Origin of the sequence: Flavobacterium ajazii, assembly GCF_010614725.1 — a bacterium.
GTDB classification, from domain to species: Bacteria; Bacteroidota; Bacteroidia; order Flavobacteriales; family Flavobacteriaceae; genus Flavobacterium; species Flavobacterium ajazii.
Genome location: NZ_JAAEHL010000004.1, coordinates 230,685 through 346,027 on the forward strand (window position 1 = coordinate 230,685; position 115,343 = coordinate 346,027).

Consider the following 115,343-nt stretch of genomic DNA (forward strand, 5'->3'; position numbering starts at 1 on the left):
CGGGCTCTTTCTCTGCTACTTCGTCTTCAAAATGGGATTTGATTTGGGCTCTATCTATTTTTTGTTCAGCAAAATAACAAATTACTGCTATAATCGACATTTTAAAAATTCTTTCAGCAGAATCTAATTTAATGAAAGTTTTTTGAGCAATAGACTCCGTGATATTAGTCCAATCAAGCGAAAAATTCAATTCAAAATTTTCACTAAGCTCATCCAATGAAGTATCATTGGTTAAAACAGCAGGGATATTTTGGATTATATTTTCATAGGTATTTCTTATTTTATGAGCGTCTTTATAAAACAAGTCTATTTTGAAGCTATCAGTAGTATCAATTATTTTTTTTACAATTATTTCTAAAGACAAATCAATAGCTTTGGACACACTATTTTCAAATTCGTCCAAATATTTACTTGATTCATTGATATTATAATTACTGATAGACCTTTTTAGAATTTGAATTTGTTTTGAATTCATTGTGATGGAATGGGGTATTTGGATTAAATTAAAGTAAAACCTGATTTCAAGGCAATTTTGTCGTTTTTAAACAAATAGATGGTGTAATTTCCTTTTGATAAATCAGACAAAGGCAGACCTGATATTTCCTCTAAATTTTCTCCTGCATAACTATAGTCTTCATGGTAACTATAATCTAAAACAATGGAACCAAATTTATGCGAAAGTTTATACCCTATTACATCTCCTTCCGGACTAATAATCTGAACATAATACCTTCCTTTTGAGTCGCTTACACTTGAATTTCCACGGATCAAAAATTTGATTCTGCAAAAATTCACCATATCCGATTTATCCGTTGTAACCATTTTGGTCAACGTTTTATTTGCCGAATAAGTTTCTACTCTCAAATTGGCAAAAACTACGTTTTTACTTTTAGTAACATTAAGGTGTTCAGAAAGACTTGTACCACGATTGGATGACAAATTAACTTTAGTATTATCGTAACCATTACCGTTTCTTTCTTCTTTATCTTTTAAAACAGTCAATGTACTGTCCTGTTTGTTTTTCAAAGCTTCGTATTTCTCCACCAATTCCATCTTATCGCTTTTGAGGAGTGTAACCTGTTTTCTAAGTTTTACAACTTCTGTTTTGTATTTGTTCAGTTCTTCTACCGTGGCTTTTGATTCTTTTAATTCATCAATCAGATTCGTGATTTTTTGCTGTTCTACCAATAGTTCTTCTTTAATAGAGCTGTTTTCATTGATTACTGATGCAATTGAATCTCTTGATTTGGTAAGATTGTCAATTAATGCTGTTTTTTCAGTATTGAGTTTAGTATTACTTTCATATAGGTAATAGGAATAGCCTCCTACAAGTAATATTAAAAGTGATAGAATGAGTGGTTTTTTGTTAGTGCTTTTCTTCTCTGTCATAGTATTTTTTTTTTTCAAATTTATAAAATGAAAAATTTCACACCAAGCTATTTAGGGCTAAAAGTCTATTTTAAGACCATTATTATATTATCAACATAAAAGCATTTTTGATTTTATTAATTAGTTAATTTTTCATAATTGAAATGATAATTGTTAAAAAGTAATGATTTTATTAAATATTTTTCAATGCCAAAAATCATGGTTTTTCTCTCTGAAGTTGTGTTTTTTCCTCATTCACAAAACACAAAAGCGTCTATGATATCCAAATAAACTCCATCAAAACGTTATTATTTTTCTTCAGATAAGAATCACTCATTTTTAAAGCAGTTGAACAATAATCGTGACCAGTATTTATAATTCAAAATCCTTTAAAATAGGAAATGGTTGAGCTGGTTTTATTTGATCGCCATTATCATAACTATAAAACAAATCTTCCTGCATCCACTATTCGTAAAATTGTTGAAATATATCTGCGCCAACACCAGATAACAAAATTGAATTGTAAAAATACCGGAATGCATTGTCCTAAGAGACTGGTCATTGCATTGGTTGGCTGATAGATAAATTATATAATACCCTAAAATTAATAAGAGACACACAGCTGTGCGTCTCTTATTAATTTTAGCTATAAATCGGTGTACCATTTCAAAATATAATCAGCTACTTCTTCCCAGCCTTTTTCGCCACAGATAAAATGGCTTTTATCATCAAAAATCTTCACATCAACTTTGCTCCCAGGATGTTTGTATTTACCGGCTATTTTTTTAGTTAACTCAGGCGGAAAAATTGTGTCTTTTCCTCCTCCGATAAACAAAATGGGCTGATGCGGTTTTTTAAAATCTGCATTCGAAAAAGACTTTAATAATGTCTCCTGTCCTATTTTTCTGCTTTCAGGAACCGCAACCAGATCGTATGCTTTGTCTTGTTCTGCTTTTGAAAGTGTATTGAAAAATGCTCTGTTGTACCAATCTCTGGTTCCTAAATAATATCCTTTACTCGCAAAAAAATTGACAGCAGGCCAAACGATTTTTACCGTAGAAAATGGCGGAAAAACATTTTTTGGCGGCGCTCCGTCAATACTCACTGCAGCATCGACTTTACCCAGATCCAGTAATTTTTGTACTGCAAGACCAGCCATTGAATGTCCGATTACAAGCGGCTTTTCAGGCAGTGTATCAATCAGGTTTGCGATGTTCATTACTACATCTATAAAACCTGTTTCGACAAGTTTAGGGTGAATATTCTCCCTAAGATCCACAGGATTTCCCTCGTGTCCCGGATTTGGCGGTGCATAAACCGTAAAACCCTTTTCTTCATAATATTTTTTCCAGTCTGACCAGCTACTATCATTCACGAACATGCCGTGTACTAATACAATTGTTTTTGATTTTGCCATTATAAAATTTGTTTAGATTTATGTACTCTTTAATCCAAAAATGGGTAATGCAAAATGAGAAACGCCTTTTTAAAAAAATTAGGCCGACGTTAATTGATAGTTTTTTATTACGAAAATACAAATTAAAACAACAAACAAAAACCTGAATTACAATAAGTTAATATTAAAATTCAACAAACTGATATTTTATACGTTCTTTCTATTTTTTCCTTCCAACAAAACGAATCACAGAACCTTTTCCGTTATGAAACAAACCTTCGTTCAGTTCGATTTCTTTTTCTTCCAGTTCGATGATTTTATAATCAGGAAAATCAGACTGGATTTCCTCAATAGAGAATAAGGATTCAATATCTTTTGGGCCGCCTACTCTGTCATCTTTCGCCAGATATTCGAGATGTTTTTTGCTGAAGGCTTCAAAAATTACAATTCCACCCTTGCGTAAATACTGCTGCAGCGTTTTATGAATAGCCGATTTTATTTCTGCCGGAAAATGTGCATAAATTAAGGCAATAGCGTCAAATTGTTCTCTATGATAATTCAGGAATTCTAATTCACCCACCTGATAATTGATCGTTACATTATTAATCTCAGCCAGTTTTAATGCTTTGTTTTTTCCTTCAGCACTAATATCAAAAGCCTCAGCTTTCCAGCCTGATCTGGCTGCAAAAACAGCATTTCGGCCTTCGCCTTCTGCGGGGAAAAGTATGGTTCCGGGGTTTAATTTTTCGAGCTGTTCTTTCAGGTAATTGTTAGGTGCTGTACCATAAGCAAATTCTTCATTGCTGTAGCGGTCATTCCATCTTTGAGTCCAGGGGTTTGTCATTTTATTGGGTTTATCTTTTTCATGCTTTTTCATGCACTATCCATGCTTTATCTATGCTTTATCCATAAAGCTGTTACGTCCTATCTAAATACTCGCTTTAGTATTATGACAATAAAAGTTTTGAGAGCGTTTCCGTAAAGTCGTATTTTATTATTTACCAGCGAAATTATAATTTTAAAAGTATAATTTATACGAAATGAGGATATAATATCTGACAAAAAAGAGGTTTAACCCAATATTTTTTTATCTTTGAGACTAAGACTTTTTAATCTAAATGGCTTTATCTTTGAACCATTAGAAAATTGATACTCGTTATGGAACAGAAAATACATCAGGGAAGAAACGTAAAACGTTTTAGAGAAATGCTCGGCATCAAACAGGAAGCACTGGCTTATGATCTGGGAGATGACTGGAACCAGAAGAAAATTTCTATCCTGGAACAGAAAGATGTTATTGAAGATGGTCTTCTTAAACAAATCTCAAATTCTTTGAAAATTCCTGTTGAAGCTTTTCAGAATTTTGATGAGGAACAGGCAATAAATATTATTTCTAATACATTTCATGATACTCAAGGCTTAATAAATTACAATCCAACTTTCAATAATAATCCAATCGACAAATTGATTCAGCTTCACGAAGAAAAAATCGCACTATATGAGCGTATGCTGAAAGAGAAAGACGAAATGATAGCAAGAATAGAAAAACTAATCAGTAAATAACCCCTTGTTTTTCGAAGTATTCTTCACTAACATTGTCATGTATGTGAACTGCTGAATTTTTACTTACAACAGTTAACCATTTATAAAGTACACTAAAACAAGTTTGACAAATAAAAAACCTCGCAATTTGCGAGGTTTTACTTTTTATATACTTTACAGAGTACCCGTTCCTATTATGCCGCTACAACGTTTTTTGGCAGTTGCATATTCACCAATAACACTTGAAAAAATACAATTATCAAGACATTCACGGAAAAAGTCGGGAGACTTTTATCATATTTTACGGCTTTCAAGAACTTTTAAAAATCCGCAAAGTCATGAAACTTTGCGGAGCAGGGGAACTTATTTCTGCTTGCGCCAGCTGAAGGGCTCATCCCATATTCAACAATTCTTTTCTAATGAAAATCCATTTATCATTCTTTTTTTTAAAATAATATTTATCATGAGACATACTTATCCCTATTGTCTTTTTTACTTCAATTACTCCTATATTATTTTTTATCCAAAAATTAAAAAAACTCACAAATAATACATTTCCACTATGATTATTTAATTTAACAATATTAGTCTTGTATTTAGATTTTAAATTTATTAAACATTTTTCATCTAAATTAAATTCAAAAAAACCTTTTCCTTGTTTTTTAACTAAAACCGAATCTAACAATTTTATTCTGAGTTGTTCAGTTTTAATAGGCTTATAATTTTTAAAGTCTTTCAAAGAAACTGGAGGAACCTTGATCTTAGAAATATCAAAAGACTCAATAGAATCTAATAAAACATTAATATTTTGTTCTACTAATTTTTTCCCGTCTTCAATTATTAAATTGTTTTCGTTTTTTTTACAATTAAACAATAATAATAAAAAAATTATTCCAATTATTTTAAAATTTCCAGTCATATGTATTTGCATTTTTTGTTGATCCAACAATATCTAATACTCCTCCAAAAACACGTTTTTCAAAAGTTTGTCCAGCCTCAGATCCATCAATAAGTCTAGATAAACCATTCCAATACCTACCATAATGTACTATTTCATGTAAAATAGTTACTGCAGCAAAAAAAGATGTCCCATTGAGAGTTTCAGATATTTTAAAGGGAAGAAATTTATAACCACCACTATCTAAACTAGTAACAATATTAGCTCTAATACGTACATAATTAGGGTCTTTCGGATCAAATAATCCAAAATGTCCATCAGTACCGCCAACTTTTACCATATTAACAAGATTTTTTATAGATAATAATTGAAAAATTTTACTATCGGAAAAACCACTATACATTCTTAACGATTCTAAAATTGACGGATGGTCTTTAACATATGACTTCAATTTTGAAAGTGTCTTGTATAGTCCTGGATATTTACTCTCGATTTGACTTTTAATTTCTATTTGGTGCACATAATGATTCAGTCCACTAACTACAAGCCCAGTAGCTGCCCCTTGCCAGAAATTACCTCCTGTTAAAGCAGCTCCTGCGCCACCAGAAACTGTCCCAAAAGCAATCATTCCAGCTCCTGAACTTGCAAATTTCCCTGCTCCTCTCCAGACTTTTGTAGCATTTATCGCATTTCCATTTGCATCTATTCCTTCATGATTAAAACCTTCTCCGAAAGCACTAGCCGCAATACTACTCAAAGTCCCGTAGTTTTGAGTTACTGTAAAAGATATACTTTGCGTTCACGAGCGGGACGCTCGCGCCAGCGGGAGGGGGGGGGGTATCATAGAATGCGGAGCGGGTTAATATCTTATTCTGATATCTTGTATTTATTTAGTTGAAGAATTTTATCAGATTTTATAAATTCATTTATCATTTCGCGAAATTTTTTGTCTTCTGTTATTAGTATACAATTTTTTAATATTAAATCATTTTTAGATATATTTTTTTTAATATAAGCATTAATATAATCTTCAAAATTCTCAACATTGTTAGAAGAAATAGGTACTTTTTTTGTCCAAAAAAAGATACTCTTATCTTCTATTTTGATATCTTTTAACCAATATGCTTGCGTTACACATTTACATACCCCATAATTATTAAACCATTTTTTTATATTTTCTTTTTGTTCTAAAGTTTGTGAACTTGTAATATTTATACACAAAACAAAGAAAACCAATAGTATTTTTTTCATTTTAAATTTATTTAAATAATGTTGCTTGATAAAATTGACTATGATTAGCATACGAATGTCCCCCCAAAACAGCTCTTCCATTCCAAATAGAAATGTGGCCAGTTGCTCCAAAAATTTTTGGAAATTTTGGTTGCATAAAATAAATACCTTTTTTACCATTGAAAGTAGTTAAAGTGCTATTTTTAGTAGGCGTCGGCGATAAATTAAATTGTTTAGGCAGATTTTTAGCCATTTGTTCTGAGCTTAGGAAGTAATTTTTCCCATCTGCTCCTTTATACGTCTGATCTTTCACATAATTTAACTCATGACCCGAGTCATTAAATGCAATTGATTCTCTTAGTGCACAAGCATTAGGAGCTTGTCCAGGATTTTTCAAAACAAAAGCATCATAAAAATCTTTTACAGCCCCGCCAACTCTTGTAAATGCATCAGTTGATGATATTTGGGAATTTTCGTCACCAGGATAAGCAGCAATTAATTTATACATATCTATATTTCGTTTGCCAGATATATCTATCAAATGCGCAAAATGATTAAGTCCAGTAACTACAAGCCCAGTAACTGCTCCCTGCCAGAAATTACCTCCTGTTAAAGCTGCACCTGCTCCACCAGAAACCGTACCAAAAGCAATCATACCTAAGTCTCCAGTACCTGCGCCAAGACCAGCATGTGAAACAGTACCTGTAACTCCATCACAATATTCTGTAGTAGTTGTACCTCCACTCCAAGCACTACTTGCTATACTACTCAAAGCCCCAGCTATTCACAAATAAAATAACCTATATATTTAAATTTTTCAATTCTAGAAAACTCATAAAAAGCATCTGAAATTATTTTAACCTTACCTCTTATTAATATTTTACCTTGAAAATTGTTCATATCCTCTTCAAAAGGATTTTTGTTCAATATAATTTCAATATGAGTTATTGAATATTCTTCTTTAAATCCTCCAGTTGTATCATAGCTATCGTAGTAATAATAAGATTTAATTATTTGTAATTTATTATTTATTTCAAGGTTTATGGTTTCTCCTCCATGTTTTCCATGATATATACAACTGATCTTCAAAGGGAATTTTCCTTTTATTTTAAATTCTCCATAGTTCTTTTTTTTACCAAAATTATTACATCTAAATATAGACACTGAATCCGATTCATAAATTTTATAATTTTTAATTATTTTAAAATCAGATTTAAAATTATCTTTCTTACAACCGATGAACATCTGTAAAATTAATAACAATATTATTTTTTTCATTTTAAGGTAAATTTTTAATTATTTTAAATCCATAATTTGAATAATGATTCCCCTCCATACCAAATCTTAATTTTGGATCATACTCACCCTTCCATTTCCAAGCATTTGCTTGATCATATTCCCATTGATTAATAATCCTATGTTCATTTTCACCTAGAAAACTGATACCATTTGAATAAAAATATGCGTGCATATACTCATGATGCATTACAGTATACAATTGATTTCTAGAAACAAAAGCACTTTTAGCTAGATATACCTTATTCGTTCTTCCTAAATTAAACCAACCTGATCTTTCATGTAAAGTTGTCCCATTTATTTCCTCACCAGATTTATTATACATTCTACCATCTATTACTTTATAACCTTTAGGGGCAGTTCCATCAGCATGTAATTCGTCAACATTTGCTGATAATCTTTTTAGTTCCGAATGAGAATCTGAAAAATTCTTTGCATTTTTATTGGAATATTCTAATTTTCCTGAATCATCATAAGTATTAACACTTCCTACTGGTGAATCAGAAGTTCCTGTCCCATGCCAAAAATCTAAACCTGATTCACTTGCTTTCATACCTCCCTGAATTCCTCCGATAGCACCGCCAATCAGAGCTCCAGTTGCAGCTCCTCCTAAAACAGCTTTTAAGGTTATAGTATTTCCTGTAAACATAGCATTAGAAACTGCTCCTCCGGCTCCTGAAATCGAACCAATTACAGCTCCCTGATAAGCACCTTGCCAAAATCCCATTGCAGGTGTACTAAACATTGAACTCGCAGCACTGCCAATTCCAAATGTTACTGCAGCAGTTGCAGCTCCTACAAAAGTAGCTTTTGCCAAACCACCTACGCTAAACGGTACATCGGCCAGTAAAGCTGTAAGGGTATATGAAGTTAACGCTATTGCGGCACCAATTAGTACTGCAACACCAAAAGTAATAGCTTCTTCACCGCTAGGATCGGTATACATCAAGGGATTATTCAATACATACGAATACCTGTTGTAATTCTGAGTATTCTCAGGCTGCTGTACAAAGTTGTCCGGCATTAAAAATGAACGTAAAACAGGGTCGTACAAACGGCCGTTCATGTGTATCAGCCCAACTTCTGCCAGATGCTCGTGGCTGGTATAACCACGGTCCAGCATCATCAGTGCTGCTCCTGTACCATTTGTGGGCAGGGTAATGGCAACACCGTTTTGCTGCAGTTTGGCCAGATTTCCCCACGCATCAAACTGGCGTCTTTCTACTGCTGCTCCTGTATTATCTGAAATGGCTATAATACTTCCCAGATAATCCCTGTGAAGGTAATACTTTTTGTCTGTAATAGTGCCTGTTGAGACTGTTTTTGTCTTTTCTGTGTATAAAGGTGCCCCATAGGCATCACCTCCTACCCAGGTTCTTATGGTAACTTCTGTAGGGGTTCTTATGATCTCTACCGTACCGTCATCGGTATAGTTCTTGGTTTTGGTATACACCCCATCTGCTCCCGGAGCCGGGATCTGATAGCCAAATTTCATAGCCTGTCTTGACAAATGCGAATTATAGGTAAATGCTGTACTGCCTTTATCGCTTTCATTGATCGATATCGGACTTTTAAACATATTGTAGGTTACCAGTTGTTTAGGCAGTTCGTTGTAATATGCCGCTCCCTCTGTTGTCAGTTCTATTTCCTTTTTCTGGTAAATTCCGGTATTGAAATTACCGTTGTAGGTTACCGTGCCCAGTTTGTTGTTAGTGGTGATCCTTCCCCTATCGTCATAGGTATTCGAATCTACAATACCTGTTAAAGGATTGGTCCAGTTGGTGAGCCTGTCCATAGTATCATAGGTAAAGGTCTCAGATGTTCCCAATGCCACATTCTGGCGGTTACTCAGGGTTCCTTTTACAGCATTAAAACTATAGGTATTGTTTATAATATTTATACTGTTTTTGGTATGTTTCTGAGAGGTATAATAACCATGCTCATCATAGGTATTGGTTATCGCAACTCCGTTCCCCAGGGTCTGGGTCAAGGGCTGCATTTTTTCATTGGCGGTATCAAGCTGCCATAAAACGGCATCATTGCCATCTGTGAGTTTATCCATGATACCGTTATAAGTATTGTAGCCGTTTTTTGTGGTAACAGACTCACTTAAACCCGATACAAGGTCCTGTGTTGCATTGGTTGCCGTAACTGGTCTTCCGTAACTATCGTAGGTTATGGTTTTGGTTTGTGTAAAAACGGCATTGGTCTCGGTATTGGTTACGGGTCTGTGCAGTGCATCATACGTATAACCAAAACTGTCTATGTTTGCTCCTAAACTGTTCTTGCTGATCTCACTTGTCAGCTGAGCAAAAGAGTTGTAAACATAATCTGTCTCGATATCTGCTCCGTCTCCCGATACTTTTCGTTTGGTTACCTTTCCAAATTCATCATAGGTGGTATCGGTTTTTCCTTTCGGAGTGGTTTCTGTAATTAACTGTCCAAAAGCATCGTAACTGTAAGTGTAGGTACCCGCATTAGGATCGGTCATCGCTGTTTTATTGCCCCAGCCATCGATGCTAATGTTTATTTTGTGACCACCATAATTTGATTCTTTCAGCTGGCCATTGGCATAATAAGTAAAATTGATTGTTCCTCCCGGGTCAGTCGTCTGGGTTTTATTGCCCAAGGCATCTACTGTTGCCGTAGTTGTCTTTCCGTCATCAACACTTGTGGTGGTCAGCCCTGAATAAGAAAATGTCTGGATCCTTCCTGTTGGCTGTGTTATCTTCGTAGGACGCATCAGGTAATCATATTCATATTCTACCCAGCGGGTTACAGATGAAAAATAAGGCTCGCTTTCTTTTTTCTTTCTTCCCAGGCCATCATAAACCACTTGTTTTGAAATAGTCGAATTGACTGCCAAGCCTTTTGTAGTGGTGATAATCGCTCTTCCCAACACATCGTATTGTGTAATGCTTTTAGCATTGTCTCCAACGGTATTCTGACTTGTAGTGGTGTAACCTCCATCGGATAATTTAGCATATGTAATAGTGGTTTCCAATGGTACCGCAGATGCTCCGGTGGTTTTGGTTTTGGTGAGTTTTCCCCAATTATCAAAAGTATAATCGCTTACCACACCCAAAGGACTCGTTGATTGTATCACCTGTCCCAATGTATTGTAGACAAAAGTAGTTACAAAGTTCTGGTGATCTGTTTTTTTGGTTACAAAACGTTTAGTAGCATCATACTCGTCTGTTATTTTTCGGGCGGTAGGTGCCGGCAAGGCATTGGGTGCTGAGACCGTTTTGGTCAGCAGATTTCCAACGGCATCATAAGTCATGTCCTCTACAATGGCATAAGTATTATGTCCTTTTTTCTCCGTTCGGGTCAGGTTTGTTCCTGTGTAGGTGTACGCTTCTTCAGAAGTCCGGGTATCACTGCCGTATGTTGTGGATGTATTTACTTTTTTAGGTCTTCCTATATAATACGAACTTCCGGTTCCTGATGGATTATTGTCATATTCCGTATCGACAATTGTGGTTCCCTGCACGTTTGAACCGCTGTATTTTTTGGTAACTGTTCTGGTTTCCAAACCATAATAGCCCGGACTATCAGCTGTTCCGTCATAACTGAAAACAGTTTCGCTTTTTATGCCGGACAAATGGTCTGTTGTGGTCTGTTTGGTCAATAAAACATTGAAAACACTATTGTTGGAAACCGGGGCATTGCTTCCGCCCTGAACTGCTGCCGGAGTTGCTGTGAATTTGGTATTATTGGCAGCACTGGCTGTAAAGCCGGGTTTTAAAACAATGACAGGCGACTGATAATTGACTGCTATATCATTGCCTATTGCAGAAGAGGCTGTTATAGAAGTACCTGCTTTATAGGTCTGTCCTGCAGTTACAGGAGCTGTAATGGTCATAACATCCTGAACAGGGTCCGTTGAAACAGCATCGCCACCGCCTTTGGTATAGCCACCAAATACATTGGTTTTGGTGCTCAACAAATCAGAAGGTGTTGCATCAAAAACCGTAGCTCCGTTGGTGCTGGACCAGGTTATGGTATTGGCTCCTCTCAGATTGACATCATTGTGCTGGGTGGTCCATATTTTGGTATCGGATTCTGATAAGTACCAACTGCTTCTTGTAGTGCGGGTAAATCCTACTGTTCCGTAATTAAAATTGGATACATAGCCGCGGTACCTGAAGTCCTGATATTTTGAAACTCCGTTGATGGTTGCCGTCAATTTGGAAACCAAATAGCTTGATGAGTTTCTGACGATCTCAATATCAGGATAATTTACGGCATCTGCCGAAGAATAAAAATCTGTGCTGCTATTTGTAGTGCCAGTTTCAGGTGGCATCATTGGCTTGTACTCAATAGTCTGGACAATCTTACCATTGGCTTCGGTTACGGTCTTTAAACGATTATCAGAATCAAAATCTTTATTGAACTGGTAATATTCTATTTTATTATAATGCCCCCGAACAATAACCAGATCGGTATTGGCACCGTTGTATCTGTAATTGGATACCAATGGAATAGGGATATCGGGTGAATTCGAGAAAAAACCGGATGGCTGCCCTAGGATTAAATTATCATTTTTTGAATCATAAGTCATCGGAAAAGTAGTTGTACTGGCTGTATTTCCTATGTTATTGGTATATCCTTTTACCCACCATTCTGTATTATGGTCATTGATTGTCCAACCCGGCTTGTAATATCTTCTCCAAACCCTTACTATGTCTGATTTACCGTCTTTGTTGATATCAATAGCATAATAATTGCTGAAATGGGTTTGAGAAGCGAAACTTTTTCCTGTATTAGGCCAATATTCCACAATGTTATGCGATTCTTTTATAAAAAACTCCCCTCCGGCTGGTTGTGGGTTGCTGTAATAAATATGCCATAAAGTCTGTGCTTCTCCTCCCTCTCCATCGGGAAGTATGATATCTGTTTTACCATCACCGTTGTAGTCGCCTAAAAGCAATTGTTTTGTAGCTGAATATTTATCTAAAGTTCCTGAACCGATTATTTCTAATTCAACCCATGGGCTTACTGTTAGTTGTTTAAAACTAACTATTTTATAAGTTTTATCGTAATTAACTATCAATATATCAGCCTTCCCATCAGAATTAAAATCTGCTATATATTTTTTATCTCCTAATAAAACAGAACTGTTCTCTAATTTAACAAATCCTTTCTGACCTAGGGATGTAGATGCATTTGGATCAAGATTCATTAAATGAAAATCATATCCATCATACGCCCAATCTTCAATACAATATTCGTCTATTAGATAGCCGTTACCATCATAAACTGCATAAGGATACGTTAAAATACTGTGATTTCGACGACTTTGTATTAAAAATTCACTTATACCATCTCCATTAAAATCTCCTTCAAAATAATCATTAAATTTTAAAAGATTTGCAACACTACTACAATATGAATCTGAATCTGGATCAATAATCATCGTATTATTAAAATCTATTATCTTATTGTGGCTCAAAACGACTCCATTCCCAGATAAATTATACGTTTTAAACTCTATTGTGGTCAAAGTTTCATTAATATAAACAATCGACTGGAATTGGTTTAGTTTATTATTAGTGAGTGTAGTGGCAGCAAATTTGTAACGAATCCATACAGGTAAATCAATTGGAGTATTTCCTGTATTCTCCTGAAACAATTTTGTAAAAATCTTATTATCAGCCACAAAATCCAATCTCCCATCTCCATCAAAATCACCCGCAAGATCTGCTTCACTAAAATTTAGATTATTATCATACGTTTTTACAGTCCTTGTAGTTGTAGTAGGTGTACTATTATACTCAAAAACTACAGGATTTGCTTCCTCATTCTGGGCATTGACTTCTTTTATACTTGTTACCCTTTCATATCCTGAATCATCAGTTGCATGCGTAATTTTGTAAGTCCTGAAAATAGAATTATTAGCATATACCTCTACAAATTTTAAAATTTGCGTTGCATAGACTGCCGCTCCTTTCATATAGTCTCTTTCTACCCGGTCTGCGGCTTCATATTTAAAAGCTATTTTATCCTGAGCTGCAATTCCTGCTGTAGTGTTTCCGCTAAAAATAATGGAATCAATATACAACTGGTTTGTACTGTTATAAGTAACCGTTTTATAAGTATAATCGATAAAGTTTTCGTTTGTATCTTCGAAACGCACAATATACCAGGAATTAACCGATACCGAATTTTGCAGACTTCCACCTCCTTTTGAGCCATACCAGCTTCTGGAACCGTCGGGTGCCGTAACAATAAAATACGTTACAGTGCCTTCTATTTTTAATTCGATTTTGGTATTGCTTTTATATTCGGTTTCATAAGTCGAACCGTTTGCCCAATAGGTCCCGGTTTTTATCAATAATCGCTGGCCATCCAGAGACAATTTATCATTATCGTCAAAATCAACTCCGTCTACAAAACCGTCAATATCACGTCGCGTTGCTATACGGCTTATGGCCGAAATACTGTTGATACCCCAGCCCTGACCTGCAATTCCTCCTCTTACGCCACTGCTGTAGGTAAGATTAATGATTGGCGCCACATTTTTGATACTTGGTGGCATGGCTATTGGCAAGGTGTAAGCAGCAGTACCCGAAGCTGCTATTTGCAATTCTCCTTTAGTATCTGTAAAATTTTGAGAAAATGAAAAATGCGTTACTAAAATAAAAATGAAAAAGTAAAATTGTTTCATATAAGTTTAAGGTTGTTTTTCCTGTCTCTAAAATTTGAACAGGATAAAGTATTCTAAAGTTTGTATCGCTTTTTATAGCTGTTTCACAATTTTGAACGTTTTGGGCTCACCTGTTTTATAATGGAGCACAACGATATAAACCCCTGAAGGATAAGACTGAAACAAAATATCCTGAGTGTTATTGTTTTTAGTTTCCTGATAGGTTCTTATAACCTGCCCGTTCATTGCAATTACCTGAATCGAAGTGACATAATTATCATCCGTCAGTTCCCATTTCAGATAGAGCTCTTCTTTTACCGGATTCGGATAATAGGAAATCATATCTTCTCCTTCGATTTTTTCCAGGTCTTCCTCAACTATGGCTTCTATTTCTTTGACTTGCTTTCCTGTCTCCGGCGGACAGTTGACACACAAGATTCTACTTACCTGATTGCCGGCAGTGTCGTAACTAAACTTTATTTTTGTGGTTTGGGCCTGACTAAATAGTGCAAAACCTAAAAAGACCAGAAGTAAATATTGCTTCATAAACTATTTTTTTAATTCTTTTTCAATTGCTGCTAATCTTTCAGCTAGTGATTTATATTGTTCGTTTTCTGCTCTTAAACGCTTCAGTTCTTTTTGCTGTTCTATAGTATAAAGTGTTAATTCTTCTATTTTTTGGAGTAAAATAGTAGACATTTCTGCTAAAGAAATTCCTTTTTCCTGCATTTCTTTTGCAGAAGGCACACCAGGCAAGTGATTGTTTTTCTTAGTAAAATCTTCAATTTCGGAAAGCGTTGGGAAGGCATAATCTGATTTTAATTCTGATCTGCCTGTATAATATTTTTGGAAAACATAATCCGGTGCGATACTAGTATCTACAATGACTTCTTTAGAATGAATGGTTCCATTTACGGTTAGTTTTTGGTCTGGATTTGCAGTCCCAATTCCAACATTGCCTACATCTGAAATACGAATCCTTTCCTGACCATTTGTAGAGAAACCCAAAAAACCTCCAGAAATACTTCCTCCTCTATAAAATGAAATAAAACCATTGGTTTCTGTATAGTCATATTTCAATCCTAACCTGAAAGATTCGGCAAAAGGCTGTGTAGTTAGTGATTTTGCATACAAAGAAAAAGCAGATTCAGTAGCATTTGCAAGAATAGTTCCATAAGAATTATCTCCGTTATTGACATGCAATTTTGCTGTAGGATTACTTGTCCCAATTCCTACACTACCATTTGAATTAATCCGAACTCTTTCATCTCCATTAACTAAAAATTTCAAAGCACGAGCATTATTTCCAAAATAAGCATTATGTTCAAGTAAAACTGAAGCGGATTCTCCAACAAAATCATAAAATTTATAGCCACTTGAATACTTTTCTGTTGTTGAAGTTCTTCTATCTTGAACTGCAAAATTTCCACCCATTTCTCCTATTGTAAGTTTCTCTACAGGTATAATATTTCCAACTCCATTATAACCTGTTCCAATTCCTACATTTGATGTAGTCGAGACAGGGTTTGTACCATTCCATTGAGCATTAATGTTCAAGCCTGAACCAAGGACAATCAAACTTATTAAAATCTGTTTTTTCATTATAATTTATTTTTTACTGTTTAACATCTACTAAAAAACCTTTTTTTCCTCATAAATCCAACAGAAAAGGTTAAAGGCTACAGAATATTAAGATTATTTTTTAGAATACAACAATAACTTTACCTGACTTTTTAGCTCCTCAATCTCTTTATTTTGTTGCATCAAATACTGTTTCTGTTCCTGCATTTCTTTTTGCTGCTCTATAGTATAAAGTGTTAATTCTTCTATTTTTTGAAGTAAAATAGTAGACATTTCTGCTAAAGAAATTCCTTTTTCCTGCATTTCTTTTGCAGAAGGCACACCTGGCAGGTGATTATTTTTCTTAGTAAAATCTTCAATTTCGGAAAGCGTTGGGAAGGCATAATCTGATTTTAATTCTGATTTTCCTGTGTAGTATTTTTGGAAAACATAATCAGGTGTGATGCTAGTATCTACAATGACTTCTTTAGAGTGAATAGTTCCATTTACAGTTAGTTTTTGGTCTGGCGTTATTGTTCCTATACCTACTTTGCCATTATTGATTGTTAAATATGTTTCTCCGGCATTACCCAAGATTGAATATTATCGTTAGGGTCTCTTTCCCACCATGTCTTAGTATCTACATGAGGAGTTCCAAAACTAGCATCAATAGAAATTCCATCATGTAATCTTCCACTATACCAATCATAAGTACTATTTACATCTCTTAAAGACCATAACCTATTCAAAATCATATTATCACCTACTCGTCCTCCTATCTCATTTAATAATTGAAAATTGTGTAAATCTGTCCCTAAATGTGTATTTACAAAACTTTTAATTAAACCTGCAACTTCCAGTTTTGCACTTGGAGCAGTAGTACCAATACCTACGTTACCTGTAAAAAAGTTATTTGATCCATTAACTTCAAACATAATAACATTATTTTTATTACGAATACGCAAAGCATTTTGACTATTATTAACATCAATGTAAGAGCCATAAGAAAAATTAGACCAGCCAATTCTATATTCACTTCCATGAAATGTCAAACCTCCATTAATAACCTGAGTACCTATAAAGTAGTTATCTCCTCTTGTAGCTATTTCGTACCAAACAGGATTATTGGCTCCAAGACCGCGGGCAAATTTTCTAAAAAACAACTTATCATTTTCAAGATACGAGCTTACTATTTGCAATTGATGATTGTTCGTTGGGTCAGAATGACGTAAATTTAATAAATGATTCCAACCACCATTGTCTACCTGTCCTGCAGCATTATACCCCTGATAAAACCCTGAAAGTAATTCTTTATTAAAATCATTAATTGCTGCAGGAGCATAACCGCTCCCTATTTGCTGTGAAAAGGAAACAACACTGGTCAAAAGAAAAGAAAGTGTAAGAAATGTATTTTTGAATTTCATATTTGTGATGAATTTTAGATGAATTTTTGTGCAAAAATATGTAAAAAACATTCAAAAAAATAAGATTATTTCACTATTAAAATCCATTTTTCACACTAAAAACTAGTCACTTCTCTTTTTTTTAGATCCCTAAAAACAAATCCCAAATACACTATCTTTTCAAGAGATACATTTCAAAAAAAAGAGCTTCTGAAATCAATCAAAAGCTCTTTCTTTTATTACTTTATATTTTTAATCTTAACCAACAAGTTTTGTCGTGCCGTTATTTACATCAATTTCTGCAAAATTATGTTTTCCCATAACAACAAGCAGCTTGTTTGTATTATAGCCAATATATCTTATTTCCGGATTTCCAAATTTTGGTTTTCCACAAACAGATATTACATTGGTTTGCCATTGCAATTTGCTCCTTTTGTAGGCAGATATTGTTTGCAAATCATTTTCAACATAATAAACAATATTGTTTTTTTTAATTCCTCTTTTTTGTGTTCTTGCAAAATTTATTTCTGAGTTTTTTGAAATTAAAGCCTCATTGAATTTTTCAGCAATACCTGTTTGAGTTACAAAAAAGGTTAACATGGATAATTTTAGAAATGGTTTCATTAGGATAGAATTTGGGGTTCATAATCGTTTCAAATATAACTAATTAAAGCAAATAATAAATTTTTAATTGATCAAAAAAAAATACCCTTCTCAGAAATAGGAAAAGGGTAAAATATAGGATTGAATTTTGAAGAAAAATTATTTTTTCAGGCTATTTTTTTTGGATTTATGGAAATAACTATATACAACTAATCCTTAAGTCCAATTTTAAAACCTTTAATATATTCCAAAGGCTTTTTTCCGTCATACATCATGTTATCAATAAATTCGGTAGTTGCAGGTTTATAACCATCTGTTACAGGGATTTCAGCTTTTGTCAGGAAACCTTCTTCAGCCAATAATTTAGCAGCATTCATCCAGATTTCAGGCTTATAAACTTCTTTAATTTTAGAATGATACCATTCATTTGTTTTAGGTTCTGCGATTTGCCCCCAGCGTTTCATCTGGGTCATAAACCAAATTCCGTCAGAATAGTACGGATAGGTTGCGTTGTATCTGAAAAACACATTAAAATCAGGTACAGATCGTATGTCTCCTTTTTCAAATTCAAATGTCCCCAACATCGAGTTATCGATAACCCTTTTTTCACCATCAACATAAGCCGATTTTGATAGGATGCGAGTGGCTTCTTTTCTATTTTCAGGATTATCCAGCCATTTCCCTGCTTTAATCAGAGCTTTTGTAATAGCGATAGTCGTATTTGGATACTTTTCCACAAATTCCTTCGTCATTACAAATACTTTTTCGGGGTGGTTTTTCCAGATCTCTCTACTCGTTACAACCGGCACTCCAATTCCCTGATCCACTGCCTGCTGGTTCCATGGTTCTCCCACACAATACGCATTTATTGTACCAGCCTGCAGGGTTTCTGGCATTTGTGGCGGTGCCGTTATATTCAAAAGCACATCTCCACCCGTAGTACCTTTACTTCCCTGGATATTATTGTTGTTATAAAATCCCGGATTAATTCCTGCTGCTGCAAGCCAGTAACGCAACTGATAATTATGATTGGAATATGCCGATACAACTCCGATAACAAAAGGTTTTTTCTGTATTTTATACATATTTAAAGCCGGCATCAGTGCACTGGCCGGAATTGGATGTACCGGTCTGCCATATTCCTGCGGGATACTATCGACAATTTTTGACCATACATCTTTTGATACCGTAATGGCATTACCGTTCAAATCCATAGAAAATGTTGTAACCAAAGCTCCTTGTCTGCCACAACCTACTGCAGCGGCTATAGGCTGTCCGGCTAGCATTTGAGCACCATCTATTTGCTGATCGAGAACTTTGTCCAAAATATCTCTCCAGTTCGCCTGTACTTCCAGTTTTACATTTAAACCTTCTGCTTCAAAAAAACCAAGATGTTTTGCAATAGCCAGGGGAGCCATGTCAGTAAGTTTAATAAATCCTATTGTAACATCTGTTTTTTCTAAAACTAATTTTTTCGTAGTCGGAGGATCTATTGTCCCGGATTTCAAAAATGTCCTGTTTGTATTTTCTCCTTTAAAACTAAAAACAATAAAGGATAACATAACAAGCAAAGACATTCTAAGTAATGTTGATTTCATACTGACTGATTTTTAGGTTAAAAATTGGGTATTTGTCCTAAGAGAGGAGCATTAAGAATTATTGCTAAAAAATAATTCATATAAAAAACGACATCAATCGTTTAGGAGATAATTGATATAAAAAAGAGCTCCTGAAAGGAATCAGAAACTCTTTTTTGAAATCCTTTTTGTATTACAAAAAGGAGAAAAAAAATAGAACAGTTTGGCTATAGCCTAATTCAAATAACTAAATAAACTATGAATTAAAAAAATATAAAAAACTATTGTCTATCGATAACACGGGCTAATACCGGCTGTTTTTCGTTCATAATTTTAGTAATCGTATAATGCATCCAGATCAGACAGATAACAGAAAAAACTAAAATAAATATCCATGAACTGGACCAGATTCCGGTAGCTGTTAACAGGTAACCAAAGATAATTGGTCCAAAGAAACCGCCTAAACCACCAATCATACCAACCATTCCGCCTACAACACCAACTTCGGCAGGGAAATATTCCGGAATGTGTTTGTAAACAGCGGCTTTTCCGATTCCCCATGCAATTCCAATAAGAATCACAAGAACTAAGAAAACCCACATATTGGCATCAAATTTTATTACAGTAATTCCTTTTGCAAGCAATTCTTTTTTCTTTACAGGCTGGTTTTGCTCTACCACAACCTGCTGCCATGATGTACTTGTTGGGAAAATAGCATTTTCAGCAGTGTTTTCTTTTCTTTGTGCGATGGTAAAATCGGTTTCTCCAATTTTAACATTCTGATCTGTAACTGAAGTAATTGTTCCTTTTTTAGTAGCTAAAACCCCAGGTCCTGTAGTTGTAATTTCCATTTTTGGAACCATTAACAAAGCACTTAAAGCAACTGAAGAACTCAACACCCAGTACATTACTTTTCTGGCGCCATATTTATCTGATAAGTATCCTCCAAAAGCTCTGATTACACCTGACGGTAAACTGAACATCGTTGCAAATAAACCTCCCATTACTAGGCTTGTCTGATATACGTTCATGAAATTTGGCAACAACCATTGAGAATAGGCCACAAAACATCCGAAAACTAAAAAGTAGTATGTCCCAAAACGCCATACACGAGCTGACCTTAAAGAGCCTAACATTTGTGAAACTGATCTGGTATTGTTTTCTACTTTTTTGTTATCTGTAAATATTAAAAAAGCAACACCTATTATTACTAATGCTACTGCATAAATAACAGGAAGGATTTTCCAGCCATTTTGTGGATCTTCTATAGAAAAATGATTTAATAATGAAGGAGCCAAAAAGGTAGTAATTGCAGCACCGGCATTTCCCATTCCGAAGATTCCTAATGCACGCCCCTGCCATTCTTTTGGATACCATATCGAAGTAAACCCAATTCCAACGGCAAAACCTGTCCCTACCAATCCGAAAAAGAAACTTAATATGGCGAACATTGCAAAACTATCTGCAAAAGGCAATAAAAATAACGGAATGGAACAAAGTAATAGTAATAATGAAAATACGTATTTACCGCCAAATTTATCCGTAAGGATACCTATTGGCAAACGCATCACAGAACCGGTTAAAATAGGAATACCCAACAACCAGCCTACCTGAACAACACTCCAGTTAAAAATACCGTTGTCTACTAAAAAGGTTACTAAAACGCCATTTAAGGTCCAGCATGCAAAACATACTGTGAAAGCCAGTGTGTTTAAAAATAAAATCTTGTGAGATTGCGATAGTGAATTCGTATTTTTCATTGTACTTATATTTCTCAACAAAAATAAGTACTATAACGTAGTTAAAAACTGCGAAAACGCAGTTTTTTAAAAATATTTACGTAAATATACGTAGTTTTATAATAAAGAGTACTCTGCAGCCTTATTGGAAAGTTCCATTAAGTTTTTTACTTTAAGTTTTTTCATCAAATTAAAACGATGAACTTCTGCTGTACGTTTACTTATTTCCAAAGCCTCAGCAATTTCTTTATTCCCTTTTCCTGATAACAAAAGGGCCAGAATTTCTTTTTCTCTTTTGGTAATCATCATTTCCTCGCCTAAACTTTGTTTTGGTTCGGCAGAAAGAGACGAACTTGTCAACTGACCAATCAAAATAGAAGAAATATCACCGCTAAAGTATTTTCCACCATTGGAAACGCTATGCAAAGCTTTCAAAAATTCATCTTTGCTTGAACCTTTTAGTAAATAACCATCGGCTCCTGCTTTTATAGATTTCAATACATATTCTTCCGATTCGTGCATCGAAAGCATGATAATTTTTACATTATTATTTTCACTTCTAAGTTTTTCTACTACCTCGATACCTGTAAAATTAGGCATACGGATATCTATTATAAGTAAATCGGGATTCTTGGCAGCAACAACTTCAAGTGCATCTGCACCATCTACTGCCTCCCCAACAACCTCTATATTTGCTTCATTTTCAAGTAGAGATTTTATCCCGTCTCTTACAAAAACATGGTCATCTGCCAATACTACACGAATATTATCACTCATATTTTACTTAATTTTGATTCTAAAATTTTACGTATATTCATCTATAGAAACGGCTAAGATACGTAATTTTTAAATTAGAAAATTTATCAATTAGAAAATTAGATAATTTGGTTATTAAATCTGGATAATAGCTCAATATCTAAGTCAAAAAACATCAAAGTCAGAACTTGCAGCAATTATCTAATTAGCATATTTACTAATTGACAAATTGCTTAATTCTCTAATTTAGAAATCGGAATATTAAAAGTAATTCTCGTTCCCTCACCCGGAATTGAGTTGATGAATGAACGGCCATTGATATACTGGATTCTTTCTTTCATAAACAGCAGTCCCATTCCGGATTCGCTGTTGCGTTTTTTCTCGACCGCAGCCTTGTCAAAACCTTTTCCGTTATCGTCGACAATAACACTCAAAAGAGTTTCACTATGTGAAAGCTGTACAATAATATGAGTCGACTCGGCATATTTTATCGCATTGTTGATTGCCTCTTGAGTGAGACGATAAATATTTATCTCTATCAGAGAATCTAAACGCTGGCCAAAATCAGTTTTATTATAAAACAGGATTTCTTTTCCTGTAAGTTTTGAAAGCTCCTGGGTCAGTTTTGATAATGACGAAACTATCCCATGATCACTTAATTCCGGCGGCATCAGGTTAAAAGTTGCAGTTCTGACACCTTTTATGATATCAAGAGAGAGTTTTTTCAGGTATTCTATTTTCTGAGCCGATTTTTCTTTGTCATCCAGATTAATACTCTCCAGACTAAATTTTAATCCGGTTAACATCTGCCCTATTCCATCATGAATTTCTTTGGCAATTCTATTTTGTTCGTTCTCCTGGTTTTCAACAATTTTACTCGAAATAATCTTCTGCTGATTGATTTTTTCCGTACTGTTTTCAATATTCAGGCGTTCCACTTCCTGTTGCGCTTTTTTACGCTCCGTAATATTAAAACAAACAATTAAAAGTTCGAGCTCGTCTTTTTTAATCATTACCGGAACCATTGACAAATCTAACCAGATTGTCTGGTCTTCGCGGTTAAGTATTTTTATTTCACCCTGCCAGCCACTTCTTTGTTTCTCAAAAATAATGCGGTCAATATTGCGCTGTTCTTTTTCATCAACAGTTAAGATCTTCGAAAAAGTTTTATTTGATGAAAATTTAGTGTAATTTAAAAGTTTTGCAAATTTTTCACCTACGTGAATGATAGAGCCGTCCGGGGCAATACGGCAATAAAGGAGCGTATTTTCCATCGCATAATTCAGTGATTTCAATTCTTTTACCGAATTTTCCTTGATCTCACTGATGACTTCAGTATCGTAGGCCAATTTTAAAGCTTTCTTTTGTGAAGACAAAAGTTTTGCAATAAGCTTTTCAATCTTTTTATTGGTTGGTTTAAAAATAAAAAAGAACTCCAGAATCAGCACCAATAATGTAAAACCGAAAATCCAGTATTCCGTTTTTCTCTGTTCAGTTACTTTTTCATGTGCTTCAATATCGTACTGGCTAACAATTTCATTCATTTTCGAAAGAAAAACACTTTCGTTTTTAAGAATTACTGATACCAGTTTTGGATTCACCTCCGGATTATTTTTTTGCTCTAAATTTAATAGAAACAATTCTGTAGTTTCCACAACAGCATCAAAATTAGGTTTTATCTCAAGATACAATTCATTCAGCCGCTCACTCTTCTCTTTTGGAAAGGAGAGGCTATCACTCCCATTTTCTAAGGCATCCTGATTAATTTTCCAAAGTGACAATAAACTCCTGAGATGGGCTATTTCTTTTTTTTGGGAAGTATCCGAAACAAAGTTTAAAATTAAAACTTCTTTCGTAATTCTTTGACTCAGCATTCTTTGCTTTCCTGAAATGTTAATGATTTTAGAATCGCTGAGCTGTTGTTTTAAATTGTACTGAATTAAAAGCTGACTTAAAATGACCGTTATAGCAATAGTCCAAAGTGCAAAAAAATACAAACGACGTAAATTTTTGAATGTAATTTTCTCTGAAACTTCCAGATTGCTTTTTTTCATTCGAAGATAATATTTGTTTTTATCAGAAAATGGAATTCGCTTTCGCTCATTTCATAAAAAAATCAGATTACAATCCCAAAGATGCTTTTATCAAATTTAAATTTTCTTCGGAGTAGTTGATTTTCAAGGCTTCCTGATGTCCTTTTTCAGACATTTTATCCCATGTTTTTTTGATGATATTTTTTAGTTTTTCATCATCATGTTTTTCTACAAAAGGTTCTAAATAATAATCTAAGAATACCAGACAAATTACATCTTCAAGCAATTGGGTTTCGGCATCTTTTTTAAGGAGTTTTTTTTCAATTAAAAAGGAAACACGGTCAATAAAAGTTTGCTCATACCCTGCTCTTTCCAGAATTTCAGCAGTCGTTTTGGCATGAAATTTTTTCAGATCTTCTCTCCATCTTAAGTATCCTACACGATCCATTGGGTAAGATTCGCGAGCTACTTTCCATCGACAGATATGCTGTGCTTTTGAGGCAATCTGAACCTCTTCTGAAGCTTCAGGACAAAACTGCATCAATTTCAAATACATCCTGTTCGAGTACAATAACTCTTTTGGATATTCTTTATTTTGATCAATCTCTATGTTTGGATCCTGCGAATTTTCAGCATCAATCCATTCGCTTGCTTTTTGAAAAGGTGTACTCATTTTTTTGAAAATATATTTTCAAATATACGCAGATTAATCTAAAAAGCCAACGAACACTTCCTCTTCAACAATTTTGACCGGATATGTTGCAATTTTTAAATCGTCGCCATTCAGGTTAGAACCATCAACTAATGAAAACGTTTTTTTGTGCAGCGGGCAGGCAATTTTAGGAACATCATCTGCAGAGCCTGTCATTCCTCTTGATAACACCATCTCCATTTTGTGTGGACAGGCATTTTGACAAGCATACCATTCGTTACGGCGTGTAAAGTTAAAAACCGCAATTTGTTTGTTTTTATATTTGATGCAACCTCCACGGTTAGTTAGAAAATCACTCACATTACCGGCTTTGAACCATATTTTGACATCATTTAGATGTACAGTTTCGTATTGGTTTAAAATTTCTTCCATTTTGGCTGTATTTTATAGTCTGTATTCTTATCCCTCTTTTTACAATCAAGAGAGTTTGATGGCGCAGTAAAAAAGAGGGTAAGAGGACAGCAATCGTTAATTCTATTTATTTAAACTTTTTGAATACATAGGAACATAGACTTTAATTATCGGAAAAGAAACTCCAAAAGAAACTCGTTTCTCACACATAGCTATTTGTATGATAGCAACTTTTTGAGTTTATAAAATCTATGTTGCTATGTATCCATATTAAATTATGACCAAGCTTTTGGCATTTTTTGATCTCTCATCGGAACGAAAGTCACATTATCATCTTTTTCATCAGAGTTCACAAAATGACTAAAACGTTTTAATAACCTTGGATTCTCAATAGCCTGTTTCCATTCACATTCAAATGTATTCACCAAAGTCTGCATTTCAGCTTCTAAAGTTTCACAAATCCCTAAGCTATCTTCTATAATTACTTCTTTTAAGTAATCCAAACCACCTTCCAGTTTTTCAAGCCAGGTTGATGTTCTAATCAGTGGACCAGCCGTTCTGATATAATACATTAAAAAGCGGTCCATGTATTTAATAACAGTTTCTTTATCAATTTGCTCAGCCAGCAAAACCGCATGTTTAGGATTAGCTCCACCATTTCCACAGATGTATAAATTCCAGCCGCCTTCAACAGCAATTAAACCAAAATCTTTTCCACGAGCCTCAGCACATTCACGGATACAAGCTGAAACACCACCTTTTAATTTATGGGGAGAACGAATTCCTTTGTATCTGTTTTCAAGTTCGATTGCAAATCCGGCACTGTCATCCATTCCGTAACGGCACCATGCATTTCCAACACAGCTTTTTACAGCTCTAAGAGATTTTCCGTAAGCATGACCGCTTTCAAAACCATTATCGATTAATACTTTCCAGATTTTAGGAAGATCATCTAAATGTGCTCCAAATAAGTCAACACGCTGTGCTCCTGTTATTTTAGTATATAAATCAAATTGTTTAGCCACTTCTCCAATTACTATTAGTTTTTCGGCAGTAATCTCACCACCGGCAACCCTTGGCACCACAGAATAAGTTCCGTTTCTTTGAATGTTTGCTAAAAATCTGTCGTTTGTATCCTGAGTTGTAACGTGTTTATTAGCCGTATCGTTGTAAATACTGGAGAAAATCGAAGCAATTACAGGCTTACAAACCTCACAGCCATCACCTTTTCCGTGATGATCGATTACATCATAAAAATTATTGTATTTATTAATTTTAACCAAATCAAACAACTCCTGACGGGTATAGTTAAAGTGTTCGCAGATAACATCTTTTACTTCTTTACCCATAGATTTCTGAGCTGCTTTTACCAGGTCTGAAACCATTGGCTTACATCCTCCACAACCTGAAGTCGCTTTGGTAAGTTTTACAACATCTGAAAGACTTGAACAGGTTTCATCAAGAATAGAACAGCAGATTGCTCCTTTTGTTACATTTTCACAAGAACAGATTACAGCAGTATCCGGCAAATCCATTACACCTACAGCAGAACTTTCAGAACCGTCTCTTGAACCTAAAATCAGGTCTTCAGGATTTTTAGGCAAAGCCATTCCGTTAATGTAAATCTGAAAAAGTGAATTATAATCACTTGAATCTCCTACTAAGATTCCGCCTAATAAGGTTTTAGAATCTTTAGTAACATTAATTCTTTTATAGATTCCGGATAATTTATTTTCATAAATAATAGCGGTTACCTCATCATTTTCAATAAAAGGATCACCAAAACTCGCAACTTCAACACCAATCAACTTCAATTGTGTCGACATATCGATGGTTTCTCTCATGGTTTTAGAACCATTTAAGATTTGCTCTGCAGCAACGTCGGCCATTTCATAACCAGGAGCTACAAGACCATAAATATTTTGATTATAAAGTGCCACCTCTCCGATAGCATAAATAGAAGGATCTGATGTTTGCATTTGATTGTTTACCACAATCCCGCCGCGTAAACCAACTTCAAGTCCCGAAACTCTGGCCAGTTCATCACGCGGTTTAATTCCGGCAGATATAACCAACATGTCAACTTTTAACAATTCATCATCAGCAAACATCATTCCCGTTATACACTCTTTCCCATCGATATATTGTGTTGCTTTATTAAGATGAATTCCAATATTTAATTCTTCAATTTTTGACTGCAACATATCGCTCGCCCCTTTATCTAACTGTCTTGGCATCAAACGAGGTGCAAACTCAACAACATGCGGGTTCAGTCCTAAATCACGAACCGCTTTTGCTGCTTCAAGTCCCAACAAACCTCCACCTAAAACAGCAGCTTCTGTAGCTCCTTTTTGTTTTATTTTTTTAGCATACGCCATAATTGCATCAAGATCCTCAATGGTTCTATATACAAAAACACCTTCTTTTTCTACTCCGTCAATCGGAGGAACGAAGGCAGCAGATCCCGTTGCAAGAACTAAGTAATCGTACGTATGTTTTTTATCTAAATGAGTATGTATTGTTTTTTCTTCTCTGTTAATATCAGTAATTAATTCAGAAGTATTTAAAGTAATATTATTTTCTAAGTACCATTCACTGGTAGACAATGATAAATCATCAGCTGTTTTCCCTCCAAAGTATTCACTTAGGTGAACGCGATCATAAGCACGTCTTGGCTCTTCACCAAATACGGTAATCTGATACTTTTCCTGTCCTGATTTTGCGATAAACTTTTCGCAAAATTTGTACCCAACCATGCCGTTTCCAACTACTATTACTCTAATCATGATTTCTTTAATTAAGTATTACTACGCAAATATACGTATTAATACTTATTAAAAATACTTATTACGTATTTTTTTCATTAATTAGAATTTTTCTAAATACGTATTTTATCGTATTCCCAGTAAGTACAGGTAATTTCAGCTTTAGCCATTTTTCAGAGACTCAGTTTTCTGCACTATTTTTCTTAAATTTGAGTAACAAATCATTACTTATTTATCCGGTTTTTACATTTAACGACGCTTCAAACTTTAAATTTTAAAAAAACTCACATGAAAAAGTACCTCATTTTAATCCTCATAATCTCTTTTGCATATAATTGTAAAACCATCAGATCTAAAAACTTCAACACAAAAGAGATAAACAACACCACTTCCGAAAACACATCCGATGAAGATATTACTATTTATTTTAAAGCCACAGGAAATGAACCATTCTGGGAATTAAAAATCAGTCCCGAACAAATTATCTTTACATCACTGACAAAAGGAAAAGAACCCCTTGTATTCTCATCCGTCAAACCCACAAGGGCAATGGACGCTAATATCAAAACATACAAAGTAAAGAACACAACAGCTAGTCTGACGATTTCTATTCAACAATTAGACTGTCAGGATTCTATGTCCGGAATCATTTCACCTTATAAAGTTTCTGTTGAAATTAAAAACAATTCCGATGGCTCTTTAAAAAAAGTAGAAGGCTGCGGAAAGTACATTACTGATTACCGTCTACATGATATTTGGGTTTTAGAAGAATTAAACGGATACAAAGTTTTTACAACCGATTTTCAAAAAGAATTACCCCGAATTGAGATTCATACTACCGAAAACAAGTTCATGGGATTTGGAGGCTGCAATTCAATTAACGGGAGTTTATTTTTTGAAAACGATCTGCTACGGTTCAATAACATCATTTCAACTCTAATGGCATGCCCTGAAAACAATAAGGAGAATAAGTTTGTAAAAGCACTTCAAAGCACCACTACTTACTCCATAAAAAATAACCGACTTACACTGTCCAATCCTTCAGAAAAACTTTTGGTTTTTAAGAAAGTAGATTAAAAAATAAAACCCAAATCATCTAAAGCTGATTTGGGTTTTTGCCTATTTTTAAAGTTAAAATTATTTAGCCAGAAATTCTAAAACCGAATCGGTAATAAATTTAATTTGTTCATCATCAAGCTCTGTATGCATTGGCAATGCGATTACTTCTTTTACCAACTGGTTCGTTATCGGAAACTGTTCTTCTTTATAACGTGAATCCGCATAAGCTTTCTGAGAATGCAACGGAATCGGATAATAAATCGCACATGGAATTCCTTTACCCAGTAAATACTGCATCAATGCATTTCGGTCAGCATTTAAAATTCTTAACACATATTGATGAAAAACGTGGTCATTTTCGTTTACATCAAATTCCGGCGTAATGATCTTTTCATTTCCAGCAAAAGCAGCATTATATTTGGTTGCCGCTAAACGACGCGCCGCATTGTATTCATTCAAAAGAGGCAATTTTGCATTTAGAACCCCCGCCTGAATACTATCCAAACGCGAATTCACCCCCACAACATCATGATGATAACGCTCATACATTCCGTGATTTACAATTCCACGGATGATATGTGCTAATTTATCATCGTTTGTAAAAATTGCACCTCCGTCTCCATAACAGCCTAAGTTTTTAGACGGAAAAAATGATGTTGCCGCAACGTGACCAATTACTCCAACTTTACTTTTTGTTCCCGATTTCGAAATATAATCAGCACCAATAGCCTGTGCGTTATCTTCAATTACGTATAAATTATGTTCTGCCGCAATTTCCATAATTGCATCCATATTGGCAGCACGTCCAAATAAATGCACCGGAACAATTGCTTTGGTTTTTGGCGTAATGGCTTTTTTTACAGCATCAATATCAATATTCATATTATGCAAATCAACATCTACCAAAACCGGTGTCAGCTGCAATAAAGCAATAACTTCTACAGTAGCAGCAAAAGTAAAATCAGCCGTAATAACCTCATCTCCGGGCTTTAAATCAAGTCCCATCATAGCAATCTGCAAAGCATCGGTTCCATTTGCACAAGGGATTACATGCTTTACACCCAAATAATCTTCAAGATTTTTCTGAAACTGATGAACCAGCGGGCCGTTTATATAAGTATTTGTATCTAAAACTTCCTGAATAGAAGCATCAACAGTAGACTTTATTTTTTCGTATTGACTCTTTAAGTCAACCATTTGAATTTTTTTCATTTATCTTTCTTATTTAAATCTGAAGATTTGCCTTTACAGGAAAATCTTTAAAACGAGAAGCAAAAATAGTTATTTAATACCTTCAAACAATGAAAATAATCGAAAGAAACGTAATTTAGCCCCAAAAATAAACAGATGCTTTTTCTATACAATTTACTCGTTATAATTGCTGGTTTTTTCCTCAAAATAGCCGCACTTTTTAGTCAAAAGATGAAACTTTTTGTAAACGGACGAAAAAATGTTTTTGACATTTTGAAAGAAAAAATAAAACCCGAAGACAAAACAATCTGGTTCCACTCGGCTTCACTTGGCGAATACGAACAAGGTTTGCCGGTAATTGAAAAAATCAAAGAAAAATATCCGGCTCATAAAATCATTGTCACTTTCTTCTCTCCTTCAGGCTATGAAGTACGTAAAAACAATAACATCGCCGATGTTACTATTTACCTTCCTCTTGACACCAAAAAAAATGCTAAACAATTTTTAAAATTAGCTCATCCCGAATTGGTCTTTTTTATCAAATACGAATTTTGGCTTAATTATTTAGAAGAGTTAAAAAAGCAAAAAACACCTGTTTATTTAATTTCAGGGATTTTTAGGGACAATCAGATGTTTTTTAAATGGTACGGGGGATTTTACAGAAAAGCATTAAAAACTTTCACTTATTTTTTTGTTCAGAATGAAGATTCTAAACAAAAAATCGAGTCTATAGGATTTCACAATGTAATTGTTTCCGGCGACACTCGTTTTGATCGTGTAAATACTATTTTAGAAAGAGACAATTCACTCGAATTTATTGAAACTTTCAAAAACAATCAACCGCTGATAGTCATTGGAAGTTCCTGGCCAAAAGATGAAGTTTTATTAACAGAATACATCAACCAGGCTAATCCTTCCGTAAAATTTATTATTGCCCCACACAATATAAAGCCAGAGCAAATTGAAAGCCTGAAAAATGCTATTACAAAAAAAACGGTTTTATTTTCTGAAAAAGAAAACAAAGCTTTAGCAGATTATACCGTTTTTATTATTGACACAGTTGGATTGCTTACCAAAATTTACAGCTACGGAACTATTGCGTACGTGGGAGGCGGATTTGGAAATCCAGGCATTCATAATATTTTGGAGCCTGCTACTTTTGGAATTCCAATTGTAATTGGCCCTAATTATTCAAAATTCGCTGAAGCCATTGAATTAGTAAAACTTAAAGGATGCATTGTTATTTCTAACAGCGAGAAACTAAAACAATCCTTTGATCACTTACTTTCAGACGAAAGTTTCCTCAAAGAAAAAGGAGAAATTTGCAGGTTATATATCCAAAACAACAAAGGAGCAACCAATACAATCATAAAATCCATTTCACAGTAATCTCAAAACTGACGTTTTTTAGGGATTTACAACTTCATTTTTCTAAAAAACAATAAAAAAGCAAGCGAAAAAGATTTTTCCTGATACAAAATAATCAATCAAAAAACAAAACAAACCACAAACAAACCAATCAAAACAGTTAAATGCTTTTTGAATATTCAACAAAACTCAAAATTTGCAAAAAATACAATAATACGTTTCTTTTCAGCTGTTTTGGCACATTAATTGATAAATAGAAACATCGAGTGACGAAGGAAAATATTTTAAAAAAAAAATAAAAAAATATTTTACATATTAAAAAATTTATATCTTTGCCTCGAATTAATAATTAACCTTTTATAATAAAGTAAGATGAAAAAAGTATTTTTAAGTTTAGCTGTTGTTGCTGTTTTAACTGTTGTATCTTGTAAAAAAGCTGACGCTGCAGCTACTGAAGGAGCTGTAGATTCTACTGCTGCCGTTGTTGATTCTGCTGCTGCAACTGTTGATTCTGCTGCTGCAACTGTTGATTCTGCTGCTGCAACTGTAGATACTGCTGCTGCAAAAGTTGAAGAAGCTGCTAAAGAAGTAAAAAAATAATTAGAACCCGGTTCTAAAAATTTTAAAACCATCTATAGAGATGGTTTTTTTTATTCTTAAAACACACAAAAAAAGCGTCTGCTATTGCAAACGCTTTTTTTATTCCATTTCACCCTCAACCACCACCTCATCTTCAAAAATTAGTTCATTTGAAGAAAAATCCAAAATCTCCGATTTAGAAGAATAAGTCACAATTTCTTTTATCCCTTTTTGCAGAAGCAATTCCGTACTATATTTACGACTTGTTGCAAAATGCACATCACCCAACATCAATTTAAAAAAATATTTCCCTCCAGAGCCTTTAAATTTCAAAAACTTAGCAAGTTCAATATTCGCCTTAAATTTCTCAATATCCTCTTCACATTCAAACCTCAACTCATAACTTAAACTGGTAAAAATAACTTTTCCCTTTCGAGAAGTAAAAGTAAACTTGTATTCATCATTAAATCGCCTGCTAATTACAAAAGCCCCCATTTATAAATTTTAGATTGTTGATTATCGATTGTTGATTACCCAAATAAATTTACCACATAAATCTACTCACCACAAACCTATAACTTATTTCATAAAAAAAAGCCTCTTCAAAAAGAAGAGGCTTTTGTACTCAGAGCGGGACTTGAACCCGCACGAACATTGCTGTTCACTGGATTTTAAGTCCAGCGTGTCTACCAATTTCACCATCCGAGCATTGTATGGTCTTGGAGCGAAAAACGGGGCTCGAACCCGCGACCTCGACCTTGGCAAGGTCGCGCTCTACCAACTGAGCTATTTTCGCATTTCAAATTCTATTTAAGAACCGCAACACCTTATTTGTTTCATATTGCGAGTGCAAATTTAGGACATTTATTCAATTAAACAAGAGTTTTTTCAAAAAAAAATCCACTTATTTCATAACGCTCTGATAACCTAAAGTTTAAATTTGAAAATTTTAAAGATTTTATTTTTTAACCAGCATCCTTTTAATCTCATTCAGTTTCATCAGGGCTTCTACCGGTGTAATTGCATTAATATCGAGGTTTAAAATCTCTTCTTTTATCTCTTCCAGCAAGGGATCATCCAAATTAAAAAAACTCATCTGCATTTCTTCATTTGCCGATTTTATTCCGTTCAAAGCATCACTCGAATGATTTTTTTCTAATTTCTTTAAAAGCTTTTGTGCTTTCGAAATAACCAACTGAGGCATTCCGGCCATTTTTGCAACATGAATTCCAAAACTATGCGCACTTCCACCTTTAACCAGTTTTCGCACGAATAAAACAGTATCTTTCAATTCTTTTACAGCAACATTAAAATTCTGAATCCTTGGCATCGATTCTGTCATTTCATTCAGCTCATGATAATGCGTTGCAAAAAGTGTTTTTGCCCTTCCTGGATGCTCGTGTATAAATTCAGCAATCGCCCAGGCAATCGAGATTCCGTCATACGTACTTGTTCCTCTTCCAATCTCGTCCAACAGTACCAAACTTCTGTCTGAAATATTATTCAAAATCGAAGCTGTTTCATTCATTTCGACCATAAACGTAGATTCACCCATCGAAATATTATCTGAAGCCCCTACTCTGGTAAAAATCTTATCTACAATTCCCATTCTAACGCTATCAGCAGGGACAAAACTTCCCATTTGAGCCAAAAGTACAATTAATGCCGTTTGCCTCAAAATTGCCGACTTACCCGACATATTAGGACCGGTAATCATAATAATTTGCTGTATCTCTCTGTCTAAGAAAACATCATTGGCAATATAAGGGGTCCCAACAGGCAATTGTTTTTCAATTACAGGGTGCCTTCCATTTTTGATATCTAATTCAAATGTATCATCAATTTCAGGACACACATATTGATTTTCAACAGCCATTTGTGTAAACGAACATAAACAATCCAGCTGCGCAATTAAATAAGCATTCATCTGAACAGGCTTGATATAAGTAGAAATCCAAGCCACTAATTGCTCAAAAAGATCTGTTTCAATTTTATAAATTCTCTCTTCAGCACCTAAAATTTTAGTCTCATATTCTTTTAATTCTTCCGTAATATAACGTTCGGCATTAACCAAAGTCTGTTTACGAATCCATTCTTCAGGCACTTTATCTTTATGCGTATTTCGAACTTCGATATAATATCCGAAAACATTATTGAAAGAAATTTTCAAAGAAGAAATTCCCGTTCTCTCCGACTCCCTTCTTTCAATTCCTTCTAAAAACTCTTTTCCGGAAGTTGAAATAGCACGCAATTCATCTAATTCTTCGCTGATTCCGCTTGCAATTGCGTTTCCTTTTGAAATGGCAACCGGCGCATCCTGATTTAAAGTAGTTTTAATTTTTTCGCGAAGCAAATCACAAGCATGCAAACTGTCTCCAATTACTTTTACAGCTTCCTGCGGACTTTCAAGCGCCAATGTTTTGATAGGAATAATAGCATCTAAAGATTCTTTCAAATAAACAATTTCACGAGGCGAAACTTTGCCCGCTGCTATTTTAGAAATCAAACGTTCTAAATCTGAAATCTGTTTGATCTGATATTGAATGTTATGCAGAATTTCAGGATTTGATTTCAGATAAGACACAACTTGATGGCGCCCTTTTATTTTATTAGCATCTTTTAAAGGCAATGCAAGCCAACGCTTTAACAGACGTCCTCCCATCGGAGAAAGTGTCTTATCAATAACATCTAAAAGTGTAACTGCATTCGGGTTATAGCTGTGGTACAACTCTAAATTTCGGATAGTAAAACGATCCATCCAGACATAAGCATCTTCTGCAATACGCTGAATCGCTGTAATATGCTGAATTCTATTATGCTGTGTCTCTGACAAATAATACAGAATAGCTCCTGAAGCAATGATTCCCTCCTTTAACTCTTCTACACCAAATCCTTTTAAGGAATTTGTCTGAAAATGTTTCGTCAGGGTTTCTAAGGCATAATCTTCTTTGTAAATCCAGTCTTCCAGATAAAAACTGTGAAAATCATCCCCAAAAGCATCCTTAAAATTACTTTTATTGTTTTTTGGTACCAGAACTTCACTTGGATTAAAATTCTGCAATAATTTATCAATGTATTCTGCATTTCCCTGAGCAGTTAAAAATTCTCCTGTTGAAACATCCAGAAAAGAAATTCCGATATTTTTATTAGCAAAATAAACTGAAGCTAAAAAATTATTCGTTTTTGACTGCAAAACCTCATCGTTCAAAGAAACCCCAGGAGTTACAAGCTCAGTTACACCTCTTTTTACTATTGTTTTGGTCATTTTTGGATCTTCAAGCTGGTCACAGATTGCTACCCTGAGTCCGGCTTTAACCAATTTTGGCAGATAGGTGTTAACAGAATGATGTGGAAAACCCGCCAAAGCTGTTTCGGTATCAGAACCTGCACCTCTTTTGGTTAATGTAATCCCAAGGATTTTAGAAGCTCTAATGGCGTCTTCTCCAAAGGTTTCGTAAAAATCTCCTACTCTGAAAAGCAGACATGCATCAGGATATTTAGCCTTGATTTCGTTGTACTGCTTCATTAAAGGTGTTTCCTTCACCACTTTCTCTTTAGCTGCCAAATTATTATATTTTAAAATGAAAAATTAAGACAGCGAATTTATGATATTTTGAAGGAATATCTCAGTTATCAAAAATTAAAATATTTTAAGAAATTTTTAAGTGCAGATATGAGAATTTTACATAGATTTGTTTCATAATTAAAACAAAGACACTTATAAAGATGAAAAAAATAATTTTATTCGCTATGTTAGCTGTAGCTGGTATTACAGCTTCTAACGCTCAAAGTACTAAAAAAGCTGCTGCACCAAAAGTTGCTAAAGTTCAGGGAGCAGGAATGGTTTTTGAAAGTGAAACAATCGACTACGGAACTATCGCTCACAATGCTGATGGTAACCGTCAGTTTGTTTTTGTAAACAACGGAACAAAACCATTAATCATTACTAACACACAAGGATCTTGCGGATGTACTGTTCCAACTACACCAAAAGAGCCAATTGCTCCTGGAGCTAAAGGTGTTATCGGTGTAAAATATGCTACTGACAGAGTTGGTGCATTTACAAAAACGGTAACTGTTACTTCAAATGCTGAAGGACAACCAACAAAAATTCTAACTATTAAAGGTACTGTTTTACCAGATCCGGCAAAAAGCTAATCTGAAAACATAAAAATAATCGAAAAAGCTTCCTTATCTTTGGAAGCTTTTTTTATGACCTGAATTTAACCCAAATGAGAAAACTTGAAAATAGTGAACTGGATAGAAAATCGATTGATGATTTTAAAAAATCTGAGAAAACGCCACTGATTTTAGTATTGGACGATATTCGCAGTTTACACAATATAGGATCTGTATTTAGAACCGCCGATGCTTTTTTAGTAGAAAAAATCATTTTATGCGGCATCACAGCCACCCCTCCTAACAAAGAAATTCATAAAACAGCCCTTGGAGCTACTGAAACTGTCACTTGGGAACATCATGAAAATGTTTTGGAAGTCATAGAAAACCTAAAAAAAGAAAATGTACTAACTCTTGCTATCGAACAAGTAGAAAGTGCTATTTTCCTGCAGGATTTTAAAGTAGAGAAAAATCAAAAATACGCCCTCGTTTTCGGAAACGAAGTTTATGGGGTTGCTCAGGAAGCTGTAGCTATTTGTGATGGCTGCATCGAAATTCCGCAACTGGGAACCAAACATTCATTAAACATATCTGTTAGTGCCGGTATTGTAGTTTGGGATTTGTTTAAAAAAATCAATTGGAATTTATGATTTGTATAAAAAATACCGTTTTTTATACAAAAAAGTTTATTAGCAGCATTTATTTCACAATTCTCTTAACTATTTTTACTAAAGGGTTTTACAAAATAATTTGCTATGAAAAAGACGTTATTGGTGTTTTTAATTTTCTCAGGTTTTATCTGCTCATCCCAAAAAACATCTATTCCTGACCCTAATTTTGAAAAAGCCCTCATCGATTTAGGAATTGACAGTGGCTCTGTTGACGGCTGGGTTTCTTCACTTAATATTGCAAATGTAAAATCTTTAGATATTCCGGGAAAAAACATTTCGGATTTAACCGGAATTGAAGGTTTTTTAAAGTTAGAGCAATTAAACGTTGGCATACTATATAATGATCAAACCAAAAGAAATAACATCTCCAGCCTAAACCTTTCTAACAACATATATCTTAAACATTTACGCTGCGAATATAATAATTTAACTTACCTTAATCTTTCAAATAATACACAACTAAATACACTATATATTAGTTACAATAAATTTAATAGCATTGACATTTCTAAAAATACAGCATTAACCACTTTTGATTGTCAGGAAAACAACATTTCATATATTGATGTAACTAAAAACACTTATTTAACGGGTTTAGATGTTTCTGCAAATAAACTAACTAATTTAGATATTTCTAAGAATTTATTATTAACCTCTCTAAGCTATTATAATAACCAATTAACCAATATAGATATTTCAAAACACATCAAAATCAAACATTTCAACATTGGATTTAACAAACTGTCGAATATTGATGTTTCTAAAAATACTGCTTTAGAATTTTTAAATTGTGAAAACAATCAATTACCCAATCTAGACATTAGCACAAATACTCTCTTAGCTGGTTTGGAAAGCAAAAACAATCTATTGACTCATTTAGATGTTTCTAAAAACACTGGCCTAATTCGTTTAAACTGTAGTTTTAACCAATTATCTAATATTGATGTTTCGAAAAATCTTTTGTTAAATGATTTTACAATAAGTAATAATCAATTAACCGGTTTAGATGTTTCTAAAAATACAGCCCTAAAACAATTAGGTTGTGGCTATAACAATTTAACCAATATTGATATTTCCAAAAATATTATTTTATATGATTTATCAATTCACAATAATCAGATCGCCAACTTAGATGTTACCAAAAACACCGTTTTAGTAATTTTAAATTGCCAGAATAATCAATTAACCGATTTGAATGTTTCGAAAAATAACACTTTGGTTAATTTTTACTGTCAAAACAATCAACTAACCAATTTGAATTTAAAAAACGGAAAAAATACAAAGCTTTCATTTCTGAATTTCAAATCCAACCCTAACCTTAGTTGTATCCAGGTAGACAATGCTACCTATTCTAATACTAACTGGTCTACTTATAAAGACGCTTCTGCTACATATTTAAATAACTGTAACACAATAAATAGTACTGCACCTAAACTGACAGCAACCGGAAATCAACTATACTGTCCCAACACCGACATCAATATTGTCACTGATTTTTCTATTACACATGATGCCAGTGAAACGGGAACGCACGCAGTTTACATTCAGATTTCGTCTGGATATGCTGCCGGGTTTGATAAATTAAGACTTTTAAATCCTTCATCGTATCCAAATATTGTCGAGAACTGGGATACTGCATCCGGAAAACTAACTCTCTCTAGCCCGACCGGAATTGATGTGCTGTATAGTGATTTTATATCGGCTGTAAAAAATGTTGTTTTTTCAAACCCATCGGTTTCAGCATCGGGAGCCAAAACATTTTCTATAACTATTGGCCAGGCAAACTATTTACCATCAACCGGACATTTTTATCAATTTGTCCCTAATATTGGTATTACATGGACCGAAGCAAAAGCAGCTGCAGAAAACAGCACTTATTATGGTCTTCAAGGATACTTAGCAACAATTTCTGCCGCTGATGAAGCAAAATTATCAGGAGAACAAGCTTCAGGAGCAGGCTGGATTGGAGGCAGCGATGCCGAAACTGAAAATGTATGGAAATGGGTAACCGGACCGGAAGGTTTGGCAAATGACGGAAAAGGAACTATTTTCTGGAATGGTCTTGCCAATGGAAGCACCCCTAACTTTGCGCTTTGGAACAACAACGAACCAAACCAGGCCGGGGATGAAGATTATGCACACATTACAGCGCCAGGCATTGGAATTCCGGGTTCCTGGAACGACTTGCGAAATGAAGGACAACCAAGTGGTGATTATCAGGCCAAAGGATATATTGTTGAGTACGGGGGAATGCCCGGAGAATCTCCTTTAGAAATTGCAACCAGCACTCAGATTACCATTCCGGAAGCTACAATTACAAATCCAAATCCAATTTGTGATTCAGGAAGTTTAAATTTAAAAGCAACTTCAAACGCCGGAACAATTAGATGGTATGATGCAGCTGTGGGAGGTCATTTACTGGGTACAGGAACCTCATATACAACCCCAATAATAAATACTTCGACCACTTATTATGCGGATGCAGGCTGTGAAACAAACCGAAGATCAGTTACAGCCATTGTAAACACTACTCCTGACGTTCCAATCGTTTCTTCTCCGGTTGCAAGATGCGGTACAGGAACGGTAACATTACAGGCTACTTCAAATCTTGGAATTATAAACTGGTTTGCGACATCAACAGGTGGTACAAGCCTTTATACAGGAAACAATTTTATTACACCAGCTATTTCGGTCAATACCACGTATTATGCTGAGGCATCAAACAATGGCTGTATTAATTCGACCCGTACTCCAGTAAATATCATCATCTATACTCCTCCCATAGTTACTGACGAAGAAGTTGTTTTATGCGAAAACCAAACAGTAATATTAGATGCTAAAATAAGCGGAATGACTTACAAATGGTCTACCGGACAAACCAGCCAGACTATAGAAGTTAACATAAAAGGAACTTATAGCGTTGAAGTAACCAGCCCTTCACCCGAAAATTGTACCAGTAACAAAACAATAACTGTGATTGAGTATAAAAAACCAATCATTAAAAATATTGATGTAAAAGAAAGAGCAGTAACTATTAATGTCTCTAATCCACAAGATTATTTTGAATATTCTGTAGACGGTGCTAATTATCAGACATCAAATCTTTTTTATAATGTGCCGGGCGGATTACAAACTGCTTATGTAAGAGCCCAAAACAATCTCTGCAATAGTAATGAAGCTACTCAGAGTTTTATTGTTTTAATTATTCCGTCATTTTTCACTCCTAATAATGATTCTTATAATGATTTTTGGGAAGTCACAGGTATGGAAAACTACCCCAAGGCACAAGTGACAATTTTTGATCAGTACGGAAAATTATTAGCCCAATTAAGCGGATCAAAATTGAGTTGGGACGGTACTTTTAACAAATCCCCACTTCCGTCTTCTGATTATTGGTATGTTTTAAAAATTGATGATGCAAATCCTGTTTTTAAGGGACACTTTTCTTTGAAGAGGTAAAGTTAAATTAGAGAATTTTTCAATTAGAAAATGAGATAATTATCGATTCGAAAAGACAAACTTTCCAGCTTTTAGAAAAGTAAAAGCTTTTAAAAATTTTCTAATTATCAAATTGACACATTATCTAATTACTCTTCGAATTTCATTCAATATAAAAAGATAGTCTTCGTGTTTTTTGACAAAATCACGATTCGAAACATCGATTATCAGAACGTTCAAGTCTGTTTGGGATTTAATATAGTCTAAGTAACCATTATTGATTTTATCCAAATATTCATCTGAAATATTTTGCTCATAATTTCGTCCTCGTTTTTTAATATTCTGAAGCAATCTGCTTGTGTTTTGATATAAATACACATACAAATCAGGCTTTGGCATTTCTTTATAAATAATATCAAACAAGTTTCGATACAGACGATATTCATCCTCAGCGAGAGTTATTTTAGCAAAAATCAAAGACTTGAAAATATGATAATCGGCAATTACAAAATCTTTAAACAAATCAAATTGCGCCAGATCATCCGATAGCTGCTGATAACGATCTGCCAGAAAAGACATTTCCAAAGGAAAAGCATATCTGTTTTGATCTTTATAAAATTTTGGCAAAAATGGATTATCTGCAAAACGTTCCAATACATTTTTTGCATTAAAATCTTCAGCAATTTTTTGTACCAAAGTAGTCTTTCCGGCACCTATATTTCCTTCAAAAGCAATATAATTGAATTTCTCAAGCGGAATTTCCTCCAATGGATTTTTCAATTCCTGAACCACTGTACAAACGCTGTCATCCGGTGTAATGGAGATTAATTCGGAAACAGTTTTCTGAAAAACGGGATGCTTCCAATTTAACTCTAAATCCTTCATAGGAAGTAACACAAAATTTCGGTTTTGCATTAAAGGATGCGGAACCTGAAGTTTATCAGATTCGATAATTTCATCATCAAAAACAATCAGATCAACATCAATAATTCGGGATTGATATCCTTGCTTATCCGAACGAATTCTTCCGAGTTGTTTTTCTATTTTTAAAACCTGGCTGAGTATTTTTTGTGCCGAAGAAGAACTATGCAAAAGCAAAGCACAATTATAAAAAGCATCACTTTCGAATCCCCAGGCGGGCGTTTCGTACAGTTTTGAAACCCGGATTACAGTTCCCACTTCCTGATGTATCAAATTAATACAACTTTCAATGTTTTCGAACCGATTCCCCTGATTGCTTCCTATAGATAAAACGACCTGATGCTGTGATTTCATAATTATGCAAATTAACTAAAACTATTTTAGAATTAACAATATATTTGTGATACAGGTTCTGAAGCGAATTTGAAATCGCTTATCAAAATCTGTAACGAAACATTTGTTTTTGCTACTTATTAAAAAAATATACTTATGAAATTTCTAGGAAATGTAGTTGCCACTGTAATTGGTATTTTTGTTTTTATCATGTTATTCTTTTTTGGGGTAATCCTGATTGGAGCTATTTTTGGAGGTGACGATACCGTTAGTGTCAAAGCTGATTCGGTTATTGAACTGGATTTAAAAGATATCAAAAATGATTATGCAGGAAAATACAAAGACCCTTGGGTTAATGTTTTTTCTGATAAAAAAGAAATTGGTATCACTGACGTTATCAACGCGATTGAAGCTGCAAAAACTGACGATAAAATTAAGGGAATATCCATATTAAACGACGAGTCTTCTTTAGGTCTTGCTCAATATAAAGATTTGAGAAATGCACTGGAAAGCTTTAAAAAATCAGGAAAATTTGTCTGGGCTTATGCCAATATGTATTCACAGAAAGAATATTATCTGAATTCGGTAGCCAATACTGTTTATCTGAATCCGGCAGGTGATCTGGATTTTAAAGGACTTTCTTCTGAAGTAATGTTTTTTAAAGACTTTCAGGAAAAATCAGGTATTCATATGGAAGTGATTCGTCATGGAAAATACAAAAGTGCCGTTGAGCCTTTCCTCGAAAACAAAATGAGCGATGCCAACAGAGAGCAAATAACAGCACTTTTAAACTCTATCTGGACAACTGTTGTGGCCGATATTTCAAAAAGCCGAAACATTCCGGTTACCAAACTAAACGAAATCGCAAACGGATTACTGGCTAGAACCCCGGAAATGGCAAAATCCCAGCATCTGGTTGACATTGTTGCTTATGAAGATGAGTATCATAATGCCATCAAAAAAGCCTTAAAAGTAAAAGGTGATGATGATTATAATAAAATTTCGATTTCAGATTACACTCAGAATAATATCACAACAGCTTTAACCAATACAGCAACCGATGAGATTGCAATTATTTATGCTCAGGGCGAAATAGGAAGCGGTGAAGGTGATGTTAATCAAATTGGTGAAGGTTCTATGCGACGTTCATTAAAGGAAGCGAGAGAAAATGAAGATGTAAAAGCCATTGTTTTAAGAATAGACAGCCCAGGCGGAAGTGCACTGACTTCTGATTTAATCTGGAGAGAAATCGAGATTACCAAAAAAGTAAAACCTGTCGTAGTTTCTATGGGAAATTACGCTGCGTCAGGAGGTTATTACATTGCCTGCAACGCCAATAAAATTTTTGCCGAAAAAAATACAATCACAGGATCAATCGGCGTTTTTGGGGTTTTACCTAATTTTAGTCCGTTGGCAAATAAATTAGGAATCAATACAGAGCAGGTAAAAACACATGAAAACTCTGCTAACTACAGTCCGTTTGTGCCTGTTGACGAAAAGTTTAAAGCTTTTACTTTAGAAGGTGTTGAACACATCTATAAAACATTTGTAACTCATGTTGCTGAAGGCCGAAAAATGACTTTTGCACAGGTAGATGCGATTGCACAGGGAAGAGTCTGGTCTGGTAGTGAAGCTTTAAAAATTGGTTTGGTAGACAAAATTGGAGGATTAAATGATGCAATTGCCGAAGCTGCCAAAATCTCCAAAATAAAATCATACAGTACACAAAATTATCCTGAATACGATAAAACTTTAAACGATCTTTTGTCCGGATTGCCTTTTGCCAAATCAAAAGAATCATTTATAAAAGAAGAAATTGGTGAGGAAAATTATATTCTTATCGAACACATCAAAAGACTTCAAAAATTAAAAGGAGCACAAGCGACAATGCCTTACAGCATCAGTATCAAATAATTTTAGGAAATGAATAAAATAATTCTTCTTCTAACAGTTTTTATTCTAAGTTTTGTAAATGCTCAGGATAAAAAAGAACTCACATTTAAGGAATCTACAGCCGTATTAAAAATAAATACCGACCAGTTGCATGGCACGCTGACAGTTCCGGATGTATCCAAAAAATGCCCTGTTGCCTTAATCATTGCCGGTTCAGGACCAACAGACAGAAACGGAAACAATCCAATGATGAAAAATAATTCATTAAAAATGCTTGCTGAAACTTTGGCAAAAAATGGAATTGCTTCATTACGTTTTGACAAAAGGGGAATTGGTGAAAGCAAAACCGCTGCTATTTCAGAATCAGGTCTGGTTTTTGAAAATTATACCGAAGATGCAAAAAGCTGGATAAACTTCTTAAAACAGGACAAACGTTTTTCTAAAGTAATCGTAATCGGACATAGCGAAGGATCTCTAATCGGAATGATCGCCGGAACAAAAGCTGACAAATTTGTTTCGATTGCCGGAGCCGGAGATGCTGCTGATAAAATTTTAAAAACGCAAATTTCTTCCAAAGGAATGAAACAGATTGAAGATATGACCTTCCCTATTATTGACAGTCTGAAGATTGGTAAAACAGTAAAAAATGTCGATCCTATGCTGAATTCGCTTTTTAGACCAAGCGTTCAGCCTTATTTAATTTCCTGGTTTAAATACAATCCCCAGACAGAAATTAAAAAATTAAATGTCCCAATTCTGATTATTCAGGGGACCAAAGATTTACAAGTAACGGTTAAGGATGCCGACAATTTATCCAAAGCCAATACCAATTCTGAATTGTTGATTATTGACAATATGAACCATATCATGAAAGTTATTGAAGGTGACCAACAGGCAAATTTAGAAAGCTATAACAATGAAAGCCTCCCCATTTCTGAAATACTAACCTCCAAAATAGTTTCATTTATTCAGAAATGACAATAAAAATTAAACAAAATCCGTTTGAAATAGTAAACTCAAACGGATTTTTTTATTGAATTTATCAAAAAATTACAAAAAAACTCCCGTATAAAAAACTATTTTTGCTAAAAGCATTTATCATTTTTTGTCTATTCAAACCCCAAATATTAAATAGTTATGTTAAAGAAAATTTTAAAAATTACAGGAATTGTACTCGTAGTTCTGGTTGCTGCCTTATTTGCTGTTCCTTACCTTTTCAAAGATCAGATTAAAGCTAAAATTGCTGAAGCGATCAACAAAAGTGTCGATGCAAAAGTAAGTTTTGCTGATGCTGATTTGAGTTTGTTCAAAAACTTTCCAAATGCCAATGTTTCGATTGAAAAGCTTTTAATCATCAACAAAGCCCCTTTTGAAGGAGACACATTGGTTTCGTTGGGAGAACTGAATCTGAAAATGAGTATCAAAGAACTTTTTAAAGGAAAAGAAGAGTCCTTGAACATTGAAGGAATAAGTTCTCAAAATGGTTTGATTAATATTATTTTCAATAAAGACGGAGTTGGAAACTTTGATATTGCTTTGAAAGATGAAAAAGAAACCAAATCAGAAGGCAAAAGTGATCCTCTTTCATTAAAAATTCAGAATTATAAAATTGAAAACTTCACTTTCAGATATATTGATCAGGGCTCTAAAATAAAAATGGTAATTGATAGTCTGAATCATGAAGGAACCGGAGATTTTACCAATTCTAAGCTGGATTTAAATACAAAAACGACAGCTAACGTTTCATTAGATATGGATAAAATGAATTATCTTAAAAATGTAAAACTGACTTTAGATGCTGTTTTAGGAATTGATTTAGGGCAAAGCAAATATACTTTTAAGGAAAATAAAGCCTTAATCAATCAGCTGCCTTTAGAATTTGACGGATTCATTCAAATGGCTGAAAAAGCCCAGATTTATGATTTGAAATTTAAAACACCAACCTCATCGTTTACAAACTTCTTAGGTCTTATTCCTTCCGCATATGCTTCAAGTCTTGAAGGTGTAAAAACTACCGGAGACTTTACTGTTGTTGGTTTTGCTAAAGGAGAATTAACAGAGACAACCGTTCCAAAATTCAATATAGAAATTGCATCCAATAATTCTTCTTTTCAATATCCGAACTTACCAAAATCGGTTCAGAATATTGTAATTGATACCAAAATTATCAATGAAACCGGAATTTTAAACGACACTTATGTAAATCTGGACAAGCTTTCGTTTAGAATCGATCAGGATGTTTTTAGTGCCAAAGCAAATATTAAAAACATAACCGTAAATCCTATTGTTGATGCAGCTTTAAAAGGAACGATCAATCTGGCAAATCTTTCAAAAGCTTATCCGGTTAAACTGGATAAACCTTTAGCGGGTATTTTGAAAGCAGATGTAACCACAAACTTTGATATGGCTTCTGTAGAAAAAAGCGAATATCAAAACATCAAAAATGCAGGAACGATGAGTCTATCCGGATTTAAATATACGGATGAGAATAATAAATCGATGAACATCAGCACTGCTGTAGTTGAGTTTAATCCGAGTAAAATTAACTTAAAACAGTTTAATGCCACTACTGGAAAAAGTGATATTGCTATTAACGGAATTTTGGAAAATTTCTATGGTTTTATGTTTAAAAAGCAAGAATTGAAAGGAAACTTCAACATGAGCTCAAACCAACTGGCTGTTGATGATTTTATGACTGCCGGAGAACCAGCTAAAACTACAGCTGCAAGCGGAGAAGCAAAAGCTGAAACAAAAACGGCTGCAAAACCTGCTGAAGCAATGAAAATCCCTGCATTCTTAAATTGTACTTTAAATGCAAAAGCAAACACTGTTTTGTATGACAATTTAAAACTAACTGCTGTTTCAGGAAAATTAATTATTAAGGACGAAAAAGCCACTTTAGAAAACTTCAAAACTTCTATTTTTGGCGGAACAATTGGTTTAAGCGGAGCCGTTTCGACAAAAGCAAAAGTACCAACCTTTGATATGAATTTAGGATTTAATCAGGTTGATATTGCACAGACTTTTACACAATTGGATATGATGAAAAAAATTGCGCCAATTGCGGGAATTATTAACGGTAAACTGAATTCGACAATCAAATTAAACGGAAATTTAGATGCCAATGAATTAACTCCAAACTTAACATCTATTTCAGGTGATTTATTAGGACAATTACTTTCTACAAGTGTAAATGCCAAAAATTCGACTTTATTGAATTCTTTAAGTTCAAAAATCAATTTTATTGATGTCAATAAACTGAATTTGAATGACCTGAAAATGGCTTTGGCTTTTGAAGACGGAAAAGTAAAAGTAAAACCATTTGACATTAAATATCAGGATATTAAAGTTACTGTTGGCGGAACTCACGGTTTTGACCAAACAATGAATTACGATATAAAACTAGATGTCCCTGCCAAATATTTAGGCAAGGAGGCAAACGCTTTTCTTTCTAAATTATCTCCTGCGGATGCGGCTAAATTAGAAAATATTCCAATTTCGGGTGTGATAACAGGTAATTTTACAAATCCAAAAGTAGCATTAGACACTAAAACGGCGATTAATAACCTTACCAATCAGGTTGTGAGTCAACAAAAAGAAAAGCTAACCCAAAAAGGCACAACAGCGCTTACAGATTTGCTTAATAAAAACACCAAATCAAAAGACACCACAAAAACTGCTACTGAAAATAAGGCAAAAACTACTGAAGAAGTAAAAACAAAAGCCAGCGAATTACTGAATGGCTTGTTTAAGAAGAAATAAGAACAGTAGAAAAGGTCAATCGTGTGATTGACCTTTTTTTATTATCTTTTATATCGCTTTAGAATACACCCTTGATCTTCCATTGCTTAAAATGGAATTGAATGTTTTGAAATAATCTTTTTTCGAATAATTATTTACATCTATTCCCACACTATTATTGGCGTAGGGCTCATATTTTTTTAAATCAGAAACCGAAAACAATCCTGCTGTCGGGGTATGAACAGCACTGGATAAATGCATTATTCCGCTGTCTGCACCTATAAACAAATCAGCATTTGCAATTACAGAACCAATTTCGCGAACGTCTTTGCTGTAAAATGACGGTGCTTTAAAATCAATCTGCGAAACATTTTCTATGGGCAAAATTTCGATGATATTATAATTTTCATATTCAGACTTTAAACCCTCGTAAAAATCTCCCCACCAGGATGTTGAAAAACATTTTGCTCCTGTTGCATAAGTAAACACACAAATTGTTTTTTTATCATTGCCAGTAGTCAGGCCGCTTAATTTTTTCTTTCCTTCCGCTACTTCCTGAGGAGTCAGTTTAAGATTTAAAGAAGCGATAGATTCCTCTCTTTTTTCAAAACCTAACTTGGTCAAATAATCCCTAAAATGATAGATTGGATATTTGGCAATATGTGCATAATCACCATAGTATAAACTGGCAGAAAAAGGCAGATCTCCAAAAAACTTAAATTTAGAATTAGAAAATTTGGTTGCCAAACGACCAGAAGAAGAACGATGGTCTACATTTATGGCAATATCATATTTATACTTTTTCAGAGAAACCCAGACAGAAAAATATTTGAATAAATTACTGAAAGGCTTTTTAGGTAATGAAATTATCCTGTCTACAGAATCGTAATTTTCGAAGATAATAGGTGCTAAACCTCCTTTTACAAACAAATCTATTTTACAATTTGGAAATGTTTTTTCAAGTTCCTGAACAAAAGGGGTAATCAGTAAAAGGTTTCCTAATCTGGCATTTGGTCTGCAGATTATAACTCGTTTGATCTCGTCCCTATTAACCAAAGTAATGCCCTGTTCCTCATTGGTTTTTCCTATATTCTTTGTCAGGCTATGCGTTAAGGTACGCCTCAAAACATTTATTTTACTCCAAATTCCCATTTTACAAATAATTAACTGATTTATAACTTATTAAAAAAATGATTCCTTTTTTGTATACACTTCAAAAGTACTTCTATTTTTTCTGAAAATTAGATTTTAACGCTAAATAATCGTTATAGAATTGTAATTAAATATTTCAAAATCACCACTTTACCAAACAGTAATATCAAAAATCAATGTCAAATTCAAACATCTTTGAACAAAAAATGCTTTGTGTGAGCCACAAAGCATTTTTTATAATGTTTAAAATTTAAAAATTAAACTGAGATTGTAACTATATATCCTTCAGACCCTCTGACATTAAAAACAGTTCCGTTTTCGAAAATTAAATATTGCCCTTTAATTCCGGTTAGTTTCCCGCTAAAAGAAGGCGTTTTATCCAGATTTAAACTTGTTACTTTTGCCGGATAATTTAAAACCGGATAATTTAATTCATACAAATCATTCTTTTGAGTGTAAAAATACTCCTTTGCTTCTTCCGGAATCAGGCTTTCGATTTTAACTTTTTCGGCAATTAAATCAAAAGTTTCTGTTGGGTTTTGAAGCATTTTTCTCCAATTGGTTTTATCTGTATAGAAACTTTTTAAGGCAACTTCGGTAATTCCTGCCAGATATCGGTTCGGAACCTCAACAACAGCTATTGCCTGACTCGCGCCCTGATCTATCCATCGGGTTGGCACTTGTGTTTTTCGCGTAACTCCCACTTTTATTTCGCTTGCTACAGCCAGATAAACCACATGAGGCTGTAGCTGAACTTTTTGCTCATACTCCAAATCACGATCTGCAATTCCCAAATGTGCCGTACTTAGTTCCGGTCTCATAATCCAGTCTCCAACTGCTGGACTTGAATAAAAACAATCGTAGCAGAATCCCTGACGGAATATTTTTTTCTTTTTATTACAATTTAAACACTGATAGCCCACAAAATTGATTTCGATTTCTTTATCCAATAATTGATTCATATTTAAAAAACTATCTTCAAAAACCAGATAATACTGAATTGGATTTCCGATTTCGGTTTGCATTTTTGTAAGTACTCCTTCGTAGGTCATAAGATTTTATATTGTTTTTTTTAGATATTCGATTCCTTTTCAGACTAATGAATTTAACACTGAAAATTCCATTTTTAAAACGGATTCTTTATTCCAAATAAATAGTTTTTTACAAAAAAACACTATTTTTGAATAACATCAAAGTTAGTATTTGTATATCGATATTCAAATTTTAAATCCTTGCTTTTGCAGAAGCAGGAGTCAGAAATCTAAACTCTAAAACCTCCTCATGCCTTTATCCATAATAAATTCTTTTGCTTCGTGGGTCCTCAAACAAAGGATACATCAAATTGAACTTTTTTTAAAATATCCAAACGAAGTTCAGGAAGAACTGCTGCATAATTTATTGACGGCTTCAGAAAATACGATTATTGGAAAAAAATACGATTTTGCCTCTATCAGTTCTTACAAAACCTTCGCAGAAAGAGTTCCGATTTCAGGTTATGAAGAATTACAACCACTAATTGAACGCACACGTCAGGGAGAACAGGGTGTTTTTTGGGAAACTCCTATAAAATGGTTTGCCAAATCCAGCGGAACAACCAATGCTAAGAGTAAATTTATTCCCGTAAGCAACGAAGCTTTAGAAGACTGTCATTATAAAGGCAGCAAGGACTTACTTTGTATGTACTTAAATAATAATGAAGATTCTGAATTGTTTGTAGGGAAAAGTCTTCGTTTAGGCGGAAGCTCTCAGATTTACGAAAACAACAATACTTTTTTTGGTGATTTATCGGCGATTTTGATTGAAAACATGCCAATCTGGGCCGAATTTAGCAGTACGCCAAGCAGCAAGACTTCGCTAATGAGTGAATGGGAAACTAAAATTGCAGCCATCATCAACGAAACCAAAAACGAAAATGTAACCAGTTTCGCCGGAGTTCCTTCCTGGATGCTGGTTTTGATGAACAGGGTTTTGGAAGACACAGGAAAAGGAAACTTATTCGAACTTTGGCCAAATCTGGAAGTGTATTTTCACGGAGGTGTAAGTTTTTCTCCTTATAAAGAACAATACAAGAAAATTTTACCAAACAAGGATTTTAAATACTACGAAATATACAACGCCTCAGAAGGCTTTTTTGCGATTCAGGATTTGAATAATTCGAGCGATTTATTATTAATGCTGGATTACGGAATCTTCTACGAATTTATTCCGATGGACACTTACGGAACGCCAAATCAAAAAGTAATCCGTTTGGCTGATGTTGAACTGAATAAAAACTACGCTATTGTTATTACTACCAATTCCGGATTATGGAGATACTTAATAGGTGATACCGTTCGATTTACTTCCTTAAATCCATACCGAATCAGGGTTACGGGACGAACCAAACATCATATCAATGTTTTTGGCGAAGAACTGATGGTCGAAAACACCGATCAGGCGATTGCCAAAGCCTGCGAGATTACCCAAACCGAAGTTATTGATTATACCGTTGCCCCAATTTTTATGCAGGACAAGGAGAAAGGCGCCCACGAATGGATGATTGAATTCAAACAAAAACCTGCTGATGTTGGTCTTTTCCAGAAAGTGCTGGATGAAACCTTGCAAACTTTAAATTCTGATTACGAAGCGAAACGCTACAATAATATGACGTTAAATCCTTTGGTGATTAATGTTGCTCGTGAGAATTTATTTTACGACTGGCTGAAGGAACGTGATAAACTGGGTGGACAACATAAGATTCCGAGGCTTTCAAATCAGAGAGATTATTTGGAGCAGTTGAAGGAAATGTAAGGTTTACTAAAAAAATTGTACTTTTGATAGTATCAAATGATAGTATCAATTATGAAACCACCATACGAAATCACTTCTTTAATTCTAAAATATATTTCTTCTATTTCTGAAAAAATTGGAGAAGTAAATGCTACTTATTTACTTAAAACTAATCCCAACTTACGAAAACAAAATCAGATCAAAACAATCCATTCATCGCTAAATATTGAAGGGAATACATTATCAGAAGACCAAATAACAGCACTATTAGAAAATAAAAAAGTTGTAGGTCCCAAAAAAGACATCACAGAAGTTCTGAATGCATTAGAAGTCTATCAAAACATAACTACCTTAAAATATCATTCTGAAAAAGATTTTTTAAAAGCGCATAAAATGCTAATGAAAGATCTTATTGAAAACACAGGAAAATACAGATCCAAAAGTGTTGGGATTGTAAAAGGAACAAAAGTAGAACACATTGCTCCACCTCATGCTAATGTTCCTTTTTTAATGAACGATTTGTTTGATTATCTTAAAGACAAATCCGAAATATCATTAATTAAAAGTTGTGTTTTTCATTATGAAATGGAATTTATTCATCCTTTTATGGATGGAAATGGCAGAATGGGAAGATTGTGGCAAACTTTAATTCTTATGGAAGAATATCCTATTTTCGAATTTTTACCTTTTGAAACATTAATCTCTAAAAATCAATCCAATTACTACAATTCTCTTTCTGCTTCTGATAAAGAAGGAAAATCAACAAAGTTTATTGAATATATGCTAAACATAATTAATGAATCTTTGAACGAACTTTTAGAAAACACAACAAAAAAACTTTCTGATGAAGATCGAATAAAAATTTTTACTGATACTAATTCAGAAAATTTCACAAGAAAGGATTATCTGATTTATTTTAAAAATCTATCCTCAGCCACAGCCAGCAGGGATTTAAAAAAAGCGGTTGAAATGGGAATCATTACAAAACAAGGAGATAAAAAGACCACTATTTATCGTAAAAGAGAATTATAAAAACGCTAATTCCACTAAATCGCATGAGGGATAGCAGTGGAAATCCTTTTTGTTTTTCCTTTAAAAACAAAAAGATTGCAACGAATAGCCCGACCCACTTTTTCTGCGGGACATGCCCATAAAAAAACCTTAGCTCATAGGAAACTAAGGTTTGTTTTTTATTTTGATTGTCGAATTACTTGTGTGATTTCTCCTTCGTCGAAATGACAAAATTGAGAATACTACATCATATCAATATACCTGTCATGATATCCTAATAAATACAGCACACCATCAAGACCTAAACTCGAAATCGAATTTGACGCACTTTCTTTTACTTTTGGTTTGGCGTGGAAAGCGATTCCAAGACCGGCAAGGTTGATCATTGGTAAATCGTTTGCACCGTCTCCAACCGCAATGGTTTGATTGATGTGGATTCCTTCTTTCTCGGCAATGGCTGTCAGGTATTCTGCCTTCTTCAAACCGTCTACGATATCACCTATATATTTACCGGTTAATTTTCCGTCTTTAATTTCTAACTGATTGGCGTGCACATAATCGATTCCCAGTTCTTTTTGCAGGTATTCTCCAAAATAAGTGAATCCTCCGGATAAAATAGCGGTTTTATATCCGTAGTACTTCAACGCTTTCATTAAACGATGTGCTCCTTTTGTGATTGGCAGGTTTTCGGCCACTTTTTGCAAAACGTCTTCGCTAAGACCTTCCAGCAAAGCCATACGTTTTTTGAAGCTTTCGTTGAAATCAATTTCGCCGTTCATAGCAGATTCGGTAATCGCTCTTACCTGATCTCCTACTCCGTTAAGTTCTGCTAATTCATCGATTACTTCTGTCTGGATTAATGTTGAATCCATATCGAAGCAAACCAAACGTCTGTTTCGTCTGTAGATATTGTCTTCCTGGAACGAAATGTCAACATCTAAAGTTCTGGAAATTGCCATAAAATTGGCTGTCATTTCGATCTTGTTGACAATTTCTCCGGTAACGGATAACTGGATACAAGAACGCGGATATTCTTCTTTTTCAACAACAGAAGTCCTTCCTGTCAATCTGATAATAGAATTAATATTCAGGTTTTGGTCTGTCATTATTTTAGTCACGGCAGCCAATTGTACGGCCGTTAATTTTTCTCCTAAAATATTGATGATGTAACGCTGATTGGATTGTGATTTCACCCAGGTTTCATAATCTTCGACAGAAATCGGAATGAATTTAACCTTTACTTCGAGTTCGTAAGCTTTAAACAAAAGGTCTTTTAAAACAGGACCTGAACTGGAGCCGGCTTCGATTTCGAATAAAATCCCTAAAGATAATGTATCATGAATATCGGCCTGTCCTATGTCTAGAATAACAGCATCATAAGCTGCTAATACTGAAGTCAATCCTGCTGTAACACCCGGTTTGTCGTGTCCTGAAACTTTTAATAAAATAATTTCCTTATCGTCTTTTGCCATTTTATCCTTGTTGATTTAAGAAGCGACAAAAATCGGCAATCTATTGCTGATATAAAAGTATATTGATTGTTTTTTATAACGAAAAAGCACAAATCAATGTGCTTTTTCAAATAATTTAACAATAATGTTCAGGGATTAAAATAACCTAACTTTTTGACTATTTGTTTGGTTCATTTACATCAAAATTCACCATCCAGTTGACACCGAATTTATCTGTAAACATTCCGAAATAAGCACCCCAGAAAGTATTATCCATGGGCATGAAAACGTTTCCGCCTGCTGAAAGTCCGTTGAAAACCCTGTCGGCTTCTTCCTTACTTTCAACGTTGATTGAAACTGAAAAGTTGCCTCCAAAAGCTACATCTCCGGATTGTTCGTTGCTGTCACTTCCCATTAAAATGGTATTTCCAATTGGCAGCGACACGTGCATTATCCTGTTGGCATCTTTTTCTGAAAGTTCCGCACAGCCTCCGTCTTCTGAAGCCGGCATATCTTTAAATTTTCCAATATATGGAAATTCTCCTCCAAAAACTGATTTGTAAAACAGAAATGCTTCTTCACAATTTCCGTTAAAAATTAAATAAGGGTTTACTGATGTTGCCATGATTTGATATTTTTAATTATTATTTATTTTTATTGCAATTGACATTGATTTTTGCAATTGGTATTTTATTTTTCTGACAGCTCCTTCACTGATTCTAAACCTTTGGGAAAAGCTTCTTTAAAATAGTCGATATGCTTTTCGATTACATCAACATACGAAACCAGATCTGTAAATTCGTCATCGGGTATTAAACGGTAAGTTTCCATATAACCGCTCCATTTTTCGGTTTCTTCGTTAAGAGGTTGTTCCTTAAAGTCTTTTATTTCTCCGATATGCTTAAAAGCCATATATTCATTTGGAACTTTCTTTTCGATAATGCTATTCATTCCTTCTCCGTTTGGAGCCATGAAATGTATTTTATCCCCTTCATTCCAGTCGCTTACTGCATATGAACCTTCGCAAAAAGCGCCTGTCCATATTTTATAAGTTTCATCATCCCACAAAACAGACCAGATTTTTTCCGGAGATGCTTTGATTCTGATTTTAAATTCTAATGTTTCCATAATTATGACAATTTACTAAAATCCATAAATAAGACATTCCAACGATGGCCGTCTAAATCTGCAAAACCACAACCGTACATCCAGCCCTGACTTTCAGCCGGTGCTGCAAAAACAGTTCCGCCCGCTGCTTTAACTTTTTCTGCTAATTCGTCAACTTCTTCCCTATTTTCTGCATCAATCGAAATCAAAACTTCAGAACCCGAATTAGTATCTGTAATACCATTTTGCGAAAAACCTGCAAACATTGATTCTTCGAAAAGCATCACTACAAAATGTCCTTCACCTACGACCATACAGGTCGAGTTTGGTGTGTCATGTTGTTCATTGAACGAAAAACCTATTTTCCAGAAAAAATCTTTCGCTTTTGCTACATCCTTTACAGGAAGATTCAACCATATTTGTTTTGTCATTTTTTTTGAATTTTGTTGGTTAGATATTTATTTATTTTTTACCATATAAGTGATATAAGTTCATTTTACTTTGGGTTTTAGTTTTACAATTGTCATCCTGAGCGGAGTCGAAGGCTTATGAAAACCAGGGCTTCGACTAAGTTTATCCTGAACGAAGCCGAATGGACGCAGCATGACATTAAGTTTTTAGTTTAAAAAAACATTTAATTTAAGTTATAATCTTTAAACCTTTGCTAATTAGAACCTTAGTTAGCTTCAGCGTAATTTTTAAAATTATCCAGAATTGCCTGCCAGCCTGCACGCTGCATTTCTTCAGGATTTTGTGTTTCAGGATCAAAACTTTCAGTTATTTCAACTCCGTCTGTAGTTTCAGCAAAAGTAATTTCAACCTTTCTGCCGTCAGCCATTACATATTCAAGTGCTTCATTTGGTTTTACCAAAGTAAATTCGCCTTCAAAATCAAAACTCATACTACCGTCTTTTGCCGCCATAGTCGATTTGAATTTTCCACCTTCCCTCAAATCATTTTCGGCATAAGGAGTGTGCCAGTCCGGAGATGCAAAACTCCATTTTGTAATATGCTCCGGAGAATTCCAGAAATTCCAAACTTTATCAAGAGATGATTTAACTGTACTTTTTATTGTGATCATTATCTATTAACTTTATAATTTATAAACTGATTTATTCTTTAAAATTTTCGACATATTTTTTAAAATTCTGAATGATTGCTGTGCAAAACTGCCCCTCCATTTCCGCATCACCATCAGGTTCAAATGTCTCTGTAAGGACCACTTTTTCACCCATATTTTCAAAACGAACACTTGCAGTTCTGTTATCATATAGTTGGTATTCTATCAATGAAAGTTTTTCAATTCTGGTATATACACCTTCAAAATCAAAACCATCACTACCTTTCATGACCATTGTAAATTTGAATTTACCTCCTTCTTTCAAATCATTTTCCACATAAGGCGTAGACCAGTCTGGCGAAGCATTATTCCAATTCTTAATGTGTTCAGGCAATGTCCACAACTCCCAAACTTTTTCTATTGGTGCATTAATTGTGTTTTGTACCGCTATCATATTATAATTTTTTACCTGATTTATAATTGATCCGGAATCTGGCTTTCATCCATACAGAAGACTTCCCAATGATGTCCGTCGGGATCCAGAAAAGTTCTTTGGTACATCCAGCCATAATCCTGCGATTGCTCGTAATCAGTTCCTCCGCCTTTAACCGCTTTCTCCATCATTTCGTCTACCTGTTCGCGTGTTGCTACAGAAAGAGCAGTAAGCACTTCGCTCGTTGTGGCTGTGTTACAAATTTGCTTTTTGGTAAAAGTTTGATAAAATTCTTCAACTAAAATCATTACATTGATATTTTCACCAATTACTATACAAGCGCCTTTGTCATTTGTAAACTTGGGATTCGTCGGAAAACCTAGTCCGTTAAAAAAAGATATTGCGCGATTTAAATCTTTTACAGCAAGATTTAAGAAAATTTTTGTATCCATATTACATAAAATTACAAATTATTTATAGCAAATTTAAAATATTAAGAATCGTTCGAAGTGTTAATAAAAGTCAACTTTAGGGGCATTTAAGACAAAATACCTATTTTTGTACTTGAAGTCAACTTCCAAAAAACCACAAAATTATGAGCAGGAAATTAGGATTAATCATACCTCACGACTATAAATTACTAAGTGTTGCCGCTATTTTAGAGGTGTTTGAAACGGCAAACAAACTCACTTCAAAAGCTGAAAAAACATTTGAAATAATGCTTTTTCAATCAGAAGAACAAATTGCTCAGGAACATTCGTTTGGTTATAAACTGAAAGCAATTCAGGATTCGGATATTGCTCTAGATCTTATTTTGATTCCCGCTTTTACAACAGATAATATGAGCGAAATGATTGCAAAAAACCGAAAATTCATTCCGTGGCTTCAAAAACAGCATCAATCAGGTGCCGAACTGGCAAGCTTTTGCACAGGAGCCTTTTTGTTTGCCGCTTCCGGTCTGCTCAACGAAAAACTGGCTACTACGCATGTCGATGCCTGCAGTGCTTTTACAAAAGCTTTCCCTTTAGTCAAATTAAAATCCGAAGAAACCCTTACAGCAGACGGGAGTTTATACACCAGCGGAGGCTCAACCTCAACTTTTCATTTATTGATTCTTTTGGTACAGAAGTATTGCGGAAACGAAATCGCCGTACAAATCGCCAAGATTTTCTCGATCGATTTAAACCGCTACAAACAAAGTTATTTCAGCACTTTCAGACCCAATCACCTGCACAATGATACGTTGGTTGCCATGCTGCAGCAAAAAATCGAAAGCCAGTATCACAGCATCGAAACCCTCGAAGAAATCACCAAAGATATCCCAACCAGCACCCGTAACATGACACGCCGTTTTAAACAGGTTACCGGAATTCCGCCTATCGAATACCTTCAAAATATCAGAGTGGAGAGTTCAAAAAAATATCTGGAGCAAACCCAGCTTTCGATTTCCGAGATTATCGAAAAAACCGGTTATAACGACCCAAAAGCATTTAGAAAAGTATTTTATAAAATGGTCGGCATGAAACCAATTGAATATCGGGAGAAATTTAGGGTTCAGTAATTTCAGGAGCAGAAGCAATTATTTTCAGAACAACCTTAGTCCTGCTCTCCACTATATCTGTTGTTGCGAACCCCGCAACAACAGGATGCCGTTACGATCAGGGCTAAAACAGAAATTTTGTTTTCATAAAACCAAAAAATCAGGACTTAATAATCCACATCAGAACCTTTTTATTTTTTTTCAACAATTCGTCAATTTCTTTCATGCTTTCGTTAGAAACTGCCGGACAGCCCCACCCTTCAGGCGTTCCTTCCGGAAAGACTTCATTATCCGGAATTGCTTCCCAGGAGTGTAAAACTATAGCGCGGCTTATTGCATTCGAGTTCGATTTCTCTTTTCCCTTCAAAACATAATTCACTTTAATTCCCCACTGGCTCACGCCCCGATCTAAAATCACATATTTACCCAATGAAGAACAATGTGAATCGAATTCATTGCTAATTGACGCATCAGTTTTTGAAGAAGTCCTTCCCCATTCATTAGCACCACAACCATGACTTACCATATAAGATTTTGATATTTTTTTATCTTTAAAATCATATATAAAAAATCTTTTCAAACCTGAATGTATACCTAAATCAATCAGGATAAATTTGTTTTGATTGAGATTATTATTTTTACAAAATTGCCGGGCTTCTTTGTAATAATTGTCATAATTAATTTCAACTCTCGGTTTTTCTTCTGAAACTATTTCGTTTTTATGTTTATTTTCAGAAATAGCGGTTACTTTGTTTTCTTTAGTACAAGAAAAAACCAAAAACAGACAAATTATAAAAAACATTTTTTTCATGTTTCCAATTTACTCAAAAAAGAAATGAAAATAGAATTAAAAAAGTATAAAAAAAACCTGTCCAAATAAATGAACAGGTTTTAGAAAATATATTTTCAATAATTAAGAAGCAATTTCCATACGCTTCAATAAGTTTTTACTTAAGGTATGTTCTGCATATTCTTTGTCGATTGTCAGACTTGTGTCATCTGAAGTTGGCAGTTCATACATAGCATCTGTCAGAATAGCTTCGCATAAAGAGCGTAATCCACGAGCCCCTAATTTGTACTCTAAAGCTTTATCTACAATAAAATCTAGTGCTTCATCTGTAATCGTAAATTCAACATCATCCATTAAAAATAATTTCTGATATTGTTTTATCAATGCATTTTTAGGCTGAGTCAGAATTGCACGAAGTGTTTCTTTATCCAAAGGATCCATGTGCGTTAAAACCGGTAAACGACCAATAATTTCAGGAATCAATCCAAAATCTTTAATGTCCTTAGGGATAATATACTGCAATAAATTGTCTTTGTCGATATTGTCTGTATTTTTAGAAGTAGAATATCCAACTGCCTGACGGTTCAAACGTTTAGAAATAATACGTTCTACTCCATCAAAAGCTCCACCGGCAATAAAAAGGATATTTTGAGTATTTACCTCAACAAACTTCTGATCCGGGTGCTTACGTCCTCCTTTTGGTGGTACGTTTACAACTGTTCCTTCTAATAATTTAAGAAGTGCCTGCTGTACACCTTCACCGGAAACGTCGCGTGTTATGGACGGATTGTCACTCTTACGGGCAATTTTATCAATTTCATCAATAAAAACGATTCCTCTTTCGGCTTTAGCCACATCATAATCAGCTGCCTGAAGTAAGCGAGTCAAAATACTCTCAACATCTTCCCCTACATAACCTGCTTCTGTAAGTACAGTTGCATCTACAATAGCCAAAGGAACATCTAACATTTTTGCAATAGTTTTTGCCACCAATGTTTTTCCTGTTCCGGTTTGCCCCACCATAATGATGTTACTTTTTTCAATCTCTACTTCGTCGTCTAATTGCTGCTGCATTAAACGTTTGTAGTGATTATAAACCGCAACCGACATTACTTTTTTAGTCTGATCCTGACCGATTACATATTGATCCAGAAAAGCTCTGATTTCTTTTGGTTTCTTTAAAATAAGGTCTCCAGCCAGTTTTGCACTTCCGCTGGACTTTAATTCTTCTAGTACGATTCCGTGTGCCTGTTCAATACACTTATCGCAGATATGCGCATTGATACCAGCTATCAATAAATTAGTTTCTGGCTTTTTTCTTCCACAAAACGAACATTCTAATACTACTTTTGCCATTCTTTATTTAAGTTACTAAGCTGCAAAGGTACTAAGTTTCTAAGCTTTTTAAAATTAAAACTTTAAAACTTAAATCTTTACAGCTTAATATTTTATTTTTTGTTTCAAATTTTATTTTGTTTCAGGTTTCAAGTTAACTGCTTCAACTTGAAACCTGAAACCTGAAACTTTTTTATCCTCTTCTTAATACTTCATCAATCATTCCGTATTCTTTAGCTTCGTCAGCAATCATCCAGTAATCGCGTTCACTATCTTTATGAACTCTTTCGAAAGACTGACCTGAATGCTGTGAAATGATATGATATAATTCATCTTTCAACTTCAGCATCTCGCGTAAATTGATTTCCATATCTGTTGCAACACCCTGTGCTCCTCCTGATGGCTGGTGAATCATTACTCTTGAATGTGGCAGAGCCGAACGTTTTCCTGCTGCTCCCGCGCATAATAAAACCGCACCCATAGAAGCTGCCATTCCAGTACAAATTGTAGCAACATCCGGTTTGATATACTGCATTGTGTCATAAATTCCAAGACCTGCATAAACGCTTCCTCCAGGAGAATTTAAATAAATTTGGATATCTTTTGATGCATCAGCGCTTTCTAAAAATAATAACTGAGCCTGAACAATATTAGCGATTTGATCATCAATACCTGTTCCTAAAAAGATAATTCTGTCCATCATTAATCTTGAGAAAACGTCCAATTGAGAAATATTTAACTGACGCTCTTCAATAATATATGGAGTCATGTTTGTTGGAGTCATCGCAGCAACGATTTTATCATAATACATTGCATTTACTCCCTGGTGCTTTGTAGCAAATTTTTTGAATTCTTTACCGTAGTTCATATTGTAGTGTTCTAAGTTTATGTTATAATGATATAATTCTTTCATCAAAGGTTGTACCTCTTTCTAAAGAATGTCAATTTGTCTTATTTCTAGCCCAGATAGCAGTGAAAAGCTTTTTGAAATGACAACTATTTTTTGTTGGTAGAAAAAAGCGACCAACGGAAGCTCTTTTTATGCCTTACAAAAAAAGGCGGTAATGAAAAAACTTGTAACGGATAGCTCGATTAGCTCCTGAAAAGTAATCAAAAAAAAATTAAAACAAAAGAGCGCCAGAAAAAAATCCTGACGCTCCAATATACTTGTTTCTTTAGAAATTATTCTCCGTAAGAAGCGGCAATAAATTCTTCGTAAGTAACCTCTTTTGTTGTTGGGTTTGCTTTTTCTTTGAAGATATCTAACAATTTAGCTGCTACAACCTGCTCAGAAAGTCTTTTCACTTCGTCCTGGTTAGATAAAACTCTTGCTACAATTCCCTGAACTTCTTCGTCAGTTGGATTTGTTTGCCCAAATTGAGCCATTTGCTGTCTGATAGCGTTTGATGTAAACTCTTTCAAATCTTCAAATGTAATTTGGATATTACTTTGAGCCAATGCTTTTCCTTCGATCAATTGGAAACGCAAGCCCTTTTCAGATCTAGCATATTCAACTTCAGCTTCTTCAGCAGAAAGTTTTTTCTCTCCAACAGTTTGTAACCATTTTTTCAAGAATTCAGCAGGTAAATCGAATTTTGTGTTTTCGATTAAGAAATCCTGAACGTCTAATAATAATTTTTGGTCAGCCTGCTGTGCAAATTGAGACTCAGCGTCTTCTTTAATTTTAGCTTTTAAATCTTCTAAAGTCGCTACTTTTCCTTCACCAAAAAGTTTATCAAACAATTCCTGGTTTAGTTCAGCTGGCTCAGAAACATTAATTGCTTCGATTGTAAAAGCAACATCAATTGCCAAATCATGAACATTATCGTGACCCACTTTTAAGTAATCCATTAATTGGTGATCGTCTTCAAATAAACCTTTTGTGTTTACAGTAACTACATCACCTACTTCTTTACCTATAAATAAATCAGCTGTTTTTTTATCTTTGAAAACTGACAATGAAAAAGTTGTTTTGTTTTCAATTCCGTTTTCTGCGTTTGCGAAAGTTCCCGTAACATCAGAATCAGCCGTAACTTTTTCAACAGGATTTGCTTTTCCAAATTGCTTTTGGATTCTTTCAACTTGTCCGTCGATTAATTTATCATCAGCAGTAACAACGTATTTTACGATATTGTTTTTAGCTTCTAAGTCAATTTCGAAGTTTGGCACTAAACCAATTTCATATTCGAAAGTTAATTCTTCAGCATCCCAGTTAAAATCTTCGCTTACTTTTGGAAGTGGAGTTCCTAAAAGATTTAATCTTTCAGATTGAATATAACGCTCTAAAGCCAAATCAACTACTTTTTTAATCTCTTCTTGTTTGATACCTTTTCCGTATTGTTTTTCAACAAGATCTTTAGGCACTGCCCCTTTTCTAAATCCTTTAACCTGCGCTAAAGGCATTTTTTCGTTTATTCTTTTTGCTACCTGACCTTTGTAATCCATATGAACAACGTTCATCACAATTGTCTCGTTTACAGCGTCTATTGCTACTCTTTTAATATCCATCTTCTTCTTTAATTTACATAATAAAATTGGGTTGCAAAATTATAAAATTTTTGCAACCCAACCAAGTTTTTAATGTATTGTATTTGAAGCAGTTTTAATCTGCTTTTAGTTTCTATTTTTTATCGTCTCCTAATATTTTATATGTTATAGACTGAAGAATCGATAGAATAACGCTGAATACTAATGCTGTCCAGAATGAATCAACCGCAAAACCGCCTACAATTTTAGTAGACAACAAAATAATTATAGCGTTTATGACCAACAAAAACAAGCCAAGCGTAACAACCGTCACAGGCAGTGTCAAAACAACTAAAATTGGTTTTATAAAAATATTCAACAAGCCTAAAACTACTGCCACAATTACCGCCGTACCAAAACTCGCAACATGAACACCCGACAAAAGGTTAGACAATAGCAGAACCAAGGCAGCGGTTACAAGAAGTCTGAGTAATAATTTCATAGTTTTCTGGTTTAAAATTTATCTAAAAGTACTATTTTTTAATCAATTTAACTATTCTTTTAAAAATGTAGCGGTAAGTTCAAAAAACAGTTTTGGGTTTTCTGCATGAAGCCAGTGTCCGGCACCCGGAATTGTTTCTAATTGTAAATTTGGAAAATGCTCTTTAATTGCATCAATATCAGAATCTAAAACATAACCTGATTCCCCGCCACGAATAAATAATGTCGGTTTATCGAAAACCAAACCATCCGCCAGCGGTTTCCCAATTGCATCGAGATTGTTATTAAAAACTTCAAGATTAAAACGAAAAGCCAATTGTCCAGGTTCAATCCAATATAAATTTTTCAGCAGAAACTGACGAGTTCCAAAATCAGTAACATATTGCGCTACAATTGCCTCTACATCATTCCGGCTTGGTTTTACAGAAAAATCGACAGCATTTAAACCCGCCAAAATATCCTGATGATGCTGTTTATAAAATTTCGGACCAATATCTGCGACAATCAGTTTGTCTACAATTTCCGGATGTGTCGTTGCAAAAAGCATCGCTACTTTTCCACCCATTGAATGCCCGAGTAAATCAATCTTATCTAAATTATTTTCCTGACAGTATTCAAAGACATCCTGCACCATTGCTTCATAACTCCATTCCTCTGAATGAAAACTGCGCCCATGATTTCTTAGATCTAAAATATGAACCTGAAATCCGGCTTCTACATATTGTCCGGCAAGTGTTTTCCAGTTATCAGACATTCCAAGAAAACCATGCATAATAACGAAAGGTTTTCCTTCTCCTTCTATTTTTGAGTAAAGCATATTTATATTTTTATTCTGGAGAATTATTTCAATTTATTCAAATACATATTCACCACATTATCCAAACCAAGATAAAGTGCTTCTGAAATTAATGCGTGACCAATAGAAACTTCTAATAATCCCGGTATGTTTTGTTTGAAAAACTGAATATTATCCAGACTTAAATCATGTCCGGCATTGATTCCTAGACCTAATTCATTTGCTAATTCTGCAGCCTTTACGTAAGGATCAATTCCGTTTTTATTTCCTAAATCGTATTGGTGTGCAAAAGTTTCTGTATACAATTCAATTCTGTCTGTCCCTGTTTTTTTTGCTCCCTCGATCATTTTCAGAACAGGATCAACAAAAATCGAAGTTCTGATTCCATTTCTTTGAAATTCCTGAATAACCTCGGTTAAATAGGCCTGATTATTTATAGTGTCCCAACCTGCAGAAGATGTTATAGCTCCAATTGCATCCGGAACCAGTGTCACCTGATCGGGTTTGCATTCTAAAACCAAATCAATAAAATTATGCTGCGGATTTCCTTCAATATTATATTCTGTAGTAACAATTGCTTTCAAATCACGGGCATCCTGATAACGAATATGTCGCTCATCCGGACGAGGGTGAATCGTGATTCCCTGACCACCAAATTTTTGAATATCGGCAGCCACCTTTAATAAATCAGGAACATTGCCTCCACGCGCATTTCTTAGGGTAGCAATTTTATTAATATTTACACTTAACTTTGTCATATAAATAAATTATTAATTGTGGTAACATTATATTTGTAACGACAAAAATACAAAGTAAAACGTAGCGCTTTTTGCTATTTTTTGATTATTTTGCATCAAATATCTTCAAACGACTTATGACAGAAATCACTCACTATATCACCAACGATTTTAGAGCAATCGACAGTCTGGAAAGCATAGCGTCTGTTCAGGACTTTTTTGCTGATTTGAATTTTTCTCATTTCCCTGTTTTGGAAAATGGAGTTTTTATCGGAAGCATTGCATCTGATGATGTCGAAACTTTTGATACGGATAAAAAAATAACCGATTATAAATATTCTCTGGAACGTTTTTTTGCCAGAAAATCGATGATTTGGCTCGACGTCCTGGAAATTTTTGCAAAAAACCACACCAATACAGTCCCTGTTATTGATGAAAATAATAGCTATATAGGTTATTATGAAATGGAAGACATCATGAAATTTTTTCAGGAAACTCCATTTTTAAAAGAACCTGGCGCAATTATTATCGTTCAAAAAGGGCTTTTAGATTATTCAATGAGTGAAATTTCTCAGATTGTAGAAAGCAATAACGGTAAAGTTTTGGGATGTTTTGTCTCTGAAGCCAATTTAGAAAACGTACGAATTACTGTAAAAATTGGTTTGGGGGCAATTAATGAAATCATCCAGACTTTTAGAAGATACAATTACGAAATCATCTCAGAGCATCAGGAAGATACTTATATTAACAGCTTAAAAGAGCGATCTGATTATTTAGACAAATACCTTAATATATAATTATAATGTGGCAATTAGAAAATGAGTCAATTAGATAATTTTCACATTGGCACATTCTCAAATTTTCTCATTATCTAACATAACAAAATGAAAGTAGCCATTTACGGACAGTATTACCAAAACAGCACCGAACCAATTATCAAAGATATTTTTGTGTTTTTTAATACCAATAATGTCGAAATGGTTATTGAGGAAAACTTTCTAAAAATGCTTTATGAGAAACAATTAATCAAAAAAGAATACCAAACATTCTCTGCAAAAACACAGCTAGACGACAGCTTTGAGATGCTGATCAGCATAGGCGGAGACGGTACAATTTTAAGAGCTGCTACGTTAGCCCGTAATTCCGGAGTACCGATTTTAGGGATTAATGCAGGAAGATTAGGCTTTCTCGCAACTGTTCCAAAAGAAAGTATTGATGGTTTTTTACAGTTTGTAATTGACAAAAACTACACTATTTCTGAAAGAACTTTATTAAGTCTTACTTGTGATCCGAAAAATGAAGCCATAGAAGAGGATTTGAATTTTGCAATGAACGAAGTTACGGTAAGCCGAAAGGACACTACTTCGATGATTACTGTCGAAACCTATCTAAACAACGAATACCTAAACTCCTATTGGGCAGACGGGCTAATACTCTCTACTCCAACGGGTTCAACAGGTTATTCGCTAAGCTGTGGCGGACCAATACTGACACCAGATGTAAAAAGTCTTGTAATCACCCCAATAGCTCCACATAATCTAAATGCAAGACCGTTAGTTATACCTGATGACACCGAAATCAAACTTCGGGTTTCAGGAAGAGAAGACCAATATTTGGTTTCTCTGGATTCGAGGATTGCATCAATTAAAAACGAATCGGTTTTGACCGTTAAAAAAACCAATTTTAAAATTAAAATGGTTGAAATTCCCGGTGAAACTTTCCTAAAAACCCTGAGAAAAAAATTACTCTGGGGAGAGGATAAAAGAAATTAAACTTTTTTACCAGTTCCGATCATACGATATTGGTACTTTTTTTCGTTCTGCATATATCAAATCTTCATTAAATGTCTCAAAATCATAAGGTAAATTTAAAAAAAGACACATTTAACTAAAGGAACTTTGATTCGTATTGATAATTATTATATTTGCACGCAATTTTTAAATTAAATGAAGAAAATTTTTAATTTATTATTATGTTTTTTCCCCTTTATTACACTTAATGCTCAGATAAATGAGATTGGTGTTTTTCTTGGCGGAAGCAACTTCATAGGAGATGTCGGAAGCACTACTTATATTGCTCCTGAAAAATTGGCTTTTGGTATCCTTTACAAATGGAACAAAAGCCCACGGCATTCATATCGTTTCTCGTATACCCAATCTTCAGTTGCAGGAAACGATTCTCAATCTGAAGAATCAAGCCGAAATCAAAGAGGCTATAGCTTTAAAAACAATATCAAAGAACTTTCTGCTGGTTTAGAATTTAATTTTTTTGACTTCAATCTACATGAAGAGGATTTAAAAATCACACCCTATATATTTTCAGGATTAAGTTATTTTAAATACGATGAACTATACGTAGAAAATGGAGTGACAGAAAAAAACAAGAATTCAAATTCCTTAGCAATACCTATTATATTAGGTTTAAAATCAAACATAAGCAGGAATTTTGTTTTAGCAGCTGAAGTTGGAGCCCGATATACTTTTACTGACAATATAGACGGAAGTTTCCCTAAAGATGATTCTTTAGAGGCAAATCGTTTCGGGAATTTAAATAATAATGACTGGTATGTTTTTACCGGAGTTACCTTAACATACACTTTTGGACAAAAACCTTGCTATTGCGCAGAATAAAATGAGTTTATTAGAATCTATAGATAAGACAAATTTACCACGCCATATCGCCATTATTATGGACGGAAATGGACGTTGGGCAAAACAACAGGGGTATCTTCGTGTTTTTGGACACGAAAATGGCACTAATTCAGTAAGAGAAATTATCAAAACATGTACTAAACTTAAAATTGAGTTTCTTACACTATATACTTTTTCTTCAGAAAACTGGAATCGTCCAAAATTAGAAGTAAAAGCATTAATGAAAATATTGATTAGTTCCTTAAAAAAGGAAATAATTACTATGCAGGCAAACAACATTAAACTTACAGCTATTGGCAACCTAGATAAGTTACCGGAATCGGCTCAAAAACAGGTAAGAGATACGATTGAACAAACCAAAAACAATACAGGTCTGACCTTAACACTAGCATTAAGTTACGGATCCAGAGAAGAATTGACTAATGCTGTAAGAGTCATAAGCGATAAAGTTAAAAATAATATAATTTCAATAGACACTATTGACGATTCAATTATAAATGAGCATCTTTACACGCAAAATTTACCCGATGTAGATTTATTAATACGAACAAGTGGAGAACACAGAATAAGTAATTTTTTGTTGTGGCAGATTGCCTATTCAGAGTTATATTTTACTGATGTCCTCTGGCCGGACTTTAAAGCACAACATTTATATGAGGCTATCATTAGTTATCAAAAAAGAGAACGCAGATTTGGAAAAACCAGTGAACAAATTAAATAATACTTTAGTGTTGCAAAAAAAAATACAAATAATACTTACCCTGTTTATCTTGGGTAGTTTTTCTCAAATAAAAGCTCAAGAAAGAATCCCATTTGATCAGGGAAAAAAATACATTCTTGCAAAAGTTTCTGTTGTTGGTAAAATAAGCTTCAATGAGCAAACCGTTGTTACCTTTTCAGGCCTACAAAAAGGCCAGGAAATTACTGTTCCCGGAGAAGAAATTAGTGGCGCAATCAAAAAACTAGGTAAACTAGGTCTTTTTGATGAAATTGCTTTTTATGTAAACAAAGTAGAAAGCGACAGTATCTATCTAGACCTGAATATAGTAGAACTTCCTAAACTAAACGAAGTAAAATTTGTCGGAATCAAAAAAAGTAAGGTTGAAGGTTTAATAAAAGACAATAATCTTACAAAAAGTAAAATCGTAAATGAGAACTTAATCACTACGACAAAAAACTATATAGAAAATAAATACAAAAAAGAAGGTTTTTATAACACAAAAGTAACCATTACAACCACTCCTGATACTACAGCAGGAAATAATGTAAATATGCTTGTTCGTGTTGATAAGGGAGATAAGGTAAAAATCAGTAGTATCGATTTCATAGGCAATAAACAGCTTACAGCCAGTCAGCTTAGAGGTGCAATGAAAGACACAAAACAAAAAAATGTTTTGCGTGTATTTAAAGCTTCTAAATTCATTCCGGAAAAATACAAAACGGATTTAGAAAAAGTTATTGCTGCCTATAAAGAAAAAGGATATCGCGATGCCCGTATTATATATGACTCTGTCAAATATAATAAAGAAAAAAACATGCTTGCCATCAAGATTAATCTTGAGGAAGGAAACAAATATTACTTCGGAAATATTAAATTCTTAGGAAATACGGTTTATTCTGATCAACAACTTAACCGTTATTTGGGAATTAAAAAAGGTGAAACCTATAATGGGGTTTTACTTGAAAAAAGGATTGCAGACAAAACAAAACCTGATGGCGAAGACATTACCAATCTTTACCAGAATAATGGTTACTTGTTTTCAAACATTAATGCAGTAGAAACAAGAACTGCAAACGATACAATTGATTTTGAAATTAGAATTACTGAAGGGCCGATTGCTTATTTCAATAAAATCTCCGTAGTCGGAAATGACAAAACAAACGACCATGTTATTTATCGTGAGCTAAGAACCAAACCCGGAGAAAAATACAGTAAAGAGTTGTTAGTACGAACTATTCGTGAAATCGGACAATTAGGATTTTTCGATCCTGAAGCAATTGATCCTAAATTTAAAAATGTAGATGCAGGTGCCGGAACGGTAGATATTGAATACAACTTAGTCGAAAAAGGTTCCAGCCAGGTTGAACTTCAGGGAGGTTACGGCGGTGGAGGTTTCATCGGAACTCTAGGTTTGTCTTTTAATAATTTCTCAGCAAGAAACATGTTTAAGAAAGAAGCCTATAAACCGCTGCCTATGGGAGATGGTCAAAAAGTTGCCCTTCGTCTACAGGCGAGTACTTATTTCCAGACGTATAGTGTATCATTTTCTGAGCCATGGTTTGGAGGAAAAAGACCAGTACAATTTAACTCCTCAATTTCATACAGTAAGCAATTCAACTACAGCTACGGTCGAAATGTAAATAAAAGCCAAAGCTTTAACATTTTCACTGTTCAGGTTGGACTTGCCAAAAGACTGACAGTTCCAGATGATTATTTTGTATTATCTCAATCTGTAAGTTACCAGCATTACGATTTGAATAATTATTATACTGGCTTGTTTACTTTTGGTAACGGAGCGTCCAGAAACCTTGCTTACACTGTTGGCCTTACAAGAAGCAATAAAGGGGTTAATCCGATTTTCCCGACATATGGTTCAGAGTTTAGTGTATCTGCAAAAATAACTCCTCCTTATTCTTTGTTTAATGGTATTGACTATTCAACATTAGGAGAAAAAGAAGAGTATAAATTAAGAGCTACCGCAGATGCAACTGCCGCAGATGCCAATGGTCAAATGATAAAAAAAGGGGACTATCTTGATTCAAGCGGCAATAAAGTAAGTACTTATCAGGAAGCAGGTGCAGATGCCGCAAAAGTAGACCAGCAAAAATATAACTGGCTTGAATACTATAAAATTAAATTTAGAGCAGACTGGTACAATAAAGTATATGGCAAATTAGTTTTAAGAACATTAACTGAGTTTGGTTTCATGGGAGCATACAACCCTGACAGAGGTGTTGTACCTTTTGAACGTTTTTATTTAGGTGGTGACGGTATGGCGAATTACTCTATGGATGGTAGAGAAACAGTTGGTTTAAGAGGATACGAGAACAACTCTTTGACACCAATTATTACTGACAAGGACGATTCCAGATATGGGCAGCAAGTTGGTGCAACAATTTACAATAAATTCTCAATGGAATTACGTTATCCTATTACGCTTAAGCCATCAGCATCTATCTATGCTTTAACGTTTTTAGAGGCAGGTTCTGCTTACGACGGATTTAAAAACTACAATCCATTTGATTTATATCGTTCAGCTGGTTTTGGTTTACGTGTATTCATGCCTGCTTTTGGATTATTGGGTATTGATTTTGGATATGGCTTTGATGCACAGCCTGGAGAATCTAAAGCTCATGGTCAGGAAATCCATTTTATTATTGGACAACAATTTTAAAAACATGATATTTGGTTAAAATTTACAAATAAAGCAATGTTATGAGAAAACAATTTTTATTTATATTTTTAGCCCTGATTGTAGCAAATACAAGTGAGGCACAAACAAGATCCACTAGAATTGGCTACATTGACATGGAATATATTTTAGAAAATGTTTCTGATTACAAAGAAGCCAAATCACAATTAGACCTAAAAGCTACCAAATGGAAGCAGGAAATTGAAACCAGAAAAATAGAAATCAATAAACTCAAAGAAAGTCTTAAGGCAGAAAAAGCCTTACTAACAAAAGAACTTATTGAAGAACGGGAAGCAGAAATTAAATTCCAGGAAAATGAAATGCTCGAATACCAGCAAAAACAGTTCGGAGCCGACGGAAATTTAATGCATCAGAAAGCATCATTGGCAAAGCCAATACAGGATCAGGTTTTTACTGCTGTCCAGGATATTGCTGAAGCTAAAAATTATGATTTTATTTTTGATAAATCTTCAGATTTAACGATGCTTTTTTCCAACAAAAGATTTGATATCAGCGATCAGGTTATCCGTATTTTAAACAGAACCGAAAAAAGAGAACAACTCTCTAAAAAGCAATTAAAAGAACAGGAAGCCAAAGAAAAGATTGAAAATGAGATTGATGAGAATCCTTCTATGGCAGAAAGACAAAAAGCTCTTGATGCAAGAAAAGCAGCAAGAGAAAAACTGGTTGCAGACAGAAAACTGGAACAGGAAGCCAAAAGAAAAGAATATGAAGACAGAAGAAACGCTATAGCTGCTGAAAAAGCAGCTAAAAAGAATGGCACGGTTTCTGAAACTGCTAAAACGGAAACATCAAAAACAGAAACAACCGCCAAACCTGCAGCTACGGGAACAAGTACTGAAACAGTAAAAACAGATACCGCTACAAAAACTCCAACAACAGGAACAAATACCGAAACAGCAAAACCAGCGGCAGAACAGACAACAACTACAGAACCTGTGGTTAATAAGGCTGAAGAAAGGCAAAAACTTTACGAACAGCGTAAAAAAGAATTAGAAGAAAAGAAGAAGAGAATTTTAGAAGAAAGAGAAGCGGCAAAAAAAGCAAAAGAAGCCGAAACACAGAAAACAAATACGACCAATAATTAATTAATTTTTTTAAAATGATGAAACAAATCAAAACTTTACTAATTGCTGCAGTGCTTATTTTGGCTGCAAACAATTCAATGAATGCGCAGGCTAAAACAGCTCATGTGGATGTTAGCGAGATTATGTCGAAGATGCCGGCTATGCTTGATGCTCAAACTCAATTACAAAAATTAAGTGGAACATACGATGCTGAATACAAAAAAATGATTGACGAATATCAAACAAAAATCAAAAAGTATGAGGCAGAAGCTGCAACTGCAACTGAAGCAGTAAATGCTGAGCGTTCTAAAGAAGTTCAGGACATGCAGAAAAGAATTGGTGATTACAGAGACAATGCTCAAAAAGAATTGCAGCAAAAAGAAACTGATATCGTAAAACCTTTAATGGAAAAAGTAAGAGCTTCTATCCAAAAAATTGGAAAAGCGAAAGGTTACCAATACGTATTAGACGGTTCAACTCTTTTATTAGCTGATGGTCCAAACATTACTGCTGATGTTAAAAAAGATTTAGGATTCTAAGAACCCAATTTCCTTATTGCAAAAATGGCTCAACTTAAGTAGTTGAGCCATTTTTGTTTTTATCATACATAATTAGAATTCACCAAAACCTCTTTAGAAAAAAGAACAAAAAACATATTAGTTTTAATGTTAAAGCCAGAGAAATATCTAAGCAAACATTTATTGATTTTTTATCAAATTTCTAATTTATTTAACCTGAAAATCCAATAAAAAGTACGAATTTAGATTCTCAAAAAAATGTAATTTTGTTTTATGACCAACAACAATCCTATAGGCGTTTTTGATTCCGGAATTGGAGGAACTTCAATCTGGAATGCTATTCATGAATTACTTCCAAACGAAAAAACCATTTATTTAGCTGACAGTAAAAATGCTCCTTATGGTCAAAAATCTAAAGATGAAATTGTTGCCTTAAGTAAAAAAAACGTGGATTTTTTAATTGAAAACAACTGTAAATTAATTGTTGTTGCCTGTAATACTGCCACTACAAATGCCATTAGGGAACTTCGTACGGATTATGATATTCCTTTTATTGGCATTGAACCGGCAATAAAACCGGCTGCACATAATTCTAAAACACAGGTTATTGGTATTCTGGCTACAAAAGGCACTTTAAACAGTGAATTGTTTAATAAAACTGCAGAAATGTTTCAGGATACAAAAATCATTGAACAGGTGGGTTACGGACTCGTTCAGCTCATTGAAGACGGGAATCTTAATTCACCGGAAATGACTCAGCTATTAGAATCATACCTACAGCCTATGATTGAAGCTAATATTGACTATCTTGTGTTGGGATGTAGTCACTACCCCTATTTGATTCCGCAGATTAAAAAAATACTTCCTGAACATATTCAGATTATTGATTCTGGGGAAGCTGTAGCAAGACAAACCAAAAACATTTTACGTGAAGTAGGTTTTTCAGATTCTAATGTTCAACAAAGCGAACCTGTGTTTTATGTCAATTCAAACCCGGCGGTTTTGAAATCAATTTTAAATAATAAATACAACGTTATTCAAAAAGATTTTTAATCCATTATTCTATTTTTCGCTTAACAAACCAAATTCCGTCTAATGACAAATTAAGCGATAACTTATGGTAATTCTCTTTTATAAGTCCATCCCCTATTTTCCCTTTTTGACCATATGAATATGATATATTAAGAGTTGAATAGGTATTGTCTATCGGCAGGCTGATTCCCAATGAAATTGCTGCATTATTAACCCTTTTCCCATCAACTTCAAGATAACCTGTATTATAATTCACCCCGGCACCGTACTGAACACTATCCCAATAACTTCTTAAATTTTTATTTCTTTTAAAAGTAAATCCTAAAGCAAAGCGGTCCTGGTTGACAAAGTTCCCATACAATTCTGACTGATTGGTATCACTCCACAAACTCTTCTCATAATCAAGAGTCATATTCAGATTGTTTTTGAAGCGTTTACTAATACCAAATCCTATTTCTAAAGGCAGATAATAATCATCGGTATCAGAAGCTGCGTCAGACTCTATGGTACTTTCATTTGAACTGCTGATGGTTGCTACGGACTGAACTTTAGAAGCCTTAACCTGCGAGGGCATTTTAAAAGTAGAAGCAATCGTAAAAGTAGAATCTATTTTATACTGGACTCCCAAATCTGCACGTACGCCACTATAATTTGTTTTTTTATCAATAGTTGTTATTGAATTTGAAATCGTATAACTTCTTTGATCAGTAGTATTACCAAACAATACAGTCCCTGTAACCCCCACAGATAACTTTTTACTTATACGATACCCATATGATACATCAAAATTATTTAACCCTCCTGATCCTTCTGCATTTAAAATATAATATTCAGAACTGTTCGCAACTGGTAATTTAAGTTCTGAAATTTTAAAAGCAGCACTTGAATAAGGTCTTAAACCAATTCCGAAAGCAGATTTTTTACTCACTGCAAATGCAAAAGCAATATGTGAAAACTGAAAATTATTGCGGTTTTCAGTTTTGGAACTGCTTTGAAAAGTTGTACCAATAAATTTACCTCCTACTTCAAACATAAAATGATTCTGTGGCAAATAGCCTAATGAAGCAGGATTCAGATTGTTGATAAAAGTATCTGATGGCAGTGCTATTCCTGAAGAGCCTATTGAAGGAATAGAGCCATAATCAGCATCATAAACACTCCCTAAACCATACAAAGAATAAGGAGAACTGGAAATACTTTGCGAAAATGAAGTTACATACATTAAAATGAAGCAACTCAAAAAGATAACTTTATTTTTCATTTAATAAGAGAGATAGTAAATTTTCAGTTGAATTTTATTATTCAGATGTTTTTGATCTCCCAAAACAAGTCTGTTAACTGCTTTACTTATAGTAGGCAAAACAAAGATTAGTGAAGATTTAGAATCTGATTGTTTAAGCATTTCTTTTTGCAAAAAACCACCGACCGATAGCGAATAACCAACATTTTCGTTGAATTCGTCACTTTGTTTATTGAGTTTTGCAAATAATGCTGTTCCTGATGAACTGTTCAGGCTACCGCTGATCCTGTTTAATTTATCTGCTACGTATACCTGCAAGGAATCCGACAAAGGAAATTTTTCAGAATATGTATTGTTTACAGGTTTTAAAATCAGTTCTGCATCAACAATAGCACCTTTATCTGATATGTATTTGAGTTGCTTTATATTTGGAAAATCAATTCTACAGGCTACACCCGTACCCGACTGAATAAAGCCCTGATTATTGGTAAGTAAACTCGATAATTTACTATTTGAAGCCGGTAGGTCTTGAATCAAAGTTCCGGATTTATCCAGTGAAATAGCATTAAACTGCTTAGTGGCATCTACAATAGTAAAATCTTTCACATAAGAGTCTATATCATCCCCAAGATATTTTGAATAATACAACCGTACTTTACTCGTGAGGCCAAACCCAATCACACTTGAAGAATTAGTTGTTTCCGGAACCAGTACTAACCCTTTTAGATATTCAGCAAAGCTGTCAAAATCAGTAACCTCTCTCTTTTTTAATTTTAAAAAAAGAGCTTCTCCAAACGTAACGTCCATTTTAATATTAATTGAATCTTTCTCTAACGGCCTGGGTTTATACGAAACAGTACCTAAACTTTCTGAACTATAATTTAAACTAGAATTATTATAAAAAGAATCATCATCGGTATTAGGCTTTACCTTCTGAAGTAACCTGTGAATACTGAATGTCTGCACTTTAGTTGTATCACCATAATAATAATTATCATATTTTAAAATCATGGAAATAGAATCGAAAACATAATTTGCAGATTCTGTATCGGTGGTACTAATCAAAGAATATGAGTCTGCTGCCAGCTGAAAATAACTATTTGATTTTACTTTCCCAAAAATTGGATCATCATAGTTTCCTACCAAAATACGGCTCTTATTTGATGTAATTAAGGAATCGAAATTTATCGTAGACATTTCGACCGTAACAGTATCGATTAAAATTACTTTGTTGTTTACCGCCAAATAATCAGACCCAACAACAAATTCTCCGGCATCTGTATCTGTGCCGCATGAAACCATTGCAAAGGCAAAACACACCATCAATATAAACTTATACATAATCCTAATTTTTGGACAAATATAAAAGGCACATTTCTGGACAGCACTATAACATATACGACCTCGCACTTTTTACCTATAGACAGCAAAAAATTATCTACGACATACTTTCACAAAGCATTACCCCATTAAACCTTAAAAATTGCCGTTTTGTCTACTAAAAACAGCCATACATATATCTTCTTTTTTTTAAAACAGGTCTACTCCTACTTTTGAACCAATTAAATAAATAATGAAAATAAAGGTTTTAATCTGGTTGCTGTTTTTGGCGGGGATGTTAGGTATGAAAGCACAGGAAAAATTTGCTGTCGATTTTAATATAAAAACAGAGCCAACAGAAGAAATAAATTTTAACGAAACAAACACAGGCATTTTTATTTCTAAAAAAATTAATGACAGAAATGAATTTACAAACAAAATAGAATACACGTCTCTTAAAATAAGATATGAAGCAGGAGCTTATGAAAATTTTGAAAATCTGAATCAATTTAACCGAATTCAAAACAAATTTGAGTTTTCGCATAAAGTTTCTGATGCAGCTAAATTCAGTTTAGCCGTTATGCCAACAGCCAATTTTCAACAAAATTTAGGCATTTCGGATATTAGCGTTTTAGGAAGTTTTCAGTTCAGCCAACAATTAAATTCAAAGACAGTTCTAAATATTGGTATTGAAAGATCAACAGTTTTTGGTTCGCCTAAATTCATTCCGACATTCTCATTTACAAACAAATTAGGTAATCGTACCAATATTTTAATCGGTTTTCCAGATTCCAAAATATCGTATTTTAATAACGACCGAAACAAATTTAGCCTGAGCAATAGTTTTAACGGTAGTTTTTACAATTTGGACAATCCTGTTGAAATGTACAATACAGCAAAAAAAATTAGTACATCACAAATAAGCACTGCTCTTGAATACGAACGTAACATGGATAAAAACTGGTTTATCAATTTTAAGGGAGGTTATGATTTTGAGAAAAAATACCATCTTTTAGATGAGAATAATCATAAACTATATGATTTTAACACCGGAAACGGATACATTTTAAGCATTGGGATCAAATACAAACAATAAATTAAATTAATACACTATGAATAATCTAAAAAAAGGAATATTATTCGCGGCTCTATTTTCAAGCCTGTTTTTTATAGGCTGCAGTAACGATGACGATGATGATGAATTAGTAGGAAACTGGATTAAAAAATCTGCGTTTGACGGACCTGCCAGATCTAGTGCTGCAAGTTTTGTTATTGGAGATTATGCTTATGTCGCGACAGGTTATACAGGAGATGAATATTTAAAAGATTTATGGGCTTACAACTCAAACGGAGATTACTGGGAACAAAAAGCCGATTTCACCGGGACAGGAAGAAGCTCCGCATCAAGTTTTGCTCTTAATGATAAAGGATATATTGGTTTAGGGTATGACGGAACCAATAAACTAAAAGATTTTTTCCAATACGACCCTCAAAGCAATTCCTGGACTCAAAAAGCAGATTTTGGAGGAACAGCACGCTATGGAGCTGTTGGATTTCAGGTGGGCGGAAAAGCTTATTTTGGAACTGGTTATGATGGAAATTATCTGAAAGATTTTTATCAGTATAACGATAGTGATAATACATGGACACTTGTCAGCGGATTTAGCGGAAACAAAAGACGTAATGCTACCGTTTTTGTCATCAATGACAAAGCTTATCTGGGAACCGGTATCAATAACGGAACAAATCAGGAAGATTTCTGGGAATTTAATCCCTCAACTGAAGTCTGGACAAGACTTCGCGATATTGATCAGGATGATGATGATGATTACAGCTGGAACAATGACTATGCAATTACCCGTTCAAATGCATCAAGTTTTAGCTTAAACGGATTGGGTTATGTTGTAGGAGGTGAAGGAACCAAAACTGTTTGGGAATATAATCCGACAACTGATCTTTGGGAAGAAAGAACAGCCCTTGAAGGAGCATCAAGAACAGATGCTGTAGGCTTTGCAATTAATAACAGAGGATTTTTAATGTTGGGAAGAATCGGTTCTACCTATTTTGATGATGCCTGGGAATTCAGACCACTTGAAGAACAAAATGACGATGACAATTAATACCTCAAATCTCAAATTCTTCCGGAAATTATTTCGGAAGAATTTACTTTTTATTACATTTTTCCTGTTACTAATCTCTTGTTCAAAAAAAGAAACACTTCAGGCAGAATCAATAAAAACTACATCCGGCTGGGGGTATACAATTTCATATAAAAATAAAACTTTAATAAAACAGATCATTATTCCTGTAATTAGTGAAGTTAAAAGTTTCAGTTCTGAAGAAGATGCCTTGAAAGTTGCCCATTTGGTAATAAAAAAACTCAATCAAAATACATCTCCTTCGGTAACCAAAAATGATTTAATTTTATTAAAAATAAAAATCTAAATGAATATCGGTGCCCTTAAAAATACAAATTCAAACAAAGTTTTATTCCACGTTACCATTTGGACTTTCTTTATATTGACATCCTTGATTCAGTTTTATGAAAGTCCCTTTAGAATCAGTAATGATTTTTATGTACAATGGGGTACCGGAATCATTTTGTTTTATCTGAATTATTTTTATTTGGTACCCCTTTTGCTTTTAGAGAAAAAATACTGGCTCTATTTTGTTTTTATTCTGGCGCTCATTTTACTTTTTATGGCAATCAGGATTAATTATTTTATTCCCGAATTCAATCATTTGCGACCACCTAATATGATGCCTCCTAAAATGATCCCTCAAGAAGTTAAAATGTTTTTGAAAAATCAGGAAATGAGAGGGCGCATGCACAAACAACCATTTTTTTTTAAAATCGGCCCTTCGTTTTTCTATCTTTTAATTACTGCCATTAGTGCTATTATAAGAACCTTAACCGAATTTTATCAAAATCAACAAAATAAATTAATCGCCGAAACGCACAGAACTAATACCGAATTAAATTATCTGCGTAAACAAACAAATCCGCATTTTTTATTTAATTCACTTAATAGCATCTATTCTTTGGCTCACAAAAAATCTGATTTGGTCCCTGATGCCATCGTGACATTATCTGAACTCATGCGATACATGTTGTATGAAACAGATAATAAAACGGTGGCTTTAGAAAAAGAAATTGACTATATTCAGAATTATATCGAACTACAAAAACTGAGGCTTAATAATATTGAAAATATTGTTATTAATGTTCATGGTGATACCCGAAATAAATTTATCGAACCCTTATTGTTAATTTCATTTGTAGAAAATGCATTTAAATACGGAACCGATTATAAAGGGGCTGCTTATGTAAAAATTAAAATTTTCATTTTGGATAACAACCTCGATTTTTGGATTGAGAACACTATCGAAAATCAGGTAAAAGACCCCGACAATTCAGGAATCGGTCTGGTAAATATTCAAAACAGACTGGATTTACTGTATCCGGACGCACATGAACTTACAATCAGACAGGACAGTCAATATTACCGTGTACATTTAAATTTAAAACTGGACAAAATCCAGACTGAAATCCAATAAAAGCGTACTGAATTTTAACTAAATTTTAAAATGTAAGTACTTAGTTTAAAACTACTTTTGACTTGTAAAAACAATTACTAAAATTAACTTCGATACAAATGAAATGTGTAATTATTGATGATGAGCCATTAGCAGTTGACTTACTAAAAGATTTTGTCAGCAAAGTAGATTCGTTAGAATTAATTAGTACTTTCAACAATGCTATTGACGCTGTATCTTTTATTAACCAAAACAACGTAGATTTAATTTTTTTGGATATTCAGATGCCTCATTTTTCCGGTATTGAATTTTTAAATACAATTGAAAAAAAGCCTTTAATTATTTTCACAACCGCTTATTCTGATTACGCTGTTGAAGGTTTCAATCTTGGTGCAGTAGATTATTTAGTAAAACCCATTCCGTTTCACCGCTTTTTAAAATCGGTTGTACGGGCTCAGCAAATTTTTAACCCAACAGCTATTCAGTCTAATCCCGAAATCCCTGTCACTACTGAATCAGAACAGGATTTTATGTTTGTAAGGGCTGAATATGAAAATGTAAAAATAAATTTTTCGGATATTTTATTCATCGAAGGATTAAAAGATTACGTCAAGATTTATACAACAGACAATAAATTTACACTGACATTAATTAGTCTTATCAAACTGGAAAACCTGCTCTCCAGTAAAGGTTTTTCAAGAATTCACAGATCTTACATCATTAATATCAAACATGTAAAATCGATACAAAAAAACAAAGTATTAATCAGCGACAAGCGAATTCCGATAAGTGAAAGCTACAAAAGTTCATTTTTCGAAAGAATCAATTTATAATTCAGTAAACTCCAAAATAAAAAATCCAAATTCCAATAATTTTGAATCTCATTAGAATTTGGAACTTGAAAATGTATTTATAATTTATTCTTCGTTTTTAAACCAGCCCGAATACATCACATAATTATTTGAGATGCGCTCAATTTCACCCGCAAAATCTGACTGATCAATATCTTTCACCTTTTTAGCGGGAATACCTGCATAAATACTGCCTGAAGCTACAACTGTATTTTGAGTCAAAACTGCTCCGGCAGCTATAATCGAATTGCTTTCGACAACACAATTATCCATTACTATAGCACCCATGCCAATTAGAACATTGTCATGAATAGTGCAACCATGTACAATAGCATTATGACCTATAGATACGTTATTGCCAATAATTGTGGGATGTTTTTTATATGTGCAATGAATAATAGCTCCATCCTGAATATTTACTTTATTCCCAATTTTAATAAAATTGACATCTCCCCGAATCACAGCATTAAACCAAACACTACATAAATCACCAAAAACTACATCCCCTACAATAGTTGCATTTTCAGCAACATAACAATCTTCAGGGATTACCGGAGATTTACCATTTACAGCTTTTATTAACATGATATTCTACTTTTAATTAACAGCAGGACAATTACAATCGTAGCGTTCTCTCTTACAAAATAAATTAATTCCTAAAGTTATTTGGTGATAGCCTCCTGTATCAAATTTTACATCTCCGGTTACGTTTGAATAGGTATAAGCAAACATGAAGTTGTTATAATTAAGACCAATAATAGGAGTTATATATTGTAGTTTTTGATCACCAACACCATTTCCTGTTGTATATCTTGCTCCATCAAAACTTCTTCTGTAAGATAAGGCAGCCCATATACTTCCAAAATCCATGTTTTTATAGGCTTTTAAATTCAGGTCAATGGACTTTTCTTTGGTTTTTTCAAATAACTGAAATAAAATAGAAGGTTCCCAGGTAATATTTTCCCTTTTTCCAAAAACATAACCGGCACTTAACAAAAACTTTCTAAGATTATCACTTTCATAATCGGTATATAAGCCTCTTCTGGTTTCTATAAGTCCCTGAATCGTTGCATGTGCATAAAAATCCAAAAAATTATATGACGCTCCCACATCAACATTAAAATAAGAATCGTTTTGAATAGAACCAAAAACGATAGGATCAAAAGTCCCGCCAAAGGAAGTTTCATCCAGTTGACTTTGAATTAAACCTCCACTAATACCAAAAGAAAGCTGATTTAAATCCAGTTCGCTTCTTGAGAACATAATATGATGAGCATAAGTAAGTTTCACTCCTTTTTGTGAATGATATCCGTTTTTATCATTAAAAATAATAACTCCTCCACCCGATCTCTCTCCTATTTTACCATTAAAACTTAATGTCTGCAAAGACGGTGCTTCATCCTGGCCAAACCATTGTTTTCTGGCAGTCAGTCTTATTTTTGCACAATTTGCAGCACCTGCCATAGAAGGATGTATCAAGTAATAATTATCTGATAAATAATCTGAATATACCGGAATTCCTTCTTGTCCGTAAGAAAAAAATGTTGCAGTTAAAAAAAAGAATAAAAATCTAATTCTTAATATCATAATAACAAATGAGTTTATAAAACACTTTACACTTTAAATAATAATCCTTAGAGTTTATTTAAAAAGAGTCTTAATTAATGCAATAAAAATCAAATATAGCTATTCGTAGAAAATAACTTTAGTAAATTTGCAAAAAATATACAGACATGGCAAAAATCACTATAAAAGAAACTCAAAATCCGACTATTATAAAGTTTGAATTTGACGATTTTATCACTCAAAATCAAAACTTTGAGTTCAAAAATATCGATGAAGCGCAATCATCTCCGCTTGCTCAGCAATTATTTTACCTTCCATTCGTAAAAACAGTCTATATTTCCGGCAACTTTATTGCGGTTGAAAGATTTAGCATTGTAGAATGGGATGATGTTAAGGAAGCTGTAGCAGAACAAATTGAAGCTTTTGTAAATAAAGGAGGAGTTATTATCAACATTGACGAAAACAAACCAAAAAAACAGCCTATCACTGTTTACGGTGAGTCTACCCCAAATCCGGCTGCTTTAAAATTTGTAGTAAGCAGAATGCTGACCAAAAATGCCGTTGAATATAAAAATATCGACCAGACTGCCTCTTCCCCTCTGGCGAAAGAGTTATTTAAATTTCCTTACGTTAAAGAGGTTTTTATTGATGAAAACTACATTTCGGTAACGAAATATGAAATCAATGACTGGCAGGAAATTACGCTTGAACTGAGAACTTTCATCAAGCAGTTTATCGAAAACGGAGGAACAGTTTTAGACGAAAGCCTTCTTGAAATCGCAGTTAAAAACGATGCAACCAAAGATGAAGCTTTTGATAAATTAGATGTAACATCGCAACAAATCATCAACATCCTTGAAGAATATGTAAAACCTGCTGTTGCTGCTGATGGCGGAAATATTGCTTTTGATTCTTATAATGAAGATAATAAAGTTGTAAAAGTAATTTTACAAGGAGCTTGCAGCGGTTGTCCATCATCGACATTTACTTTAAAAAGCGGTATCGAAAACATGCTGAAAAGCATGCTGAATGACGAGCAAATTACTGTCGAAGCATTAAACGCATAAAAGACAAAAAATTAATTATATAAAAGCGCCTTGTTTGGCGCTTTTTTTGTTTCTACTCATACTTACTTTCAATATTTTACCAAAATACAACACAATACTTATACAAAATCCTTAATATTGTATTCTAACCTAATAAGCTTTGTAACATGGGATTATCATCATTTTTAAAAAAATTATTTAGCAAAACTCAGGAACCGGCTATTGAAACCGAAAATGGAATTATCGAAAAAGCAGAAAATTTTGTAGAAGAAACGTTAAACAAAGTTAAAGAAGCCTCTGAACCAATATTGGAAGATGCTGTTGAGTTTACAAACCATGCCAAAGATGTTATAAGTGAATATGCAGAAAAAGCAACTGATTCTATAAATGACATCATTGATTCTGTAAAAGAAAGTATAGAAACTGATGATTCACCACCAAAAATTTACGACACTGTAGTAGATATTAGTGAAAAGCCAATAACAGAAACTGACTGATAAAACTTATATCTTATAATGTTTAAAAACTATTTTTTATTATAGCAAATTTTTATATTTGCAAAACTAATACGCCTTCTCAATGAGAAGGTTTTTTATTTTAAAATCATGAACGTTAATTCAGACCAACTCGGTAATTATGCTACCCGATTTATTGACTTATTATTTGATTATTCCCCAAAATTAATCTCTGCTTTTTTAATTTTATTTATCGGTCTGTATGCTATTAGATTAACAAACCGAATCATTAGAAAAGTAATGATAAAGAGAAATTTAGATCCTACTTTATCTAAATTCCTTGCTGATATATTACTTTGGGCTTTACGAATTCTATTATTTGTAACAGTTATTTCAAATCTCGGGGTGCCAACCTCGTCATTTGTTGCTATTTTAGGAGCAATGGGCTTAGCGGTAGGTTTATCATTGCAGGGCTCACTTTCAAACTTTGCCGGCGGAATGCTGATTATTCTTTTTAAGCCTTTTAAAGTAGGAGATACAATCGAAGCACAAGGCGTTATCGCAACAGTTGCAGAAATTCAAATTTTCGTTACAAAATTAATCACAGGAAATAACCAAACTGTTTTTATTCCAAATGGAGCATTATCTAATGGAAATATTATCAATTATTCAATGCAGGGTGAACGAAAAGCCGATCTGACTTTTGCTGTTTCTTACGATTCAGATATCAAAAAAACAAAGGATATATTACTAGATGCTTTAATTAAGAACCCAAAAGTTCTTAAAACTCCTGCACCCGAAGTATTTGTAAAAAACTTAACAGCAAGTTCTGTAGAATTTGCGGTGCGACCATGGGCAAAAAACGAAAATTATGGAGCTGTTTTTTCTGAAACTTTAGAGAATTGTAAAACAGCATTAGATGAAGCTGGCATTGCAATTCAGCCATATACACTTCAAAAATAGAATGAATTTATTGCTTTTTTGGAGCAGTAATCATAAAATCTTTTAAATAATAAGGTTCAAAATAAGCGACATCTACAGTGTCGCTTATTTGATATTTATCGTAACTGATTTTACTCATCGCTGCAGCCGAAGGATATTTTACTTCTTCTAAAAACACAAAATTTTCTTTTGTCAAAACTGGTCTGCATTTTTCTGCACAGTCGCCTACAAAATAAATTGTATCTGTTAAATCGCTAAAAGAATTTTCAGTAATAACTTCAGCTTGAATGGCTCTTTCCGTTTCAAGTTTAGAATTAAAAACAGCGCTGTAGACTTCCATCCTTCTGGCATCCAGCATCGGGATTATTTTTCCTTCAGAAATTTTAGCCTGAGATGCCAAAGTTTGTAAAGTATCTACTGCTATCAACGGAATATTTAACGCAAAACACAATCCTTTTGCTGCCGAAACCCCAATTCTCAAACCAGTGTAAGAACCTGGCCCCTGACTAACGGCCACTGCTGCCAAATCATGAACAGAAATTCCGGATTCCGCAATTATTTCTTCAATAAAAACATGTAATTTTTCAGCATGTGAATAACCTTCTTCTGCAATTTCTTTGCATATAATTGTTTCACCATCTTTAGCAATTGCTACTGAACAATTTTTGGTGGCGGTTTCTATATTGAGAATAAAAGACAAAATTTTTTATTTTAAAAGTTAATTTATATCGAGTTATTTCTTCGGAGCTCCAGCCTTTTTAATCTTTACTTTATCACCCGAATTTAACTCTTTTGAAACGGTTGTGTAAGGTCCTGTAATTACAATATCTCCCGGTTTTAGTCCAGACATCACTTCAATATTTGTATCGTCCTGAATTCCGGTTTTGATAATTCTGATTTTTGCTTTATCACCAACTTTCACAAATACGCATTCGAATTTTTTATCGCTTTTGGGTACAGCTTTTTTCTCATTCGGATCTTCTACCTTAAAATCTTTCACTGCAGTCGTATCCGATTTTACTACAACAGAGCTAATAGGCACTGCCAAAACATTTGTTTTCGTTGTTGTAATAATATCAACCGTTGCTGTCATCCCTGGTCTAAATGGCGAATATGAAGCAGGTTTTCCTTCCTGTAAATCCTTATATGATTCTTTTAAAATACGAACCTTTACTTTAAAATTAGTTACCTGATCAGATGTTAAAGTAGTGCTTGCCGAATTGGAAATACTGGTTACAATACCCTTGAATTTCTTTTTTAGATAGGCATCTACTTCAACATTAGCTTCGTCACCAATTTTTATTTTTACAATATCATTTTCATTAACATCAACTTCAACCTCCATATTATTAAGGTTAGCCACTCTTAGAAGCTCTGTTCCTGCCATTTGCTGCGTTCCTAAAACACGTTCCCCCAACTCAACGTTTAATATCGAAATAGTTCCATCTGCAGGAGAATAAATCGTAGTACGTCCTAAATTATCTTTTGCTTCATTTACTGAAGCAGAAGCACTCTGAACATTATAATACGAACTTTGTCTTGTAGCCTTTGCTACTTCAAAAGAAGCAATTGCTTTATCCCAGTCTGATTTTGAAATAACTCCCTTATCATACAAAGTTTTATTTCGCTCGTAATTTGCTTTTGCCTCTTTAAAACTGGCTTCTGATTGTGTCAAACCTGCTTTGGTTCCGGATAAATTTGAAACTGATCGATTATAACTTGATGTATACAAATCAGGATTGATTTTCACCAATAAATCTCCTTTTTTAACGACCTGACCTTCTTTTACATTTAATAAAATAATTTCACCTGAAACTTCAGGTGCTATTTTAACTTCTATTTCCGGCTGAATTTTACCTGTTGCCGAAACTGTTTCGACAATGGTAGAAGCCACTACTTCTGATGTTTCTACTTCTTTGCCTTCATCCTTATTTCCTATAATTCCAGCTTTTGAAAGACCAATTAAAGCAACTATAATTACTAATGCTCCTCCTAGTAAGAAATAAATTGTTTTTTTTGACATAATAAATTATTTTGTTTGAATTGGAACAATTGGAATTCCAAAGTAAAATTCAAGTATTTTTATTTTGAACATGTAATCATATTTTGCCCTGATAACATCTGACTGTGCATTAGTTAACAAAGTCTGAGCCTGAGTAAAATCAAATGCATTCATCAAGCCTACATCGTACTTTTCTTTGGCAAAATTATAAGCCTGTTGTCTGGCCTCTAAAGTTACAGTCGATGATTCATAAGTATTTAGCGCTCCTTTTGCGTCTGTAAAAGCAGTATAAACGTTACGCTGCAAATCTAAACTTTTTTGCTCTAAATCTATTTTGGATTTTTCTAAACTAACTTTGCTTCTTTCTACATTATTTTTAACTGAAAACCCGTTAAAAATTGGCACGTTCAATTGTAAACCAAAATTATGTCCTTTATTATTACTAAACTGGTCAAAAATTGGATCTGGTCCAACAACCGTTGGAACACCATTAATATCCTTAAGCTGATCACTATAACTGGCTCTTGTATTGAAAGAGTAAAAACCGGTTAGCGTTGGCTGAAAAGCTCCTTTTGCTATTGTTACATTTTTCTCTGCAATTTCCAGATTAGTCTGTGCCAGTTTCAATTCTGTCCTTGTTTCTTTTGCTTTGTTGTAAATATCGACTGGATTTTGTGCCATGATATTATTTTCATCCTTTGCATTTGTATCATCAATTACATCAAAATCAGTAAACTCTTTTAATTGTAAAAGCTGCGCTAAACTTAATTTAGAAATCAACAAATTATTTTCAGCAACAACAATAGCCTGCTGATCAGTTGCAACTGTAGCCTTAAGGTCAAACAAATCACCTCTTGGAATTGTACCTGCACTTACCATCTCTTCAGAACGTTTTAATCTTTTCTCGTCTATTAAAAGTTGTTCTTTTCTTACTTTCAAATTTTCTTTATAAGCAAGAATCTCTAAAAATGCATTAGCAACATTCAGAGAAATATCTTCCTGCATTTTTAATAGTTGATACTTTGATGCAATGATTGATAGTTTTGCTTTTCTATAAGTATTTTGATTTTGCAGACCTTTATAAATATCAACTCCTGCATTTAAGCCAACTGAAGAGTATTGAGTAGTTTGATTACGTAAAAGTCCCGTTGTTACATCCTGATTCAAACCAATATTCCAGGAATGTGAAGCACTGCCATTTACCGATGGAAGGTAACTGCCGAATGCACTTTTTTTATCAATATCAGCATTTTTAACATCCAGCTCTGACAGTTTTATTGTTATGTTATGATCTAATGCATATTTTACACATTGTTCAAGTGTCCATTGCTTTGTTTGTGCCTGAGCTGATATGCCAAATCCAAAAAGTATGGCAAAAACAAGACTATTATATTTATTTATTTTCATATATTCTGAATGAAAGCATAGCCAAAAACTACGCAAATTTAACATTTTATAAACCCAAAAAACTCTTTATGCTATCAAATTATTTTTTCTCACCTTCTCCTTCATTAATCAATCCCTGATTCCAGATTTTTATTTTATCAGAAGACTTAACACCGCTTTTAACCTGAACATAAATTCCGTCACTAACCCCCAAAACCACGTCCCTTCTTTGAAACTTTTGAGGAGTTATTTCGATTTCAACATAAGGTTTTTGAGTTTTTTTATCAAACTGAACCAATGACTCTTTGATTGCCAAAACTTTGTCTGCTTTCTCTAAAATTATAGAAGCATTTGCACTTAAACCTGCTCTTATAAATGTAGCATCTCTATTTTCTAAAGAAGCTTTAATCTCAAACTGAATAGCACCATTTTCAGTTACTCCTTTTGGGGCAATATAGGTTAAAACAGCCGTAAATTTTTTGTTTTCAATTGCTCCAACTGTAATCTCAATAGGCATTTTTTCTTTTATTTTGCCTACTTCTGATTCATCGATTTTCCCTACAAAAATCATTCTTCCAACATCTGCAACGCTTGCTATTGTTGTTCCTTCATTAAAATTATTACTTTCAATTACCTGATTTCCAACTTTTACAGGCACGTCTAAAACCATTCCGTTTACAGTAGAACGAATAAGCGTATTTGCATAGTTTCCTAATGATGATGTTGTTCCTGTTTTTACGATATCAAGACTTTGTTTTGCAGACAGATAATTTTGTTTTGCCTGTTTGTAAGCTAATTGAGCTGCATCAAAATCATTAGCAGAAATTACATCTTTTTCAAATAATGTTTTTTGCCTCTGATAGATTTTTTCCTGGTTATCTAAAGCAATTTTAGCAGTCTGTACCTGATTTTGGGTACTGCTTACATTAGACACATTCGCAACGACTTTGATTTTCGCAATCATATCACCAGCTTTTATTTTTTCACCGGCTTTAATATATACCTGCTCAATAATACCTGAGATATTTGGCTTGATTAGAACCTCTTCATCCGGCTGGATATTACCTGTCGCAATCGTATTCTTTACAATCGTTTTAATTTCAGCTTTTTCTGTTTTAAAAACAACTGGCGACTCCTGATTTTTAGCATACAGATAGTAAAGTGCGCCAAAGAAAACTATAGCAATAAAGATTAAAATGGTTACGGTTACTCCTTTTTTCATTTTGTTTGTTATTAATTCGATTATATTTTGATTGATAATTTATTCTGTTCTCAAAGCATCTACAGGTTTTACATTGATTGCTGTTTGTGCCGGTATAAATCCTGCCAATAATCCTGAACCAATGAGAATTAATAAAGCAACAAATACGACCCTTAAATCTACACTTGGATTTGCAAACATGGTATTACTATTTGGAGGCATTGAATCTAAAAACATGTTTAAAAGCGCAATAAGACCTGTCGCTACAGCAATTCCTAACATTCCTGAAATGATTGTTAAAAATATAGATTCTGATAAAATCTGTCCTCTGATAGCTCCGGGAGTAGCTCCTAAAGCTCTGCGAATTCCTATTTCTTTAGTACGCTCTTTAACCACAATGAGCATGATATTTGATATCCCAATTACACCGGAAATCAGAACCAAAGTTCCTACAAAATACGCAATGATTTTTAAAATATTAAACAGACTTTGCACTTTATTATACTGTTCGTATAAATCAAAGTTCCCTACTGCACGATCGTCTTTTGGATTTACCGAGTGAAGCGCTTTTATTTTTTCTAAAATCTTTGGTTTTAAATCTGTAATAGATGTTCCGTCTTTTGCTGTAAGTGCCATCCATCCTACTTTATCTCCGTAATTAAAAGCCTGCTGAAAAGTGGTAAAAGGAATAAAAATATTTTTTTGCTCCTGTTCCGCATTACCCCCTTGCTGTTTTGATTTATAAACCCCAACAACCATAAAATTAATTCCGTTGATTTTCACATAAGTCCCAACAGCCTCTTCTTCTTTTCCATAAAGTTCTGCAATAACGCCTTTACCTATTACAGCTACTTTTCTTCTTTCGAGAATATCCTGCTGATTTACAAAACGACCTTTTATGATATCCATTGGCTGTTGCTTAATCAGTTCAGGATAATCTCCATAAATCGTAAATGCTGAAGTTTTTGTACCACGGACAACATTATTTGTTCCGTTAAAATCTCCTAACTGATTCCTTGGTGAAACATATAATAAATCCGGAAAAGCCTCTCTTAAAGAAGCAACATCACTATTTCTAAAATCATAGCGACGCACTTTTGGAAGACCTTTATAGGCTTTTGATGTTGTTTGACTCCACATAAACATGGTATTTGTCGCTATTCCGTCAAACCCTTTTTTCACACCATTTTCAAGTCCGTTTCCTGCTGCAAGTAATATTACCAAAATAAATATTCCCCAAAATACCCCAAATGCAGTTAGAACTGTTCTGAAAACATTAGCTGTTAAAGCCTGCAAAATCTCATCCCAATTATCTTTACTAAACATAATTATTCGTCTCTAAGTGCTACAATAGGTTTTATTTTGGCAGCTCTGTATGCCGGAAAAAAACCAGCCATTGCACCTGCAAATACAAGTAAAACAAGTGTTGTTAAGGCCACACTTAAATCTACTTCGGGATTTCTGAAATATTCGCTTTGAACCATTGGTCCAACAAATTCTAACAATAAAAGGCTTGCCAATAAACCCACAAAACCTGCAATCGTGGTTATAAAAATAGATTCATGAAGAATCATAGAAATAATAGAAAACGGTGATGCTCCCAATGCTTTTCTAATTCCAATTTCTTTCGTTCTTTCTTTTACAACGATGAGCATAATATTACTTACCCCAACAACTCCTGCGATAATAGTACAAATACCAACCCACCAAAAAAATAGTCTGATAAAAAGATTCAAATCATAAAATTGTTTTGCTTCTTCCACAGAATTATAAACTCCTATGGCACTTTCATCATTAGGAGCAATGATATTTTTGCTTTTCAACAGCTTCTTTATATCGTCTGTAAATTTTTTAGATTGTGCTAAAGCTTCTTCATAATTATCTTTTTTATTCAGGACAAACTGCATTCCTGTTATTTTATCACCAGCTCCATAAGCACGCTGATTGGTTGACATTGGCATATAAACTCTGGATTCTTCACGTTCTCCTGAAGGATCTGTAAAAACTCCAATTACCTTAAAATTTATAGCATTAACTAAAATCTCTTTCCCTATCGGATCTTCCTCTTTAAATAAATCCTGTTTAACTTTCATACCAATAGCAGCAACCTTTTCATTATTTTTTACATCATTACTATTGATAAAACGGCCATTGACAATAGTGGCATTTTCAAGATACAAATAATCAGGACTTACTCCTCTAAACTGATAATTGCCGGATTCTTTTCCATAACTTATTATTCCTCCCCAAGTATTTCGAACAGATGTCTTTTTATCAATCTCGTTATCAAATTTTTTTGTAGAAATTTCATAATCACTGTTTCTTAACTGAATTTCTCTTCCCGGATTTAAACCTTTATATTCCTTTGTTGTTTTTTCAGACCAGACTTCAATAATTCCTTTGGCATCATTCTCGAATTGCTTTTCAATTCCGTTTTGAAGTCCTTTACCAGCTCCCAGTAAAATCACTAAAATAAAAATCCCGGAAGCAACAGAAAGTCCAGTAAGAAATGTTCTTAACTTATTTTTCGAAATTGCTTCAAATATTTCCTGCCAACGCTCAATATTAAACATACGCTGAAGCTCTAACTTGTTCTATTTTTTTATCATCAATGATCAATCCGTCTTTCAGGACTACATTTCTTTTGCACATTGCAGCAATATCAGGTTCGTGGGTAACAATCAAAATAGTTTTCCCTTCATCATTAATTCCCTGAATAAGTTCCATAACTTCATACGAAGTTTTTGTATCTAAAGCTCCTGTTGGCTCGTCTGCCAGTAAAACTTTTGGATTAGATGCTAAAGCCCTTGCAATGGCAACACGCTGTTTTTGCCCTCCTGAAAGCTCATTTGGCAAGTGATGCGAATGCGATCCAAGGCCTACTTTCTCAAGATATTTCATAGCAATATCGTAACGTTCTTTTCTTTTAACACCTTGATAATACAAAGGCATTGCAACATTATCCAACGCCGTTTTATAATTTATTAAATTGAAAGACTGAAAAACAAATCCCAAAAATTTATTTCGATATCTTGAAGCAATTGTTTCGTTAAGTTTTTTAATCGGAGTTTTATCCAGGATATAACTACCTGAATCTGCTTCGTCCAGAATTCCTAAAATATTAAGAAGTGTTGATTTTCCGGAACCAGAAGATCCCATTATGGCAACCAGCTCACCTTCTTCTATATTAAAATTTATTCCTTTTAATACATGTAATTCTGAACTTCCCATTTTATAAGACTTATGCAAATCTCTGATTTCAATCATAATACCGCTGAATTTTAAGACAATAATAACATTTTAATTACGCATTTTATGGTAATAAAAAGTTAATAAATTTTATCTGACTTTTAGAATAAGACTACATTCTTAACTAATTGTTACACTTTTATCAAAGAATATATTTGTTTTCTTACTTTTGCCTCACCAAAAAACCTACAAGATGAAACTTTTTTCCTTTTCAGTTCTTTTTATAACTTTAACATTATTGATCGGCTGTTCTACTTCTCAAAAACTGGCCACATTAAAACCTGAACCAGACGATGCAAGTCCGTTAATTTATGATAGCAATCTGTCTTTTATTAATTTACCCATCACAGTAAAATTAAAAGATATTGAAAATCAAACCAACACTCTTTTAAACGGATTGATTTACGAAGATAATAATATTGAGGATGACGACATCGAAATAAAAATCTGGAAACAGGCTCCAATCAAAATTCAAAACGATCCGGCAAATGCAGATAAAAAGATAAAAACCATCTTACCTTTAAAAGCAAACATCAGATACAGAATTGGCACAAAAAAGTTAGGAGTCGAACTTTTCGACACACGTGAATTCAATTTGAATGGTGTAATTACATTATCCAGTGAAGTTACTTTAACCAACTGGAAACTCAACACAAAAACAGAATTCAAATCTCTTGACTGGAACGAAAGTCCAACAATGACCGTTTTTGGTAAAAACATGCCCATCACTTATTTAGTAAATCCTGCGATTTCTATTTTCAAATCAAAAATTGAAAAAAGCATCGATGAAGCAATTGAAAAATCAATGGATTTTAAACCAAATATCTTAACGGCTTTAGAAAAAATCTGCACGCCTTTGAAAATGAATGAAACTTATGAAAGCTGGCTGCGAATTGTTCCTGTAGAAGTATATTCGACTAATGCAAAACTCAAAAACGATTTGTTTTTACTGAATATGGGAATGAAATGTAATATGGAAACTTTGATCGGTAAACAACCTGAATCTAAGTTTAATGCTTCTAAAATTATTTTGAAACCAATAGCTAAAATTCCAAATCAAATTACGACTAACATTGCTGCAATATCAAGTTATGTTGATGCTTCAAAAATTATGACTAAAAATTTTGCAGGTCAGGAGTTTGGATCCGGAAGCAAGAAAGTTACCGTAAAAAATGTTGAGATTTGGCATAAAGACGGAAAAATGGTGATTGCCCTTGATGTTTTAGGATCTGTAAACGGAACCATTTATTTAAACGGATTTCCTCAATATAACCCACAGACCAAAGAAATTTATTTCGACAAACTGGATTATGTTTTAGATACAAAAAGCAAATTAATGCGAACCGCAAACTGGCTGGCTCAAGGCTATATCCTGAAAAAATTAGAAGAAAACTGCCGATATTCCATACAACCTAATTTAGAAGAAGGCAAAAAAAATATAGCCGCTTATCTTAAAAACTACTCCCCTATGCCAGGAGTATTTATTAATGGAAAAATGGAAGACATACAGTTTGATAAAATACAATTAACCAATCAGGCTATTATTGCATTTATCAAAATAAACGGAACTGTAAATGTTTCTGTTGATGGATTAAAATAAAAAAAAAGACCGAAATTTATTCGGTCTTTTTGCTTTTTGACTGGTACATCTTATATATTAAAACTCCAATTATAGCCACAAGCAAATACGGAATTACCATTAAATAAACAATTCCATCATTGACAGCTTCTGCTTTTTTTATGTTTGATTCTCCTGAAAGAGCAGCACGACACATCGCACACTGAGCGTTTGTATTGAGAGAAAAGAATATAGAGAAAAGAATATAGAAATATCTCGTTGAGAACAAACACTCTCCTAGGCTTCTATTTTCTAATCTATTCTCTTTATTCTTTATTCTATTTTCTATTTTACACATAATAAGGAGAAATCATTAAATAAACCACAACACCTGTTACGGCAACATATAACCAAAGCGGAAATGTAATTTTAGCAATCTTTCTATGCTTGTCAAATCGTTTTGCTAAAGCCCTAACATAAGTAATTAAAACCAAAGGAATAATAGCAATTGACAATAGTATGTGAGTAATCAAAATAAAGAAATAGATTAACTTAACAACTCCTTCTCCTCCAAATTTTGTTGAATCAGCTGTCATATGATACGCCACATACATTACTAAAAATGCCACTGACAATGCAATCGCAGTCGTCATTAAACGTTCATGCGCTTTCTGATTTCCTTTTTTAATTGCAATAACTGCCAAAACTAAAACTACAGCTGTAATACCATTTATCGTTGCATATATTGGAGGCAGAAACGAAAGCGGTTCTACATTATATCCAAAATCTTTAAGCTTTACACCAAACAAAATAGCGACTACAACCGGAATTACAATTGAAACAGCAATAATAAATTTATTGTATTTTTTTTCTAATGAATGATCTTCCATTTTTTTATTCTTCTAATAATATTTTAATATCCTGCTGAATATCCCTTACTCCTTTTTTTTCCAGTCCGTCATAATATAAAATCGGATTTCCGAATTCATCTTTTCTACAACGAATGTTTCCTTCTTTATCAATTAACGCAAATAATCCTGAATGCTCAAAACCACCGTTTACTTTTGCATTTTCTCCGGCATAAAGATTAAACCCTTTATTTGATAAATCCATAATAGTTGCTTTATCACCAGTTAAAAAATTCCAGTTTGATGATTTAACGCCTAATAATTTTCTATGATCTTTTAAAACTTGCGGTGTATCATGGACAGGATCAATTGTAATTGAAGCAATTCCGAAATTTGGATTTCCAAAAAATGTCTTTTCAATTTCCAGCATACTCATGTTCATCTTTGGACAAATTGAAGGACAGGTAGTAAAGAAAAATTCCAAAACATAAACTTTACCTTTGTATGTTTCATTTGAAATCTTAACATTATCCTGATTGGTTAACTCAAATTTAGGAGCTTTTCCAATCGTTAGTAACTTTTCATCTGCATTAGAAGTTTTTGCACCTACGTTGTCTAAACGATTCCCTTTTACAACATCTCCATTTTTGATTCTGTCAACAATTTTAGGCACAGCATAAATTCCGAAGATTAAAATAATAAACGAAATTCCGATATATGATTTGTTTTTAAACATTTCAGTTTATTTAAAGTTGTTTAGTGGCATTATGATTCTTTTTAAGAGCTGCGCGGTATTCATACAAAATAATTTTAAAATCATCCAGCATCTCATTACTCAATTCAGACGGATGAAACGTATTATAACCTTCTTTGTACTCTTTACCGTCTTTTCTTCCTCTTAAATTTCTTTCTTTATCAACGATAAAAACATTTGAAGTCCCTAAGTTTTTATCTAACTTCCCTTTTAAATGCAATTGATCATAAAAATTCTGAATTTCTTCATTCGAAGCAAAAACAAAATTCCAATTTTTCACATCTGTAAAAGGAGATAAAGCATCTACAATTTTCTGAGCTTCTTTTTCGGTTCCAAACGGGCATAAAACTACAAACTGAAGATCTTCGAAACCATTATAACGTTTGTAAATTTTTTCGTTTAAATTAAAATAATTCCCCCTGTTATTTAAAATATCAGAACCTGCAAAACCAAGAACGGTTATCTTTTTATCCAGTAAAACTTTTTTACCGCTTAAAGATTCCCAATTTCCAAAGTCACTAATTTTTGGTGTAATTACGGGCAATGTTGTAAAACTATTTACGCCGGAAGCAAAAAACAAATAGGCTACAATTGGCAAAACAAAAAGTACAAAAAGAACTATATTTTTTTTCATTGTAAGTGCGGAAATTATTGAGGTACAAAAATAAAAAAAGCTCCGTTAAACGGAGCTTCTTTTCGAATTAATATCATGTTAAAAATTCCATTTAATAGTAGAATCTTTAAAAACCCCATAAATATAATGTCCTTCAGTTAAGAGAATAAACAATAAATATAAAACCAGGAAAATAACAGGGGAAACAACAGACCATCTAAGGCTGCTTTTTTCACCTTCCATGTGCATAAATGCCCATACTATATAATATGCTTTGTATAATGTAAGGATATAAAATATCCAGTTCAACAAATTCAAACCTACAAAATGATTACCTTCTAAAACTGCCGGTTTGTAGATACCAAGGATAACCTCTACTGTAGTTACTGCTGATAGTAATGCAAAAACAAACCAGATTCTTTTTGTATTTGATACGTGCTCGTGTGACATAATAATTAAAATCTAAAATTAAACTAAGTAGAAAACTGTAAATACGAATACCCAAACTAAATCGACAAAGTGCCAGTATAAACCAACTTTCTCTACCATTTCGTAGCTTCTTCTTTTCTCGTAAGTTCCTAACAACACATTAAAAAAGATAATGATGTTAATGATAACTCCAGAAAACACGTGGAATCCGTGGAATCCAGTGATGAAGAAGAAGAAATCAGCAAATAATTTACTTCCGTATTCATTTCTAGTTAGGTTTGCTCCTTCAACTACATATTTTGCAGTCGCTAAACGAGTTTCAGATTCTGCTCTGGTCAAAACTTTTTTACTCTTTTTTCCATTTTCAATAAGAATCTGTTCTGTCCTGATTAATAATTCAGGATGTGCTTTAAAACCAGCCTGAACTTCAGCAACTGTGTATGAAGCTTGCGTTTCAGCATCTTCCATAAACCAGGTTGAATGGCTTCTTGTCAAAGCTTCTCTTTGTTCTGGTAATTTAACAGCAAACTTTTCAAGTGCTACTCTTTCACCTTTTGCATCAACAAACTGCAATAAACTTCCACCTGCTGTTTCAACTGCTCCATATTCTCCTTTAATAAAGTTTTTCCACTCCCAAGCCTGAGAACCAACGAAAATTAAACCTCCAATAATTGTTAAGAACATATAGATTGCAACTTTTGTTTTTTTCAATTGATGACCGGCATCAACAGCCAAAACCATAGTTACAGATGAGAAAATCAAAATAAAAGTCATTAAGGCTACATAATACATAGGAGCCGAAACACCATGTAAAAATGGAAAGTGAGTAAACACTTCGTCAGCCAAAGGCCAGGTTTCAATAAATTTAAATCTTGAAAAACCATAAGCAGCAAGAAATCCAGAGAATGTTAAGGCATCTGATACGATAAAAAACCACATCATCATTTTACCATAACTTGCTCCTAATGGCTGGATGTCATCTCCGCCTCCCCATGTTTTTTCGTTGTTATTTGCAGTAGTAACTGTCGCTTCCATAAAAGATATTCGTTAAAAAGTTCCCAAATTTACGTTTTTTTCTTATTTAAAGAAATATAAAAACAAAAATAATAATACCCACAAAAGGTCTAAAAAGTGCCAATACATTGCACCTAGTTCTATTCCAAGAGTTTGAGTTGAATTGTATTTTTGTTTAAAATGATTATAAATTATAATTAAAAGTGAAATTAACCCTCCTACCAGGTGCAATAAGTGCATAACCGCGATTACATAAAGGAAAGTTGTAGTAATTGAACTACCCTGCCCTGTCATATAATAACCGCTTTCAATAATTTGTCCGAATCCAACAAATTGTAAAATCACAAACAGAACCCCAAGAACTAATGTCCCTAAAAGAAAAGCAGTAGTAGCATTTCTGTTTCCATTTGAAATCGCTCTTTTAGCCAAATAAAAAGTAACACTACAACCAATGATTACTGCTGTACTAAAAAAGAATGCACTTGGTATTTGAAAGTTCTGCAACCAGTCTGCTCTTGATTTACTCACTACAAATGCACTCGTAAGTCCGGCAAACATCATAGTCATACTTACCATTGCGAATAACAAAATCAATTTTGCCGATTTTGATTTTCTCACTTGTTCTTCACTTATTTTCATTGTCATTTCCATAACTATCTTAAAAATTTGTCTACTATAAACACTATTTGCAATAACGAAATATACGAAACACTTACCAGCATTAAGGTTCTAGCTGATTTTGCAGTTCTTAACTGATATAAACGAACAGCATAAAACAACATCCAGAGTCCTAATAAAAAAACCAAAACTGCGGCGATTGGTGTAAGAAACAATTGTCCCGTATATCCTAATACCGGCAATAGAGAAGCGATAATCAGCCAAACTGTATATAAAATGACCTGCAAAGCTGTTCCTTTATCTTTTTTTCCGGTAGGAAGCATAAAAATTCCGGCCTTTTCATAATCTTCATATAAAAACCATCCGATTGCCCAAAAATGAGGAAACTGCCAAAAAAACTGAATCAAAAACAAAGTACCAGCTTCTATCCCGAACTCTCCTGTTGCCGCAACCCATCCTAACATAAACGGAATCGCCCCTGGAAAAGCTCCCACAAAAACAGATAATGAGGTTACCGTTTTTAGAGGTGTATAAATACTCGTATATAAAAATATTGAGATTGCCGCAAACATCGCAGACTTTGCATTAATAGTATACAGTAAAGTAATTCCTGTAATCGTAAGTAAACTTGCCACCAATAAAGCTACTTTGGGAGACATGCGCCCTGAAGGAACAGGACGGTTTTTAGTACGATCCATTAAAGAATCAATGTCTTTTTCTATTACCTGATTAAAAGCATTTGAAGCTCCAACCATACAATAACCTCCAATCATCAAAACAGCCAAAATGCTCCATTGAAAAGGGTTTTCATTATTTACACCTAACAAATACCCTGCAATAGAAGAAAACAAAACACTGATAGCCAAACCAGCCTTGGTAATCTCTTTGAAATCCAGAAATATTGATTTAAGTGAAATTGTATTTTTAGTAGCGTTCAATACGGTAATTGTTTGTCTATTTTTTTGAGTGGTGCAAATGTACAAATTAGATTATAGAATTCTGACCTATAAAATTAGATTTTTTCAATAAAACCTTTGCAAAATAAGGACTTGTCAATCTTTAACACAATTATCTTGAAAAATCTTATTAAATATTAGTAATCAAAATACCAATTAAAGACATCAGAACGTAGTCCTATTGTAAACCAGGTTGTACTTTGCTTAAAAACAGTTGCCGTATTCTGCATAGGGTCAAAATTCCTATAGATAAAGCTTCCGTAAAGTTTCAGATTTGTCATGGGATTTATTAAGTATCCACCCTGAATATCTGCAATAAAAATATTTGTTTTGTTTCCCTGTCCCACTTTTACACCAGTATCATAAGGACGATTTTCTTCATAACTTTTATAGATATTCCCTCCGTAATTAAAAGAATCTTCTGCTGTATCAAAATCAAAACCTCTTTTTCCGACAGTAATTTTCGCATCAGCAAAAAGACGCCCTTTGTGATAACGACCAATAGCAACTAACTCCTCAAAATTACCTCCCCACTGATGGCCTAAACTTTGATTATTATGTGCGTAATTTGTAATAGCAGCACTATGTGAATAAACATAAGGACGTACATGATTGTATTCCAGTTGCAACAACAAATCTTTAATCTTAAATGCATTAAAATATTTAGCCCCTAACTGATATCCAATTTTATTTTTCCAGCTATTATCCCCCGCCTTTACATCTCCAAATGAAAACTCATCTATCAATAATTGCCCATATAAATTAACATTATCATTCCATTTATATTTAGATGTAATTCCTAAAAGAGCATTTCCACTTTTAGAAGACGAAGCAAACTCAACAGAACGGTAAAATATAATAGGATTAACGAAATTTACATCAAAACCTCTGTTATTTGTATCTGTCCAGACCACTGATTCAAAAAAACCTAAATTCAGTTTGTTAGAAACATTCCAGCTCAAATAATGATTTGCCATATATTTTGATGCATATGTTTTGTCAACTGTAACCTCAGGACGAACATCTTTAAGCCACATGTAAGTGTTTGTATATTTTATTTTCCAAAAAGTAGTATTTATTTTAAAATATGGATATGGACTGGCTCCATCACTTTCCAGTAATGAACGGTATCCATCACCAATAAAATTTCTTCCATAGCCTAATTGAAAATCAAAAATCTTACTTGGTGTATAGGTTATGTTAGCTTCCGCCAAAGGAAAATCGTATGAGTCAGTTTTAAATTGTTTTGCAATTCCCATACCCGGTATAATAGCCGGATTTCCTCCTGAAGGTTTTAAAGAATTCGCATAATCATTAAAATAGCCTGCAAATCTTCCCTGGCTTTCAAAAATAGTGGTTGTAAAATTAATTTGTTTTCCTAAACCTCCTCTAAAATTTATAGCCCGCGTATTTACATAAGTATACGATGCATCAAGATCTGAAGCTTTACCCATTTGTAAATCAACTATTGGATTTAAAGATAACCAATAGTCTTCTCCCTGAATCTGAACCATATTTTCATTCCACCATTTTCTTCCCAGCCAGGTTGAAGTCTTTTTTTGAAGTGATTCATTTACCGCTTTTAAATTATAATATTTTGAAACTTCTGCATAAGTATATGGTTTTGAAGCGGTATGATTGTTGCTTCCCACCTGATTCATAGCACCATCAAACTGTGCATAATAGCTATGAGAAAAAGGAATATTTAAATGACTCTCGAATTCAGGATTATTGTATTTTTTATATACGATACTATCCAGTTCTGTCATTGGTTTTTCTGTAGGCTTTATAATTTCTGCCGCAGCCAGAGTTTCAGCAGCAATCTGCTCAGAACTCTTTAACGGTATATCAATTGAAATGGTATATTTAGAATATGTTGCAACACCGTTATAGGTTGAAGGTTTTATATTAGGAAATTTTTCAAAAACACGTTTTGCTTCTTTTACCAAATCATCATTTGTTGCATTTACATATATTACCTTAAAAATACCGTTTGCATCTACTTCAAACAGAACCTTAACTTCTCCTTTGTAATTTGTCTGTTTTAAATTTTCAGGTACTCCAAAATTTTGAAACACAAAATCCTGAACTTCTTTATAAAAACAGTTTTCCAAGCTTTTAGACTCCAAATTTTCGCAATTAGGAAAAACCGGAAAGCGCTCGGCAGTAAAACCGGGCTTAACTGAAGATTTGTTTGTTTCCTGAGAAAAAACAGAAAGAGACAATAACGTAAAACAGAAAGTTATAAAACTTTTATTCAAATTTTTTTTGATTTTCATTAGTATTGATTTGTGGTATTTTCTCCATTTGCAATTGCTTTTGCAGATGAAGTTCCGATTCGTTTAACCCCTAAACGAATCATTTCTATTGCCTCTTCGTACGATTTAACACCTCCGGAAGCTTTAACCGGCAATGGAGAAGCATTTTCCAGCATCATAATTATTGAAGGAATAGTAGCCCCATTCGGCAAACCATTCTGAGCTTTATAAAATCCGGTTGATGATTTCACAAAAACCGATGTATAATCCTCTTCTTTAAAATTTGAAACAACAATATTTTTTATTAACGCCGAAAGCTGAATAATTTCTTTTTCGTTTAAGGCTGCAGCTTCAATAATCCATTTTACTGTTTTATTGTTTGCCAGCCCTATTTGTGTTGCTATTAAAATCTCCTGTTTTATTAATTCTGTCTCTCCGTTTTTGAAGGCTTCATAATTACAAACAAAATCCAGATCATCTACTCCGTTGGCTATTGCTTCATTTGCTTCCTTGATTTTTATTTTCAAATCTGATTTACCTTCCGGAAAATCTATAACAGTACCAACCAAAAGATTCGAATTTTCCTTTAAAATCATTTCTTTAGCCAAAGTAACATATTCCGGACGAATCATAATCAGCTTAAAACCTTCATTAATAGCTTCGGTGATTACTTTTTTAACCACAACTTCGTTTTCTGTTTCAGAAAGACCAGCCTGAGAAGCAGTTTTTAAGTAAGTGGAATCTAAATATTGTTTAATATTCATGACCTTAAGATTACCTGGAATAACGGCAAAAATACATTTTAAATTCAGAAAATAAAAAAACCCACCGAAGCGGGAATTTATATTTTATATTCTGTCGATTTGCTTTTTAAAAGCTATCGCCGTAAATACAGCTGCTGTAGCTCCTATTGCATTGCCTAAAATATCTGCAACATCTGATGCTCTTGTTTTGGTAAAAATACCCTGAAGTATTTCTATCGTAATTCCAAAAAAAACTGAAAATATAAACGAAATAAGATAGGCTTTATAATCATCCGTTGTCTTTCCTTTGAGCTCTTTTTTGAAAAACAAAATCCATGAAATTGTAAACCCAAAATGAAAACAGAAATGTACTATCTTATCAATACTGGGAAAACTGACTGCTGGAATATTACTTGAGTCTGTGAGACAAAGATAGGTTATTATCCCTGTGCAAATTATAGCCCACAATAAAAGCAGTTGTTTAGGCACCTATCAATTGTTTGTATGCTTCGTCTGATAACAATGAATCAATTTCAGAAGCGTTAGCAATTTTAACCTTAATCATCCATCCGGCTCCATAAGGATCAGAATTCACAGCTTCAGGAGTACTTTCCAGTTCTTCATTAAAAGCAATAATTTCTCCAGATAAAGGCAGGAATAAATCAGAAACTGTTTTTACAGCCTCAACCGTACCGAAAACTTCGTCTTTTTCAAGTGTCTGATCTAAAGTTTCTACTTCAACATACACGATATCTCCCAACTCTTTTTGAGCAAAATGAGTAATTCCTACTGTTGCAACATCTCCATCGATGCTAACCCATTCGTGATCTTTTGTGTACTTTAAATTTGCTGGTATGCTCATAATACTATTTGTAAAATTTGATAATTTAATTTTGATGCAACAAATGTAACAATCTTATAACAAAATTTAGTTTATAATCACAAAATTAATTTCCAAAATTATATCGGAGTGTAAATCCTGAACGAATATTTGTTAACGGAAATGACGTTGAAATTACTGCTTTCGAAAACGAATGATCGTAATAGAATATTGCTGTAAGATTCTTGCTGAAAGCATAATCGGCAGTAAGTTTTAACGCCCAGATGTTTTGTCCAGCTGCCAGCTGATTATTATCATAATCCAGATAACGAACCAAAGTCTGATTATTTCTATATGAAAAATCAGCTTTGATATTAATGTCGCTCTTTATAATCCCGGTCGGATTATCAGCCAAAGTCGATGAAAAAATCACATCCTTAAAACGATATCCTAAACCAACAACATATTCAACACCTTTTACTTCCGTCAATAAATTATTGTCAAAACTCATAGATAAAGCCCTGTCTTTTTTAACTTCGGTAAGTACTCTCAGCGAACCTTTCAATTCAAAATCCACGCGAAGCAAAGGACTAAACTGTTCTACCAGATTGACATTGGACATAATAGTTTTATTAAAGAAATTGCCATTTACATCAGTACCATCCGGATTTTCGTTATAATCGAAATTAGATCTGAACTGATTAATTGTATAAGAAGCCCTATAATTATGCTGCAAAGAAAAACGTTTAAACCTGTCTTTAAAATATTTATAACGCATCAGTCCATTGTATTTAACACTCCAGTTTGGAAGAGGAAAATTTCTAAAAATACCTGTCGAAACATCAGAAGCATTGCTTCCTGAATAAGCTGCCAGAAATGCTGGTAATAAAACAGCCTGATTACTTTTTCCAAAACCTATCGGATATCCTTTATTGGATTCATATATTTTATAATTTGGATCTGTTTCAGGAACTGTATTATTGGTATCTCCATATCTCGGTATTGTATTACCTGCTCCATAATATTCTTCAGCCAGACGATTTGCAATCGTTAAACGATTTTCTCTAAAATCGTCAAATGCAGCAGACTGATTCACATCACTTGTAGAAAAAGCCGTTTTGATTAATACTGTTGAAATGGAGAACATTCCATATACATATGGAGATAGTGGAAGATATTCTCCTGTAGCCTGATCAACACTATATTGCTCAGATGAATTTTCAGAATGAGATCTGTCCATGGTCAAATCCACTTTGAAATCAGGGAACAAATCAAGATTAGCCGTAACCTTTAATAATTTAGTATTTACCTGTGTAAAGTTTTGATTGAAATTCTGATAACTTGTCAGCCACCCATTTTTAGCCGATTCATAGCGCACATCATCCTGACTTCCGAAAATAAACCCTAAAGTCGGTTTTGAAGTTCCTAAAAATCCGATACCCGGTGTATATCCCGGTAAAACAGTTCCGCTATTTTCGGTATAATTTATCTGAACATTTTTTACACTTGTCAAAACTCCAATCAAACCATCATAAAAAGGACTTCTGGCTGCAGCCGGCTTATTGGTATTTACTATTTTTTCCCCTGGCTTTGGCGGTGCAGTTGGTTTTGGTTTTGCTGTCTTTGCTCCTGGAGTTAATCCCAAATACTTGTACAGCATTGTCATGTTTAAAGTAGTACTTAACGTATTAGAATTTGCATTCTGAATTGTATTTCCTAAATTATATGTTGTAGTTGTTCCATCCGGATTTTCCTCAACATACTGTGATAATGCTGTTGAAGAACGTTGCCAGTTATAATCTGCCGTGTATGAATAATTTGCTTTTACAAAACTAAAAATTGGCAATTTATAAATTGGAATATCATAATTCAAAACCAATTGCTGTGTATGTTGATTAGGTGTTCCTATATCAAAATAATCATCCCAGATATTAAAATCTTCTTTTGGGGTACTATCGTCGTTCAGATAATTTTTAACAATATTATTTGAAGATGCAGTATAGTTTAACTTTAAAGATTTAGTAAGGTTAAATCCAAATCCGTATTGGTAATTGTATGCAAAATTTCTTCTGTACAAAGCATCCAGACCAATTCCCTGAACATCTTCAACCTGTCTGAATTGCTGACGATTGCTTTGTCTTATAATATTAGTGTTGAATGAAATATTAGACGGCAGATAATTAAAATTGAAATCACTTAACAATTTCCAGTACTCACTTTTTTTCATGAATTTAGTCTGCTTGAAAGGCACTACTTCTTTTGGCTGAAACGTATAAGCATAGTTTACGGACGAATTTGACAATTCGTCTTCATAATCTTCAATTTCATAATCATGACGTTCCACCTGATTGTACGATTGAGAAAATGTAAAATTTTCTACATCGTAAACATGAGCTTTTTGCTCAGGTGCCCTGTCTTTTCTTACACCAATAAAATTGATACTTTTACGCTTTGTATAATCTATAGCCCTGTTTTTGATATTGTCTTTTTGCGCCTGATCTGTAGTTTCATTCAACAATTGTTCCAGCTTAATATCCTGATTAAAAGGGTCATATTCCGGCGTAATTATCTCTTCTCCAACCGCATAATTAAACGGCAAATTAATACCCCATTTAGGAGGCAACAGTTTTCCCAAATTTAAATTTGTAACAATATTATACTGTTGAATATCTTCACGGTCTCTTTCGTTTGCTCCTTCTTCAATAGACCCAAAACCAATGGTACTTTTTCTACCTGTTGCTGAAACAGTAGCAAAATCAGCCATATTGGTGTCAATGTTTAATATGGCAGCCATACCGCCCTTATTATCCATATCAGACAGACGAAGTTCGTTAAACCAAACTTCTCCTTTTATTCTTCTATCAACAGTATTACCATTTTTGATACCTACCATTAAATTTCGAACCATACCAAAGTTTGGATTCCCCTTAATACCTAAAACTAATTTACTATCTCCATCACCTCCTGAAACATCAGGATCATTATCTGGGTAATAAATTCCGTTAATATCCCTCTTAGGAGAGTTAACACTAACATTCATACCCTTAATTTTCATTTTAGTCAATAACGAAAGTGCTAAATCCATTTCATTTGCTTCTGGCCAAACCAGATCAGGACTTATATTACACCCTCCTCCTGTCACAGTAACTTTTAATGGAATTTCGATCTGATAGAAGTTTTCAGTAAAATCATTTCCAAAACGAAGAAATGCCACCATCTCATTATCTGAAACAGCTGCTTCTCCTTCCAGAGATTCAGCATGAAGAAACATTTTCAGTTTTTTATACTGACGCATATCAATACTCACATTTTTGAAAGCCGCTCTTGCATCCTGTTGTTCTAATCCGTTTCCTGAAACACGCAGTGCCAAAGATTGTTCGTTTTGATTAATTACAGTATTATTGTTATACAACTGCTCTCTTTGAACATTTGGAGGCATAACATAATTCACTGGACATTTTGTACTGTTTTCCTGGATATTAACAGCCTGAACATCGAACTCAGTACCATCATTAGTTGGATCTGTATCTGCTGCATCAAGCGTATTATCATATCTTCTCCACTCACCCCTCACCAAATCCAATGATCCAAAACGCATTGTAACCTGATCATTAAATCCAGTCATAAACATTCTCATAAATCGAATAGACCTGAAATCAGAAATATTTCCAATTTTATTTTGAGGCTGGGCAACAGGTATTTTAAACTGAATCCATCGGGCTGTAGTAGACCCTCCATTAGGCAATTCAACATTATTTACTACTTTGATATCAGTAATATAATTTTGTCCAATAGCCATGTCCGGTTTCATATCAATGCTATATTCATAATAAGCATTGATAGTGTTCATGGTATTATCCCGATTGATATCTTCAACATCCGGCAAAGTTGTTGATCCTCTGTTGGCATCATTTATATCAACAGCTGAGTTTCCTTCGACACCATTATATTTTTTATAACGATCAAGAACACCTCCGTCTGTATTCAGAAAATAAGTATAATCATCTGCCGCAGGATCAGACTCTCCTGCATAATTGGTATAAATCGCTGCTTCTTTCGCATTTGACAAACCGTCTAAACCGACATCCTGGTTGGCTCTGTTTCCTGCATTATTGTCAAAAGCATAAATTAAGGATTGCGAAGCCGGAACATCACCCCAAATTGGCTGAGGCGTTACCATCACCTGATCAGATCCTAATCCGTTTTCATATTGTTTTCTTCCGTCTTTTAAAATATCTTCAGAAACTTCCCCTAAATTGAAATATATTTTTCCAACATTTGAAAGTTCAGCAGAAGCATTTCCAACATAAGGATCCAGTACCCAAAACTGAATATACTCTACATTGCTTTGCTCAAAATTAGTCGAATTCAGAGAACGCATAATTCCTCCAAAATTAGCATTTGCCGGATTTGTACCAAAATCAGGATTATTGTTATAAGGCCCTCTTTCAGAAGGAAAATAAGTCAAATCGAGGGTATTGATTACTTGCAACTGTCCTTGGGCTATATCTGTATTTGGATATAATTCTTTACTATAAATTCTTCTGGTGGTATTTAAAGACAAATCGTCATTTGATATTCCGGATGGTTTTTGGGTATAAAAAATCGGATCTATAGAATACCATGCGAGTTTAGCTCTTTTATAACCATATTTTAAATCGTCAAAATGCGCATTAAATGTAGGATCGCCTTCTGCATTAATAAATGGTGTTGAAGCCAGACTCCAGGCATAAGCAGAGCGCATATCTATTGTTGTTTGAGAACCTTCGAAATCATCTACATATATTGTTGCTTCTCCTTCAAAATCACTTGCTTTTGGCGCATCCGGTTTTAAAAAGGCAACTTCTCCTCTTATCGAAAGATTAGAAGGCACATCTGTATCAATGTTTGGCAACTTATTAACCAGTCTTGTAAAAAACGGAATTTCAGTTGAATAGTTTCCATTAAATCCAAAAATCGTATTATTTACTGACTCCTGACCGTAACTTGATTTTTGGGTAAACGGTCTTTCGGTCATTTTTAAATAAGTACCACCAATTAAAAATTTATCAGATATTTTATGTTCTATATTGAATCCCATAAATCTTCTGGTCTGCTGACCAAAAACTGAATTGTTTTCCAGAGAAACTTCTATAGGAGTATTAGATGCCTGCAAAGAAGGATCTAAAATCTGAACCCTTCCTAACTGATAATCCACACTATAATCAATACCTTCAACCAAAACCCTTCCTCCGGCAGTAACAACAACAGAACCTTGAGGAACATTAAAAGCGCCAATAGGAATTCCGTCATTACCTGATGATTTATATTTCCCTCTTAATAAAAATTTATTTTTATCACTATCCTGCAAAGCTCCAGACTGAGTTGATTTATACATACTCCTGAACACATATTTCTTTTGATTCGGATTGTATGTAGACGGATCATTATAAGACTCACCCAGACTTGTTTTTAATTTTTCAAAGATACGTTCTCCAAAAGGCTCTTTCCTTGTAAAAATAATTCTTCCGTTTTGGGCGTCAACTGTAATGCCTTGCACATAATCAAAGAAACCGTCTCCTCCTGCTTGCGGGTCGTTATTATAATTTAAACGATCTACATCAAAGACGTTTAATAAAGGAGTATCAGCAACTTTCATATCTGAAGTTGGGTTTGAAGGAAAAGACGAACCTTCAACCGGAGTAATATAATTTATTGGAGAAGGATCTGTATAAAGAATGTTAAACCTAAAATCATCTTGTTTTATCTGATAAGCTCCAGGAATTTGATAAATATTTTTCATCATCAAATTCCAAACCGGATTATTAACATTCGTTAAACTGCTTTTCAGCATTTTCAAAATCAAACTTTGTGTCACAACTGCCTGGCCTGTACTTCCGGTGCCTCCTGTAACTACGGTTGCATCAACTCCGTCACTACCAAACTCCCCTACCTGATATACCTGTCCCCCAACGGTATATTCATACGCCACAGCCAAAATTTCATCATTAGCCAGACGCTGCTGTAAGGAGATATATCCCAACTGAGGATTAAAAGTATATTCAGTAGTAGTTAATTTCCTGGCATTTTCAAGTATTGAATAATCGGTCCCTTCACTCACATTTCCGTTTACAAATCCTGATTTTGCAGTAACAATCTCTCTAATCTTAGAATTTAAAGCACCTCCCTTATCAATCAAATCAATATCATATTGGTTGTTGCTGTTATCAGTAGGCGAGTCGGCTGGCTTATTAAAAAAACCAGTTGAAGGATTAACAACTACAACTTCTGAATCTGACATTCCTGTAAGCTGACTTTCCCCTAAATCCTGAAGCGCAACAACATTACGTAAGTTATTACTTGTCGTACTAACACGATTTTGCTTATTTGTTACCCAAATTTCTAATCTTGTAATTTGTACGCGGCTATCAATCAAAGGATAATTCTTTAACGAAGCATCATACCTGTCTCTAAAATATTGCGATAAAAAGAAGTGTCTGTCACTATCATAATCCAAGGCATATAAATCAAAATTTTGAACAGTTCCGCCACCTTCAGCTACTACGCTTTTGGTTTGTGATTTTTGTTCTGAGAAAACTCCCGTAAAAGTGGTTTTTCCAAACTGAAGCTGGGTTTTAACACCAAATAAACTTTGTGCTCCACGAATTAAAGTACTGTTTAAAGGCATACTCACGTTACCTACTTCTACTTTCTGAACAATATCATCTTCTGTAGGAGTGTACGCAAGTTTGAAAAGATTTTGAAAAGCAAATGTAGACTGAGTATCATAATTGGCATTCACTTCTAATCTGGTACCTACCTTACCCATTAAACTCATACTTATTCTCTGATCAAAGTCAAAAGTCAGACTTGATCTGTTTCTTGGAGAAAAGGAGGGATTATCCTGCTTGCTATAACGTAAACCTAAATCCATCTCAACAGAACCTGTAGGTTTTACATCAATTGTATTGCTTCCGAAAATAGACTCAAAAAAACTTGAATTTACATAATATCTTGGTAACAGATTTTTTTTAGCTTCTTCACTTCCCGCTTTTTTACCATCAACAGCGTTCATTTTTTGTCTAAAATAGTCTCTTCTGGATTCTTTTAGAAGCAAGTCCTCGTATTCCTTAGGTGTTAAAACCAAAGGATAATCAATAGAAAAACCATCTACTGATTTTGTATAGATATATCGGTCTTTAACTGGATCGTATTTATATCCTGAAAGTACACTCGGGGGATTCTGCAATTCTAATTTCCCGACAGAAAACCCTGTTTTGGTCGTATCCTGAGTTGTTGGATCTACTTGGGCGTGCAAAGCATTACCACAAAATAAAACCAGTAAAAAAAGTAAAATTTTACGCATACAATTCAGGTATATTTAATAGTAATTACAAAGCTTTTAAAGCCTTTTTGATAATAGTTTCTACAGTAGCCTCAGGATCCTCTTTTACAATTCTCTCCACTACTTTTTCCGAAGCTTTTCTAACAAAACCTAAAACCTCTAAAGCTGATAACGCTTCATCTCGATTTGTATTGTTTTGAACAATAGAAACTTCATCTAAATCGTATAATTTTAAGACTTTTTCTTTCAAATCCAATATTACTCTTTGGGCTGTTTTATTTCCAATCCCCTTAATAGACTGAATAACACCTACATCTCCCGAAGCAATGGCGTTTATAATTTGCTTTGGTTCGATAGAGGAAAGCATTGTTCTGGCAATATTAGCTCCAATACCCGAAACTGATATCAGCATCCTGAATATTTCCCTTTCGGATTTTTCGACAAAGCCATATAAAGTATGGGCATCTTCCTTAATCAAAAGATGTGTATACAATTTTATAAAATCAGTATCAGGAATTAATGAAAAAGTATGTAAAGAGATATTGACCTGATATCCAACTCCTGCACAATCAATAATTACCTCTGTTGGATTTTTCTCAACTAATTTTCCTTGCAAATGTGCTATCATAATGTTTTTTGTGGTGCCAAATATAACAAAATTAAGACAATATTAACAACCGTATAAACCCTGTTATTTTCTCAGTTTATTTTTTCTCAATTCTTTTTCCTGAGCATCAATAACCGCAATTGCGGCCATATTGACCATCTCCTCAACACTTGCACCCAATTGAAATATATGAACTGGCTTACCCATTCCCATCATAATTGGTCCGATAGAATTAACTTTATACAATTCTTTTAATAGTTTATATGTAATATTTGCTGCCTCTAAGTTAGGAAATACGAGTGTATTTACTTTTTTTCCTGCTAATTTAGAAAAAGGAAATTTCTCCTGAAGCATCTCTGGATTCAAAGCAAAATCGGCCTGAATTTCACCATCAACAATCATATCCGGATGGTTTTTATGCAAATATGCGACAGCTTCTCTTACTTTAGAAGCATTTTGATGTATTGATGAGCCAAAATTTGAATACGAAACCATTGCAATAACTGGCTCAATACCAAACATTTTAGCCGTTTTAGCAGTCATAATCGCAATATTGACTAAATCTTCAGCAGATGGATTAATGTTTATTGCTGTATCAGCCAAAAACATTGGTCCCCTTGCTGTAAGCATCATATTGGTAGTTGCAACAAGGGATGCCCCCTGTGCTTTTTCAATTAACTGCATCATCGGTTTTACAACACTAGGATAACTTCTCGAATACCCCGTAACTAACCCGTCTGCTTCTCCTTCATTAACCATCATTGCCGCAAAATAATTTCTTTCACGCATAAATCGCTGAGCATCCAGCAATGAGACTCCTCTCCTTTCTCTTGTCTCCCAATATGAATTTGCAAATTTGTTACGTCTGGCTTCTTCTCCATTTGTTTTAGGGTCAATGATTTCAACATCAGCATCAAAACCTAACTCTTTCTTGAGTTCTAAAATGATTTCTTTATTCCCTAATAGAATTGGAAAACCAATACCCTCTTCATGTACAATTTGAGCCGCTTTTAAAACATTTAAATGTTCTGCTTCAGCAAAAACAATTCTTTTTGGATCTATTTTGGCTCGGTTTGTTATCAAACGCACCATTTTATTATCATTCCCTAAACGTTCCAACAATTTTTCTTCATAAGCAGACCAGTCGGTAATCGGGTTTTTAGCAACTCCTGATTCCATAGCTGCTTTTGCAACAGCAGGTGCTACAACAGCAATCAGCCTTGGATCAAATGGTTTAGGAATAATATATTCACGGCCAAAACCTAATTTTGTTGCACCGTAAGCTACGTTAACCTGTTCCGGAACAGATTGTTTTGCTAATGAAGCCAGTGCTTTTACAGCCGCCATTTTCATCGCTTCATTAATTTTTGTTGCCCTAACATCTAAAGCTCCTCTAAAAATATAAGGAAAACCTAAAACATTATTTACCTGATTAGGAAAATCTGAACGACCTGTAGCCATAATAACATCCTTACGGGTTTCTACCGCTAAATTATAATCTATTTCAGGATTTGGATTTGCCATCGCAAACACAATAGGGTTTTCAGCCATTGACAACAGCATTTGAGGAGATAAAATATTTCCTGATGATAATCCTATAAAAACATCGGCATCTTTTACAGCTTCTGCCAGATCAATTTTAGCCCCATCGATGGCATACTTCAATTGCAATTCTGAAAGTGAAGGATTATCTTTTGTCAAAAGTCCTTTACTATTGAACATTAAAACATTTTCTACTTTAACACCCAATAAAACATATAAATCCGTACAAGCTATCGCAGCTGATCCGGCTCCGGAAACTACAACTTTTACATCTTCTGCTTTTTTGCCTGCTAATTCTAATGCATTAATTAAAGCTGCCGAAGAAATAATAGCTGTACCATGCTGATCATCGTGCATTACCGGGATATCCAACTCTTCTATCAGTCGTCTTTCTATTTCAAAAGATTCTGGGGCTTTAATATCTTCAAGATTAATTCCTCCAAAAGTTGGAGCGATATTTTTTACGGTCTGAATAAATTCTTCAACATCCTTTGTTCCTATTTCAATATCAAAAACATCAATATCCGAGAAAATTTTAAACAGTAATCCTTTCCCTTCCATTACCGGTTTTCCTGCTTCCGGTCCTATATCTCCTAAGCCTAAAACAGCTGTTCCATTTGAAATTACGGCTACTAAATTTCCTTTTGCGGTATATTTATAAACGTCTTCAATGTTTGCAGCGATTTCTAAACATGGTTCTGCAACTCCAGGCGAATAAGCCAAAGACAAGTCTCTTTGAGTTGCATATTTTTTAGTTGGAACTACCTGTATTTTTCCTGGAGTCGGTTCTGCATGATACAATAACGCTTCTCTTCTTTTAGTGTCTTTATTCATTCCTTTTCACTTTAATTGTGTCTTACAAAGATATAAGACTTGGAATAAAACTGTTTGTTTTTGAACATACTTTTACAGAAAATGTTTAAATTTTGGATAAAAAAATAGCCCGATATACTTTCGGACTATTTCTAAAATTTTATTATTTAAATTGTCATTGTGAAATATATGAATTCAAATGATTTATAGTATCCTTTTGTAATTCAATAATAGCTTTTACGACATCACTAATCGAAATTATCCCTACAACAATTCCGTCTTCTAAAACGGGCAGGTGTCTTATTCTTTTTGTACTCATGAGTTCCATGCAATCTTCTAAATTATCCGAAAGTTTTACTGTAAAAACAGTACTTTCCATGATTTCATTAACTAAAGTTTCTTTTGATGACTTATCCTTTAAAACAATTTTTCGTGCGTAATCCCTTTCAGACAATATTCCTTTCAATTCAGAACCATCAATAATCAGAATAGCCCCTATGTTTTTTTCGCCCATCACTTTCAATGCTTCATAAACAGTTGTCGATGAATGCACAGAATAAACATTCTTTCCTTTTGCGTTTAGTATTTGATTTACAGTCATATCTGAAAATTTTTAGGATTATAAAGTTAAAAAAAATTGAACACAAAAGATAAGACTCAATATTTTTTAACACCTAATAAATTCATTTTTAAATCTTTACAAAATATTTAACTATTTCGAAATATTCTCTGAAACAAAAGAATAATTCAAAAGCTTTTTTTTGTGAAAAACACAACGTTTTAATATTGGCTTTAAACAGAAAGATCTTCCCATATTAAAGAAAGACCTTACCTTAAAAGTTCTATTATCTCTAAAGGACTATTCCAAAAACTTAATATTTCTTCTCAAACCATCAAACTTTGTTCTCTTGACAGGAGAATTTTTAAAAACCAACCGAAAGGTTTCTTCTGTTATTTCAATCCAGTCTTTTTTGGAAAAAGAAAGCAACTCAGGATTTGCATTAAATAAGGGCTCTGAATGTGGTTTCGAAAAACGATTCCAGGGACAAACATCCTGACAGGTATCGCAGCCAAACATCCATTCGTCAAATTTTCCTTTCATTTCGTATGGAATATTTTCCTTAAGTTCGATTGTATAATAAGAGATACATTTACTGCCGTCTACGACATAGGGAGCTACTATCGCCTGAGTTGGGCAAGCATCGATACAGGCTGTACACGAGCCACAATGATCAGTTACTGCATGATCATATTCTAAATCTAAATCCAGAATGAGTTCAGCAATAAAATAAAACGAACCTACTTTTTGAGTTAATAAATTACTGCTTTTACCAATCCATCCCAAACCACTTTTTGCAGCCCATGCTCTATCCAAAACAGGAGCAGAATCGACAAAAGCACGTCCGGAAACATCCCCTATGTTTTCCTGAATTGAATGAAGAAATTCTTTTAGTTTTTCTTTAATAACAAAATGATAATCCTGACCGTATGCATATTTTGAAATTTTAAAACTTTCATTATTTTGAACTTCAGTTGGATAATAATTTAATAAAAGTGAAACTACACTTTTGGCATCATCAACCAGTAATGTTGGATCTAGACGTTTGTCAAAATGGTTTTCCATATAAGCCATTTGCCCATTATGATTATTTTTTAACCATTTTTCCAAACGAGGAGCTTCTTCTTCAAGAAATCCTGCCTTAGATATACCGCAGGAAAGAAAACCAAGTCGTTTTGCTTCAGATTTAATAAATTTTGAATATGTCTCTTTAAAATTAATGGTCATCTTTTAGAGAATATAACTTCAGCTCCAACAGGCTTTAAAGTAATTAACGGATTAAACTCGATCTCACTTTTGGTTGATTTAATCACGTATCTTTTTACAATATAAGAAAGTGTCAGGCACATTTCATAAATGGCAAATCCGGCTCCAATGCACATTCTTGGTCCTGCTCCAAAAGGATAAAAATATTGCAGCGATTTCTTTTTTTGTTCACCAAGAAAACGTTCGGGAATAAATTCATGCGGATTCTCCCAATATTTAGGATTACGATGCAATTCATAAAAAGAAATTCCAATCAGGGTTCCTTTTTTAATATTAAAATCTACCAAACTATCATCTTCTACATTCTCTCTGTCCGTAATCCATGCAGGCGGATACAATCGCATAGACTCATTTAAAACTGCATTTATATAAGTCATTTTTTGGAGTTGTTCCACTACATTATCAGTTTCCAATTCAATTTTTACTATTTCCTCAAAAATTTTTTCCTGTACATCAGGATTATTCCCTAAAAGATGTAAAGTAAAAGTCAAAGCATTAGCCGTAGTTTCATGCCCAGCAATAAAAAGGATTTTTATTTCATCTATTAATTGCTGAACAGACATTCCTTCACCACTATCCTCATAACGTGTTTCAAGAAGCATATTAAGCAAATCATTAACTTCGTTTTTTGAAACAACTCTTTCTTCTATAATTCCCTGAATAATTTTATCATTTTCCTTAGCTAATTCGAGATGCCTTTTAACCTGACCGCTAATTGAAAACCACCAAGCTTTATGGGGAAGCCTAATTTCTTTTATTAAGAAATTCTGAACTTCTTCTATAAT

The 115,343-nt window shown here is 33.9% G+C and carries 101 protein-coding genes and 2 tRNA genes (2 of these 103 cut by a window edge); 30 read left to right on the plus strand and 73 right to left on the minus strand.

All coding sequences use genetic code 11. The features are described 5' to 3' along the window. The 4 genes from GWR14_RS08915 to GWR14_RS08930 form a co-directional block, all read right to left on the minus strand. Nucleotides 1-475, minus strand: the 5' portion of a protein-coding gene (locus GWR14_RS08915) for an OmpA family protein (RefSeq protein ID WP_163408686.1). 665 nt of this gene lie to the left of the window's left edge; 475 of the gene's 1,140 nt are visible here — the first part of the coding sequence; it begins with the start codon at nt 473-475; the stop codon falls past the left edge of the window. A 23-nt stretch (nt 476-498) separates the two neighbouring features. Beyond that, a complete protein-coding gene (locus GWR14_RS08920; protein ID WP_163408687.1) occupies nt 499-1,389 on the minus strand; it encodes a hypothetical protein in 891 nt (296 codons plus the stop codon). Between the two features lie 625 nt (nt 1,390-2,014). Then, nucleotides 2,015-2,785 (minus strand): alpha/beta hydrolase, encoded by a 771-nt coding sequence (locus GWR14_RS08925; RefSeq protein WP_163408688.1) that lies wholly within the window; start codon nt 2,783-2,785, stop codon nt 2,015-2,017. Between the two features lie 199 nt (nt 2,786-2,984). Continuing rightward, nucleotides 2,985-3,608, minus strand: a complete 624-nt coding sequence (locus GWR14_RS08930) for a class I SAM-dependent methyltransferase (protein WP_163408918.1) — start codon at nt 3,606-3,608, stop codon at nt 2,985-2,987. 314 nt (nt 3,609-3,922) lie between these two features. Between GWR14_RS08930 and GWR14_RS08935 the strand changes: the two genes are divergently transcribed. Beyond that, nucleotides 3,923-4,327, plus strand: a complete 405-nt coding sequence (locus tag GWR14_RS08935) for a helix-turn-helix domain-containing protein (protein ID WP_163408689.1) — start codon at nt 3,923-3,925, stop codon at nt 4,325-4,327. A gap of 370 nt (nt 4,328-4,697) precedes the next feature. On the opposite strand, the gene GWR14_RS08940 is transcribed toward GWR14_RS08935, so the two are convergent. The 18 genes from GWR14_RS08940 to nirB all read right to left on the minus strand — a co-directional run bounded on the left by GWR14_RS08940 (nt 4,698) and on the right by nirB (nt 27,899). Continuing rightward, nucleotides 4,698-5,225, minus strand: a complete 528-nt coding sequence (locus GWR14_RS08940) for a hypothetical protein (RefSeq protein WP_163408690.1) — start codon at nt 5,223-5,225, stop codon at nt 4,698-4,700. Then, nucleotides 5,209-5,961 (minus strand): hypothetical protein, encoded by a 753-nt coding sequence (locus GWR14_RS08945; protein WP_163408691.1) that lies wholly within the window; start codon nt 5,959-5,961, stop codon nt 5,209-5,211. Before GWR14_RS08945 ends, GWR14_RS08940 begins: the two co-directional genes overlap by 17 nt. A gap of 110 nt (nt 5,962-6,071) precedes the next feature. Beyond that, nucleotides 6,072-6,455 (minus strand): hypothetical protein, encoded by a 384-nt coding sequence (locus tag GWR14_RS08950; RefSeq protein WP_163408692.1) that lies wholly within the window; start codon nt 6,453-6,455, stop codon nt 6,072-6,074. Between the two features lie 7 nt (nt 6,456-6,462). After that, nucleotides 6,463-7,206, minus strand: coding sequence for a T6SS effector amidase Tae4 family protein (locus tag GWR14_RS08955; protein WP_163408693.1), 744 nt, complete (start codon nt 7,204-7,206; stop codon nt 6,463-6,465). An 8-nt stretch (nt 7,207-7,214) separates the two neighbouring features. Continuing rightward, on the minus strand, nt 7,215-7,712 hold the full coding sequence (locus GWR14_RS08960; RefSeq protein WP_163408694.1) for a hypothetical protein: 498 nt from the start codon (nt 7,710-7,712) through the stop codon (nt 7,215-7,217). Between the two features lies 1 nt (nt 7,713). Then, nucleotides 7,714-14,400 (minus strand): RHS repeat-associated core domain-containing protein, encoded by a 6,687-nt coding sequence (locus GWR14_RS08965; protein ID WP_163408695.1) that lies wholly within the window; start codon nt 14,398-14,400, stop codon nt 7,714-7,716. 72 nt (nt 14,401-14,472) lie between these two features. After that, nucleotides 14,473-14,925 (minus strand): T9SS type A sorting domain-containing protein, encoded by a 453-nt coding sequence (locus tag GWR14_RS08970; RefSeq protein WP_163408696.1) that lies wholly within the window; start codon nt 14,923-14,925, stop codon nt 14,473-14,475. Nucleotides 14,926-14,928: 3 nt separating this feature from the next. Beyond that, complete coding sequence (locus GWR14_RS08975) at nt 14,929-15,981, minus strand: hypothetical protein (protein ID WP_163408697.1); 1,053 nt, start codon at nt 15,979-15,981, stop codon at nt 14,929-14,931. A 93-nt stretch (nt 15,982-16,074) separates the two neighbouring features. Next, nucleotides 16,075-16,533 carry a hypothetical protein gene (locus GWR14_RS08980; protein ID WP_163408698.1) on the minus strand — a complete coding sequence of 153 codons (459 nt, stop codon included), beginning with the start codon at nt 16,531-16,533 and terminating at the stop codon, nt 16,075-16,077. After that, nucleotides 16,506-17,363 carry a hypothetical protein gene (locus GWR14_RS08985; RefSeq protein ID WP_163408699.1) on the minus strand — a complete coding sequence of 286 codons (858 nt, stop codon included), beginning with the start codon at nt 17,361-17,363 and terminating at the stop codon, nt 16,506-16,508. Before GWR14_RS08985 ends, GWR14_RS08980 begins: the two co-directional genes overlap by 28 nt. A 237-nt stretch (nt 17,364-17,600) precedes the next feature. Continuing rightward, the gene (locus GWR14_RS08990; RefSeq protein WP_163408700.1) at nt 17,601-17,966 is read right to left on the minus strand and encodes a hypothetical protein; all 366 of its coding nucleotides are present in this window, start codon (nt 17,964-17,966) and stop codon (nt 17,601-17,603) included. Between the two features lie 188 nt (nt 17,967-18,154). After that, nucleotides 18,155-19,543: a CmpA/NrtA family ABC transporter substrate-binding protein gene (locus GWR14_RS08995; RefSeq protein ID WP_163408701.1), complete on the minus strand. Its 1,389-nt coding sequence runs from the start codon at nt 19,541-19,543 to the stop codon at nt 18,155-18,157. Nucleotides 19,544-19,803: 260 nt separating this feature from the next. Then, nucleotides 19,804-21,282, minus strand: a complete 1,479-nt coding sequence (locus GWR14_RS09000; protein WP_163408702.1) for an MFS transporter — start codon at nt 21,280-21,282, stop codon at nt 19,804-19,806. A gap of 96 nt (nt 21,283-21,378) precedes the next feature. Then, a complete protein-coding gene (locus GWR14_RS09005) occupies nt 21,379-22,038 on the minus strand; it encodes a response regulator transcription factor (RefSeq protein ID WP_163408703.1) in 660 nt (219 codons plus the stop codon). Between the two features lie 212 nt (nt 22,039-22,250). Beyond that, nucleotides 22,251-24,071: a PAS domain-containing sensor histidine kinase gene (locus GWR14_RS09010; protein ID WP_163408704.1), complete on the minus strand. Its 1,821-nt coding sequence runs from the start codon at nt 24,069-24,071 to the stop codon at nt 22,251-22,253. A gap of 67 nt (nt 24,072-24,138) precedes the next feature. After that, entirely contained in the window at nt 24,139-24,723 is a 585-nt protein-coding gene (locus tag GWR14_RS09015) for a DUF4202 domain-containing protein (protein ID WP_163408705.1), read from the minus strand. A 33-nt stretch (nt 24,724-24,756) separates the two neighbouring features. Further along, nucleotides 24,757-25,134, minus strand: a complete 378-nt coding sequence (nirD, locus tag GWR14_RS09020; protein ID WP_163408706.1) for a nitrite reductase small subunit NirD — start codon at nt 25,132-25,134, stop codon at nt 24,757-24,759. A gap of 254 nt (nt 25,135-25,388) precedes the next feature. Next, complete coding sequence (gene nirB, locus GWR14_RS09025) at nt 25,389-27,899, minus strand: nitrite reductase large subunit NirB (protein WP_163408707.1); 2,511 nt, start codon at nt 27,897-27,899, stop codon at nt 25,389-25,391. A 267-nt stretch (nt 27,900-28,166) separates the two neighbouring features. Here nirB and GWR14_RS09030 point away from each other — a divergent pair, with 267 nt between their 5' ends. Continuing rightward, nucleotides 28,167-28,955 (plus strand): META domain-containing protein, encoded by a 789-nt coding sequence (locus tag GWR14_RS09030; RefSeq protein WP_163408708.1) that lies wholly within the window; start codon nt 28,167-28,169, stop codon nt 28,953-28,955. Between the two features lie 60 nt (nt 28,956-29,015). On the opposite strand, the gene GWR14_RS09035 is transcribed toward GWR14_RS09030, so the two are convergent. Continuing rightward, nucleotides 29,016-30,149, minus strand: a complete 1,134-nt coding sequence (locus GWR14_RS09035; protein ID WP_163408709.1) for a DegT/DnrJ/EryC1/StrS family aminotransferase — start codon at nt 30,147-30,149, stop codon at nt 29,016-29,018. Nucleotides 30,150-30,284: 135 nt separating this feature from the next. On the opposite strand from GWR14_RS09035, the gene GWR14_RS09040 reads away from it, so the two are divergent. Both GWR14_RS09040 and GWR14_RS09045 read left to right on the plus strand, forming a co-directional pair. After that, the gene (locus tag GWR14_RS09040; protein WP_163408710.1) at nt 30,285-31,517 is read left to right on the plus strand and encodes a 3-deoxy-D-manno-octulosonic acid transferase; all 1,233 of its coding nucleotides are present in this window, start codon (nt 30,285-30,287) and stop codon (nt 31,515-31,517) included. 351 nt (nt 31,518-31,868) lie between these two features. Beyond that, complete coding sequence (locus GWR14_RS09045; protein ID WP_163408711.1) at nt 31,869-32,096, plus strand: PG1828 family lipoprotein; 228 nt, start codon at nt 31,869-31,871, stop codon at nt 32,094-32,096. A gap of 99 nt (nt 32,097-32,195) precedes the next feature. Here GWR14_RS09045 and GWR14_RS09050 read toward each other — a convergent pair whose 3' ends face one another. The 4 genes from GWR14_RS09050 to mutS all read right to left on the minus strand — a co-directional run bounded on the left by GWR14_RS09050 (nt 32,196) and on the right by mutS (nt 35,640). After that, a complete protein-coding gene (locus GWR14_RS09050) occupies nt 32,196-32,570 on the minus strand; it encodes a DUF1508 domain-containing protein (RefSeq protein WP_163408712.1) in 375 nt (124 codons plus the stop codon). A gap of 127 nt (nt 32,571-32,697) precedes the next feature. After that, nucleotides 32,698-32,783, minus strand: a tRNA-Leu gene (locus GWR14_RS09055). 12 nt (nt 32,784-32,795) lie between these two features. Next, nucleotides 32,796-32,871: transfer RNA gene (locus GWR14_RS09060), tRNA-Gly, on the minus strand. A 162-nt stretch (nt 32,872-33,033) separates the two neighbouring features. After that, entirely contained in the window at nt 33,034-35,640 is a 2,607-nt protein-coding gene (gene mutS / locus GWR14_RS09065) for a DNA mismatch repair protein MutS (protein ID WP_163408713.1), read from the minus strand. Between the two features lie 161 nt (nt 35,641-35,801). Between mutS and GWR14_RS09070 the strand changes: the two genes are divergently transcribed. The 3 genes from GWR14_RS09070 (at nt 35,802) to GWR14_RS09080 (ending at nt 40,324) form a co-directional block, all read left to right on the plus strand. Next, nucleotides 35,802-36,233 carry a DUF1573 domain-containing protein gene (locus GWR14_RS09070; RefSeq protein ID WP_163408714.1) on the plus strand — a complete coding sequence of 144 codons (432 nt, stop codon included), beginning with the start codon at nt 35,802-35,804 and terminating at the stop codon, nt 36,231-36,233. Nucleotides 36,234-36,307: 74 nt separating this feature from the next. Next, nucleotides 36,308-36,844, plus strand: coding sequence for an RNA methyltransferase (locus GWR14_RS09075; protein WP_163408715.1), 537 nt, complete (start codon nt 36,308-36,310; stop codon nt 36,842-36,844). 105 nt (nt 36,845-36,949) lie between these two features. Then, entirely contained in the window at nt 36,950-40,324 is a 3,375-nt protein-coding gene (locus tag GWR14_RS09080) for an Ig-like domain-containing protein (RefSeq protein WP_163408716.1), read from the plus strand. A gap of 120 nt (nt 40,325-40,444) precedes the next feature. Here the strand turns inward: GWR14_RS09080 and folK are convergent, their stop codons facing one another. Continuing rightward, nucleotides 40,445-41,578 carry a 2-amino-4-hydroxy-6-hydroxymethyldihydropteridine diphosphokinase gene (folK, locus tag GWR14_RS09085; protein ID WP_163408717.1) on the minus strand — a complete coding sequence of 378 codons (1,134 nt, stop codon included), beginning with the start codon at nt 41,576-41,578 and terminating at the stop codon, nt 40,445-40,447. A gap of 135 nt (nt 41,579-41,713) precedes the next feature. Between folK and sppA the strand changes: the two genes are divergently transcribed. The 3 genes from sppA (at nt 41,714) to GWR14_RS09100 (ending at nt 47,212) form a co-directional block, all read left to right on the plus strand. After that, nucleotides 41,714-43,471 carry a signal peptide peptidase SppA gene (sppA, locus tag GWR14_RS09090; RefSeq protein WP_163408718.1) on the plus strand — a complete coding sequence of 586 codons (1,758 nt, stop codon included), beginning with the start codon at nt 41,714-41,716 and terminating at the stop codon, nt 43,469-43,471. Between the two features lie 9 nt (nt 43,472-43,480). Beyond that, nucleotides 43,481-44,428, plus strand: a complete 948-nt coding sequence (locus GWR14_RS09095) for an alpha/beta hydrolase family protein (protein WP_163408719.1) — start codon at nt 43,481-43,483, stop codon at nt 44,426-44,428. A 159-nt stretch (nt 44,429-44,587) separates the two neighbouring features. Then, entirely contained in the window at nt 44,588-47,212 is a 2,625-nt protein-coding gene (locus GWR14_RS09100; protein WP_163408720.1) for an AsmA-like C-terminal region-containing protein, read from the plus strand. A 48-nt stretch (nt 47,213-47,260) separates the two neighbouring features. On the opposite strand, the gene GWR14_RS09105 is transcribed toward GWR14_RS09100, so the two are convergent. Together GWR14_RS09105 and GWR14_RS09110 are read right to left on the minus strand one after the other, a co-directional pair. Further along, nucleotides 47,261-48,343 (minus strand): glycosyltransferase family 9 protein, encoded by a 1,083-nt coding sequence (locus tag GWR14_RS09105; RefSeq protein ID WP_163408721.1) that lies wholly within the window; start codon nt 48,341-48,343, stop codon nt 47,261-47,263. A gap of 257 nt (nt 48,344-48,600) precedes the next feature. After that, nucleotides 48,601-49,395 (minus strand): DUF2797 domain-containing protein, encoded by a 795-nt coding sequence (locus tag GWR14_RS09110; protein ID WP_163408722.1) that lies wholly within the window; start codon nt 49,393-49,395, stop codon nt 48,601-48,603. Between the two features lie 229 nt (nt 49,396-49,624). Here GWR14_RS09110 and GWR14_RS09115 point away from each other — a divergent pair, with 229 nt between their 5' ends. Both GWR14_RS09115 and GWR14_RS09120 read left to right on the plus strand, forming a co-directional pair. Beyond that, nucleotides 49,625-51,133, plus strand: coding sequence for a GH3 auxin-responsive promoter family protein (locus tag GWR14_RS09115; protein WP_163408723.1), 1,509 nt, complete (start codon nt 49,625-49,627; stop codon nt 51,131-51,133). Between the two features lie 51 nt (nt 51,134-51,184). Continuing rightward, a complete protein-coding gene (locus tag GWR14_RS09120; RefSeq protein ID WP_163408724.1) occupies nt 51,185-52,144 on the plus strand; it encodes a Fic family protein in 960 nt (319 codons plus the stop codon). Between the two features lie 221 nt (nt 52,145-52,365). Here the strand turns inward: GWR14_RS09120 and serB are convergent, their stop codons facing one another. The 7 genes from serB to GWR14_RS09155 form a co-directional block, all read right to left on the minus strand. Further along, a complete protein-coding gene (gene serB, locus GWR14_RS09125; protein ID WP_163408725.1) occupies nt 52,366-53,595 on the minus strand; it encodes a phosphoserine phosphatase SerB in 1,230 nt (409 codons plus the stop codon). Between the two features lie 157 nt (nt 53,596-53,752). Continuing rightward, nucleotides 53,753-54,199: a VOC family protein gene (locus GWR14_RS09130; RefSeq protein WP_163408726.1), complete on the minus strand. Its 447-nt coding sequence runs from the start codon at nt 54,197-54,199 to the stop codon at nt 53,753-53,755. Between the two features lie 65 nt (nt 54,200-54,264). Further along, nucleotides 54,265-54,702 (minus strand): SRPBCC domain-containing protein, encoded by a 438-nt coding sequence (locus GWR14_RS09135; protein WP_163408727.1) that lies wholly within the window; start codon nt 54,700-54,702, stop codon nt 54,265-54,267. 2 nt (nt 54,703-54,704) lie between these two features. Continuing rightward, nucleotides 54,705-55,112 (minus strand): VOC family protein, encoded by a 408-nt coding sequence (locus tag GWR14_RS09140; RefSeq protein WP_163408728.1) that lies wholly within the window; start codon nt 55,110-55,112, stop codon nt 54,705-54,707. A gap of 245 nt (nt 55,113-55,357) precedes the next feature. After that, entirely contained in the window at nt 55,358-55,762 is a 405-nt protein-coding gene (locus tag GWR14_RS09145; protein ID WP_163408729.1) for an SRPBCC family protein, read from the minus strand. 31 nt (nt 55,763-55,793) lie between these two features. Further along, complete coding sequence (locus tag GWR14_RS09150) at nt 55,794-56,195, minus strand: SRPBCC domain-containing protein (protein WP_163408730.1); 402 nt, start codon at nt 56,193-56,195, stop codon at nt 55,794-55,796. 20 nt (nt 56,196-56,215) lie between these two features. Further along, on the minus strand, nt 56,216-56,626 hold the full coding sequence (locus GWR14_RS09155) for a VOC family protein (RefSeq protein WP_163408731.1): 411 nt from the start codon (nt 56,624-56,626) through the stop codon (nt 56,216-56,218). Nucleotides 56,627-56,769: 143 nt separating this feature from the next. Here GWR14_RS09155 and GWR14_RS09160 point away from each other — a divergent pair, with 143 nt between their 5' ends. After that, nucleotides 56,770-57,735 (plus strand): GlxA family transcriptional regulator, encoded by a 966-nt coding sequence (locus GWR14_RS09160; RefSeq protein ID WP_163408732.1) that lies wholly within the window; start codon nt 56,770-56,772, stop codon nt 57,733-57,735. A 139-nt stretch (nt 57,736-57,874) separates the two neighbouring features. Here the strand turns inward: GWR14_RS09160 and GWR14_RS09165 are convergent, their stop codons facing one another. From GWR14_RS09165 to GWR14_RS09195, 7 genes are all read right to left on the minus strand, one after another. Continuing rightward, nucleotides 57,875-58,525 carry a murein L,D-transpeptidase catalytic domain-containing protein gene (locus tag GWR14_RS09165; protein ID WP_163408733.1) on the minus strand — a complete coding sequence of 217 codons (651 nt, stop codon included), beginning with the start codon at nt 58,523-58,525 and terminating at the stop codon, nt 57,875-57,877. A gap of 102 nt (nt 58,526-58,627) precedes the next feature. Beyond that, a complete protein-coding gene (clpX, locus tag GWR14_RS09170) occupies nt 58,628-59,860 on the minus strand; it encodes an ATP-dependent Clp protease ATP-binding subunit ClpX (protein ID WP_163408734.1) in 1,233 nt (410 codons plus the stop codon). A gap of 172 nt (nt 59,861-60,032) precedes the next feature. Further along, complete coding sequence (gene clpP / locus GWR14_RS09175) at nt 60,033-60,707, minus strand: ATP-dependent Clp endopeptidase proteolytic subunit ClpP (RefSeq protein WP_163408735.1); 675 nt, start codon at nt 60,705-60,707, stop codon at nt 60,033-60,035. Nucleotides 60,708-61,021: 314 nt separating this feature from the next. Further along, entirely contained in the window at nt 61,022-62,347 is a 1,326-nt protein-coding gene (locus GWR14_RS09180; protein WP_163408736.1) for a trigger factor, read from the minus strand. Between the two features lie 112 nt (nt 62,348-62,459). Next, a complete protein-coding gene (locus GWR14_RS09185) occupies nt 62,460-62,807 on the minus strand; it encodes a phage holin family protein (protein WP_163408737.1) in 348 nt (115 codons plus the stop codon). 51 nt (nt 62,808-62,858) lie between these two features. Next, nucleotides 62,859-63,623, minus strand: a complete 765-nt coding sequence (locus tag GWR14_RS09190) for an alpha/beta fold hydrolase (protein ID WP_163408738.1) — start codon at nt 63,621-63,623, stop codon at nt 62,859-62,861. Nucleotides 63,624-63,646: 23 nt separating this feature from the next. Then, nucleotides 63,647-64,360, minus strand: a complete 714-nt coding sequence (locus tag GWR14_RS09195) for a pyridoxine 5'-phosphate synthase (RefSeq protein WP_163408739.1) — start codon at nt 64,358-64,360, stop codon at nt 63,647-63,649. Between the two features lie 116 nt (nt 64,361-64,476). On the opposite strand from GWR14_RS09195, the gene GWR14_RS09200 reads away from it, so the two are divergent. The 8 genes from GWR14_RS09200 (at nt 64,477) to murI (ending at nt 73,062) form a co-directional block, all read left to right on the plus strand. Next, nucleotides 64,477-65,136 carry a CBS domain-containing protein gene (locus GWR14_RS09200; RefSeq protein ID WP_163408740.1) on the plus strand — a complete coding sequence of 220 codons (660 nt, stop codon included), beginning with the start codon at nt 64,477-64,479 and terminating at the stop codon, nt 65,134-65,136. Between the two features lie 87 nt (nt 65,137-65,223). Next, nucleotides 65,224-66,111 (plus strand): NAD kinase, encoded by an 888-nt coding sequence (locus GWR14_RS09205; protein WP_163408741.1) that lies wholly within the window; start codon nt 65,224-65,226, stop codon nt 66,109-66,111. A 174-nt stretch (nt 66,112-66,285) separates the two neighbouring features. Continuing rightward, nucleotides 66,286-66,969 carry a type IX secretion system protein PorG gene (gene porG / locus GWR14_RS09210; protein WP_163408742.1) on the plus strand — a complete coding sequence of 228 codons (684 nt, stop codon included), beginning with the start codon at nt 66,286-66,288 and terminating at the stop codon, nt 66,967-66,969. 1 nt (nt 66,970) lies between these two features. After that, complete coding sequence (locus GWR14_RS09215) at nt 66,971-67,711, plus strand: isoprenyl transferase (protein ID WP_163408743.1); 741 nt, start codon at nt 66,971-66,973, stop codon at nt 67,709-67,711. After that, the gene (locus GWR14_RS09220; RefSeq protein WP_163408744.1) at nt 67,644-70,385 is read left to right on the plus strand and encodes a BamA/OMP85 family outer membrane protein; all 2,742 of its coding nucleotides are present in this window, start codon (nt 67,644-67,646) and stop codon (nt 70,383-70,385) included. Before GWR14_RS09215 ends, GWR14_RS09220 begins: the two co-directional genes overlap by 68 nt. A gap of 41 nt (nt 70,386-70,426) precedes the next feature. Beyond that, on the plus strand, nt 70,427-71,512 hold the full coding sequence (locus GWR14_RS09225; RefSeq protein WP_163408745.1) for an OmpH family outer membrane protein: 1,086 nt from the start codon (nt 70,427-70,429) through the stop codon (nt 71,510-71,512). 14 nt (nt 71,513-71,526) lie between these two features. After that, complete coding sequence (locus GWR14_RS09230; protein ID WP_187356527.1) at nt 71,527-72,030, plus strand: OmpH family outer membrane protein; 504 nt, start codon at nt 71,527-71,529, stop codon at nt 72,028-72,030. A 252-nt stretch (nt 72,031-72,282) separates the two neighbouring features. After that, nucleotides 72,283-73,062, plus strand: coding sequence for a glutamate racemase (gene murI / locus GWR14_RS09235; RefSeq protein ID WP_163408747.1), 780 nt, complete (start codon nt 72,283-72,285; stop codon nt 73,060-73,062). Between the two features lie 4 nt (nt 73,063-73,066). On the opposite strand, the gene GWR14_RS09240 is transcribed toward murI, so the two are convergent. Together GWR14_RS09240 and GWR14_RS09245 are read right to left on the minus strand one after the other, a co-directional pair. Further along, a complete protein-coding gene (locus GWR14_RS09240) occupies nt 73,067-74,302 on the minus strand; it encodes a PorV/PorQ family protein (RefSeq protein WP_163408748.1) in 1,236 nt (411 codons plus the stop codon). Then, nucleotides 74,303-75,622 carry a DUF4270 family protein gene (locus tag GWR14_RS09245; protein WP_163408749.1) on the minus strand — a complete coding sequence of 440 codons (1,320 nt, stop codon included), beginning with the start codon at nt 75,620-75,622 and terminating at the stop codon, nt 74,303-74,305. Between the two features lie 232 nt (nt 75,623-75,854). On the opposite strand from GWR14_RS09245, the gene GWR14_RS09250 reads away from it, so the two are divergent. From GWR14_RS09250 to GWR14_RS09270, 5 genes are all read left to right on the plus strand, one after another. Continuing rightward, the gene (locus GWR14_RS09250; RefSeq protein WP_163408750.1) at nt 75,855-76,697 is read left to right on the plus strand and encodes a DUF6268 family outer membrane beta-barrel protein; all 843 of its coding nucleotides are present in this window, start codon (nt 75,855-75,857) and stop codon (nt 76,695-76,697) included. A 16-nt stretch (nt 76,698-76,713) separates the two neighbouring features. Continuing rightward, nucleotides 76,714-77,721, plus strand: a complete 1,008-nt coding sequence (locus GWR14_RS09255; RefSeq protein WP_163408751.1) for a Kelch repeat-containing protein — start codon at nt 76,714-76,716, stop codon at nt 77,719-77,721. Next, nucleotides 77,711-78,046 (plus strand): DUF4907 domain-containing protein, encoded by a 336-nt coding sequence (locus tag GWR14_RS09260; protein ID WP_163408752.1) that lies wholly within the window; start codon nt 77,711-77,713, stop codon nt 78,044-78,046. Before GWR14_RS09255 ends, GWR14_RS09260 begins: the two co-directional genes overlap by 11 nt. Further along, nucleotides 78,047-79,159, plus strand: a complete 1,113-nt coding sequence (locus GWR14_RS09265) for a sensor histidine kinase (RefSeq protein ID WP_163408753.1) — start codon at nt 78,047-78,049, stop codon at nt 79,157-79,159. A 98-nt stretch (nt 79,160-79,257) separates the two neighbouring features. Continuing rightward, nucleotides 79,258-79,971 carry a LytR/AlgR family response regulator transcription factor gene (locus GWR14_RS09270; RefSeq protein WP_163408754.1) on the plus strand — a complete coding sequence of 238 codons (714 nt, stop codon included), beginning with the start codon at nt 79,258-79,260 and terminating at the stop codon, nt 79,969-79,971. An 84-nt stretch (nt 79,972-80,055) separates the two neighbouring features. On the opposite strand, the gene GWR14_RS09275 is transcribed toward GWR14_RS09270, so the two are convergent. Then, nucleotides 80,056-80,574 carry a gamma carbonic anhydrase family protein gene (locus GWR14_RS09275; RefSeq protein WP_163408755.1) on the minus strand — a complete coding sequence of 173 codons (519 nt, stop codon included), beginning with the start codon at nt 80,572-80,574 and terminating at the stop codon, nt 80,056-80,058. A 12-nt stretch (nt 80,575-80,586) separates the two neighbouring features. Next, complete coding sequence (locus GWR14_RS09280; protein WP_163408756.1) at nt 80,587-81,576, minus strand: PorP/SprF family type IX secretion system membrane protein; 990 nt, start codon at nt 81,574-81,576, stop codon at nt 80,587-80,589. A gap of 146 nt (nt 81,577-81,722) precedes the next feature. Between GWR14_RS09280 and GWR14_RS09285 the strand changes: the two genes are divergently transcribed. From GWR14_RS09285 to GWR14_RS09295, 3 genes are all read left to right on the plus strand, one after another. Then, nucleotides 81,723-82,622 (plus strand): NifU family protein, encoded by a 900-nt coding sequence (locus GWR14_RS09285; protein ID WP_163408757.1) that lies wholly within the window; start codon nt 81,723-81,725, stop codon nt 82,620-82,622. A 146-nt stretch (nt 82,623-82,768) separates the two neighbouring features. Further along, complete coding sequence (locus GWR14_RS09290) at nt 82,769-83,098, plus strand: YtxH domain-containing protein (RefSeq protein ID WP_163408758.1); 330 nt, start codon at nt 82,769-82,771, stop codon at nt 83,096-83,098. Nucleotides 83,099-83,206: 108 nt separating this feature from the next. Then, the gene (locus tag GWR14_RS09295; protein ID WP_163408759.1) at nt 83,207-84,019 is read left to right on the plus strand and encodes a mechanosensitive ion channel family protein; all 813 of its coding nucleotides are present in this window, start codon (nt 83,207-83,209) and stop codon (nt 84,017-84,019) included. Between the two features lie 7 nt (nt 84,020-84,026). Here the strand turns inward: GWR14_RS09295 and tsaB are convergent, their stop codons facing one another. The 7 genes from tsaB to GWR14_RS09330 form a co-directional block, all read right to left on the minus strand. Next, entirely contained in the window at nt 84,027-84,698 is a 672-nt protein-coding gene (tsaB, locus tag GWR14_RS09300; protein ID WP_163408760.1) for a tRNA (adenosine(37)-N6)-threonylcarbamoyltransferase complex dimerization subunit type 1 TsaB, read from the minus strand. 33 nt (nt 84,699-84,731) lie between these two features. Next, complete coding sequence (locus tag GWR14_RS09305) at nt 84,732-86,021, minus strand: efflux RND transporter periplasmic adaptor subunit (RefSeq protein WP_163408761.1); 1,290 nt, start codon at nt 86,019-86,021, stop codon at nt 84,732-84,734. Between the two features lie 6 nt (nt 86,022-86,027). Beyond that, complete coding sequence (locus tag GWR14_RS09310; protein ID WP_163408762.1) at nt 86,028-87,407, minus strand: TolC family protein; 1,380 nt, start codon at nt 87,405-87,407, stop codon at nt 86,028-86,030. Nucleotides 87,408-87,486: 79 nt separating this feature from the next. Further along, nucleotides 87,487-88,608, minus strand: coding sequence for an efflux RND transporter periplasmic adaptor subunit (locus tag GWR14_RS09315; protein ID WP_163408763.1), 1,122 nt, complete (start codon nt 88,606-88,608; stop codon nt 87,487-87,489). A 39-nt stretch (nt 88,609-88,647) separates the two neighbouring features. Then, complete coding sequence (locus GWR14_RS09320) at nt 88,648-89,913, minus strand: ABC transporter permease (protein WP_163408764.1); 1,266 nt, start codon at nt 89,911-89,913, stop codon at nt 88,648-88,650. A gap of 2 nt (nt 89,914-89,915) precedes the next feature. Further along, nucleotides 89,916-91,160, minus strand: a complete 1,245-nt coding sequence (locus GWR14_RS09325; protein ID WP_163408765.1) for an ABC transporter permease — start codon at nt 91,158-91,160, stop codon at nt 89,916-89,918. Then, the gene (locus GWR14_RS09330) at nt 91,153-91,854 is read right to left on the minus strand and encodes an ABC transporter ATP-binding protein (RefSeq protein ID WP_163408766.1); all 702 of its coding nucleotides are present in this window, start codon (nt 91,852-91,854) and stop codon (nt 91,153-91,155) included. The genes GWR14_RS09325 and GWR14_RS09330 overlap by 8 nt, the downstream gene beginning before the upstream one ends. Nucleotides 91,855-92,029: 175 nt before the next feature. Between GWR14_RS09330 and GWR14_RS09335 the strand changes: the two genes are divergently transcribed. After that, nucleotides 92,030-93,436 (plus strand): DUF4403 family protein, encoded by a 1,407-nt coding sequence (locus GWR14_RS09335; RefSeq protein ID WP_163408767.1) that lies wholly within the window; start codon nt 92,030-92,032, stop codon nt 93,434-93,436. A gap of 16 nt (nt 93,437-93,452) precedes the next feature. Here GWR14_RS09335 and GWR14_RS24115 read toward each other — a convergent pair whose 3' ends face one another. The 18 genes from GWR14_RS24115 to GWR14_RS09425 form a co-directional block, all read right to left on the minus strand. Continuing rightward, nucleotides 93,453-93,611, minus strand: a complete 159-nt coding sequence (locus GWR14_RS24115; RefSeq protein WP_394367936.1) for a hypothetical protein — start codon at nt 93,609-93,611, stop codon at nt 93,453-93,455. Nucleotides 93,612-93,744: 133 nt separating this feature from the next. Continuing rightward, entirely contained in the window at nt 93,745-94,284 is a 540-nt protein-coding gene (locus GWR14_RS09345; protein ID WP_163408769.1) for a DUF420 domain-containing protein, read from the minus strand. Nucleotides 94,285-94,288: 4 nt separating this feature from the next. Next, nucleotides 94,289-94,978 carry an SCO family protein gene (locus tag GWR14_RS09350; RefSeq protein WP_163408770.1) on the minus strand — a complete coding sequence of 230 codons (690 nt, stop codon included), beginning with the start codon at nt 94,976-94,978 and terminating at the stop codon, nt 94,289-94,291. 10 nt (nt 94,979-94,988) lie between these two features. Continuing rightward, nucleotides 94,989-95,630, minus strand: a complete 642-nt coding sequence (locus tag GWR14_RS09355; RefSeq protein ID WP_163408771.1) for a hypothetical protein — start codon at nt 95,628-95,630, stop codon at nt 94,989-94,991. 78 nt (nt 95,631-95,708) lie between these two features. Next, on the minus strand, nt 95,709-96,059 hold the full coding sequence (locus GWR14_RS09360) for a cytochrome C oxidase subunit IV family protein (RefSeq protein ID WP_163408772.1): 351 nt from the start codon (nt 96,057-96,059) through the stop codon (nt 95,709-95,711). Between the two features lie 18 nt (nt 96,060-96,077). Continuing rightward, the gene (locus tag GWR14_RS09365; protein WP_163408773.1) at nt 96,078-97,073 is read right to left on the minus strand and encodes a cytochrome c oxidase subunit 3; all 996 of its coding nucleotides are present in this window, start codon (nt 97,071-97,073) and stop codon (nt 96,078-96,080) included. A 42-nt stretch (nt 97,074-97,115) separates the two neighbouring features. Next, on the minus strand, nt 97,116-97,703 hold the full coding sequence (locus GWR14_RS09370; protein WP_163408774.1) for a cytochrome c oxidase subunit 3: 588 nt from the start codon (nt 97,701-97,703) through the stop codon (nt 97,116-97,118). Between the two features lie 2 nt (nt 97,704-97,705). After that, nucleotides 97,706-98,608, minus strand: a complete 903-nt coding sequence (gene cyoE, locus GWR14_RS09375; protein ID WP_163408775.1) for a heme o synthase — start codon at nt 98,606-98,608, stop codon at nt 97,706-97,708. A gap of 155 nt (nt 98,609-98,763) precedes the next feature. Beyond that, nucleotides 98,764-100,905, minus strand: coding sequence for an energy transducer TonB (locus tag GWR14_RS09380; RefSeq protein WP_246236309.1), 2,142 nt, complete (start codon nt 100,903-100,905; stop codon nt 98,764-98,766). Next, on the minus strand, nt 100,905-101,648 hold the full coding sequence (gene deoC, locus GWR14_RS09385; protein ID WP_163408776.1) for a deoxyribose-phosphate aldolase: 744 nt from the start codon (nt 101,646-101,648) through the stop codon (nt 100,905-100,907). The genes GWR14_RS09380 and deoC overlap by 1 nt, the downstream gene beginning before the upstream one ends. A gap of 84 nt (nt 101,649-101,732) precedes the next feature. Next, nucleotides 101,733-102,116, minus strand: coding sequence for a VanZ family protein (locus GWR14_RS09390; protein ID WP_163408777.1), 384 nt, complete (start codon nt 102,114-102,116; stop codon nt 101,733-101,735). Continuing rightward, on the minus strand, nt 102,109-102,489 hold the full coding sequence (gene gcvH / locus GWR14_RS09395) for a glycine cleavage system protein GcvH (protein WP_163408778.1): 381 nt from the start codon (nt 102,487-102,489) through the stop codon (nt 102,109-102,111). The genes GWR14_RS09390 and gcvH overlap by 8 nt, the downstream gene beginning before the upstream one ends. Before the next feature lie 85 nt (nt 102,490-102,574). After that, nucleotides 102,575-109,792: a T9SS outer membrane translocon Sov/SprA gene (gene sov / locus GWR14_RS09400; RefSeq protein WP_163408779.1), complete on the minus strand. Its 7,218-nt coding sequence runs from the start codon at nt 109,790-109,792 to the stop codon at nt 102,575-102,577. 25 nt (nt 109,793-109,817) lie between these two features. Continuing rightward, on the minus strand, nt 109,818-110,399 hold the full coding sequence (gene ruvA, locus GWR14_RS09405; RefSeq protein ID WP_163408780.1) for a Holliday junction branch migration protein RuvA: 582 nt from the start codon (nt 110,397-110,399) through the stop codon (nt 109,818-109,820). A 63-nt stretch (nt 110,400-110,462) separates the two neighbouring features. Then, on the minus strand, nt 110,463-112,754 hold the full coding sequence (locus GWR14_RS09410) for an NADP-dependent malic enzyme (protein WP_163408781.1): 2,292 nt from the start codon (nt 112,752-112,754) through the stop codon (nt 110,463-110,465). A gap of 154 nt (nt 112,755-112,908) precedes the next feature. Further along, nucleotides 112,909-113,334 carry a CBS domain-containing protein gene (locus GWR14_RS09415; RefSeq protein WP_163408782.1) on the minus strand — a complete coding sequence of 142 codons (426 nt, stop codon included), beginning with the start codon at nt 113,332-113,334 and terminating at the stop codon, nt 112,909-112,911. A gap of 258 nt (nt 113,335-113,592) precedes the next feature. After that, a complete protein-coding gene (gene queG / locus GWR14_RS09420; RefSeq protein WP_163408783.1) occupies nt 113,593-114,519 on the minus strand; it encodes a tRNA epoxyqueuosine(34) reductase QueG in 927 nt (308 codons plus the stop codon). Further along, on the minus strand, nt 114,516-115,343 hold the 3' portion of the coding sequence (locus GWR14_RS09425; protein WP_163408784.1) for a cytochrome P450. 519 nt of this gene lie beyond the right edge of the window; only the last 828 of its 1,347 coding nucleotides appear in the window; the start codon falls outside the window, past its right edge — the gene reads right to left on this strand; the stop codon is at nt 114,516-114,518. The genes queG and GWR14_RS09425 overlap by 4 nt, the downstream gene beginning before the upstream one ends.

Bases quoted from the DNA above. Each gene is read 5' to 3' on its own strand.
- GWR14_RS08965 (WP_163408695.1), bottom strand. From the start codon at position 14,400: ATGAAACAATTTTACTTTTTCATTTTTATTTTAGTAACGCATTTTTCA.
- sov (WP_163408779.1), bottom strand. From the start codon at position 109,792: ATGCGTAAAATTTTACTTTTTTTACTGGTTTTATTTTGTGGTAATGCT.
- GWR14_RS09130 (WP_163408726.1), bottom strand. From the start codon at position 54,199: ATGGCAACATCAGTAAACCCTTATTTAATTTTTAACGGAAATTGTGAA.
- GWR14_RS09155 (WP_163408731.1), bottom strand. From the start codon at position 56,626: ATGGATACAAAAATTTTCTTAAATCTTGCTGTAAAAGATTTAAATCGC.
- GWR14_RS08935 (WP_163408689.1), top strand. From the start codon at position 3,923: ATGGAACAGAAAATACATCAGGGAAGAAACGTAAAACGTTTTAGAGAA.
- ruvA (WP_163408780.1), bottom strand. From the start codon at position 110,399: ATGATAGCACATTTGCAAGGAAAATTAGTTGAGAAAAATCCAACAGAG.
- GWR14_RS08920 (WP_163408687.1), bottom strand. From the start codon at position 1,389: ATGACAGAGAAGAAAAGCACTAACAAAAAACCACTCATTCTATCACTT.
- GWR14_RS09410 (WP_163408781.1), bottom strand. From the start codon at position 112,754: ATGAATAAAGACACTAAAAGAAGAGAAGCGTTATTGTATCATGCAGAA.
- nirB (WP_163408707.1), bottom strand. From the start codon at position 27,899: ATGATTAGAGTAATAGTAGTTGGAAACGGCATGGTTGGGTACAAATTT.
- GWR14_RS09015 (WP_163408705.1), bottom strand. From the start codon at position 24,723: ATGAGTACACCTTTTCAAAAAGCAAGCGAATGGATTGATGCTGAAAAT.
- nirD (WP_163408706.1), bottom strand. From the start codon at position 25,134: ATGGAAGAAATTTTAAACCAATACGAAACTGTACATCTAAATGATGTC.
- GWR14_RS09345 (WP_163408769.1), bottom strand. From the start codon at position 94,284: ATGGAAGATCATTCATTAGAAAAAAAATACAATAAATTTATTATTGCT.
- GWR14_RS08975 (WP_163408697.1), bottom strand. From the start codon at position 15,981: ATGAAAAAACAGATTTTAATAAGTTTGATTGTCCTTGGTTCAGGCTTG.
- GWR14_RS09225 (WP_163408745.1), top strand. From the start codon at position 70,427: ATGAGAAAACAATTTTTATTTATATTTTTAGCCCTGATTGTAGCAAAT.
- GWR14_RS09050 (WP_163408712.1), bottom strand. From the start codon at position 32,570: ATGGGGGCTTTTGTAATTAGCAGGCGATTTAATGATGAATACAAGTTT.
- GWR14_RS09200 (WP_163408740.1), top strand. From the start codon at position 64,477: ATGACAGAAATCACTCACTATATCACCAACGATTTTAGAGCAATCGAC.
- GWR14_RS09045 (WP_163408711.1), top strand. From the start codon at position 31,869: ATGAAAAAAGTATTTTTAAGTTTAGCTGTTGTTGCTGTTTTAACTGTT.
- GWR14_RS09005 (WP_163408703.1), bottom strand. From the start codon at position 22,038: ATGAGTGATAATATTCGTGTAGTATTGGCAGATGACCATGTTTTTGTA.
- GWR14_RS09180 (WP_163408736.1), bottom strand. From the start codon at position 62,347: ATGGATATTAAAAGAGTAGCAATAGACGCTGTAAACGAGACAATTGTG.
- GWR14_RS09095 (WP_163408719.1), top strand. From the start codon at position 43,481: ATGAATAAAATAATTCTTCTTCTAACAGTTTTTATTCTAAGTTTTGTA.
- GWR14_RS09255 (WP_163408751.1), top strand. From the start codon at position 76,714: ATGAATAATCTAAAAAAAGGAATATTATTCGCGGCTCTATTTTCAAGC.
- GWR14_RS08930 (WP_163408918.1), bottom strand. From the start codon at position 3,608: ATGACAAACCCCTGGACTCAAAGATGGAATGACCGCTACAGCAATGAA.
- clpP (WP_163408735.1), bottom strand. From the start codon at position 60,707: ATGAACTACGGTAAAGAATTCAAAAAATTTGCTACAAAGCACCAGGGA.
- GWR14_RS09325 (WP_163408765.1), bottom strand. From the start codon at position 91,160: ATGTTTAATATTGAGCGTTGGCAGGAAATATTTGAAGCAATTTCGAAA.
- GWR14_RS09265 (WP_163408753.1), top strand. From the start codon at position 78,047: ATGAATATCGGTGCCCTTAAAAATACAAATTCAAACAAAGTTTTATTC.
- GWR14_RS09320 (WP_163408764.1), bottom strand. From the start codon at position 89,913: ATGTTTAGTAAAGATAATTGGGATGAGATTTTGCAGGCTTTAACAGCT.
- serB (WP_163408725.1), bottom strand. From the start codon at position 53,595: ATGGCAAAAGACGATAAGGAAATTATTTTATTAAAAGTTTCAGGACAC.
- porG (WP_163408742.1), top strand. From the start codon at position 66,286: ATGAAGAAAATTTTTAATTTATTATTATGTTTTTTCCCCTTTATTACA.
- folK (WP_163408717.1), bottom strand. From the start codon at position 41,578: ATGAAATCACAGCATCAGGTCGTTTTATCTATAGGAAGCAATCAGGGG.
- GWR14_RS09190 (WP_163408738.1), bottom strand. From the start codon at position 63,623: ATGCTTTACTCAAAAATAGAAGGAGAAGGAAAACCTTTCGTTATTATG.
- GWR14_RS09330 (WP_163408766.1), bottom strand. From the start codon at position 91,854: ATGATTGAAATCAGAGATTTGCATAAGTCTTATAAAATGGGAAGTTCA.
- GWR14_RS09365 (WP_163408773.1), bottom strand. From the start codon at position 97,073: ATGGAAGCGACAGTTACTACTGCAAATAACAACGAAAAAACATGGGGA.
- GWR14_RS09000 (WP_163408702.1), bottom strand. From the start codon at position 21,282: ATGAAAAATACGAATTCACTATCGCAATCTCACAAGATTTTATTTTTA.
- GWR14_RS09295 (WP_163408759.1), top strand. From the start codon at position 83,207: ATGAACGTTAATTCAGACCAACTCGGTAATTATGCTACCCGATTTATT.
- GWR14_RS09280 (WP_163408756.1), bottom strand. From the start codon at position 81,576: ATGATATTAAGAATTAGATTTTTATTCTTTTTTTTAACTGCAACATTT.
- GWR14_RS09250 (WP_163408750.1), top strand. From the start codon at position 75,855: ATGAAAATAAAGGTTTTAATCTGGTTGCTGTTTTTGGCGGGGATGTTA.
- GWR14_RS09110 (WP_163408722.1), bottom strand. From the start codon at position 49,395: ATGACCTACGAAGGAGTACTTACAAAAATGCAAACCGAAATCGGAAAT.
- GWR14_RS09275 (WP_163408755.1), bottom strand. From the start codon at position 80,574: ATGTTAATAAAAGCTGTAAATGGTAAATCTCCGGTAATCCCTGAAGAT.
- GWR14_RS09165 (WP_163408733.1), bottom strand. From the start codon at position 58,525: ATGAAAAAAATGTTTTTTATAATTTGTCTGTTTTTGGTTTTTTCTTGT.
- GWR14_RS08985 (WP_163408699.1), bottom strand. From the start codon at position 17,363: ATGAAATTCAAAAATACATTTCTTACACTTTCTTTTCTTTTGACCAGT.
- GWR14_RS09030 (WP_163408708.1), top strand. From the start codon at position 28,167: ATGAAAAAGTACCTCATTTTAATCCTCATAATCTCTTTTGCATATAAT.
- queG (WP_163408783.1), bottom strand. From the start codon at position 114,519: ATGACCATTAATTTTAAAGAGACATATTCAAAATTTATTAAATCTGAA.
- GWR14_RS09415 (WP_163408782.1), bottom strand. From the start codon at position 113,334: ATGACTGTAAATCAAATACTAAACGCAAAAGGAAAGAATGTTTATTCT.
- GWR14_RS09310 (WP_163408762.1), bottom strand. From the start codon at position 87,407: ATGAAAATAAATAAATATAATAGTCTTGTTTTTGCCATACTTTTTGGA.
- GWR14_RS09360 (WP_163408772.1), bottom strand. From the start codon at position 96,059: ATGTCACACGAGCACGTATCAAATACAAAAAGAATCTGGTTTGTTTTT.
- GWR14_RS09290 (WP_163408758.1), top strand. From the start codon at position 82,769: ATGGGATTATCATCATTTTTAAAAAAATTATTTAGCAAAACTCAGGAA.
- GWR14_RS09105 (WP_163408721.1), bottom strand. From the start codon at position 48,343: ATGGGAATTTGGAGTAAAATAAATGTTTTGAGGCGTACCTTAACGCAT.
- GWR14_RS09240 (WP_163408748.1), bottom strand. From the start codon at position 74,302: ATGAAAAATAAAGTTATCTTTTTGAGTTGCTTCATTTTAATGTATGTA.
- GWR14_RS08925 (WP_163408688.1), bottom strand. From the start codon at position 2,785: ATGGCAAAATCAAAAACAATTGTATTAGTACACGGCATGTTCGTGAAT.
- GWR14_RS09285 (WP_163408757.1), top strand. From the start codon at position 81,723: ATGGCAAAAATCACTATAAAAGAAACTCAAAATCCGACTATTATAAAG.
- GWR14_RS08990 (WP_163408700.1), bottom strand. From the start codon at position 17,966: ATGAAACCATTTCTAAAATTATCCATGTTAACCTTTTTTGTAACTCAA.
- GWR14_RS09315 (WP_163408763.1), bottom strand. From the start codon at position 88,608: ATGAAAAAAGGAGTAACCGTAACCATTTTAATCTTTATTGCTATAGTT.
- GWR14_RS09270 (WP_163408754.1), top strand. From the start codon at position 79,258: ATGAAATGTGTAATTATTGATGATGAGCCATTAGCAGTTGACTTACTA.
- GWR14_RS09370 (WP_163408774.1), bottom strand. From the start codon at position 97,703: ATGGAAATGACAATGAAAATAAGTGAAGAACAAGTGAGAAAATCAAAA.
- GWR14_RS09230 (WP_187356527.1), top strand. From the start codon at position 71,527: ATGATGAAACAAATCAAAACTTTACTAATTGCTGCAGTGCTTATTTTG.
- GWR14_RS09195 (WP_163408739.1), bottom strand. From the start codon at position 64,360: ATGACAAAGTTAAGTGTAAATATTAATAAAATTGCTACCCTAAGAAAT.
- deoC (WP_163408776.1), bottom strand. From the start codon at position 101,648: ATGAATATTAAACAATATTTAGATTCCACTTACTTAAAAACTGCTTCT.
- GWR14_RS09120 (WP_163408724.1), top strand. From the start codon at position 51,185: ATGAAACCACCATACGAAATCACTTCTTTAATTCTAAAATATATTTCT.
- GWR14_RS09115 (WP_163408723.1), top strand. From the start codon at position 49,625: ATGCCTTTATCCATAATAAATTCTTTTGCTTCGTGGGTCCTCAAACAA.
- sppA (WP_163408718.1), top strand. From the start codon at position 41,714: ATGAAATTTCTAGGAAATGTAGTTGCCACTGTAATTGGTATTTTTGTT.
- GWR14_RS08995 (WP_163408701.1), bottom strand. From the start codon at position 19,543: ATGAAATCAACATTACTTAGAATGTCTTTGCTTGTTATGTTATCCTTT.
- GWR14_RS09305 (WP_163408761.1), bottom strand. From the start codon at position 86,021: ATGTCAAAAAAAACAATTTATTTCTTACTAGGAGGAGCATTAGTAATT.
- GWR14_RS09035 (WP_163408709.1), bottom strand. From the start codon at position 30,149: ATGAAAAAAATTCAAATGGTTGACTTAAAGAGTCAATACGAAAAAATA.
- GWR14_RS09350 (WP_163408770.1), bottom strand. From the start codon at position 94,978: ATGTTTAAAAACAAATCATATATCGGAATTTCGTTTATTATTTTAATC.
- GWR14_RS09355 (WP_163408771.1), bottom strand. From the start codon at position 95,630: ATGAAAAAAAATATAGTTCTTTTTGTACTTTTTGTTTTGCCAATTGTA.
- gcvH (WP_163408778.1), bottom strand. From the start codon at position 102,489: ATGAGCATACCAGCAAATTTAAAGTACACAAAAGATCACGAATGGGTT.
- GWR14_RS08950 (WP_163408692.1), bottom strand. From the start codon at position 6,455: ATGAAAAAAATACTATTGGTTTTCTTTGTTTTGTGTATAAATATTACA.
- GWR14_RS09080 (WP_163408716.1), top strand. From the start codon at position 36,950: ATGAAAAAGACGTTATTGGTGTTTTTAATTTTCTCAGGTTTTATCTGC.
- GWR14_RS09160 (WP_163408732.1), top strand. From the start codon at position 56,770: ATGAGCAGGAAATTAGGATTAATCATACCTCACGACTATAAATTACTA.
- GWR14_RS09040 (WP_163408710.1), top strand. From the start codon at position 30,285: ATGCTTTTTCTATACAATTTACTCGTTATAATTGCTGGTTTTTTCCTC.
- GWR14_RS08940 (WP_163408690.1), bottom strand. From the start codon at position 5,225: ATGACTGGAAATTTTAAAATAATTGGAATAATTTTTTTATTATTATTG.
- GWR14_RS09140 (WP_163408728.1), bottom strand. From the start codon at position 55,112: ATGACAAAACAAATATGGTTGAATCTTCCTGTAAAGGATGTAGCAAAA.
- GWR14_RS09335 (WP_163408767.1), top strand. From the start codon at position 92,030: ATGAAACTTTTTTCCTTTTCAGTTCTTTTTATAACTTTAACATTATTG.
- GWR14_RS09245 (WP_163408749.1), bottom strand. From the start codon at position 75,622: ATGTATAAGTTTATATTGATGGTGTGTTTTGCCTTTGCAATGGTTTCA.
- GWR14_RS09215 (WP_163408743.1), top strand. From the start codon at position 66,971: ATGAGTTTATTAGAATCTATAGATAAGACAAATTTACCACGCCATATC.
- GWR14_RS09185 (WP_163408737.1), bottom strand. From the start codon at position 62,807: ATGAAATTATTACTCAGACTTCTTGTAACCGCTGCCTTGGTTCTGCTA.
- GWR14_RS08970 (WP_163408696.1), bottom strand. From the start codon at position 14,925: ATGAAGCAATATTTACTTCTGGTCTTTTTAGGTTTTGCACTATTTAGT.
- GWR14_RS09135 (WP_163408727.1), bottom strand. From the start codon at position 54,702: ATGGAAACATTAGAATTTAAAATCAGAATCAAAGCATCTCCGGAAAAA.
- GWR14_RS09150 (WP_163408730.1), bottom strand. From the start codon at position 56,195: ATGATAGCGGTACAAAACACAATTAATGCACCAATAGAAAAAGTTTGG.
- GWR14_RS09070 (WP_163408714.1), top strand. From the start codon at position 35,802: ATGAAAAAAATAATTTTATTCGCTATGTTAGCTGTAGCTGGTATTACA.
- GWR14_RS09145 (WP_163408729.1), bottom strand. From the start codon at position 55,762: ATGATCACAATAAAAAGTACAGTTAAATCATCTCTTGATAAAGTTTGG.
- GWR14_RS09010 (WP_163408704.1), bottom strand. From the start codon at position 24,071: ATGAAAAAAAGCAATCTGGAAGTTTCAGAGAAAATTACATTCAAAAAT.
- GWR14_RS09380 (WP_246236309.1), bottom strand. From the start codon at position 100,905: ATGAAAATCAAAAAAAATTTGAATAAAAGTTTTATAACTTTCTGTTTT.
- GWR14_RS08960 (WP_163408694.1), bottom strand. From the start codon at position 7,712: ATGAAAAAAATAATATTGTTATTAATTTTACAGATGTTCATCGGTTGT.
- GWR14_RS09220 (WP_163408744.1), top strand. From the start codon at position 67,644: ATGAGGCTATCATTAGTTATCAAAAAAGAGAACGCAGATTTGGAAAAA.
- clpX (WP_163408734.1), bottom strand. From the start codon at position 59,860: ATGGCAAAAGTAGTATTAGAATGTTCGTTTTGTGGAAGAAAAAAGCCA.
- GWR14_RS09260 (WP_163408752.1), top strand. From the start codon at position 77,711: ATGACAATTAATACCTCAAATCTCAAATTCTTCCGGAAATTATTTCGG.
- GWR14_RS09205 (WP_163408741.1), top strand. From the start codon at position 65,224: ATGAAAGTAGCCATTTACGGACAGTATTACCAAAACAGCACCGAACCA.
- GWR14_RS24115 (WP_394367936.1), bottom strand. From the start codon at position 93,611: ATGTGTCGTGCTGCTCTTTCAGGAGAATCAAACATAAAAAAAGCAGAA.
- murI (WP_163408747.1), top strand. From the start codon at position 72,283: ATGACCAACAACAATCCTATAGGCGTTTTTGATTCCGGAATTGGAGGA.
- GWR14_RS09100 (WP_163408720.1), top strand. From the start codon at position 44,588: ATGTTAAAGAAAATTTTAAAAATTACAGGAATTGTACTCGTAGTTCTG.
- GWR14_RS09075 (WP_163408715.1), top strand. From the start codon at position 36,308: ATGAGAAAACTTGAAAATAGTGAACTGGATAGAAAATCGATTGATGAT.